We start from the raw sequence: 115,343 nt of genomic DNA on the forward strand, positions 1-115,343 counted from the left end.
TCACGCGAGACTGACTCCACGAGAGCACCCAGGGAATTGCACGCAGGTCGGAGATCGCCTTGGTCTGCTTGCGAGAGGCAGGGCGAGAACCGATGTTGAGTGCCCCGATCTCGGCGACCGGTGTGGACGCTTCGAAGTACTGCACGAATCCTGGTGTGTCGTGCACCAGTTCGCTGTACGCGGTGCGGGCGAGGGCGGCAAGCTCGTCCAATACTGCATAGGCCGCGTCTGCATCGCTGCCGAGACCTTCGACGTCGAGCAACGTCGACTCGATAGTCGCTGCAATCAGTGTTTCGAGGTTGCGATGCGCGAGGCGCGGTTCGGCGTACTTGGCGGCAATCACCTCACCCTGCTCGGTGATTCGCAAAGAACCCGCGACTGCACCGGGAGGCTGAGCCAGAATCGCTTCGTAGCTCGGTCCGCCGCCACGTCCGACCGTTCCACCGCGGCCGTGGAAGAGTCGCAATCTGATTCCGCTCTTACGCGCGGCATCGACAAGGTCGAGCTCGGCACGGTACAGCGCCCAGTTGGCAGCTAGATAGCCACCGTCCTTGTTGGAATCGGAGTACCCGAGCATCACTTCCTGACTGTCACCGCGGGACCGGACGATCGCACGGTAGATCGGGATGTCGAGCGTCGCCAGCAGTGTGTCGGCGCCGCCCTGCAGATCCTCGATCGTCTCGAACAACGGAACGATGCCGATCGGGCAGGAGGGTTCGCTGCCGACGCCGGGATCGAGCACCCCGACCTCTTTGAGCAGCACTGCGGCCTCGAGCATGTCACTGACCGAGGTACACATGCTGATGATGTAGTTGGGTACCGCACCCGCTCCGAGAACCCGCACTGCCTTCGCGCCGGCCGCCATGATGGCCAGTTCCTTGGTGGTCAATTCGCTGAACTCGGCATCCGGCGAAGTCAGCGGTCGCCTCGTGGTCAGCTCGGCCGACAACAATTCCACTCGCTCGGCCTCCGGCAAGGACGCGTAGTCCGGGTGAACTCCGGCCCACGCCAGAAGTTCTGCGACGACGCTTTCGTGAACCTCGGAGTTCTGCCGCATGTCCAGGCCGGACAGGTGAAAGCCGAACACCTCCACCGCTTCTCGGAGCCGATCGAGTCGATCGTCGGCAATGGTCTCGTCGCCGAAACGACGCAGCGAGGTGTCGATGATTCCGAGATCCCGCTGTAGTTGTGCCGGATCGGTGTACGCCTCGAGACCGTCATCGGAACCGTGAGCGGGCAACTCCCCCAGCACCGACAATGCGGTGGCGCTCAATCGCCCACGGATACCACGAATTGCGCGACGGTACGGCTCGTCGGCCCGGAATGCCGAATCGTCGCCGGAAGTGGACGCCAGCAGATCGAGTTCGGGCGTGACGGACACCAGCCGCGCCGACATCGACAGTTCACGCTCGAGATGTTCGAGTTCCTCGAGGTGATGCTCGAGAGCAGTCGCCGCAGCGCGCGACGTGGCGCGCTGGACGATTTCGCCGGTCACGTACGGATTGCCGTCTCGGTCACCGCCGATCCACGAACCCGGCCTCAGGATCGGTTCCGGCAGGAGCCCGGCGTCCGGCCAACGAGTGCGCAGAGCTTTGCGAACCTCGGCGTTGATCTTCGGAATCACCTCGAACAACGCTGCGTCGTAGTAGCGCAGGCCTACCTCGATTTCATCCTGGATGCGGAGGCGGCTGAGCCGGATCAGAGCCGTCTGCCACAGGGTCAGGATCTGACGGCGCAATTGCAGATCGACATCAGCGGTTTCTGCGACGCTCAGCGCCGTGCGCTCGCGGTATCGCATCAACTCGGTGATCCGACTCTGCGTCTCGAACACCGTGCGGCGACGAGTCTCCGTCGGGTGAGCGGTGATGACGGGTGAGACCAGGGCGCCCCGCAACGCTTCTTCGACGGTGGCCGAGTCGATATCGGCCGCATCGAGTTTGGTGTACGTGGCCGCGAGAGTGCTGTCTCGGGGCGGTTCACCCGCGTTGACGTGGATGGCCCGTCGACGCTCGCGATGGATGTCCTCGGCCAGGTTGGCGAGCAGTGCGAAGTGACTGAACGCCCGGATGACGGGAATGGCGTCGTCCGTACTGATTTCGGCGAACAGCGACACCAGTTCGGCGCGATCGATCTCCGAACGACGGACTCGGAACGACTCGACACGGGCTCGCTCGACCAGATCGAACACATTGTCGCCGGCTTGCTCTCGCACTATTTGTCCGAGTATTCCGCCGAGAAGCCGGATGTCTTCGCGCAGCGGCTCGGTGGCCTCTCGCGGTGTTTCTCGATGCGACGCGGTTTCAGTCATCACACAATTATCGACCGAAACAAAGAACCCCGCTCGATAGGCGGGGTTCCGTGTCTGAAATTCGTGTGTGAAAAACTACCGGCTGTAAGTCATGAGCCGAGAATCAGGCGAACTTGATCTCCAGGCCGATGCCGACGATCGAAATGAGCCAGATCAACGCGGTGAAGACCGTCAACCGGTCGAGGTTCTTCTCGACAACAGTCGATCCGGACAGGCTGGACTGGACACCGCCACCGAACAGACTCGACAAACCGCCGCCCTTACCGCGATGCAGGAGCACCAAGGCGATGAGGAGCAAGCTGGTGATGACCAGCAGGATATCCAGGAACAGTTTCATGTCTGTCTACGTCCACCAATCCAATAGGGACAACTACAACCGATAACACCATACAGGCGCGCACAGATAGCCTGACCACATACCCGCCTTGCACACACCTCTGCACCCGGCCAGGCACGACTCTTGGTCAGTGGCATCGATCACACCGTCGAGATACCGATTCAGTAGTTTTTCAGTTGACGCGACTCTACCTCCGAAAGGCCCGCTCCATGCTTTCCGACACTGCCCTGCCTGACACTGCCTTGCCCGACACTGCCCTGCCCGACACTCCACGTCTGGCTTCGATTCACAACTTCCGCGATGTGGCCGGCCACGGGTACGTCACGACCAGTGGACAGGCGATGAGCCGAGGAGTCTTCTACCGCGCAAACGTTCTGACACCCTCGCCCGAGGATCTCGCAATCGTGGAATCGCTGGGGCTGACAGCCGTCTACGACGTTCGATCCGAAACCGAAGCGAACGAAACTCCCGACATCGTGCCAGCTCCGGCGATGTACGCCCACATTCCCATCCTGTCCGGCAACATCCACGCCGAAGCAATGGCTCTCCGAACAGCTGACGCTGCAACAGCTTTCATGCAGAACATCAATCGTAGTTTTGTGGCGGATCCCGTCACTCGGAACGGATTCTCGCAGTTGTTCGCCGCCCTGGCGACCACCGAGGGGCCGCAGCTCTTCCACTGCACGGCGGGCAAGGACCGAACAGGTTGGGCGGCAGCACTACTGCAGACACTCGCCGGTGTGCCGCGCGAAACGATCACGGCGGACTACCTGCTCACGAATACGTACTCGGCCGAGTACATCGATGCAACAGTCGCGAAGATCGCCGCTGCCACAGATGCAGACAAGGGCGAGGTCATCCGATTGCTGCTTTCCGTCGACGCGAGTTACCTGGGCGCCGCCTTCGAAGAGGTGGACCACCACTACGGGACCGTCGAGAACTATCTGACCGCCGGGTTGGAGCTTGCTCCCGAACTCGTCGGCGCTTTGGAAAGCAAACTCCTGAGCTGACTCGCGAAAAAACTGCGGGCGTGTGACCTACTCGGTCACACGCCCGCAGTTTCAGTCTCGAGCAGTTTCAGCTCACGACCCGATCACATCACGGGAGTGGACCGCCTGCAGCGATCGCAGACAGTGTCGCGAACTCGTCAGCCTTGAGTGACGCGCCGCCGACAAGAGCACCGTCGACGTCGGTCTGGCCGACGATCTCTCCGACGTTCTTGGAGCTGACGCTACCGCCGTACAGGACGCGAACGCCGGCTGCGACCTCGGCGTCGGCAAGTTCGGCGACTGTTGCTCGCACCGCAGCGCACACTTCCTGTGCATCTGCGGCAGAAGCGACACGGCCGGTGCCGATGGCCCAGACAGGCTCGTACGCGATGACGATCTTGGAGATCTCCTCCGCGCTCAGGCCCGCCAACGAACCCTTGAGCTGGTCGACGTTGTAGGCGACGTGATCGCCGGCCTCGCGGATCTCGAGGCCTTCGCCGATGCACACGATCGGCGTGAGGCCGTTCTTGAGAGCGGCCTTGGTCTTCGCGAGGACGGTCTCGTTGGTCTCACCGTGAAGGGTGCGACGCTCCGAGTGACCGACCACGACGAAGGTGCAACCGAGCTTGGCCAGCATGGAGCCGCTGATCTCGCCCGTGAACGCGCCCGAGTCCTGAGCCGAGACATCCTGCGCGCCGTACGTGAGGAGGAGCTTGTCGCCCTCGATCAGCGTCTGGACGCTTCGGATGTCGGTGAACGGCGGGATGACCGTGACATCCACTTTGTCGAAGTACTTCGCAGGCAAGGAGAAAGCGATCTTCTGCACCAGGGCGATAGCCTCGAGGTGGTTCAGATTCATCTTCCAGTTGCCGGCGATCAACGGCTTACGTGCCATGTCGGATCAGCCTTCCAGTACTGCGATGCCAGGCAGCTCTTTGCCCTCGAGGTACTCGAGGGAAGCGCCACCACCGGTGGAAATGTGCGAGAAGCCCTCGTCCGGGATACCGAGCTGACGAACGGCTGCTGCGGAGTCGCCGCCGCCGACGACGCTGAAGGCACCCTTCTCGGTTGCCTCCACGATTGCCTCGGCGACACCGCGGGTGCCTGCCTCGAACTTCGGGAACTCGAACACACCCATCGGGCCGTTCCAGAACACGGTCTTGGCGCCGGTCAGGATCGCGGCAAAGCGCTTGACCGACTCCGGTCCGATGTCCAGACCCATCCAACCGTCGGGAATCTCGTCGAACGGAACGATCTTCGACTCGGCATCGGCCGAGAAGGAGTCCGCGACAACAACATCCTGAGGGATGTGGATGACGTCGGCGTACCGGTCGAGGAGATCCTTGCAGGTCCCGATCATGGACTCTTCGCACAGCGAATTGCCCACGGACACACCCTGAGCCGCGAGGAACGTGTAGAACATTCCGCCGCCGATCACCAGAGTGTCGACCTTCGGCGCCAGTGCCTCGATGACGGCCAGCTTGTCCGAGACCTTGGAGCCGCCGAGCACCACCGCGTACGGACGCGCTGCGTCCTGCGTGAGCTTGGCGAGCACCTCGACCTCGGCGCCGACGAGGTAACCCGCGTAGTGCGGGAGCAGCTTCGCGACGTCGAAGACCGACGCCTGCTTGCGGTGAACAACACCGAATCCGTCGGAGACGAATGCGCCGTCGTCACCGACCAGCTCGACGAGAGCCTTGGCGAGCTTGACCCGCTCGGCTTCGTCCTTGCTGGTCTCGCGAGGGTCGAAACGGATGTTCTCGAGCATCAGGACGTCACCGTCGGTGAGTCCTTCGGAACGAGCCAGCGCGTCCTGTCCCACGACGTCACCGGCGAGTTGCACGTTGCGACCGAGGATTTCGGCCAACTTCGCGGCAACCGGTGCGAGGGAGAACTTGGGATCGGGCTGACCGTCGGGGCGCCCGAGGTGCGCGGTCACGATGACCTTCGCTCCACCCTCGGCAAGTGCCCGCAGGGTGGGAGCGGACGCGACGATGCGGCCCGGGTCCGTGATTTCTCCGCCATCCAACGGGACGTTGAGGTCGGAACGCACCAGTACGGTGCGCCCCTCGACCCCAGCGTCCAGCAGATCCTTCAGCGTCTGAACTGCCACTGTTATCGAAACTCCGCTCAGAGAGACTTGGCGACGAGGCCGATGAGGTCGGCGAGGCGGTTGGAGTAGCCCCACTCGTTGTCGTACCAGGAAACGATCTTGACCTGGTCGTCGATGACCTTCGTCAGACCCGAGTCGAAGATCGACGAGTGCGGGTCGGTGACGATGTCCGAGGAGACGATCGGTGCGTCGGTGTACTTCAGGATGCCCTTGAGGGGTCCTTCGGCAGCAGCCTTCATCGCGGCGTTGATCTCGTCGGCGGTGGCCGACTTCTTCAGGTTCGCGGTGAGGTCGGTGACCGAGCCCGTGGGGATCGGCACGCGCAGTGCGTAGCCGTCGAGCTTGCCGAGCAGCTGCGGGAGGACCAGGCCGATTGCCTTGGCTGCACCGGTGCCGGTGGGAACGATGTTGAGGGCGGCTGCGCGGGCGCGACGGAGGTCTGCGTGCGGAGCGTCCTGCAGGTTCTGATCCTGGGTGTACGCGTGGATCGTGGTCATCAGACCCTTGACGATGCCGAACTCGTCGTCGAGAACCTTGGCGATGGGGCCGAGGCAGTTGGTGGTGCACGACGCGTTGGAGATGATGTTCTGGCTGCCGTCGTACTTGTCGTCGTTGACGCCCATGACGATGGTGATGTCTTCACCCTTGGCCGGAGCCGAGATGATGACCTTCTTGGCGCCGGCTTCGAGGTGTCCCTTGGCCTTTGCGGCGTCGGTGAAGATGCCGGTGGACTCGACGACGACGTCGACGCCCAACTCGCCCCAGGGAAGTTCGTTCAACGGGCCGCGGTGTGCGAGGGCCTTGATGCGCTGATCGCCGACAACGATCGTGTCGTCACCGTCGAGCGACACGTCGTACGGCAAACGGCCGAGGATGGAGTCGTACTTCAGCAGGTGAGCGAGCGTCGCATTGTCAGTCAGGTCGTTGACTGCCACGATCTCGATATCGGTGGTTCCGAGCGCCTTCTGCGCATCCACCGCCCTGAAGAAGTTACGTCCGATACGGCCGAAACCGTTTACGCCAACCCGGACAGTCACAATTCGCTCCTTTGACCATGATTCTGGTGTGCAACTTGACCCACGCATACTCCGAATCCGTGTGTGCACGACGCGGACGTGGGGTTCATCGGTCGATGTGACTCATACCCTAATGCGCGTGGCCCGAACGTGCGCAGCCCACCCTGACGGAGGGCAGGTCACCCCTCTTCGAGTAGCTCCGCATTCACTGCCGATTCGGTGTCGGGTATACCCGTTTCCTTTGCCTTGCGATCAGCCATGGACAGCAGGCGACGGATACGTCCGGCAACGGCGTCCTTGGTCATCGGCGGGTCCGCCAACTGTCCCAGTTCCTCGAGGGACGCCTGCCGATGCTCGACGCGCAGTGCGCCCGCCGCGGCGAGGTGATCAGGGACGTCCTCGCCGAGGATCTCCAACGCACGCTCGACGCGTGCAGCAGCGGCAACGGCTGCGCGAGCCGAGCGTCGCAGGTTCGCGTCGTCGAAATTGGCGAGACGATTGGCGGTGGCGCGGACCTCGCGTCGCATCCGTCGCTCCTCCCACACCAGACGCGTGTCCTGGGCTCCCATGCGGGTCAGGAGATCGCCGATGGCCTCGCCGTCGCGGATCACCACACGATCCGTTCCGCGCACCTCACGTGCCTTCGCCGAGATACCGAGACGCCGCGCAGCTCCGACCAATGCCAGTGCGGCTTCCGGGCCCGGGCAGCTCACTTCGAGCGCCGACGAACGGCCGGGTTCGGTCAGGGAACCGTGCGCGAGGAACGCTCCGCGCCAAGCTGCTTCGGCGTCGCCGACACTTCCGCCGACCACCTGCGCAGGCAAGCCGCGAACCGGGCGTCCGCGAAGATCGAGTAGTCCCGTCTGGCGGGCGAGCGCCTCACCCTCCTTCGCCACACGCACGATGTAGCGAGCGGACTTACGAAGTCCGCCTGCACTGAGTACGTGAACGTCGGCGCTGTAGGTGAACAGGTCGAAAATCTCCCGGCGCAGTCGTCGCGCCGTGGAGCCCAGGTCCACCTCGGCTTCGACGACCACCCGGCCGCCGACTATGTGGAGTCCACCGGCAAAGCGCAGCAACGCGGAGACCTCTGCCTTGCGGCAGCTGACCTGAGTCACCACTAACCGGCTCAGTTCGTCCTTGACCTCCGCTGTCATTGCCACGAAGCGTTCTCCCTCTGTTCTTCGGAATACTGTTCTTGCCGGGAAGGCTGGTCTTGCCGGGAACGCTGCGTCGAATCCCCCACTGCCGCACTGCCCGACAGCTCGGCCAACACGTCGGCCAGTTTTGCCGGATCGTGTACATGCGCTGCGCCCGGTGAGGTATCCGCGACTTCCGCGTACCTCACTTCGGCCGAAAATTGATCCGCCGCACGCTGCAGATGTTCACGTTCGCGCCCGGCCGGTACCGACGCCGAGTCGACCACCACGTAGTCGACCCGGAAATCGGGCACGTGTTGGGAGAGTACGTGCAGGTGACGCTCCGCGGAGAATCCGGCGGTCTCCCCCGGCTCGGGGGCGAGATTGAGCACCAGCACTTTTCGAGCCTTCGTCGACGAGAGTGATTCGACGAGTTCGGGTACCAGGACATGCGGGATCACGCTCGAGAACCACGATCCGGGTCCGAGGACCACGAGATCGGCACGATCGATCGCGGTCACGGCGTCGGGGCACGCGGGCGGATTGGACGGGAGCAGTCTCACGCGCCGGACCTTGCCCGGCGTCGTCGCGACGGCAACCTGTCCACGAATGCAGCGGCTGACGCGGGGGTCCTCTTCGAGTCCTTGAACGTCGGCTTCGATCTCGAGCGCGATCGGCGACATCGGCAACACACGGCCACGGATTCGCAGCAGTCGCGCCATCTCGTCGAGCGCGACGACTGGATCACCGAGCACCTCGGTGAGGCCGGCCAGGATGAGATTGCCCACCGAGTGCCCGGCGAGCGCGCCGACACCGCCGAAGCGATGCTGGATGGTCCGCGTCCAGTCGACTATCTCGGGTTCGTCGGACGCCAGAGCCGCCAGCGCCATCCGTAGGTCGCCGGGCGGGATGACGCCGAGCTCGGCGCGCAGCCGGCCCGAGGAACCACCGTCGTCGGCGACCGTGACCACCGCGGTGACGTCGACTGTCAGACGCCTGACGGCTTGGAGGGTGGCGAACAATCCGTGCCCGCCGCCCAGAGCGACGATGGCCGGCCCCGCGAGTGCTTCCGGCGAGCGCTGTGTCGGTTCACTCATTCGCGCCCCAGATCCCGGTGCACGATGCTGACCGAGATGTCTTCCTCGGAACCCAGACGCCTCGCGAGAGCTTCGGACATGGCAACGCTGCGGTGCTTACCGCCGGTGCACCCGACCGCAATTGTCATGTAGCGCTTTCCTTCTCGTCGATATCCGGTGATCGTCAAATCCACCAGATGACGGTAGGTGTCGAGATAGTCTTCGGCGCCCTCTCGGGACAACACGTAGTCGCGGACGTCGGCATCTTGACCGGTGTGCGGACGAAGTTCGGGGATCCAATGGGGATTGGGCAGGAATCGAACGTCACAGACGAGATCGGCATCCATCGGCAGGCCGTACTTGAATCCGAACGACTGAACCGTCACCTTCATCGTGCGGTTGGCATCGTTCCCGAACGCCGTTTCGATCTTCTGACGCAGCTGATGAGCCTTCAACGCCGACGTGTCGATGACCAGATCGGCGGCCGCCTTCACCACGGCCAACTGCCGACGCTCGGCTGCGATCCCCTCGGACAACGTGCCGTCGATGCCGTCGTTCTGCAAGGGATGGCTGCGGCGCACCTGTTCGAACCGCCGGATCAACACGTCGTCCGATGCTTCGAGGTAGAGCACCCGGGTGTGGATCGGTTCCGCCTCGAGTTCGGTGAGCACCCAACCGAGGTCTCCGGTGAAGAGTCGACTTCGCACGTCGATCACGACGGCGAGACGATCGACCGGCGGATCGGAGGTCAAGCTCAGACCGACCATCCGGGAAATCAGCTCAGGTGGCAAATTGTCCGCGACATACCAGCCGAGGTCTTCGAGCACCTTGGCCGCGGTACTCAAACCTGCTCCGGACAATCCCGTCACCAGCAGGAAATCCATCGTTCGACTGTCTTTGGCGCTGTCGGTAGTCACTGTGCACTCGGCCCCGTCGTCGGCATGGACAATTCTCGCGACTCGGAGCCCTCGTCACCGCTACCGGATTCAGCGCTGGGCGCGTCAGCAGACGTAACAGACGATTCGGATTCCGTGTCCAGCTCATCATCCCCTACCGCGGCGGGCAGCGCTCGAGCTTCAGCACCCGCATCGGCCGCAGCCGAATCCGTTCCCAGTGCGGCCAGAACTGCTGTGGCGGTGGTCTCACCGATACCAGGGACCTGCATGATCTCCTCGACCGTTGCCGTTTTCAGCTTCGCCACGGAACCGAAGTGAGCCACGAGAGCGGTACGACGGGTTTCACCGAGCCCCTTGACCGAGTCCAACGCCGAAGCCGTCATGCGCCTCGAGCGCTTGCTGCGATGGAAGGTGATCGCGAAGCGGTGAGCTTCGTCGCGGATGCGCTGCAGTAGGTACAGCGACTCACTCGTTCGGGGAAGGATCACCGGATCTTCCTCGCCCGGCACCCATACCTCTTCGAGGCGCTTGGCCAATCCGACCACCGCGACGTCGGTGACCCCCAACTCGTCGAGGACAGCAGCTGCCGCCGTGACCTGAGGGGCGCCGCCGTCCACGACGAACAGATTGGGTGGATACGCGAAGCGCCGAGGCCGACCGGTGGCCGGGTCGATCGCCGCTTCGGGAGCGAGATCCCCGCCGTCCGCATCCATAGTCGACGCCGAGGCCGCCAGAACGCCCAGGTCGCGGTTGTGGCGCAGGAACCGCCTGCGCGTGATCTCGGCGATACTCGCCACGTCGTCGGAATGACCGTCGCCGGCAGCTTCCTTGATCGCGTAGTGCCGGTAGTCCGACTTGCGCGGGAGCCCGTCCTCGAACACGACCAGTGACGCCACGACGTCGGTTCCCTGGACGTGACTGATGTCGATACATTCGATTCGTAGCGGAGCCGAATCCAGATCCAGCGCTTCCTGGATGCCCTGCAGCGCCGCAGATCGTGAAGTGAAATCCCCGGCGCGCTTGAGCTTGTGCTGCGCCAGAGCCTCTTTCGCGTTTCGCTGGACTGTTTCGGCGAGGTCCTTCTTGTCGCCGCGTTGCGGAACCCGCAGTTGCACTTGCGATCCCCGAAGCTCGCTCAACCACGCCTGGATCTCGGTCGCGTTTGCCGGCAGAACCGGCACGAGAACTTCCTTGGGTACGGCACTGATCCCGGCCCCGGAGCCCGCTCCCGGGTCGAGGGCCGCTTGCTCGCCGTAGAACTGGGTGAGGAACTGTTCGACCAGAATCGGCAAGTCCGACTCGGCGTCGAGCGCAGCCCAGTCGATGGCGTCGCCTGCCTTCTCCACGACCCATCCACGCTGACCGCGCACACGTCCGCCGCGCACATGGAACACCTGGACAGCGGCCTCGAGATCATCGGTGGCAAAGGCGACGAGATCGGCGTCGGTGCCGTCACCGAGCACCACTGCCTGCTTCTCGAGTGCCTTACGCAAGGCTCCGATGTCGTCGCGCAGACGAGCTGCGGTCTCGAAGTCGAGATCCTCGGAAGCCTGCTGCATGCGCTTCTCGAGGTCTTTGACCAGCTTGTCGGTGCGGCCGGCGAGGAAATCGCAGAAATCTTCGACGATCTGACGATGCTCCATGGCACTGACGCGGCCGACGCAAGGCGCCGAGCACTTGTCGATGTAGCCGAGCAGACACGGACGGCCGATCTGGTTGTGCCGTTTGAAGACTCCGGACGAGCACGTTCGTGCGGGAAAGACTCGTAGCAGCAGATCGAGAGTTTCGCGGATCGCCCAGGCATGGGAGTAGGGACCGAAGTACCGGACGCCCTTGCGCCGCGGACCGCGGTAGACGAACAACCGCGGGAACTCTTCGTTGAGCGTCACAGCGAGAACCGGATATGTCTTGTCGTCGCGGTACCGCACGTTGAACCGCGGATCGAATTCCTTGATCCAGTTGTACTCGAGCTGAAGCGCTTCGACTTCGGTACTGACGACGGTCCACTCGACGCTGCCGGCAGTGGTCACCATCTGCCGAGTACGGGGATGAAGCGTCGTGACGTCCGCGAAGTACGAGTTCAAACGTGAACGGAGGCTTTTCGCCTTACCGACGTAAATGACCCGACCATGCGGATCACGAAATTTGTAGACGCCCGGCGCGGCCGGAATGGTTCCGGTAGCGGGGCGGTAAGTCGAGGGATCCGGCACGGTTTCAGGTTAGTCGCCGCCACCGACCGACTCGGAAACGCGCAGGATGCGGGCACCGAACCGGCCGGAAGACGTCAGTTGCTCTTGTGCGCGACCGGTGCGTAGCGGTCGGCGAGTTCGCGGAACTTACCGACTGTGTCGACGGCGTACTCGCGGTCGTTGGACTGGATCGCCATCACTGCCATGTACTCGTCGTCGGGCAATTCGATGCGTGCCCAGGCGGCGCCGTCGGGGAACGACAGCCCCTCGAACAGATCCCAGTCGACGATCTTCTCGCCCAGGATGTTTCGTACGGCGATTCCCTGCTTACCCACCTTGACCCGAGGCCGAGTCAACATCAGTACACCGAGAGCAAGAACGGTGCCGATGCCTGCCATCGCAATTTGGTCCGCGGCGCGGAAGTACACGCCGGTGGACCCCTGGCGGAGCAGGAGCGCAAGTGTGACGTGAACGATCACCAGAAGGACAGCGACGCCGATCGCGTACCGCGTCGACTTACGCGGTGAGGCGATCAGTTCCCAGTTCTCGTTGTCGCCGGGTGTGCTCATCGAAACGAATCCTCGGTCCATGGTGCTCGGAGATGACGCAGGGTCACTGCGGTGTCCAGTGCGGCGGCGCAGGCCTGTTCGCCCTTGTCCTCGACGCTACCCGGCAGACCTGAACGGTCAAGAGCCTGCTGCTCGGTGTCGGTGGTCAGGACACCGTTCCCCACGGGAGTACTTTCGTCGAGCGAGACGCGTGTGAGGCCGGCGGTGACCGCGTCGCACACGTACTCGAAGTGCGGAGTACCACCGCGGATGACGACGCCGAGTGCAACAACGGCGTCGTGGGTGCGAGCCAACGCCTGCGCAACGACCGGCAGTTCGATCGCACCGGCGACACGGACCAGTGTCACGTCCTTGATCTGTGCCTGCTCGGCGACGCGCTGTGCGCCGGCGATCAGGGCCTCGGAAATCGTCGCGTGCCACTGCCCGGCAACGATCGCCAGCTTCAGATCCTTGGCCTCGGCGATCGCGAGCTGCGGCTGACCTTCGCCGCTCACAGTGCGGTTCCGGGCTGTGCGGAGTTCTGGTTCGCCTCGTACTCGTCGAGTCCGATGAGATCGTGGCCCATCCGGTCGCGCTTGGTGCGCAGGTAGGTGAGGTTTTCGGCATTCGCGCGCAGTGGCATCGGAACGCGGTCGGTGATCTGCAGGCCGTAGCCGTCCAGACCGACACGCTTGGCCGGGTTGTTGGTCAGCAGGCGCATCGACGAGATACCCAGATCGACGAGGATCTGCGCACCGATGCCGTAGTCACGGGCGTCGGCCGGTAGTCCGAGTTCGAGATTGGCGTCGACGGTGTCGGAACCGGCGTCCTGGAGCTGGTAAGCCTGCAGCTTATGCATCAGACCGATGCCGCGACCCTCGTGTCCGCGCATGTACAGGACAACGCCCCGGCCTTCCTGAGCGACCATGTCCAGTGCAGCATCGAGTTGCGGGCCGCAGTCGCACCGCAGCGAACCGAAGACGTCGCCGGTGAGGCACTCGGAGTGAACGCGGACGAGTACGTCGCTACCGTCACCGTCCGGGCCCGCGATGTCGCCGCGCACCAGCGCGACGTGCTCGACCTCGTCGTAGATGCTCGTGTAGCCGACAGCGGTGAACTCACCGTGACGGGTGGGGATGCGGGCCTCGGCGATACGCAGCACGTGCTTCTCGTGCTTGCGACGCCACGCGATGAGGTCGGCGATCGAGATCAGAGCGAGGTTGTGTTCGTCGGCGAAGACTCGCAACTCGTCGGTCTGAGCCATCGCGCCCTCGTCCTTCTGGCTGACGATTTCGCAGATGACGCCGGCGGGACGCAGGTCCGCCATGCGGGCGAGGTCGACTGCGGCTTCCGTGTGGCCCGGACGACGCAGTACTCCGCCTTCCTTCGCGCGAAGCGGCACGACATGGCCGGGACGAGTGAAGTCGTTGGCGCCGGTTTCGGGGTTGGCGAGCAGACGCATCGTCGCAGCGCGGTCCGATGCCGAGATGCCGGTACCGATTCCCTCACGGGCGTCGACGGTGACGGTGTAGGCCGTGCCGTGCTTGTCCTGGTTGGTGGCGTACATCGGGGGCAGGCCCAACCGATCGCAATCGTCACCGTCGAGCGGCACACACAGGTAGCCGGAGGTGTAGCGAACCATGAACGCCACCAGTTCCGGGGTGGCCTTCTCGGCGGCGAAGATGAGATCGCCTTCGTTCTCACGATCCTCGTCGTCCACAACGACAACAGCTTTACCTGCAGCGATATCTGCTACTGCGCGCTCGATACTGTCGAACCTGGTCACGTGCTCGCACTCCAAAGTCTTGACTTTTCACATCATCGAATACAACGAGTGCATCCGACGGATGCACTCACAACCCTACGACCAATCGGACGGGTCCGATCAGCCTGGTCCTACCGACCGGCAGAGTGAAGCCGCTCGACGTACTTCGCGATCACGTCCACCTCGAGGTTCACCGGAGTACCGACCACCGCGGTACCGAGCGTCGTCAACTCCAACGTCGTGGGGATCAGTGAGATCTCGAAGTACTCGAACCCACGGTCGCCGCCCAGCGCGGAAACCGTCAGCGAGACACCGTCGACGGTGATCGAACCCTTCTCCACGACGTAACGGGAAATGGAGTCCGGCAGTGCGATCCGCACTACCTCCCAGTTCTCGGAAGGCGAGCGGGAGATGACATGGCCCGTTCCGTCGACGTGCCCTTGAACCAGGTGGCCACCGAGTCGGCTGTTCAGCGCCGCGGCGCGCTCGAGGTTGACGCGAGAACCGACGTCCAACTTCGCCAGGCTCGAGCGGTTCAGCGTTTCCTGCATGACGTCTGCGGTGAACGAACCGTCGGCAAGCACGTCGACGACCGTCAGGCACACCCCGTTGACCGCGATCGAATCACCGTGACCGGCGTCGGAGGTGACCAGTGGCCCGCGCACTGTGAACCGTGCAGCATCGACCAGTTCTTCCTTGGCGACAATTTCGCCGAGTTCTTCCACAATTCCTGTGAACACGCGCCCTACTCCTCGTTCCCCGGAGCAGAACTCTCCGGAACCAGACTCAACAAAATATCGGGGCCGATCGTTACCGCGGATTCCAAACGGAATCGGTGGGCGTCGGTAATGGTGTGCACGCCGGCATCGACGAGCGCCGAAGCGCCCGCGCCGAGAAGTATCGGCGCGATGTACGCCTCGATGACGTCGACATATCCGGCGGCGAGGAATGCTCCGGCCAGACGTGGCCCACCTTCGAGCAGTACATCTGTGTACTCCCCCAACGCCTCGATTACTTCGTCGATGTTGTCGGTGTTGAGTACCAGAGTCGGTGCGGTGTCATCGAGAACGCTTGCAGTCGAAGGTATTTCACGTTTTCCGACGACGACGCGCACGGGCTGGTGCCCCGCGAGCTCACCCGTGGGCTGACGCGCCGTCAGCCACGGGTCGTCGGCGAACACGGTGCCGGTGCCGACCACAATTGCGTCGATCTGTGCCCGCTGCGCATGCACGCGCGCTCTCGCCTGCGGACCGGTGATCCACTGACTCGTTCCGTCCTCGGCGGCGCTGCGTCCGTCCAGACTGGCCGCGTATTTCCACGTGATGTGCGGGCGACCGGTCCGCTGTTTGTGCAGCCAGGGTCGCAGTGGACCAGCTTCCACTTCGGGTGCTCGCAGGCCGGCCGTCACGCTGATGCCGGCTCGCATGAGCGTCGCTGCGCCGCCGGAGGCTTCCGGATTGGGATCACCGACTGCGTAGACAACCGCCGAGACTCCGGCGTCGATCAACGCCTGTGAGCACGGGCCGGTTCGTCCCTGGTGATTGCACGGTTCCAGAGTCACCACTGCCGTACCGCCACGCGCTGCATCGCCGGCCTCGTCGAGAGCCACGACCTCCGCGTGCGGTCCGCCGGGCGGTTGCGTCATACCGACGCCCGCGATGGTGCCGTCGGCCGCCAGGATGACCGCGCCGACGGGCGGGTTGGGGCTGGTGAATCCGCGCGCGGAATCAGCTGCGGCCAGCGCGATCTGCATCGCGGCGTCGAGATCAGCCGTCGACGCCTGTCCACCCTTTGCCATCGAGCGGCTCAGACCGACAGCGTCAGGTGCGGCGACGCCGAGGCAGCCTGCGCACGGAGCTTGCGCACCGCCTCACCGGGATCGCTGGCTCCGTACACCGCCGAACCGGCGACGAAGCAGTCGATACCGGCTTCCGCTGCCTGCTCGATCGTGGAAGCGTTGATGCCGCCGTCGATTTCGACGAGCAGCGTCAACTCACCCGAATCGACGAGCTTGCGAATTGCGCGTGCCTTGTCGAGCACCTGCGGCATGAAGGACTGGCCGCCGAAGCCGGGTTCGACGCTCATGATCAGAAGGGTGTCGAAGTCCTTGAGGATTTCGAGGTAGTCGTCGATCGGGGTTCCCGGCTTGACGCTCAGTCCGGCCTTGGCGCCCGCTGCACGAATGTCACGGGCAACCGAACGCGGATCGTCGGTGGCCTCGGCGTGGAACGTGACGTTGTACGCGCCGGCCTCGGCGTACGGCGGTGCCCAGCGCTCCGGGTTCTCGATCATGAGGTGGCAGTCGAGCGGAATATCCGTCGCCTTCAGCAGACTCTCGACGACGGGCAGACCGAGCGTGAGATTGGGAACAAAATGCGCGTCCATCACGTCGACGTGAAGCCAGTCGGAGCCGGACACAGCAGTCGCTTCATCGGCGAGTCGAGCAAAATCTGCGGACAGAATGGACGGTGCAATCATCGGGGAAGCCACGACGCCGAGTTTAGCTGTGCTTCATCGCCGACCGTGCATGCCCGTCATCAGAGAACGGCCACACCGTTGGACAGGCGCAATCCGATCAGTTCTTCACGACACTGCGAAGCTTGCGCACCTTGGCCGGAGCCTTGATTCGCCACGCATCTTCGAGCATCTCCGCCAATTGCACCTCGTCGATCAGTTCGAGGTGCACGAGGATGGAGCCGTGCCCGTGATAGTGATCTGTCGTGAAGAAAGGCGCCTCACCACTGGCGAGTAGCGCTTCCTTCTCGTCCAGACCGCACATCAAGACCAAAGCGCCCTCCGCTTCGGTGCGGAGTCGCGCAAAAGTCTTGCCTGCCACCTTGAGTGCCGGGGTGTTGTACGAGGTCGACTCCTCCACGGAGGGAAGAGCCGAACCCAGTACTACAACCTGTTCCCACGTAACCATGTAGGCACCATACGACTACCGATGCCCAGAAGTCATCCGATCAGGCCAGCGGCTTGCGCAAAGCGGCCATGAACATCGCGTCCGTGCCGTGCCGGTGCGGCCACAACTGAACCGAAGTCCCGTCTCCGACGTCCGGAACACCGGGCACCAATTCCTTGGTGTCGAGTTCCACGACGCCGTGACGCCTCACTGCGTCGGCGACGACTGCCAGCGTTTCCGACAGGTGCGGCGAACACGTCGAGTACAGCACCACTCCGCCGGGGCGTACCAGTTCGATTGCAGCGGCGAGCAATTCGCGCTGCAACTTCACGAGCGGCGCGACATCGGACGGCTGGCGACGCCAACGAGCTTCCGGGCGCCGGCGCAGGGCGCCCAAGCCGGTGCAGGGAGCGTCGACGAGGATGCGGTCGTATCCGGGTTCGAGTCCGGATTCGCGGCCGTCCGCCACGTGCACGTCCACGGGAAGCTCGCGAGTGGTCTTGCGGATCAGTTCGGCACGGTGTCCGACGGGCTCGACGGCGTCGAGCCGTCCGCCTTCGATACCGGCAAGAGCGCCGAGAAGCGCCGCCTTGCCTCCTGGACCTGCGCAGAGGTCGAGCCAGCGGCCGGCGTCGTCACCTTCGAGAGGAGCAATGCTGAGGGCGCGGGCAACCAGCTGACTGCCCTCGTCCTGCACGCCCGCCAAGCCTTGGCGAACCGCCTCGAGCTGTCCGGGGTCACCGCCGTCGAGATGGACGGCGTACGGCGAGTACGGCCCGATCTCGCCGCCGGTCACCAACGCGAGCTCCTCGGCGGAGATCTCACCGGGGCGGGCGACGAGGTGCACGGCGGGGCGGGCGTCGTCGGCGATCAGGACGTCTTCGAGCTCTCCGGCTGCGGCGCCGAGCGAATCCGAAAACACCTGCGCGATCCACAGCGGGTGAGCGTGCTCGAAGGCGAGTCGGCCGATCGGGTCCTTCGGGGCCAGCAACTCGACCCACTCGTCCTGGGTGCGTTCGGAGACACGACGCAGGACCGCGTTGACGAATCCTGCTCGGCCCTGACCGTTTTCGGCGCGAACGAGGTCGACCGAGGTGGCAACAGCGGCGTGTGGGGCAACGCGGGTCCGCAGCAGTTGATACGAGCCCAGACGGAGAACGTCGAGCAGGGTTCCGTCGATCTCCTCGATCGGTCGACCCGCTGCGTGCGCGATGACCGCGTCCAACAGACCCTGCGCGCGTGCGGCGCCGTACGCGAGTTCGGTTGCCAGCGCAGCGTCGCGCGCGTCGAGCTTGCGATCGCGAAGCAGTCCGGGCAGTACCAGGTTCGCGTAGGCGTCACGTTCACGAACCGCGCGCAGTACGTCGCGCGCAGCCAGGCGCGGCTGATCGAGCCCGGCGGTGGCCGGATCCGGGCGCTTGGCCTGCTTCGGCTTGGTGTTCTTTCCACCGGCCGCGTTCTTGGCTCCGGGACCCTGTGTCCGTCGTGCCGGTCGTCGTGATTCGGTCACTGTGCTCGTACCTCCGCGTCGAGTCGGGCACCGCGTGCCCAGTCCCCTGCCGACATCAATTTCTTGCCCGGGGGCTGAATCTGCCCGAGTCGTACCGCGGTGGTCGCGGTACCGATGTACAGACCATCCTTGCGTACCGAGATCTCACCGATTGCCAGGGTCTCGTCCGTGACGGTGACCGGCCCGACCTTGACCCGTAGGTCACCGATCATCGTCCACGCGCCGGGCGCGGGGGTGACGGCCCGGATGTGACGGTCGATGGTGCGCGCGGGCAATTCCCACTTCACACGGGCAGCGTCCACCGTCACCTTGGGGGCGTACGAGACGCCGTCGGCAGACTGTGGAACGGCGTTGACCTCGCCGGCTTCGAGCCCGTCGAGTACCGATTCGAGCAGAGCGGCGCCGTTTTCCGCCAGACGCCCGAGTAGGTCGCCTGCGGTGTCGGTGTCACGAATGCGCTCGGTCATCACTCCGTACACCGGGCCGGTATCCATGCCGGCTTCCAAACGAAACGCGCTGGCTCCGGTCACCTCGTCACCGGCACTGATCGCGGCCTGCACAGGCGCGGCACCGCGCCAGGCGGGGAGCAGGGAGAAATGCAGATTGACCCAACCGAATTTCGGGATGTCGAGTACGTTCTGCGGCAACAAGTTTCCGTAGGCGACGACGGGTGCGCAGTCCGGTTCGAGCCGTGCGAGTTCGGCCGCGAAGTCGGGATCGGACGCCTTGGTCGGGGTCAGCACCGGGATGTCGTGCTCGTCGGCGAGCAATCCGATCGGCGATCGGGTGACTTTTCGGCCTCGACCGGCAACGGCGTCCGGACGCGTGACGACAGCGACGACTTCGTGGTTGGCCGACTCGATCAGCCGACGCAAGGAGGGAACAGCGGGTTCCGGCGTCCCGGCGAACACGACGCGCATGTCAGCTCTCCCGTTTCGGTGGGCTCTTCGGACTCTGATCAGCCGATCGGCCTGTCGAACGCGGTGGACTGCAACTCACGAAAATGCTCCCGGATGTGTCGGTGGATGGAACTCTCAGTCTAAGGACTGCACGAGCTGCGACCTACCTCGCGCCACACCGAACCACTTTCTCGAGAATTTCTTTGATCAGAACCCTGCAGATTCACCGGTTGTCGGTATTGACTGTCTCTGTCGTCGCCACTCGGCGAAGGCTGATACGGGATACACCGATCACACGGAGGAACTTAGATGGCAGGCATCGACAGTAAGTTCGACAAGGCCTACGCAGGAAAGTCCGTCGAAGAATTGGCGGATGCCCCGGTCGCGGCACTCAACGGTGTAAGCGATTCGGATGCAGAGCATTTGAAGGCAGCGTTCAACATCAAGACCGTCCGCGATCTCGGAACCAACAAGTTCTTCCTCTGGGCACAGGCCACTGCCAAGCTCGCCGAGTAGAGATTCCGACCCACGTGAACTCGACGCTCACGAATTGGCGTCGATGACCACTTGCGGAATATCCGTGCCGAGCGGCACCGCGCTGCACGAAGCGTGCCGCTCGGCATCGGGGTCGAGGACCGTCCGGATGACGTCGATCACGTAGGGGTCGTACGGCATGCGGAAATGACCGGTCAGGTTGGACGGGCACAGTTCCTGGAGGACGATGTTCTCCGCACCGGCGTCGCGCAGGGCGATGTTCGAGGACGGCTGGATCATCTCGTCGACAGTCGACCCGATTGTCGTGTAGCGCACACCGGGCACGGTGTCGCCGCCGTCGTTGAGGGCGTTCAACGTATCGGAACCCTGCATCTGCTCGCGGACAGCTCGGGAGAAGACTTCTTCGACGAAGTCTTCTCCGCCGGGGATCGCGCGGACGATCGGAACCAACCCGAACATCACGCCGCCGTACGTCGGCGATGCCAACCCGACCCAATGGTCGACGTACTGGTTCCCGCCCATCTTGTTGACGTAGTACCGCGTCACCGTCGCGCCTTGGGAGTAACCGATCACGTCGACCTTGTCCGCGCCTGTCGCAGTCAGTACCTGATCGACGAAGGAGCCGAACGCGGCGGCACTACCGACGATGTCTCCGACGCCGTACGTCTCGTGTGCGACGTCCCCGTGTTCTTCTTTGATCGCACCGCCGTAGTTGAGGGCGAATACGCAGTAGCCGTCCTCGGCCAGTGCGGGTGACAGCGCCGCCCAATCCGCGTACGCCTCGGTGTCGGTCCCGTGGGCGAGCACAACCGGCCGGGGATGCGCTGCGGAGGGCGCACATCCGAAATCGTTCGACCCGGCTGGGGCAGATCCGGGATGCGCATGCGCGAATGCGGTGGCCACGGAACGGGACACCTGGCCCGGGCCGATGTCGAGGGGAACGTCCATCGCGTCGGCACTCGCGGACGGGAGCGCCGGTGCGGCAGCCGATATCGCGGGCGGTGCTCCGATCAGCAGCGCCACTGCTACCGAAAATGTCAGTCCCACAGACCGTTTGACGCCAGACATTGTTCCTGCTCCTGCTCTGATCCTACGAGGGAGCTGACCGTAACACCAGAAAGTTCAGGGCGCATACCCTACCGAACAGTAGGTATCTGACGTCTCAATTGCCGCCTTCACCGCCTTCGTCACCGGCAAGCACTCGGTAGAGCGACTTGCGCGCCTCGACAAGCACGTCGGCTGCGGCCTTGACCTGCGCGGGTGTGCCTACAGCAGCCACTTGACCGGCCGCGCCCATCAGCTGGCCGATCAGTTCTCGAAGGTCCTGCTCCGGCTCCCCTACGCTGAGACGAACGTCATCCCACGGCGCCCCGAGATCGGCGCGATGCTCCTCGACGTACGCGACCCCTTCTTCGGTCAGCTTCGCGGTCTTGCGACCGGCGACCTTGTCGATGATCACCAGACCTTCGTCCTCGAGCTGGGACAGGGCGGGATAGATGGAGCCCGGACTCGGCTTCCAGACGCCGCCGCTGCGCTCGACGATCTGTTGAATCAATTCGTAGCCGTGCATCGGTTCTTCGGCGATCAAGAGCAGAATCGCGGCGCGCACGTCTCCGCGACGACCGCGGCCACCACGTCCTCGCCCGCGACCGAACTGTGCGCCCGGACCGAAGCCGGGGCCGGGTCCGCCGTCCGGACCGAATCGCCCTCGTCGGTGGCCTCTGCGCGGCATGTCGCCGAAGCCCGGACGCTCGTGCGGTCGACCACGACGCCCGCCGTCGTGATCGCGGGAAGCGTCATCCGGCGCACCATCGTCCGTCGGCACCCACATCACAAAAGGCGACCGCTGCTCACGTTCGAAAGCGCCGAAAAAGCCTCGACGGCCGAACATCCCCTCGTTCGGGAAACTTGCATCCATCGTCAAACCTCCATCACTATCGTTGATAGTTCGACGATATATCGCCATACCGGGTTGCGCAAGATTCCCGGTACGCGAAAGGACCCACCTGCCAATGCGAGACTCAGCCGATGCGGCGCGGATCGATCTGAATGCGGACCGGACCCGAAGACTTCCGCGCACTGCGCGCGGCACGCGCATGTGCCAGAGCATCCGCAAGGCCGCGACCGTCCCTACGTGGGACGCGAACCAGCATTCGCTCCGGCGCGACACCACTCTCGTCCTCGCCGGAATACGGAAGCCGCTCCCCCGCAGGCAATTCCACCGGGCCGAGCAGCACAGCACTCGCCGGTAGCTCAGCCGACTCCACCAGCTCCGCGATCGCGGCGGATCCACCGTCGATCGCAGCCATGTGCACAGCCGGAGGAAAGCCGACCTCGTCTCGCTCCTCGAATTGAGACTGTGCGTGCCCCACCGGATCCCACCGGACCAATGCCTGCACCGTCGGGATACCCGAGTCCGCGACAACCACAACTTCCCCGCCTTCGGACAGCGGAATCACCATGGCAGCAGCCGACATCCAGCGTCTGAGCGTTTCCTCGGCGGCGCGAAGGTCCGGCCGACCGAGCAACGCCCAACCGTCGAGCAGAAGCGCGGCGCCGTAGCCGCCCGTCATCACCGGCTCCGCACCGACCGTCGAAACCACCAACGCGGGCCCGTGCGGCAGTTCCTTGACCACGTCACCACCCCCGGACAGTACGACTTTCACTCCGGGAAACGCGCGCCCGAGCTCTTCTGCAGTGCGGCCGGCGCCGACCACCACTGCGCGCAGTGCTTTCGCGCCGCACGCATGACAACGGTAGGCGGCATCGGCAACCCCGCACCAGCGGCACGCCGGCGTCCCGGCGCCGTCCGGACCAGCCGCAGCGGGAAGCGCCAGTGGGCCGTTGCACCGACGGCACCGTGCCGGGGCACGGCACTTTCCGCAGGCCAAGGTCGGTACGTACCCCCGGCGCGGTACCTGCACCAGGACTCCGTTGCCCTCGCCCAGGGCGCGCCGGGCAGCCGCGAATGCAATGGCGGGCAACCGAGCCGCTCTTGCTCCCGGATCGCGGGCCAAGGCTTGATCGCTGTCGGCCAGCGCCGTGATCTTGGGTGCGTGGGCCCGAACGACGTCCCGCGTGGCGACCAGATCGTGCGCCCACCCCGAATCGACGAGGACCTGGGCTTCTGCCGTTCGTGAGAACCCACCGATCACAACCGCACACCCGGCGACGTAGCCACGCAGGACGGCAACTTCACGGGCATGCGGATACGGCGACCGCGGCTCGGAGAGATTGTCATCTCCGTCGTCCCAGACGACAACCAGACCGGTCTCGGGGGTCGGCGCGAAAACAGCGCTCCGCGTGCCGACGACGATCCGGGCTGTCCCGCGCAGCGCAGCGAGCCACTTTCGGTATCGCATGGCCGGTCCCAGTCCCGCGGACAGACCCACCACTGCATCAGCTCCGGAGAGTTCGGTGCATGCGGCGACGACGCGGTCCAGGTCGCGTTGGTCGGGCACAACCAGAATCGCGGATTTCCTGCTTGCCGCTACAGCGCCGGCGAGTTCGGCCAGACGCAAGGGCCAGTTTTCGCCGGGCAACGCCTGCCAGACTGCGCGCGGACTTTTCGATTCGCGAATCGCGGTCAGGAATGCGTCACCGAATCTGTAGAGATGCCAACCATTTTCGATCGGTTCCGGAGCGGACGGCGGCTCGGCAGGCTCCCACACTTCGGCTTCGACCTTCGCGTGGCGCGGCGGTACCGCCAAGCGGAGAACATCGGCACGGGTTCCGGCGTAGCGTTCGGCCACGCGGTCGACTACCTGCGCGATTTCGGCCGTCAGGACCCGCTCGGACGAGATGACGCGTTCGAGCCAGCCGAACTTCCCCTGGTGGTCACTGGTTGCCTCGCGCGAGACGATGAAGCCGTCCACCAACCGACCAGCGAAGCGGATACGCACCCGGACTCCGGGCTGCGCATCCGCTTCGAGTTCACGAGGAACGAGGTAGTCGAATTCACGGTCGAGGTGAGCGAGCGGGAGCATCGGCAGCACCCGGGCGACCGGATCGACTTCTGCCGCTACTCTTTCCGCGCCCACCCGCGCCCCGTCTGTACGTCAGTGATCAGAGACCAGCTGCGCTACGCAGCTTGTCGGCACGATCGGTGCTCTCCCACGGAAGCTCGATATCGGTGCGACCGAAGTGACCGTACGCCGCCGTCTGCGCGTAGATCGGGCGCAGCAGGTCGAGGTCGCGAATGATCGCTCCCGGACGCAGGTCGAAGATCTCGGTGATCGCCTTCTGGATCCGTGCCGGATCGGTCTTCTCGGTGCCGAAGGTTTCGACGAAGAGTCCGACCGGAGCTGCCTTGCCGATGGCGTAGGCGACCTGCACCTCGATGCGATCGGCCAGACCTGCGGCAACCGCATTCTTGGCCACCCAGCGCATGGCGTAGGCAGCACTGCGGTCGACCTTTGACGGATCCTTGCCGGAGAACGCGCCGCCGCCGTGACGAGCCATTCCGCCGTACGTGTCGACGATGATCTTGCGACCGGTCAAACCGGCGTCACCCATCGGACCACCGAGGACGAACTTGCCCGTCGGGTTGACCAACAGACGAACGTCGGAGGTGTCCAGGTCGGTGAGGTTCACGTCGGTCAGCACCGAGTGGAGTACCTTCTCACGAAGGTCCGGCGTCAGCAGGTTGTCGAGATCAATGTCCGCTGCATGCTGGGTGGAGATGACCACGGTGTCGAGACGAACGGCCTTGTCGCCGTCGTACTCGATGGTGACCTGGGTCTTGCCGTCCGGGCGCAGGTACGGCAGCACGCCGGACTTGCGGACCTCGGTCAACCGGCGAGACAGACGATGTGCCAGCGCGATGGGCAGCGGCATCAGTTCCGGAGTGTCCGTGGTGGCGTAGCCGAACATCAGGCCCTGGTCGCCTGCACCCTGACGGTCGATCTCGTCGTCACTGATTCCGTCTACGCGAGCCTCGTGCGAGTGATCGACACCCTGCGCGATCTCGGGCGACTGGGCGCCGATCGCGACGTTCACGCCGCACGAGTTCCCGTCGAAACCCTTCGCGGAGCTGTCGTAGCCGATCTCGAGGACCGTGTCGCGCACGATCTTCGGGATATCCGCGTACGCAGTGGTGGTGACCTCGCCGGCTACGTGAACCTGGCCCGTGGTGACCAGCGTCTCGACGGCCACGCGAGCGCGCGGGTCCTGGGTGAGCAGCGCGTCGAGGATCGAGTCGCTGATCGCGTCACAGATCTTGTCCGGGTGCCCCTCGGTGACGGACTCGCTGGTGAATAGCCGACTGCCGGACTTGCTCACAGATCTCCCTCTCGACGACTGAGTTCTTGACTACAGCTTATTGAAGTATCCGAATCACCGTTCGGTGACCGTTTTGTCATGCTTTGTTAGCTGGGGGCTGAGCCGACGATAACGGTTGGACCGCCTGCGCAACACCCTTGTACTCACCCGATTATCGTGGGGTAACTCTCACCACCGGGCGCGTGTCGCTACTCGGGGAAGAGCTTGACCAGGGCGTCGAGTACTCGACTGGCCATCAAAGCCTTGGATCCGTGTTCGAGAGCGGACTCCGAGCCGTCGGAACCGAGCAGCCAACCGTCGTTGTGATCGACCTCGAATGCCTTGCCCTCGCCGACAGCATTGACGACGAGAAGGTCGCAGCCTTTGCGGGCAAGCTTGGAACGGGCGTAACTGAGGACGTCACCGTGAGCGTCACCGGTCTCTGCGGCGAATCCGACGATGACCGTTCGAGCATCCAGATCGCCGTCACGACGCGCTTCGACGAGGCCGGCAAGTATGTCGGCATTCCGAGTGAGGCTGATCGAGTCGGGTTCGTTTGCGCCCTTCTTGATCTTGCTGCCTTCGACGGTGGTGGGGCGGAAGTCCGCGACAGCCGCAGCCATGACGACTCCGTCGTGTCCGGGCGCGTGCTTCTCCACTGCCAGTCGGAGATCTTCGGCCGTCTTGATGTGCACGACGTCGACGGCAGCAGGGTCGGCGAGATCGGCCGTGTACCCGGCGATCAGTGTCACGTGCGCGCCGCGTTGCGCGGCAAGACGGGCGAGTGCGTAGCCCTGTTTGCCCGAGCTGCGATTACCGAGAAAGCGCACGGGATCGAGCGGCTCGCGAGTACCGCCGGCGGTGACCAGAATGCGGCGACCTTCCAGGTCGCGCGGCAACGCGTCCGAGCGCTCGAGGAGCAGCGATGCCAACCCGACGATCTCGTCGGGTTCGGGAAGTCGACCGGCTCCGGTGTCTTTACCGGTCAAACGCCCGGAGGCAGGTTCGATCACGTGGACGCCGCGCGAGCGCAGTGTCGCGACATTGGACACCGTTGCGGGGTGTTCCCACATCTCGGTGTGCATTGCGGGGGCGAAGACGACCGGACAGCGAGCGGTCAGCAAAGTGGCCGTCAACAGGTCGTCTGCGCGGCCCATGACGGCTCGCGCCATCAGATCAGCTGTAGCCGGCGCGATGACGACGAGGTCGGCTTCCTGCCCGAGACGGACATGCGGAACCTGCGGGACGTCGTTGAAGACGCCGGTGTGAACCGGGTTGCCGGAGAGTGCTTCGAACGTGGCGCGGCCGACGAACTCCAGAGCGGATTCGGTCGGAATCACGCGGACGTGATGACCACTCTCGGTGAAGCTGCGGATGATCGAGCACGCTTTGTACGCGGCGATACCCCCACCGACACCGACGACGATGCGCTTACGTATCGATGTGGGTGCGTCGGACACTCCCCCGACACCCGAACGAGGTTCGGGTGCGGCAGACGTGGTGCTCACTCGCCTTCGGTGTGCTCGAGGAGATCAGCGTGGATTTCACGCAACGCGATGGACAGCGGCTTTTCCTGCAGACCGGGCTCGACCAGGGGTCCGACGTATTCGAGGATGCCGTCACCGAGCTGGTTGTAGTAGTCGTTGATCTGGCGCGCACGCTTGGCCGAGTAGATGACCAGGGCGTACTTGGAAGAGGTGCGTTCGAGCAACTCGTCGATCGGCGGGTTGGTGATGCCGAGCGGGGTGTCGTAGGCAGGCAGAGCGCCCTGACCTGCTGCGGACGCGGCTGAAGTGCTGCTCACTCTTGTGTCTCCTGAATTAGATCTTCGTTGAAGAACTAGATTTATCGTTCCGGATATCTGAGAAACGGGCCGGAAATCGGTTTCCGAAGGTTGTGGAATCAGTTCCCGACCAACAAGGATACCAACTCATCGCAAGCACGGCTTACATCCTCGTTCACGATGACCGTGTCGAACTCGTCCTGTGCGGCCAATTCCACTCGAGCCGTCTCGAGTCGGCGCGCCACGACGTCTTCCGTTTCGGTGCCCCGTCCGGTCAGCCGTTGCACCAGAACGTCCCAACTCGGTGGTGCCATGAACACCAACAAAGCTTCGGGCATCGCCTTCCGGACAGCTCGTGCTCCGGCGAGATCGACCTCGACGAGAACGGGCTTTCCAGCTTCGAGTGCTTCTTCGATCGGAACTGCGGGAGTGCCTGAGCGCTGCAGGCCGCCGTGGATTTCCGCCCATTCGAGAAGTTCACCGGAGTCGATCATCCGTTGAAATTCTTCGCGGGAGGTAAATCGGTAGTCCTTGCCGTCCACTTCACCCGGGCGGGGATCGCGAGTGGTCGCCGAAACACTGAAGACAAGTTCGGGCAACCGAGTTCTCAGCTCGCGAACGACGCTGGACTTACCGACAGCCGAAGGGCCGGCCAGTACAACCAGCCGACCCCTCCGCACTGCGGTCTTGCTCTCTGACACTGTTGCGTCAGCAATCATCAGACACTGTTGCGTCAGCAATCACTTGTCGGCTCAGGCCTCGAAGTCGAACTTGGTGAGCAGAGCCTTGCGCTGCCGATCACCGAGGCCACGAAGGCGACGGGTCGGTGCAATCTCCAGCTCGGTCATGATCTCCTGAGCCTTGACCTTGCCCACCTTGGGCAGTGCCTCGAGCAGTGCCGAAACCTTCATCTTGCCCAAGATTTCGTTGTCTTCGGCGTCCTTGAGGACCTGCTTGAGGTCGGTGCCGCCACGCTTCAGGCGCTCCTTGAGCTCAGCCCTGGCCTTGCGGGCAGCAGCTGCCTTCTCCAAAGCAGCAGCGCGCTGCTCATCAGTCAACTGGGGAAGGGCCACGGTTCCTCCGTCTCGTCGTGTGCAAATTTTGTCTATTCCGCTGATAACCAGCAGCGATAGCGACCGTACTCACGCCTGGCGCGAATTGCTAACCCACCCCCCGCGGTCCGATGCGGATCGCGGTGGGTTATGCGCGACGAATCGATGTCACGGATCGTCGCCATTTTCGGTGAGATCGAGACGGATTCGGCGCAACATGAACGTGCATACAGTACCGAAATAGACTGTAACACAAAGTATTTCGACAATTGCGGCACGACGGCCCCGTGTATGTGTGCGAAATCGTTACCTGCCGGAATGAACGTGGTCGCTGACACATTCAAAATTTTCGAGCATTTTCGGCGCCTATGCGCGTGTCGCGGCCTGTTTTCAGGTCTGCAGCGACGATTTCGGATCGTCGGCGTCGACCGTCTCGGGTTCGGTGCGGCTCACGCCGGGGGCAGCCAGAGCGAGAACCACCGCGAGACTCGCCCAGAGCAATGAATTCTCCAGAACGAAGCCGAAGACCGGGACATCCATGTCCGCGCCGACGCGAGGAAGTCGAAACAGCACGACGGCAGCGGTGAGGGCGATCGCGATCCAAGACCACACGGGCACCGATCGAGTGTCCTCCCCCATGCCCGACTTGATCGGCACCAGGAGCACGCCCACCGCAGGCACCAACCACACGAAATGGTGGGTCCAGGCAATGGGCGTCACGATCGCCGCCAGCAGAGCCACCACCGTGAAACCGGCAAGGTCACCCCGCAGGCGCTGAGCACGCCGCGTTGCGACGATTCCGAGGACACCCAACACTGCACAGGCGAAGAGCCATGCTGGACCCACCAGGCCCTCGGGAAGTAGCCGCAAGGCCATCCCACGCACGGACTGGTTGCCGAACACGGACGGGTCACCGACCGCGACGCGCCCCGAGAGTGAGGCGATGTCACCGAAGTAGTCGATCGTCTGGCGCGGGAGAACGGCAAAGCCGAGCGCCGTGGCGCCCAGGAAGCCGGCGAGGCCGCCCGCAACTGCTTTCCAACGCCCGGTGATCACGTAGTAGCCGATGTAGACGAGTGGCACCAGTTTGACCGCCCCGGCGATCCCCACCAGCACACCTTCGGGAATCCACCGTGGCCGAGCCAGCACGTCGACCAGGCACAGGAGCGTCAGGAACAATCCGACCTGCCCGTACCCGAGGTGATCGGAGATCGGCGATGCCACCGTCCACAGGACCAGGAAACCCACGTAGACGACGACGGGCCGCCGACGTGTGAACGGGACTTCGCGATAGCTGAGCACGATGATCGCGGCCAGCATCAGGAGGCTGACGAAACTCCATCCCCACTGGACCGCACCCCAGGAACCCAAGGCGACCGGAACGGCGACGAGCGCAGCAAAAGGCGGATACGTGAACGGCAATCTCGCGTTGAACGACTCGTCGTACAGGTTCGAGCCGTCGAGGACGGCTTGGCCCGCCGTCCGGTACACGGCGAGATCGTCGCCGTGTACGCCGGTGACGGATTGGAACCCGGTGGCCAGCAGCGCACACGCCGCGATGAGAAGTCCGATCCGCCACCAACGATTCACCGACGGACGGTACCACCGGGTTCCACCGCTCGAACGAGCCTCGAGGTCACTCACGGATCAGTTCGCCAATGCGGCTTCGATCTCGTCCCGGTCACGCATTGCTGCCTCCCGAAGTGCCGATACCGAAGGGCCGTGCTGGAGCACTCCACGGGAAGTGTTCGGCAGCAGGAGTTCCGTCGATCCCGCGAAGATGTCTGCGAGATCCGCTGCCGTCGCGCCCTGCGCGCCGAGCCCCGGAGCGAGAATCGGGCCGCTGAAGTCGGACAGGTCAAGTCCGTGGTCCCGAGTGGCACCGACCACGAGTCCGACGGTGTCGCGGCCGTCTGCGTTCGCGTCGACCGCAGCGTTGACGATCGACTGAGCCACACTCACACCGTCGGCCGACGACTGTTGAAGTACGCCACCTTCGGGATTGGACGTTCGTGCCAGCACGAAGATCCCGCGTGCGTTCTGTCTTGCCAGTTCGAGTGTGGGAGCCAGCGCCCCGAACCCCAGGTACGGCGAGACGGTGACCGAGTCGGAGGTCAACGGCGAATCGCCCAACCAGGCTTGCGCGTACGCGTCCATGGTCGACCCGATGTCACCACGCTTGGCGTCCGCGACGACAAGCGTTCCCGCATCGCGAAGGACCGAAATGGTCCGCTCCAAGACGGCGAATCCGGCGCTGCCGTACGCCTCGAAAAACGCAACCTGAGGTTTGACGAGCCCCACCTCACCGGTGAACGCCTCGACGCAGATCTCGGCGAAAGTCTCGAGGCCTTCAGCCGTGCGTGGCAGTCCCCACGCGTCGAGAAGCGCGGGATGCGGGTCGATACCGACGCACAGCCGCCCCCGGTCCGCGATCGCGGACCGGAGACGATGCCCCCAACTGTGACTCACGACTGCTGTGCCGGCTGACGAAGACCTGCGTGCAGTTCCTGCAGCGAGTGAACTCCGATGTCGCCGCGGATGGCCGCTTCGATGCCCTGCACGGCCGCCGAGGCGCCCTGGACCGTCGTGATGCACGGGATGTTCGACGCGACTGCTGCGCTTCGGATCTCGTAGCCGTCGACGCGCGGGCCGTTGTTGCCGTACGGCGTGTTGATGACCATGGCGACTTCACCGCTGCGGATCTGGTCGACGATGGTCTCGGCGCCGGCGGGAACATCTTCACCCGACTGCTTGTAGACCTGCTTGCACTCGATACCGTTGCGCCGCAACACATCTGCGGTTCCCTCAGTAGCAAGGATGGTGAATCCGAGATCTGCCAGGCGCTTGACCGGGAAGATCAGCGAACGCTTGTCCTTGTTGGCGACCGAGACGAACACCGCGCCCGTGGTGGGCAACGATCCGTAGGCAGCGGTCTGCGACTTGGCAAAAGCCGTACCGAAGTCGAAGTCGATTCCCATGACCTCACCGGTGGACTTCATCTCCGGGCTGAGCAAGGTATCCACGCCGGTACCGTCGGCGCGGCGGAAGCGGTTGAACGGCAACACAGCTTCCTTGACCGCGATCGGTGCACCGGCCGGGGTGTTTCCACCGTCGCCGGTGGCCGGCAGGATGCCGCTTGCGCGCAGCTCGGCGATGGATTCGCCGAGCATGACGCGGGCACAAGCCTTGGCCAGCTGCACGGCCGTCGCCTTGGACACGAACGGAACCGTGCGGCTGGCGCGGGGGTTCGCTTCCAGCACGTAGAGGATGTCGTCCTTGAGGGCGTACTGGACGTTGAGCAGACCCTTGACGCCGATTCCCTTCGCGAGAGCCTCGGTGGAACGACGGACGTTTTCGAGATCCGCACGGCCCAGGGTGATGGGCGGGAGCGCACACGCCGAGTCGCCGGAGTGAATGCCGGCTTCCTCGATGTGCTCCATGACGCCGCCGAGATACACCTCGGTGCCGTCGCACAGAGCGTCGACGTCGATCTCGACTGCGTCTTCGAGGAAACGGTCGACCAGAACCGGGCGGTCGTCGGAGATCTCCGTGGCACGCGAGATGTAGTCGGCGAGGGAAGCCTCGTCGTACACGATCTCCATGCCGCGACCACCGAGCACGTACGACGGACGCACCAGCACCGGGTAGCCGATACCGGCTGCGATCTCGCGGGCGCCGTCGAACGTGGTGGCGGTACCGAACTTCGGTGCGGGCAGACCGGCTTCGGTCAGCACGCGACCGAATTCGCCGCGGTCCTCGGCCAGGTCGATGGCTGCGGGGCTGGTTCCCACGATGGGGACACCGGCAGCTTCGAGACGCTTCGCCAATCCGAGCGGGGTCTGGCCGCCGAGCTGAACGATGACGCCGGCAACGGTGCCCGACTGCGCCTCCGCGCGGTAGACCTCGAAGACGTCCTCGAACGTGAGCGGCTCGAAGTACAGGCGATCAGCGGTGTCGTAGTCCGTCGAGACGGTCTCGGGGTTGCAGTTGACCATGACGGTCTCGTACCCGGCTTCGGACAGCGTCTGCGCCGCGTGGACACACGAGTAGTCGAACTCGATGCCCTGACCGATGCGGTTGGGGCCGGATCCGAGGATCAGAACCTTGGGTCGTTCGGTCTGCGGAGCAACTTCGGACTCGGCGTTGGGGTCGAGCTCGTAGGTCGAGTAGTGGTACGGCGTCTTGGCCTCGAACTCTGCGGCGCAGGTGTCGACGGTCTTGTAGACGGGGCGCACGCCCAGCTGATCACGCAGAGCGCGAACGGCGTCCTCACCTGCGTGCGTGTCACCACCGAGTTCGGGGCGCAGAGCCGCGATCTGGCGGTCCGAGATGCCGTGGTACTTGGCCTGACGCAGGGAAGCCTCGTCGAAAGACTCTGCAGCGCGCAGCTTTTCACCGAGCTCGTGAATCTGCTGGAACTGGTCGAGGAACCACGGATCGATCTTGGTGGCGTCGAAGAGCTGCTCGACAGTTGCGCCGAGGGCGAATGCCTTCTCGATGCCGTACATGCGGCCGTCCTGCGGAACGCTCAGATCGGCGAGCAGTGCGTCCAGGCTCTCCGCCTCGACGTCGGCCCCGGTCCAATACCCCGCACGCTTGGTCTCGAGCGAGCGCATGACCTTGCCGAATGCCTCGGTGAAGTTGCGGCCGATGCTCATGGCCTCGCCCACCGACTTCATCGTGGTGGTCAGTGTTCCGTCGGCACCCGGGAACTTCTCGAAAGCGAACCGCGGAGCCTTGACGACGACGTAGTCGAGTGTCGGCTCGAAGCAGGCCGGGGTTTCCTTGGTGATGTCGTTGACGATCTCGTCGAGCGTGTAGCCGATGGCCAGCTTGGCGGCCATCTTCGCGATCGGGTAGCCGGTCGCCTTGGACGCCAGAGCCGAAGAGCGGGACACGCGCGGGTTCATCTCGATGACAACCAGGCGGCCGTCGGCCGGGTCCATCGCGAACTGGATGTTGCAGCCGCCGGTGTCGACGCCCACCTCACGCAGGATGTCGATGGAGAGGTCGCGCATCGCCTGGTACTCGCGGTCGGTCAGCGTCATCGCCGGAGCGACCGTGACGCTGTCGCCGGTGTGGACACCGACGGGGTCGACGTTCTCGATGGAGCAGACGATCACGACGTTGTCGCGACTGTCACGCATGAGTTCGAGTTCGTATTCCTTCCAACCGAGGATGGATTCCTCGATCAGGACGTTCGCTGTCGGCGAAGCAGCCAGACCGCCACCGGCGATCCGGTTGAGATCGTCGACGTCGTACGCCATGCCGGAACCGAGGCCACCCATGGTGAAGGACGGGCGCACGACAACCGGGTAACCGAGTTCGGCAACCGTGGCGTGTACTTCGTCCATCGTGTAGCAGACGGCCGACTTGGCGGATTCGCCGCCGACCTTGGCAACGATGTCCTTGAACTTCTGGCGATCCTCGCCGCGCTGGATGGCGTCGAAATCGGCGCCGATGAGTTCGACGTCGTACTTCTCGAGGATTCCCTGCTCGTGCAGCGCCACTGCGGCGTTGAGAGCAGTCTGACCACCGAGCGTCGCGAGGACGGCGTCGATCTTGTTGCCCTGCAAGGCTTCCTTGGCGATGACCTTCTCGAGGAACTCGGCCGTGATCGGCTCGACGTACGTGGCGTCGGCGAACTCGGGGTCCGTCATGATGGTGGCGGGGTTGGAGTTGACCAGGCTGACGCGCAGGCCCTCCTCCTGGAGGACGCGGCAGGCCTGGGTGCCCGAGTAGTCGAACTCGCAGGCCTGACCGATGACGATCGGACCGGAGCCGATTACCAGGATGTGCTTGAGATCTGTACGGCGTGGCATTAGTTCTTGACTCCGGTTTCTTTCCGTGCGGAGAGCAGGCTGGTGAAGCGGTCGAAGAGATACGCAGCGTCGTGCGGTCCGGCTGCGGCTTCCGGGTGGTACTGCACCGAGAAGGCAGAATCGTCCAGCAGGCGAACACCTTCGACGGCTCCGTCGTTTGCGCAGGTGTGGCTGACCACGGCGCGACCGAACGGTGTGTCGAATTCCTGACCGGCTTCGCCTTCGAGCGCGAAGCCGTGGTTCTGCGCGGTGATCGCGATGCGACCCGTCTGATGCTCGATCACCGGGATGTTGATGCCGCGGTGGCCGAACTTCATCTTGTACGTGCTCAGGCCGAGGGCGCGGCCCAGGATCTGGTTGCCGAAGCAGATACCGAACAGCGGCAAGCCCTGCCCGATGACCTCTTTGGTGAGGTGGACGGCGCCATCGGCAGTGGCCGGGTCGCCGGGACCGTTGGAGAGGAACACTCCGTCTGCCTTCAGGTCGAGAATCTGCTCGAGGCTCGCGTTCGACGGCAGCACGTGCACGCGGATGCCACGCTCGGCGAACATGCGCGGGGTGTTGGTCTTGATACCGAGGTCGATGGCGGCAACGGTGTACAGCGCCTCCCCGCCCTTCGGCTCGACGACGTAGCCGCTGGTGGTGCTGACCTCACCGGCAAGATCGGCGCCGAGCATGGTCGGCTGATCCTGAACCCGTCGGACCAGTTCGTCATCGGCGGCGATTGCCTCACCCGAGAAGACACCGGCCTTCATCGAGCCGCGGGTGCGCAGATGGCGAACGAGGGCGCGGGTGTCGATACCGGCGATTCCGACAATTCCCTGCTCTTCGAGCTTGGCCTGCAGCGAGCCCGTTGCACGCCAGCTCGAAGTAACCCGAGAAGGATCGCGGACCACGTAGCCGGCGACCCAGATCTTGGCGCCGGCACGCTCGCCGGTCGGTCCGACTGACTCGTCGTCTTCGTCGTTCCAGCCGGTGTTGCCGATCTGCGGCGCGGTGGAGACCACGATCTGGCGGTGGTAACTGGGATCGGTGAGCGTTTCCTGGTAGCCGGTCATGCCGGTGCTGAACACCGCTTCGCCCAGGGTCTGTCCAACCGCACCGAAGGTGGTTCCGCGGAACACCCGTCCGTCTTCGAGGACCAGTACTGCGGGGCTGTTGTCAAAGCCGCTCATGCGTTCTTTCCGTTCTGCTCGATGTCGCCAGAGCTTGCGTCTTCATTGTCATTCGTCTTGTTCGAAGCGGTCTTGTTCGAAGCAGTTACCGGCTTGACCCAGTCCGGATAAACCGTCTTGTCGTCACCGCGCACGCCCGTGTCGATCTCGCTTCCACTCGGCAATTCCCAGCGAATCACCAGGACGCCGTCCTTGCTCATGACCTTGCCGGCAAGACCGTTCTCCGTGCGGATCGCGCGGATCGACTTCTCCGGGATCCAGATCGCCGACGCACCGTCACGCTCGACGAGAATTCCGCCGCTGTAGCGGCTGATCTCGCAGGTGGCGCGGAAACCGAGGTCGCCGACGGCGATGCGGTCCTGCCAGCTGGGCGCAATGGTGCTGCCGACGTACAGGCCGGTGGTCGGCAGGACGAGCAGTTCACCCAGGGTTGCCGGTACCGTCGGCAACTCGCCGATCTTGTCTTTCTGGCGTCGAGCGCGTCCACGCCAGCCGACGTACATCAGGCCGATCATCGCGACCCAGAAGATCGCCAGACCGATGATCCACAGTGCTCTGTCCATGACGCGCTACTCCTCGCTACTTCGCAGCCGCACATTCCCGTCGTGTGCGGTGATGCGGCCACGTAACAGTGTGGTCGTGACCCGAGCGGGCAATGTCATCGACTCGTACGGAGTGTTATGCGCGACACTCGCCAGGTCGGGACCGTGGACCGTCCACTCGGCCGAAGGATCGACCAATGTCAGGTTCGCGGGCTCCCCCACCTCGATGGGACGGCCCTGATCGTCGAGGCCGACGATTGCCGCGGGGCGCTCGCTCATAACCCGGGCAACGCCGCGCCAGTCCAGCAGGCCAGGCTGAACCATCGTCTCGACGATGATCGAGAGCGATGTCTCGAGGCCGAGCATTCCGGGGCGAGCAGCTGCGAATTCGCAGCACTTGTCCTGCTCGGCGTGCGGAGCATGGTCGGTCGCGACGCAGTCGATGATGCCCTCGGCCAGTCCCTTGCGCAGGGCAGCAACATCGCTGGCCTCACGCAAAGGAGGGTTGACCTTGTTGATCGCGTCGTACGTCTCGAGACGTGAATCGTCGAGGAGCAGGTGATGCGGCGTGACCTCGGCGGTGATCGAAATCCCTTGGCTGCGAGCCCACTTCACGAGTTCGACGGTTCCGGCGGTGGATGCGTGGCAGATGTGAACGCGGGCACCGGCGTCACGCGCGAGCAGTGCGTCGCGTGCGACGATCGATTCTTCGGCTGCTCGCGGCCACCCGGCCAGGCCGAGACGTGCAGCGGTGGGACCCTCGTGCGCAACCGCACCGACCGTCAGGCGCGGCTCTTCGGCGTGCTGCGCGATCAGAACGCCCAGCGAGCTGGAGTATTCGAGCGCGCGACGCATGATCAGTGGGTCGTAGACGCAGTGACCGTCGTCGGAGAACATCTTGACCTTGCCGACGCCGGCCGCCATGGTCGCCATCTCGGCGAGTTGCTTGCCTTCGAGGCCCGCTGTGACTGCGCCGACGGGGTGGACGTCGACGAGGCCGACTTCCTGCCCACGTCGCCACACATGATCGGTGATGACCACCGAATCGGCGACAGGACTCGTGTTGGCCATCGCGAAGACCGCGGTGTATCCACCCAGAGCGGCTGCCGAGCTGCCGGTTTCGATGGTCTCGGTATCCTCGCGACCGGGCTCACGCAGATGTGTGTGCAGGTCCACGAAGCCGGGAAGCAGGATCTGCCCGCCGGCGTCGATCACCTCGGACGCCGTGGCCGGATCGAGGTTCACGCCGATCTCGAGGATGGTGCCCTCGCCGACGAGTACGTCGGTGGGCTCCCCTTCTCCGTAGATCAGGACTCCGCGGAGCAGGACACTCACGGGTGATTCTCCGTTCTCGTTTCTCGTCACAGCGCACCGTCCTCTGAACCGACCAGAAGTCGGAACAAGACAGCCATGCGCATGTGCACACCGTTGGTAACCTGTTGCAGTACAGCAGTTTTCGAGGAATCGGCGACGGCGGATGCGATCTCCATGCCGCGCAGCATCGGTCCGGGGTGCAAGACCACCGCATGATCGGCCAGCATCGCCAGTCGCTTCTCGGACAGGCCGTAGTTGATCGAGTACTCGCGCTGCGACGGGAAAAAGCCGCCGTTCATGCGCTCGGCTTGAACACGGAGCATCAGCACCGCGTCGAGGCCGGGTAGTTCGGCGTCGAGTGAATGCGAGACCGTGACCGGCCACGTGTGCGCCCCGACCGGCAGCAGCGTCGGAGGGGCAACAAGTACGACCTCGGCGCCGAGCATCGAGAGCAGCAGCGCATTGGAGCGCGCCACACGACTGTGCAGAATGTCGCCGACGATGGCGATCCGCTTGCCCTCGATGTCGCCGAGACGCTGGCGGAGGGTCAGAGCGTCGAGAAGCGCCTGGGTGGGATGCTCATGGGTGCCGTCACCCGCGTTGATGACTGCCGGGCCACCGTCGTCGGCCGCTCCGGTCCACTTGGCGATCTGATGGGCGGCGCCCGACGCCGGGTGGCGCACGATGAGTGCGTCGGCACCGGCCGCGCGCAAGGTCATCGCCGTATCGCGCAGGGATTCACCCTTGGACACCGAGGAACTGGACGCGCTGACGTTGATGACGTCGGCACTCATCCACTTGCCCGCCACCTCGAAAGACACCCGGGTGCGCGTCGAGTTCTCGAAGAACACCGTCATGACCGTGCGTCCGCGCAGCGTCGGGAGTTTGCGTACCTCGCGTCCCAGAAGCGCCTGCTCGAACCGTTCTGCCTCGTCGAGAAGTTCTACCGCGGATTCACGATTGAGGTCCGCGATGGAAAGAAGGTGCTTCACGCGCTCTTACCTCCGGAGATGACTACCGCTTCCCTGCCGTCGTGCTCCTGGAGGAGAACCTTGACGTCCTCGGACCTCGCAGTCGGGACGTTCTTGCCGACGTAGTCGGCGCGCAGCGGCAGTTCACGGTGACCGCGATCGACCAACACGGCGAGTTGCACCGCACGGGGGCGGCCGAGATCACGCAACGCATCGAGGGCGGAGCGCACGGTGCGACCGGAGAAGAGGACGTCGTCCACGAGAACGACCAGCGCATTGTCTACGCCGCCTTCAGGGACGGACGTTCGCTCGAGCGGGCGGTGCGGCTTGTTCCGGAGATCATCCCGGTAGAGCGTGATGTCGAGAGATCCGATGGGAAGACGCACACCGGAGAATTCTTCGATCTTGGCCCGCAGTCGCGTGGCGAGAGTAGTGCCGCGCGTCGGGATACCGATCAGGACTACACGCGGGGCTGTTCCCTCTGGTCCGTCGAGTGCGGTTTTCTCGATGATCTCGTGAGCGATCCGCGCGATGGTCCTGCCCACATCCTGGGCGGACAACAATTCGCGGGTCTCGCTACTTGCCTCGGCACCGGCGGGCGCCTTCGCGTTATCTGGACCTGCAAGATCGGATGGGCGAGACCCTTCGGGCACGCTCATGCAGCGACCTCCTTCTCCGCCTCACTGGACGGATCGTTAAAGGATGTCTGACGGTCCCCACCCTATCAGCCGACAGACCTGATCCCGCCGTGCGAGCAGTCACTCGAACCGGTTGTGTGCAGACACACAACTCGCACTGTGACACCTGTGCGACTCGCACTGTGACACTCGCGCGACTCGCACGGCGGGTGGTGGAACAAAACTTGCTACTCGGTACCCGAATCCGATTCCTGCGCGCGCTGAGATGTCGCAGCTGCAGCCGATCGAACCTGCGGCGCAACGAGAACGACCTGCCCGAGGATTCCGTTGACGAATCCCGGAGAGTCGTCCGTCGAAAGCTGCTTCGCGAGTTCGACAGCCTCGTCCACAGCGACAACCGGCGGAACGTCCGTCGCGTGGAAGAGCTCCCACACGGCGATACGCAGAATCGCGCGGTCCACGGCAGGCAGACGCTCGAGCGTCCAATCCTGCAGATGCGAGGAGATGACCTGATCGATGCGATCCAGGTTCTCCGCAACTCCGGAGACCAACGTGACGGTGTAGGCCGCGACGGGCGCTACCGCATCGTCCTTGACGGCCAGGTCTGAACGCTCCGATGCGAGTGCGACCGGATCGAGGTCACGTGCTTCGGCTTCGAAGAGGAAGTCGACAGCACGCTTGCGCGCCTTGTGGCGTGCACCGAGTTTCTTATGTGTGCCGGACACTCAGGAATTCACACGCCCGAGGTAGTTGCCGTCACGGGAATCGACCTTGAGCTTGTCACCGGTGTTGATGAAGAGCGGGACGTTGATCTCGGCACCGGTCTCGAGGGTGGCAGGCTTGGTGCCGCCGGTGGAGCGGTCGCCCTGCAGGCCGGGATCGGTGTGCTTGACGACGAGCTCGACGGTGACCGGAAGCTCAACGAAGAGGGGGACGTCTTCGTGGGTAGCGACCTGGACTGCCATGTTCTCGAGCAGGAAACGCGACTGGTCGCCGACGGTGGCTTCGCTGATCGACACCTGGTCGTAGGTGTCGCCGTCCATGAAGATGTAGTCGCTGCCGTCGTGGTACAGGTAGGTCATGTCACGACGGTCGACCGTGGCGGTCTCGACCTTCACACCGGCGTTGAACGTCTTGTCCACTACCTTGCCCGAGAGCACGTTCTTGAGCTTGGTGCGCACGAAGGCAGGGCCCTTGCCGGGCTTGACGTGCTGGAACTCGATGATCGTCCACAGCTGGCCTTCGATCTGCAGAACCAGACCATTCTTGAAATCACTGGTGGAAGCCACTTGCTTCGCGTCTCCTAGGGGTCGGGAAACCGTCTCAGACGACGGTAAGGTCTTTTGCGGTCAGTGTGAGCAGCTCTGGCCCCTGCTCACGAACAACGAGCGTGTCCTCGATCCGTACACCTCCGCGCCCGGAGAAGTACACGCCCGGCTCGACGGTCACCGCCGCGCCGGAAAGAAGTGTACCGGTGCCGAGCTTGCCGATCCCCGGTGCTTCGTGGATTTCGAGGCCCACACCGTGGCCGAGGCCATGCAGGAACAACTCGCCGTAGCCTGCATCGTCGATCACCGCACGGGCAGCGGCGTCGACTGCCGCGCATTCGACACCCGGAGCGAGAGCGTCGCAACCGGCAGCTTGCGAACGCGCGACGAGCTCGTAAATCTCCCGTTGCCAATCGGAAACGGACTCGAGCACGTAGGTCCGGGTCATGTCGGAGTGATACCCGCCGACCTGAGCTCCGAAGTCGAGTTTGACGAAGTCTCCCAACGCAAGAATCGCGCCGGTCGGCCGGTGATGGGGAATTGCCGAGTTGGCACCGGCAGCCACGATCGTCTCGAAGGAGATACCGTCTGCGCCGTTGTCGAGCATCAGGTTTTCCAGCTCGCGGCCGACCTCTCGTTCCGTTCGGCCAGGTCGCAGGCCACCGCGAGCGATCAACTGCGCCAACGCGACATCGGCTGCGGTGCACGCGGCGCGCAACAACTCCACCTCGTGCTCGTCCTTGACCATGCGCAATTGTTCGACAAGTCCGCTCACCGGTTCGAACCTGATCTTCGGCGCTGCCTCGGTCCATGCCCGATGTTCGGCGAATGTCGCCACATGAGACTCGAACGCGAGAACGGGCACCGTGGACGTCTCGATCAAGTGCGCAGCACTCGAACGGGCGATTTCGGCACGAAGGTCCGGCACCTGCTCCGCCACCTGCGTCACGTAGCGACCGTCGGTGCAGATCACCGTCGCGCGCTCGTCGGACGCTGAATCGGACGCACTGACGACGAGCGCCGCATTCGAACCGGTGAATCCGGTGAGGTATCTGATGTTGAGGAGATCTGTGACGAGAATCGCGTCGAGTTCGCGCTCCGCGAGGAGGCGTCTGAGGGATTCACGGCGTGTTCTGAAGTCGACCGGCATCCCTCGAACCTACCGCCCGCGCAGACCTGCCGATCAACTCGAAACTCACGGTTACAGCAATAAGTGTGGGTTAGGCCACAAGGTGTAATGGGTTCTAGTTAGGCTGTACCCATGAACGCGTGGTTGGTACGTGGCCTCGGCATGGCCCTGATACATGTTGTGTTTCGTGCGTTGCTCGGTGCAGCAATCGCACAGTGGCCACTTCAGGGGTCCACCCTGCGCTGGCTGTCCCTGTTGATCGTCATCGTCTTCGCCGCGATCTGGGGTGGTATCGACGGCATTCGTGACCGCCGAGACTTCCCCGAACCCGAAGACGGCGCCGACCTGACCATGCTGTGGCTCAAGGCTGCACTCGTCGGCGGATTCGTCGCCGGCGCTGCCAGCTGGGCACTCAGCCTGGTCCCCTCCCTCGAGCTGACCCAGCAGGGCTTGTTCTTCGAGGTGACCTCTGGTGCGGCGTTCACGATCCTTCTCATCTTCGTCCCCGCCATGGTCGCCATCACCGTCGGACGCTTCTTCGTCAGCCGTGAACAGCGCAAGAACGGAACAGCTCCGCAGACCCCGACCCACGAGCGTCATCGCGAACCAGTACCTGTCAGCGAGGGCTACGACTCCCCCACCGAGCAGCACGCATACAGCGGAGCCGCCATGTCCGTCGAGGAATCCGACGCCGATACCGCGGTCTTCCCGGCGATCGATCTGGGCAAGCGCGAGCAGTAACGCCACCGTCTACACAACCGAATGCGGCCCCGAGGAAATTTTCCTCGGGGCCGCATTCGTGTGGCTGTACTTTCGACTTCGCTTCGGTCAGCCCCGCTCGGCGAGGAACCTGATCGCCAGCGGATACGCGGCGACGCCGAGTCCGACGATCACACCGGTCGCGATCGGGCTCAGGTAGGAATGGTGCCGAAACTCTTCCCGCGCATGAACGTTCGAAATGTGCACCTCGACCAGTCCGGTGGTCAGTTCGGCACACGCATCGCGCAGGACCACCGATGTGTGGGTCAAGCCACCGGCGTTGAGAATCACCGGTTCCCCCGCGTCGGCTGCGTCGTGGATCCAGCCGAGCAGATCACCTTCGTGATCGCTCTGACGAACGATCACCTCGACGCCGAGATCCTTGCCCGCCGCGACACACAATTCGATCAGATCGTCGTGTGTAGTCGCCCCGTAGACCTCGGGCTGACGCTTACCCAGACGCCCCAGATTGGGTCCGTTGACGACGTTGATCCTCACAACAGAACCGTTCCGCCGGCCGGCCTCGGATCGCGGGCAATCGCGGAGTACGCCGCGACCAACAAGCTCGGATCCGGTCCTTCGAGGCGGCCCGGCTTGGCCAGTCCGTCGAGGACCACGAAACGAAGCAGCCCGGCACGGTTCTTCTTGTCGGTCTGCATTCCCTTGAGCAGGTCACCGAACGCGTCACCGTCGTACGACGTCGGCAGGCCGACGAGGTCGAGGATCGACTTGTGACGATCCGCGGTGGCGTCGTCGAGTCGACCGGCGAGCCGTCCGAGTTCGGCTGCGAAGACCAGGCCGACGGAGACAGCGGCACCGTGGCGCCACTTGTACCGCTCACGACGTTCGATCGCGTGGCCGAGCGTGTGGCCGTAATTCAGGATTTCGCGCAGATCTGATTCGCGCAGATCCGCGGCCACGACCTTGGCCTTGACCTCGACGGAACGCCGAATCAGCTCGGGCAGAACAGTTCCCGACGGATCGAGAGCCGCTTTGGGATCGGCTTCGATCAGGTCCAAGATCACCGGGTCGGCAATGAATCCGGTCTTGATGACCTCGGCCATGCCGGCAACGATCTCGTTGTGCGGCACCGTCTCGAGCGTCGCGAGATCGATGAACACCGCTCCGGGTTCGTGGAACGAACCGACGAGGTTCTTGCCCGCTTCGGTGTTGATACCGGTTTTGCCGCCCACCGCTGCGTCGACCATCGCGAGCAACGTGGTCGGCACGTGGACAACCTTGACGCCGCGCATCCAGGTGGCTGCCACGAAGCCGGTGAGGTCGGTCGCCGCTCCCCCGCCCAAACTCATGATCGCGTCGCTGCGAGTCAGACCGATCCGGCCGAGTACGTCCCAGCAGAAGCCGGCGACGGCAAGATCTTTACCGTCTTCGGCGTCGGGAATTTCGATACGGTGAGCGTCGATTCCCTTCTCCGCCAACGCAGCCCGTACTGCCTCCGCTGTCTCTGCGAGCGGCGGCTGATGGAAGATCGCGACAGTGCGCGCGCCGTCGAACTCGGCAACAAGATCGCCGAGCAGGCCGCGGCCGATCACGACCGGGTAGGGACTTGCGGTCTTCACCTCTACACGTACGGGTTCGGTCACTGCTCCACTACTCCGCTCCGGTTGTTCATTTGTCTTGAAGTTTCGACACCAATTGCCCGACGACACGCGCCGGACTGCGGCCGTCGGTCCGAATCCGAATAGTGGCCGAACGCCGGTACAAGGGACGACGGCGCCTCATCAGCTCCTGGTACTTGACCTTGGGATCTCCACCGGCCAGCAGCGGACGATGATTGTTCGCCCCCGTGCGGCGAAGCCCTTCGGCGACACTGATCTCCAGGTAGATGACCGTGTGTCCCTGAAGCAACTCGCGGGTGCGATCGGAGAGGATCGCACCACCGCCGAGCGAGACGATTCCGTCGGTGGCCTGCAACGCGTCGCGGACCACCGCTTCCTCGATCTCACGAAACCGAGGCTCTCCGTCGTGGGTGAAGATCTCCGGAATGGTCCTACCCGTGGTCCGTTCGATCTCGGCGTCTGTATCGACCAATTCGAGTTCGAGGGCCTGCGCAAGGCGTCGACCGATGGTCGATTTGCCGGCGCCGGGCGGACCGATGAGTACAGCCTTCGGCTTCATCGATACGTGAGTCCTATCGAGGCGGTCGGGCTGCGATGCCCTCGGCGTAACGACGGTAGTTGGCAGTGGTTTCAGCAATGGAATCACCACCGAACTTTTCGAGTGCGGCCTGAGCGACGACAAGTGCAACCATCGACTCGGCGACGACGCCGGCGGCCGGAACCGCGCACACGTCACTGCGCTGGTGGATGGCCACGGCCTCTTCGCCGCTCTCCATGTCGACCGTCGCCAGAGCGCGCGGAACCGTCGAGATCGGCTTCATCGCGGCGCGAACTCGCAGAGCCTCACCGTTGGTCATGCCGCCTTCGATACCGCCTGCGCGGTTGGTGGAGCGCACGATGCCGTCCGGGCCCGGACGGATTTCGTCGTGAGCCTCGCTGCCACGACGACGCGCGGTTTCGAAACCGTCACCGACCTCGACACCCTTGATGGCCTGAATTCCCATGAGGGCAGCGGCAAGTCGCGAATCAAGGCGCTCGGCGCCACTGACGAAAGTGCCGAGTCCGACCGGCAGGCCGTGGATGACGACCTCGACGACGCCGCCGAGGGTGTCGCCGTCCTTCTTGGCCGATTCGATTTCGGCGATCATCGACTCTTCGGCGGCCTTGTCGAATGCGCGGACCGGGCTCGCGTCGATCGCGTCCAGATCCTTGCCCTCCGGCACGGGACCGACGTAAGGCTCGGAAGCACCGATGGAAATGACGTGTGAGACGACCTCGGCACCGAATACCTGACGCAGGAACGACCGTGCAACGGTTCCGGCGGCTACCCGAGCTGCGGTCTCGCGAGCGCTGGCGCGCTCGAGGACGGGACGCGCGTCGTTGAAGCCGTACTTGAGCATGCCGCTGTAATCGGCGTGACCGGGACGCGGGCGCGTCAGCGGGGCATTGCGAGCCTGATCGGCCAGCAGGTCCGGGTCGACCGGGTCGGCGGACATGATGGTTTCCCACTTGGGCCACTCGGTGTTGCCGATTTCGATGGCCACGGGGCCACCGAGCGTAAATCCGTGGCGGACACCGCCGATGATGGTGACCTTGTCGGCCTCGAACTTCATCCGCGCGCCACGGCCGTAACCGAGTCGACGACGGGCAAGTTCGGACGAGATGGCCTCAGAGGTCACTTCGACCCCCGCGACCATGCCCTCGAGCATCGCGACGAGGGCGGGACCATGGGATTCTCCGGCAGTTATCCAACGCAGCACGCCGACCATCTTTCCACGTCGCAGACCTCAGTTGTCACAGTGGCCCTCCAGGTGAACACAGATGGCCCACACACATGATGCGTGTGGGCCATCTCAGCAGTACCTGTGGGTCTAGAGAAGGCGGAATCCTCCACCGTTGGCGTTGATGTCAGCCAATCCGATGTTGATGTCCGCCGAGTTGTCGGGAGCATGGAACGGCGGCGGGAGCGGCTCGAAGCAGTACGGCGCAAAACCGTTGCTGATCAAGCCCACCAGGCGATCGCCGACGACGAGTGGTCCACCGGAGTCACCGGGAATCGAGCACGTGTGCTCGACGATCTCTCCGTAGACGGAGTCGTAGCCCCAGGTGATACCGCACGTGTTGCCGGTCGAACGGCCTTCCTTGCACACGATCGTGCCCGGTGCAGGCGGGGCGCCGATACCGTTGATCGTCGTTCCGCCGACGGTACGCAGCGGAGCGACCTTTGCGTCGTCGAGATCGATGACGGCGATGTCCGAGACCGGACTCGAGTAGGTGAATCGGCCGATAGGACCAGCTTCGGGCAGGTATTCGGCGAACACCCGGTCCCCGACAACTCCGCAGTGTCCGGCGGTGAGTGCCACGAGCGAACCGGCGTTGTCATAGCCGACCGCGGTCAACGTGCACGCCGCAACTCGGTCGGGATCGGAGTGATCCACGTCCGGCAGCAGGATTCCTGAGCCCCCGCCCAGAGCCACCGAAGATGGTGCAGGCGCGGCGCCGGCGACGCCTGCCCCTGCAGCCACAGCCGCCAAACAGGCTGCCGCAGCGACGAAAAGCCTTGTGCGCATAGGTTCCCCCGATAATCGAGTGCGAAACGAGATTCGTTTTGTCCCATTTCCGAAACCACAGTGAACGACAGTGTGGGGACATTCGGCAAGTCCGACGCGCCGCATACTGGGACTGCGCGCTTACGATACCCGAACAAATGAAACCGACGGTTACGTCTTTCCTGCAGATCACGATCCGTCGTTGAATCCTCAATGACGCGAGCCTTCATCGTGAACGTTGCGCTCGTCACGTCCACCAGGCAAACGCAATCGAACCGCATGCTGCCAGGCACATCGAGGGTCCGTGCGCGATGGGCGAATTGTGGGCTACCGGGCCGGAATTTCGACGTTCGAGTCTTCGTCGAAGTTCGAGCACGATACCCAGGGCTGCGGTCAGTACCGACGCGGAGGCCAACGACCACAGCCAGGCGTCCGCTCCCACCAATCCGGTCAGTCCACCCAGCGGAAGAGAGAGCTTCACATCGCCGAGACCCATGGAACGAGGCGACATCACGTGCGCCAGGAGGTGGATTCCGGCGAGCAGTACCGATCCCATCGCGGCTGCCCACACCGTTCCCGACACCGTCGCGTAGACCATCACGACTGCGTGACCCGGCAAGGTGAAACTGTTGGGCAGCCGGCGCACAGCCAGGTCGACAGTCGAGATCGCAATGCACCACCACACCACAGCGAGACCTGAAATTAGCTGCACCACTGAAGTATTCAGCACACCGACGACAACCCAACCTGTTGCGACGGCGCACTGCGGCGCACACCAGCGAGTCGTGACTGGTCGATAACCGTGTCGCCGCAACCAACTGTCGGCGATCGCCCGAGCGCAGGCACCTGCGACGACCCCAGCGCCTGCCAAGACCACCATTGTCCACATGGTTTCGAGCATGGGGTCTGGCGTTCACCAGCGGCAGACTACGAATCGTCTTGTGGACTACCTGGGCCCTGTGAACAGAGCTAGGCGATAGCGGCTGCCATGGCCTCTCGCGGAGCGGGCTTGCCCGTGAACTGCTCGACCTGTCCGAAGGCCTGATTGAGCAACATCTCGAGGCCACCGATCACCGTGCCACCAGCCGCCTCGACAGCCGAAGCGAGTGGCGTCGGCCAGGGGTTGTAGATCGCGTCGAGGACAAACCGCGCCTTCCCCAATTGCTGGGCGGAGGGCGTTGCCGCATCTGCGGGAACAGTACTGACCAAGACCGAGGATTCGGCGCAGATCCCACCGAGCCGTGCGTCGTCGAACGTAACCAGATCAACGTCCAACCCGACAGCGCCACCACATTCGATGGCACCGGATGCGCGTCCCGGATCACGTGCGACCACGGTGACTGCCCGAACTCCCATGTCGGCCAACGCGACCAGTGCCGGCCGCGCGGTGCCGCCCGCGCCGACAACTACCGCCGAACTCCCGCTCAGATCGCCGACACCGCCGGCGATCAGGGCACCACTGACTCCGTCGACGTCCGTGCAGTCGGCACGCCAACCGCCGTCGATGCGAACCAAGGTGTTGGCCGAGCCGATGGTCACCGCCCGCGGTGTGCGTTCGGTGGCGTACTCGAGTGCCGCGATCTTGCCGGGCATCGTCACGGAGAGTCCGACCCATTCGGGGCCGAGTGAATCCACGAGGGCAGGCAACTGCTCGCCGGTGCACTCGATCCTCTCGTAGGTCCAATCGCTCAGGCCCAAAGCCTCGTACGCCGCAAGGTGCAGCAACGGCGACTTCGAGTGAGCAATCGGACTTCCGAGAACAGCTGCCTTACGCGGCGTCTCGAGTGTTGCCGCGGTACTACCGTCCACTGTCGAGAATCCCACTTTGCTGTGCCAGTTCGATGTTGGCGAGATGCTCTTCGTAACTCTTGGTGAAGAGCGTCTGGCCTTCCTTGTTGATCGTGACGAAGTACAACCAGTCACCGTCTGCCGGGGATTCCACGGCCTTGAGAGCGTCGATGCTCGGCGAAGCGATGGGCGTCGCGGGCAGGCCGGGCATCGCGTACGTGTTCCAGGGAGTGACGCGCTCACGGTCGGCATCCGTGGTGGCGACCTCGGTGGTGTCGAGTGAGTAGTTGACCGTGGAGTCGAATTGCAACGGCTGATCGACTGCGAGTCGGTTGACGATCACTCGCGCGACCTTGGCCATGTCGCCAGGCAATGCCTCACGCTCGACCAACGACGCTGCCACCAACAACTGGTACGGCGACATTCCGACGCCGCTTCCGGCTGTCAGAATCCCGGTGGCCTCGTACTTGGCGGCACTGCCCTCGACCAACGCACGCAAGATCTCGGTGGGCGTCGCAGTCGGGTCGAAATCCCAACTGCTGGCGGCGATCAAACCTTCCAGCTGACGATCCTTGTCCGGCACGCTCTTGACCGAAGACATGGCCCAGTCCGGGACGCCGAGCGAAGCCAGATCGGAAGATGCTCCCGCAGTGTTCAATTCATCTGTCGATACGCATTTCTGAGCGGAAACCGGGCCGACACAACTCGCCTCGGAAATGAGGTTGTAGATGCCCTTCTTGAGCGAGCCCGTCTGCGCATCCGAACTGTCGTGCAGCTGACGCCCCTCGGCGATGACAACACTGCCGACGCGGGAGTCCGGGGCAACCAAGGTGTCGAGTGCGCTCGCGGCGCTACTCTGCACCGGCACCTGGTAGAAGCCGGGTTGCACCTTCTGGATCTCCGACGGATTGGCGATCGCCGCGTTGTAGAAAGCAGCGGAACTCGCGACGACGTTCTTCGCCTCGAGCGTCGCACCGATTTCCGATGCGGTTTCTCCACTGTTGATCTGGATGACCACGGGTGCGCCGCCGGGGCCGGCAAAATCCTCTGCGGCCTTGTTGCGATCCATGTACCAGAGTGCGCCGTATGCACCGACACCGAGGACTGCGATCACCAACACCAGTAGGGCGAGAACACCGACCTTCTTGCCTCGCTTGGCGCGCTTGTTGCGCGCTTCGCGTTGCTTGCGTGCCTCGGCTCGCGACATGTGCGGCGGATCGATGTTCTGCGGCAGCGCACGCATGACCATTGTCTCGTCGTTGTCGAAGTCGAACGAACTGGTGGGCCGGCTTCCGCCGCCCTCATCCCACCGCGCGTTCACAGATCGCCCTCCAGTGCAGCGTCCTTCGACGACTCCCCTGGTTTCACAGCTCTACTCCGCTCGTCCAGCCAGCCTTGCAGGATTTCCACCGCCGCAGCCTGATCGATCATCGGCCGCTGACCGCGTGCCTTGACTCCACTTTCGCGGAGATTGCGCGCAGCCGTGACAGTCGTCAGTCGTTCGTCGGACAGTCTCACCGGGATCGGTTCGACGGCCCGCTGCAGTCGTTTGGCGAATGCAGTCGCGATACCGGCGGCTTTACCTTGCTCACCGCGCAGCGTCTGTGGCAGTCCGACGATAACCTCCACGGCCTCGTATTCGGACACGATGTCGATAATGCGCCGGATATCCGGCGCGTCGGGCCCACGCTCCTTCGAGCGTGGAACCGTTTCCACCGGTGTCGCGAGGATGCCGTCGGGGTCGCTGGACGCGACGCCGATGCGAACACTGCCGACGTCGACGGCGATGCGCCGCCCGCGACCAGGGTCGTCGATGCCGGGGCGATCGGGACCCTGCTGCGTAGCCACCACCGTCAGCTGCCGCCCGCCAGCTCTCCGACTCTGTCCCGGATCGCATCGAGCGCCGCCGGGATTCCTGCGGAGTCCGAACCCGAGCCCTGGGCCATGTCGGGCTTTCCGCCGCCGCGGCCGCCGATCTTGGGTCCGAACGACGCGACCAGTTCGCCGGCCTTCACACCGAGACCTTGAGCTGCCTTGCTCGAGGCGACCACGAACGGAACCTTGCCGTCGACGTCACCGAGGAGCGCTACGACGGCAGGTTCGGAGCCGAGGCGACCCTTGATGTCCGTGACGAGGCTGCGCAGATCGTTTCCACCGACTCCCGCAGGAGCCGGTTCGGCGATCACCAGGACGCTGCCGATGCGCTTGGCCTTGGCGACGTACTCGCCTGCCGACGCCAGCACAGCTTTGGCCTTGGTCTGCTCGAGTTCCTTCTCGGCCACCTTGAGCCGCTCGACGAGTGCCTCGACTCGAGCAGGCACCTCTTCCGAAGGAACCTTCAGTGAGGAGGACAGTCCGGCCAGAAGCGCGCGCTCCTTGGCGAGGTAGCGGTACGAATCCAAACCGACGTACGCCTCGACGCGTCGGATTCCGGAGCCGACCGACTGCTCACCGAGCAGCGTGACCTGACCGATCTGAGCGGAGCTCCCGACGTGAGTACCGCCGCACAGTTCCATCGAGAACGGGCCGCCGATTTCGACGACGCGAACCTCGTCTCCGTAGTTCTCGCCGAAGAGTGCCATCGCACCCATCGACTTGGCCTTGTCGAGATCCGTGACGAAGGTGTTGACCGCGTAGTTCGACGCCACGGCTTCGTTGGTGAGGGCTTCGATGTCCTGCTTCTGGGACTCGGACAGCGCGCCCTGCCAGGAGAAGTCGAAGCGGAGGTAACCCGGCTTGTTGAGCGAGCCGGCCTGCACCGCGTTGGGGCCGAGCACCTGACGCAGCGCAGCGTGCACCATGTGGGTACCGGAGTGCCCCTGGGTTGCGCCCTTGCGCCACTCGGCATCGACGTGTGCGAGGACGACGTCACCCTCGGTGATCTCGCCCTTCTTGACCGTCACCTTGTGCGTCCAGACCTTCTTGGCGATCTTCTGCACGTCGTTGACCTTGGCCTCGAGGCCCGGAGCGGTGAGCGAACCGATGTCGGCGATCTGTCCACCGGACTCTGCGTAGAGCGGGCTTCGGTCGAGGATGACCTCGACGTCCTGGCCGGCCTTCGCCACCGGCACGCGGACGCCGTCGACGATCAACGCGAGAACGTGAGCCTCGGAGACGAGTTCGTCGAAACCGGTGAACTCGGTGGCGCCTCGATCGAGCAGTTCCTTGTAGACCGTGAGGTCGGCGTGAGCGTGCTTACGAGCCTGCGCGTCGTCCTTGGCGCGCTTGCGCTGCTCGGCCATGAGCGAGCGGAAACCGTCTTCGTCGACGGTGAGACCGGCCTCGGACGCCATTTCGAGCGTGAGGTCGATCGGGAAGCCGTAGGTGTCGTGCAGTGCAAACGCCTGATCGCCGGCGATGACCGACTTTCCGGACGACTTGACCGACTCGGCAGCATTTTCGAAGAGTGCCGATCCCGAGGCCAGCGTCTTGAGGAACGCGGTCTCCTCACCGACGGCAACGTTCTCGATGCGCGTGAAGTCGGTTTCCAGAACCGGGTACGACGGCGCCATCGTGTCGCGGACGACGATCATGAACTCGCGCATGGTGGGCTGCTCGCTGCCGAGCAGTTTGGCCGAGCGCACGATACGACGCAGCAACCGACGCAGGACGTACCCGCGGCCGTAGTTGCCGGGGTTCACACCGTCGGCGATCAACATCGCGGCGGTGCGTGCATGGTCGGCGATGACGCGGAAACGGACGTCTGAAGTGTGGTCGGTCCCGTAGACACTGCCGGTCAGTTCGGCGGCCTTGTCGATGACGGGGCGGAGAAGATCTGTCTCGTAGACGTTTTCGACACCCTGCAGGAGGAACGCGACGCGCTCGACGCCCATGCCGGTGTCGATGTTCTTCTTCGGCAACGGTCCGAGGATCGGGTAGTCGCCTTTGTTGGTGCCCTCGCCGCGCTCGTTCTGCATGAACACGAGATTCCAGATCTCGATGTAGCGGTCCTCGTCGGCTTCCGGGCCGCCTTCTACGCCGTACTCGGAGCCGCGATCGTAGAAGATCTCCGAGCAGGGACCACAAGGTCCTGGGATGCCCATGGACCAGTAGTTGTCCTTCATGCCGCGGCGCTGGATACGCTCTTCGGGCAGTCCGACCTCGTCGCGCCAGATCGCAAATGCTTCGTCGTCGTCAAGATAGACGGTGGCCCACAGGCGGGTGGGATCGATGCCGTATCCGCCGTCCTCGACCGAACCCGTCAGCAACTGCCAGGCGTGGGAGATGGCTTCCTTCTTGAAGTAGTCACCGAAGGAGAAGTTGCCCGCCATCTGGAAGAAGGTGTTGTGGCGGGTGGTGATGCCGACTTCTTCGATGTCCAGGGTGCGGACGCACTTCTGCACGGACGTCGCGCGCGAGTAGGACGGCGTCTGCTGCCCGAGGAAGAACGGCACGAACGGAACCATGCCCGCGTTGACGAACAGAAGGTTCGGGTCGTCGAGAATCAGCGAGGCGCTGGGCACCTCGGTGTGGCCGGCCTTGACGAAGTGGTCGAGGAATCGCCTGCGGATCTCGTGGGTTTGCACTAACCGGTCCTTACCTTCAAGAGCGTCGAGCTATGGGTGTCCAGACTAACGCGTCGACCGGTGGAACCTGGCAGGCGTCAGCCACGAACTATTCGGCGGAGTTTGCTCACCCGATCGGCGATCTCTCGCTCGTTGCCGTGCGCGGTGGGCTGGTAGTAGTCGACACCCACCAGATCGTCCGGCGGATACTGTTGCCGCAGAACACCATCACGTGTGTCGTGCGGGTACTTGTAACCGACTGCGTTTCCCAATTGCTCGGCGCCTTTGTAGTGCCCGTCGCGCAGATGCGGCGGTACGAGTCCGGATTTTCCGGCGGCCACGTCGGCCATGGCAGCGCCGAGAGCGGCGATGACCGCACCCGATTTGGGAGCTGTCGCCAGATGAATGGTGGCTTGTGCCAGAGCAAGACGCGCCTCGGGCATGCCGATCAGCTGCACTGCCTGCGCGGCGGCGGTCGCAGTCTGCAGAGCTGTCGGATCGGCCATGCCGATGTCTTCGCTGGCGTGAACGACCAGACGCCGTGCGATGAATCGAGGGTCTTCGCCCGCGGTCAGCATCCGTGCGAGGTAGTGCAGCGCGGCGTCGACGTCGGAGCCGCGAATGCTCTTGATGAATGCGCTGATGACGTCGTAGTGCTGATCTCCGGCACGGTCGTACCGAACCGCAGCCTTGTCGACGCTGGCCTCGACGGTCGCGAGGTCGAGCACCACCGGACCCGGCGCGTCACCTGCAGTGTCCAGTGCGGCCCCGGCAGCGGCCTCGAGTGCCGTCAGGGCTCGGCGTGCATCGCCGGAAGCCAGACGGACGAGGTGTTCCATCGCGTCGTCGTCGATCGTGATCGCTCCCCCGAACCCTCGCTCGTCCGCGACCGCACGCTCGAGCAGTTCCTGGACATCGGCAGCGGTGAGCGATTGCAGTTGCAGGACCAACGAGCGCGACAACAGCGCGGAGACGACGGAGAACGACGGGTTCTCGGTGGTCGCGCCGACCAAGAGAACGATCCGGTTCTCGACTGCGGCGAGCAAGGCGTCCTGCTGGGTTTTGGAGAAACGATGAACCTCGTCGATGAACAAAACGGTCTGTTCGCCGTTCAGCAGGCGACGGCGCGCGAGTTCGATGACACCGCGGACCTCCTTGACACCCGCGGACAGGGCAGACAAGGCCTCGAACCGACGGCCGGTTGCACCCGAGATCAACGATGCAAGCGTGGTCTTGCCGGTGCCGGGAGGTCCGTACAGAAGCACCGATGCGGCGCCGGATCCCTCGACCATTCTGCGCAGTGGCGCGCCGGGCCCGAGTAAGTGCTGTTGCCCGACAACCTCACCAAGAGTGAGCGGGCGCATGCGGACAGCCAGAGGAGCACCGGGCGGCACCGAGGACAAAGCGCGCTCGGCTACCGACACGACATCTGGTTCGTCGATCTCGGACTCTTCCGGTGTTGCCTCGAAGAGGCCGTCTTCCGCCACCGTGCTGTCTTCCGCTTGCCAATCGCTCACGAATCGACGCTACTAGAGACCACCGACGCCTGACACAATCCGCTGTTCCGCCAGCCCTCACCCCGCTGGGAATCAGCATTGGATAGCGTTGTCGCCATGAGCACCTCCGAGATCGCCACCGTCCTCGCGTGGCACGATGCACTCAACTCCCAAGACATCGACACACTGCTGCAGTTGTCGAGTGACGACATCGAGGTCGGCGGCCCCAAGGGCGCGAGCCAGGGACTCGCTGCCCTGCGCGAGTGGGCCACCAACGCCGGCATCACACTCGTCCCCGGAAAGATGTACGTCCACCACGGCGTGGTCGTCGTCGAACAGACTGCAACGTGGGCGGCCGAACCGGACAAGTCCGCAACTGTGGCCTCGGCGTTCCGGGTCGTGGCGGATCAGGTCACGTCGACGTTCCGGCATCCTGATCTGGCGACGGCGCTCGCAGCGACGGACCTGTCCGAGAGCGATCTGGTCTCCGACAACTGAGCGGACCTCGACAAAGAAAGGGCGCTCGTGCTGCGTGCACGGGCGCCCGTCTGCATGTGGTCAGAGACTCAACTGAACTCGGTGCGCAACGCCGCCACGACCTCGCGGGCGTGTGACTCGACGGCGTCGTTGCCGGCGAGCTGCGCCGACCGTGCGAGCCTGGCCCAGCGTCCCACCAGTGCGTCGGCGCGCGGGATCGAGAGATAGTGCTCTCGGACCGCAGCGATACGTGAATGGTCTTCGGGCAGGTACAGGTAGGTGCTGAGCCAGACCCAGATGAGTTGGGCTTCGACGATCCTGCGTCCCAACTCGGCCTCGTCGGCCAGGGCGGGCCACATCCCGACGACCTCGGCCCGCCAGGCATCCACCATCGCAGACGCCCGCTCTTCGGTCAGGTCGATGTTGCACAGGCAACCGGGGAACGACACCAGCGCGTACGTGATGTCGAGGAGGGCGTCGCGGTAGCCGCCCCACTCGTAGTCCAGGAACTGCACGCCGTCGTCGTTGACGATGATGTTGTCCGGGCACAGGTCCGACGGACTGAATGCGCGGAACCGGCCGCCACTGAACAGCGTTTGTGCATGCTGGACCTGCTCGAGAATGTCCGAACTCACATCTATGCCGAGATTTTGCACCAGCATGGTGGGAACGCCGGCCACGGCGCGTCCCACCTGATCCGCTACTTCGTCGGAGCAATGGGCGACCTCGGCGCGACGCAGCAGCGCGGTGAAGTCGTCCTCACGACCGACGGTCGCGGCGTGCATGCGGCCCATGGCCTGCGCCATGGCCATCAACGTGTGCGTGACGGTGTCCGGGTCGGAGTCTTCGAGACGGACGCTGATGGCGGTGGCGTCGCCGAGATCACTCAGGATCAGGAGACGAGCGTCGAGGTCGGACGCCAACAGTTCCGCGCCGGGGCGAGCGTCCTTGGCAAGCGCGTTGGCGAACTGATACGACACCGCTTCACGGAGGAAGGCGGTTTCGACGTCGAAGTCGCCCTCGGATGCGGCGGGGAGCGCAATCGCCGTCTTGGTAGCTCCCTGGAAGTTGTCGCGGACCTGCTTGATCACCAGTGTGCGAGGCAACGAGAACGGATTCTCGGCGACACGGACGCGCAGCACGACGGTGCGGCCACTCCCCCCGAGATCGACTGGATCCACCAGGGTTACGGGTGCCCCTGTGCGGCGTGTCAGCAACTGCTCAGCAGCTGCGACGACTTCGGAAACGGGGTCTGCCAGTAATGCGGTCATCACCGACCAACTTACCCGTTAGTGACTCCGATCATGCCCAGCTCATCCGCGCAGGCTCGTAAATCCGAGGGCTCACAACGACAGAAATAGGCTCCCACGTGCGGTGATGACGAAAGTCCCTAATCGCCACATCGGCACACAGTTCTCACGAGAATTTTTCTACTCGTGAGCAGAACTCCGCAAATACAACCTCACGCCGATTTGTCCGCGTCGTCGTCCTCGTCGACAAATCGAGAAATGCCCTTCAACGCTGCTTCGAATTCCTCGTCGGCCCGCGTTCTGACCCAGAGAACGAGTACACAGGCGATGACTATCCCGAGCAGGTTGACCGCCAGTTGCAGAGACGACAATCCGGCGATCCGCCACTCCCCGTTCGCTGCCGCAACCACGGCGAAACCAGCGGCGGGAACTGTGGTGACCGAGATGAACACCCCGACCAAGGCGGCGGACTTCGATGAGACGAGCGCCAGCATTCCGGCCGCGCCGGCGAGGAGGGCGACGACAAAGGAAATTGGCCCGACCTTGTAGACGAAATCGACCTCGTGGAGTGATTCGAGACTGACGACGTCCATCCATCCGAAGAACTTCACCACGAACGTGGCAGCAAGAGTCACGCCCATCGCGATGGGGAATCCGACGGCGAGCGCAAGAATCGAGCGTCGGCGCAACCGTCGGTCGCGCCGCACCAGTGCCACCGCAAGGGCCGCCAGCGGCCCGAACTCGGGGCCGACGACCATTGCGCCCACGATCGTGATCTGTGAGTCGGTGACAACGCCGATTGCGGCAAGAAGGCACGCGATCGTCAGGAACGCGACGAACAATCCGTTGAGAGTTGATTCTTCCCGAGTGCGGGACAGCAATTCCTCCCACACGACGGAATCCGCTGGATCACCAGGCACGTCACGCTCGGCTTTGCGCGCCGCCGCCGACAACACCGTCTCGACCGGTACGAGCGTCATTCCGCCGTCCTCGGCGACGCCGAGTTCGTTCAGGGCATCGACGACGTCGTTGGCCGCTTCACGGGCGACGTCGGCCTCCACCATGTCACCGGCAGGATGAACTGCGACATCACGTAATACGACGATGTGTGTCGCGCCCCGCTGCGACGCGAGCGCACCGAGAACTTGCTCGGTGCGCTCGGTCGGGCAGATCACCCGCAAATGCAGCATGGCGATCCGGTGTCGGCTCTACTTGGCTTCGCCGGTGTCGCCTTCGGACTTCTTGTCCTCTGACTTCTTCTCCTCGGACTTCTTCTCGGGCTTCGCGTCGATACCCGACTCCTTGCGCTGCTGAGCCGAGATCGGTGCCGGCGCATCCGTCAGCGGGTCGACGCCGCCGCCGGACTTCGGGAACGCGATGACCTCACGGATGGAATCCATGCCGGCGAGGAGCGCGGTGATGCGGTCCCAGCCGAATGCAATTCCGCCGTGCGGAGGCGCGCCGAAGGCGAAGGCGTCGAGGAGGAAGCCGAACTGCTCCTGCGCCTCTTCCTCGGAGATACCCATCACCTTGAACACTCGTTCCTGAATGTCCTTGCGGTGGATACGAATACTGCCGCCGCCGATCTCGTTGCCGTTGCAGACGATGTCGTATGCGTAGGCGAGAGCGGAATCCGGATCGGTGTCGAAGGTGTCGAAGAACTCCGGCTTCGGCGAGGTGAACGCGTGGTGCACGGCCGTCCAGGCGGAGTGGCCCAGCGCAACGTCACCGGAAGCAGTGGCATCGGCAGTCGGCTCGAACATCGGAGCGTCGACGATCCACACGAAAGCCCACGCGTCGGGATCGATGAGGTCCTTCTTACGTGCGATCTCACCACGGGCTGCGCCGAGGAGCGCGCGCGTCGACTTCGTCGCACCGGCTCCGAAGAAGATGCAGTCACCAGGCTGAGCTCCGACATGAGCCGCAAGGCCCTCACGTTCGGCGTCGGTCAGGTTCTTGGCGACGGGGCCGCCGAGGGTGCCGTCTTCGCCGACCAACACATACGCCAGACCCTTGGAGCCGCGCTGCTTGGCCCATTCCTGCCAAGCATCGAGCTGCTTGCGCGGCTGGCTTGCACCACCGGGCATCACGACGGCGCCGACGTACTCGGCCTGGAACACGCGGAACGTCGTGTCCTTGAAGAACTCGGCGCACTCGACCAGTTCGATACCGAAACGGAGGTCGGGCTTGTCGCTGCCGTAACGACGCATTGCCTCGTTGTAGGTCATGCGGTCGATCGGCGTCTTGATCTCGTGGCCGACCAGCTTCCACAGCGCCGTGAGGATTTCCTCGGCGAGCAGGATGATGTCGTCCTGGTTGACGAATGCCATCTCGATGTCGAGCTGGGTGAACTCCGGCTGACGATCGGCGCGGAAATCCTCGTCGCGGTAGCAACGCGCGATCTGGTAGTAGCGCTCGATGCCGCCGACCATGAGGAGCTGCTTGAACAGCTGCGGGCTCTGCGGCAGTGCGTAGAAGCTACCGGGCTGAAGGCGTGACGGAACGAGGAAGTCACGGGCGCCCTCTGGCGTCGAGCGCGTGAGCGTCGGAGTTTCGACCTCGACGAACTCGTGGTGCGAGAGAACGCCGCGCGCTGCAGCACTTACCTTGGAGCGCAAGCGAATTGCGGAGCCGGGGCCCTCACGACGCAAATCGAGGTAACGATACTTCAGGCGTGCTTCTTCGCCGACCTGATCGTCGAGCTGGAACGGCAGCGGTGCGCTTTCGTTGAGAACCTCGAGTTCTGTGGCGTTGACCTCGATTGCTCCCGTGGGGATCTCGAAGTTCTGGTTGCCCTCGGGGCGAACCTCGACCGTTCCGGTCACGCGGACGCAGTATTCCGCGCGCAGACGGTGCGCCTGCTCGGCCACGTCACCTGCCCGGAAAACTACCTGCGCAACTCCGGATGCGTCACGGAGATCGATGAAGATCACTCCGCCGTGATCACGACGCCTGGCTACCCAACCGGTGAGCGTTACGGTCTGCTCTGCCTGCTCGGGTCGCAATGAACCGGCGAGATGTGTGCGCAGCACGGGATTCCTTTCGAACTACTTCCAATAACCGACGACCGACTACTTTGCCTGCGATCCTACGGAGCGAACTGCGCAGAGCGGAAACGCGGACCCGCATCGCATGCGAAGCTATCTCCAGAAGTGACGGCAAGCACTGGTTCCCGACAGCAGAAAGCGGACATAGATGACCTTCAACGAGGGGGCTCGCGGTGAAGCGGGACGCGTTCAGGTTCAAGGCGGCGGGGGCGGGGGTGGCCGGGGCGGCAAAATCGCGATCGGCGGTGGCGCGGGCGGCATCATCGTCCTGATCTTGGCGCTGCTGTTCGGTGGCGATCCCGGCTCACTTCTGGGCACGTCGACAGAGACTTCGAATTCGTCGACAGGACTGTCCTCGGTAGACGAGTGCACCGGCGCTCAGGCAAACGCCGATGTGAACTGCCGCGTAACTCTGACCGTCGGAAGCCTCGACGATGTCTGGGAACAGCAATTGGTCAAGCAGACCGGTACGGCGTACGTCCGACCCGAGGTCATCTTGTTCAGCGGTTCGGTCAACACCGGGTGCGGACAGGCGTCGAGTGATGTCGGTCCGTTCTACTGCCCGGCCGACCAGACGGCGTACTTCGACACGAGTTTCTTCCAACTGCTCGTCGACCGTTTCGGTTCCAGCGCAGGGCCGCTCGCGCAGGAGTACGTGGTCGCGCACGAGTTCGGTCATCACATCCAGAATCAGCTCGGTGACATCGGCCGAGCGCAAGCCGACCCGCAGGGTGAGGAGTCCGGCGCGGTCCGCACGGAACTCCAGGCAGATTGCTACGCCGGCGTCTGGGCGCATTTCGCGGACACGATTCCCGACGAGGCAACCGGCCAACCTTTCCTGAAGCCCCTGTCGAAGAACGACATTCGCGACGCACTGTCGGCGGCCTCGTCGGTGGGTGACGACCGCATCCAGAAGTCCACGACCGGTCGGGTCAATCCCGAAGGATGGACACACGGATCGTCCGCGCAACGTCAGGCGTGGTTCGCAACTGGATATCAAACAGGCCAGGTCTCCTCGTGTGACACCTACTCGGCGAGGGATCTGAACAACCCACCCGACCTGAAGCAGTAGAGAACCCCGAAACCATCCCGCTGACAATTTTTTCTGTCTTGACAGAATTTATTGTCGGTGGGATGGTTTTCTCATGTTGGAAGTAGCGGTCATCGATCGCCCCGCTGCCGCGGAGGCATCGCTCGACCCGATACGGCAACGGATTCTGGCCGAATTGGCGGTGCCGGGATCGGCATCCTCGCTGGCGCCTCGGGTGGGACTGACACGCCAGAAGGTGAACTACCACTTACGCACTCTCGAAGAGCACGGACTTGTCGAACTCGTCGAGGAACGCAAGCGGGGCAACATGACCGAGCGCATCATGCAGGCCAGCGCCGCGTCGTACGTCATCTCCCCCGCCGCCATGTCTGCGCTTGCCCCGGACCCGAGCCGGTTCCCGGATCAGCTCTCGGCGCGCTGGCTCGTCACTCTTGCGGCACGGATCGTCCGAGAAGTCGGCGAGCTGATCGCAGGGGCGACTGCGGCCGGAAAACCGTTGGCGTCCTTTGCCATCGACAGCGACATCACCTTTGCGACTGCATCCGACCGCGCTGCATTCGCCGGTGAACTCGGCGAGTCGATCAACTCACTCGTCGCCAAGTATCACGGCGGCAATTCCGAGGGCGGACGCAAACACCGCCTCGTTGTCGCCCTGCATCCCAGCCTCACCACACCCCCTGTCAACACACCCCAGGCAATCGACGCGCCCGAAACGGAGAAGTAACAATGTCCGAGAAATTCGAAATCCGCCGCGAGGTGGTCGTACCCGGAACTCCCGAGCAGATCTGGGCCGCCATCTCGGCCGAAACGGCCGGCTGGATGTTTCCCTCACCTCTCGAGATCCCCGCCGACGGCAGCCGCCCGGGCAGCCCCATCATCGCGACCTGGGATCCGCCCACCGAACTTGCCATCCACATGCAAGGCCCTGACGGCTGGTTCAACAACCTCGAATACGTTGTCGAAGCACGCGACGAGAGCACCGCGGTTGTCCGCTACGTCCACGCCGGAGTGTTTGCCGAGGACTGGGACAACCAGTACGACGGAGCGAGCAAGCACACCGACTTCTACCTTCACAGTCTCGGCCAGTACGTGCAGTACTTTGCCGGTAGGCCCACCACGTACGTCTCGGCCGAGGGTCCGGAGGCCTCCAGCGCGCCGGACGCCATAATTACACTTCGCGGCGCACTTGGAATCACCCGAGACACCGCCGTCGGCGACACGGTAACGGTGAATGTGCCCGGAATCGGGACCATCGAAGCAATCGTCGATTACGTCAACGACTGGTTCATCGGCTTGCGCACCGAGAACGCCTTGCTTCGGTTCTACGGCCGAAACGCTTTCGGCGGCAACGTCGACGCGGCCCATCACCTCTTCGCCGCGGATGCGGATGGTGACGCAGCGACGGCAGCGTGGCAGGCCTGGCTCACCGGCGTGTTCGCCTGAGTCGTCACACTCCCCGCTCTGCTGACACACGACCGTTGTCGATCGCGGTCAGCAGAGCGGCGTGATCTCGAGCGTTGCGTTTGGCGTAGGCAGCCGCGAACTCCCCGATCGCGAAATCGAATTCGGTTCCGTCACCGAGATATTCGGCGATCGCTATCCGGTCGGACGAGCGAGCATGCGCGTAGGCGAGGACCCTGGCGCACAGGCGCCCGTAGAGTTCCAAACCCTCCGGCACCATCTCCTCGATGACTGCCGACCCTTTACCGTCACGCAGTTGGCGAATGTAGAAATCGTGCTCGCCCTCGTCGAGCCCCGGCCCTCGTTCCCAGCCGAGAAAAATGTCGCTCGTCGCTTGCATCAATCGTTGCCCGTTGACGACGCGTTCCCCTTCGTTCTTGAAGGTCGGGCCGTCGACGTAGCCGGACAGCACCGAGGGCTGCGCCTCCTTGACCTGCAGAATCAACGGATCGTCGTCGTCGACGCCTTTCATGAGGATCATCCACGCGCGTGTTCCGACGCTTCCCACGCCCACGACTTTCCTGGCGATGTGCGTCATCTCGAAGGCGTCGAGGAGAACGCGTCGATCCCACTGCAGTGTGTCGCGATACGACCGGACGCGTTGACGCAACAGGTCCTCGATCTGCGTGAGATCGGTCCCGACGAACAACTCGTTTGCGGGCACGATCAAGGGCGGATCACTGATGAATTGCCGCCGGCCGTCGACGATTTCGGTGAACTTGCCTGCCGCCTGCACACTGTCGCGGCGGCGAGCCTTGTCCAGCGTCGCTTGTGTACGAATGAGCATGCGCTTCTTCAGGTCGATCTGGAGGGCCTCGAGCCCGTCCTCGGGTGCGATGTGCGAGTACCAGACTGCAAGATTTCCCAATCCTGCCTGGGTGATCATGGTTTCCCGATACTCGGCCGCGCATCCGCGAACGATCTTCTTTCGCTCCTTGCCCGAAAATCCGTTGTCCTTCGCGGCGATCGCCAAGCTTGCTGCCAGTCGCTTGACGTCCCATTCGAACGGGCCCGGGTAGGTTTCGTCGAAATCGTTGATGTCGAACGCCAACTTCCGCTCCGGCGTTGCGTAGATCCCGAAATTGCTCAGATGTGCGTCACCGCAGAGTTGGCTGGCAAGGCCCGAATCCGGGCTGCGCGACAAATCGTCGGCCATCACCAGCGCAGCACCCCGAAAGAACGAGAATCGCGACGCCGACATCCGCCCGTAGCGAATGGGTACCAGGTCCTGGACCCGGGATTTCGCCTGCACTTCCAGTAGCGAAATCGGGTCGCGGTCGCTGTCCGCGAGATCCGCGAGCGCCGCCAGCGGGGTGTCTCTACGCGCCTGGCGGCCGCGGGCCCGCCGCTCGTCTACAGAGAGATGTTCGGTGCGCACTGCTGTCATCTGCCCGACCTTTCACTCGCAACGGCTATTGTTACGAACTCGACGCGTCGGGCATCGCTCGGCCTCCTGATCCGCGCGCCGCGCGTACCAGGAGTTCCGGACTGGACACCAACGCCTTGCGCCACGGAAGTACCCCGTCGATCTCGATCTGAATCGACAGACTGAGCACGGTTCGAATCAGCACGATCATGCCCAGAACTGCGGCATCGGTCAGCGACGGCGAAGACGTCACAGTCTTGACCAGATCGGCTGCAACAAGGATCTCGAGCCCGAGAAGGATGACCGCGCCCATGGATTCGCGCAGAGTCCGAAACGCTGAACTACCGTCGCGCGTTCGAGACCACGCGCGTCCCGCGATCACAAATGCGAAGACGAACCCGAGAACCATGGCGACGACACCAAGTACTTCGAACCATTCAGTGACAAGCTCGAAGAACCTGATTTTGTCCATGGTCATGATTCTCGAGGTAACTCACCGATAAGTCGAGAGGACACGACGGTGTCAGCTGAAGATCCGCTCGATGTCGTCGAGCCGCAGCTGTGTCGCGCGAGGAGAATAGCCCGAGCCCCACAGGCTGTCGTCGACGTAGTGGACGTTCCCGGAGCGGACAGCGGGAAGCCGCTCCCACAGCGGGTTCATCGCCAACTGGGCGCGGACGTCCTGCTGGTCCTGGAAAGCGCCGACGATGATCACGTCGCTGGTGACCTGATCGAGTTGCTCCGCGGAAAGTGTGCGCGTGAACTCCTCCGACGTGGCTCGATCACCGGGGAATCCGAGGGCGTCGAGAAGAGCGTCGACCTGGTTGTAGACAACACCGTTCTCGCCTGTGCGCAGGAGGGTTACCGACGGCAGCGAGCCGAGTGCCGAGAGTCGATCCTTGATTGCCAGGAGTCGGTCTTCCGTTCGCGCGTTCAATTCCGCGGCAGCGTCTTCGCGTCGGACCGCGACGCCCATCGAGGTGACCAACTTCATCATCTCGTCCCACGTGAGGAACCCGTTGAAGCCGGCGAACACCGGAACACCGGTGGCCGAGAGTTCGTCGTAGGACTTTGCTGCATAAGCATTTCCGGCGGTCAGGAGCATGACGATCAGATCGGGCGACGCGCCGATGATTGCTTCCTTGTTCCAGGTTCCGGCCGTGCCGAGGTTCGGGATGTTCGCGGCCTCCGGCATCGTGTGCAACACCGCGTCGCTGCCCACACCTTCGAGGCCGAAGAAGCCGCCGACGATCTTCTCCGGCGGCACTCCGAGGTCGAGCACCGTCGCCATGGCGCTGACGTGAGCGATGACCATCCGCTGAGGATCCGACGGAATCTCGACGCTGCCCGTCTCGTCCTGCACGGTGACGAGACCTGAAGACTCCGAGCCGTTTTCGTCACTGCTGCACGCTGCCAGAAGCGTCGCGGCCGCCGCGCCGAGCCCGGCGCCGAGGAAACCCCGGCGCGTCAGCGCATCGATGATGCGGTTCCACTGCTCGTCTGTATCAAGTACGGGGTCTTCGAGTGCGGGGTGCAGGCAAATCGAGTTCGACACAGTTCGGTCCGTTCGTTCGGCAGTCGAGAATCTCCTCGATTGTGGCGATCGAACAGTCGAAACTGAACAGGATTTCGAGCCGACATCTATTGCTATCCGGTCACACCTTCTTGACGACGCTCGACTTCAATTGCATCGGTCCGATGCCGTCGACTTTGCAGTCGATGTCGTGGTCGCCGACGCCCTGAACGAGGCGGATGTTGCGCACTTTGGTACCCGACTTGATACCGGTGGGGCTGCCCTTCACCTTGAGTGTCTTGACGACGGTCACGGTGTCGCCGTCCGCAAGGACGTTTCCTACAGAGTCCTTCACCACTCCCGGAGCCTCACCTGCACCATCGGCCGGTGCCCACTCGTGTGCGCAGGACGGGCACACCATCAGCGCACCCATTTCGTAGGTGTATTCGCCGGCGCATTCGGGGCATGGGGGCAGGGTGTCTTCCACGCGGGTCATCCTATCCAGCCGGCGCGCGATTCCCATTTTTGCACTTCATGAACCGTTCTTGGGTCAAATATTGCACTCGATGAAACTTTGCACTCTGTGCAATTATGGATGAAATGGGAACCGAAACACTCGGATTGCGTGAACGAAAGCGAATTGCCACGAGGCAGTTGATCGAGCACACGGCGGTCGAACTCGTCCTCGGACTGGGCTACGACGAAGTGACCGTCGAGAAGATCTGCGAAGCCTGCAACCTGTCGACGCGCACGTTCTTCAATTATTTTCCGACCAAGGACGCCGCAATCGGTGGGCTCATGCTCGTCGTGCCGAGCGAGACGACCATGACCACGCTGATCAACGAGCACCCCGACGATCCACTCCGAGGCGCGCTCGCGGTCTTCGAAGAGGCCATGCAGATCGTCGACGAGCGGCCCGACCTGCTCGCGCACCGACGCGAATTGTTCGAACGGCATCCCACGCTCTTGCAACAGCACCTGGCCACGTTCCACGACCTGGAAGACACACTTACCAGACTCTTGACGCGCGAGCTGCGCGGGCGCCCCGACTATCGACAACTTCCGGCAGACACCGCCGCCGCAGACGAAGCCACCGCGACGGTCATCACAGCGGGCGCAGCGATGCGCTACGTCTTCCGAAAATGGCAGGGCAGCGAACGTGCCGGCCCCAGAACCGAACTGCTGGATCCTGCACTACTCCTGATGGCTCGAATTCTCCGATCCGCGAACTGATTTCGCCAGCCGTCACTGAACTAAGGAACTTCATGTCCACTCGAGAAGCTGCGACCGTCGACCCCGACGGCGCGCACACCGACACCGACGCCGCGCCAGACAAACGGTCGATCATCCTCGTTTTTGTCGGGCTGATGATCACCATGTTGCTGGCATCGCTCGATCAGATGATCTTCAGCACTGCGTTGCCCACCATCGTCGGCGAACTGAACGGCGTCAACCACATGGTCTGGGTGACGACGGCGTACATCCTCGCCTCGACCGTCATGATGCCGGTGTACGGAAAACTCGGTGACCTGATCGGCCGCAAGGGCCTCTTCATCGGCGCCATCAGCATCTTCATCGTCGGTTCGGTGATCGGCGGTCTGTCCCACGACATGACCACACTTATCGCTGGTCGCGCAGTACAAGGACTCGGCGGCGGCGGTTTGATCCTGCTGTCCCAGGCGATCATCGCCGACGTCGTTCCGGCCCGGCAACGCGGCCGATACATGGGTGCGATGGGCGGTGTGTTCGCGCTGGCTTCGGTTGCCGGTCCCCTACTCGGCGGCTGGTTCACCGAAGGGATTGGCTGGCGTTGGGCCTTCTGGATCAATATCCCCCTCGGCCTACTCGCCATCGCGAGCGCGATGGCATTTCTGCACTTGCGGAAGCCGAACCTCGGCAAGCCTCGCATCGATTATCTGGGCATGGTTCTCGTCGCGACGTCAGCGACGTGTCTGATCCTGTTCACGACTTGGGGCGGAAACACCTACGCCTGGGGATCGGCCGTCATCATCGGGCTGATCGTCGGCTGCGTCGTGACGGCAGTGGCTTTTGTCTTCGTCGAGAAGCGTGCCGACGAACCGGTAATTCCGATGCATCTGTTCGCTCAGCGCAACTTCGTGTTGACCACAGTCGCCGGCCTGATCATCGGAATCGCCATGTTCGGCGCGCTCGCCTACCTGCCGACCTACATCCAGATGGTGACCGGCAAGAACGCCACCGAAGCAGGATTGATGATGATTCCCATGATGGCGGGCCTGCTCGTCGCCTCCATCGGTTCCGGCCAGCTGGTCAGCAAGACCGGCCGCTACAAGATCTTCCCCATCGTCGGAACGTCGATCGTCGCAGTTGCTCTGGTCCTGCTGTCGCGTCTGACGCCCTCGACTTCGCTGCTGGTCTTCGGTTGCTACATCGCACTCATGGGCATCGGGCTCGGACTGGTCATGCAGATCCTGATCCTGATCGTGCAGAACACGTTTCCCGCCGCTGAAGTGGGAACTGCCACTGCGTCGAACAACTTCTTCCGTCAGATCGGTGCTTCGTTGGGCAGCGCGATCGTGGGCAGCCTGTTCGCCTCGCGCCTGACCAATCTGCTGTCCGAGAGGCTTCCGGCAAACGGAGGCGCAGTCGGCGGTGACGAAAACTCACTGACACCGGGAATTCTCTGGAAGTTGCCGAGCCAGGTTCGCGAGATCATCGTCGGCGCATACAACGATGCGCTTGCACCGATCTTCCTGTACCTCGTCCCCTTGGTCATCGCAGCGGTCGTCTTATTGCTCTTCGTCAAGGAGAAGCCGCTCGCGACGACGATCGATCGATCGGCACCCCCGCTCGAGTAATTGACTATCGTGGCGTGATGTCGCACGCACCGAATACGCCCAGACGCACTCTCGCTGTTCTGAGCGTATTCGGCGTTGTAGTGGTTGTCGTTGTTGCCGGCGCGCTTTGGTGGTTCACCCGCGGCGACGACGCCCTTACCGGCGAGAACCTCGACTCGTTCCCCACGGTGGACCACAGCACGCTGACCGCTCAGCAGAGTGCGCTGCTGACCGTCCTCGAACAGGAATGGGCATCGGGCAGTCCTGGCACCAAATACGCCGAGGGTGTCGAAGAATCGTGGTGTGCCGATTTCGTGAGCTGGTCGATGAACCAGATCGGGACGCCCTTTTCGAACCCCAACTCCGGCTCGTGGCGCATCCCCGGGGTGTACACGCTGCAGGAGTACTACGAGTCGGTCGGCGCATTTGTCCCCTACGGTCAGAACTACCAACCGAAGGTCGGCGACACGATCCTGTACGGCGACTCGAGCCCCTTCGGGCAACACGTCAACGTCGTTCTGATCAACGACGCCGGCACACTGACAACCGTCGGCGGAAACGAGAACAACAAAGTCATGCTTCACCGCATAGTGCCCTCGGAAGTTCCGGGAATCGTCGGGTTCGGCGTCCTCTGAGCCAACCCCCCACGGTCTTTGCGTGATGAAACTCCATTGATGTGGGCGGCGAGGTTTCTGAATTGGATTGACCGTTGGATGGAGCAAACGGATTCGCAATATTCGGATAATCCATTGTTTCCGTCGTCGACAGATATTGATCCTAGGCGAAGGACCGGATCTGGCAACTAGATTCGTATCCAGCTGCCTCCTACCTCAGACAGGAATTCGATGCGCCCCGGTGAGCTGACCACCCTCGAGCAGTTGCAACTCATGGCCCGCGCGGCTGCTGCGCAGGCCATGAGTACTCCGTCGATGCTCCGACTCCGGCTCGGCCGCTACCCCACTCGGACACTCGAGCTGCGCAAACGCCCACTCCCCGACACCAAGCTGTGCAGCGAAGCGCTCGATCACGCCAAAGGCTCCCTCTCCCCCGCGGTCTTGAACCACAGCCTGCGCTGCTGGATCTGGGCCGACGTCTTCGCGCAGATCGATGCGATCGAGTACGACCCAGAAGATCTCTTCACCGCGTGTGCGCTTCACGATGTCGGCTTGGGCGCAGAGGGATCGACCGAGCACGGGTGTTTCACCCACATCAGCGCCGCCGACGCGCAAGAACTCGCGACCCGAGTGGGCACCTCGGAGAGGTCGACACAGCGAATCGGCGAAGCGATCCGTCTGCACATGGATCTGACTGTCGATCGCGATGCGGGCGCCGACGCCTATCTGCTGCACGCCGCAGCACATTTCGACGTTGCCGGTCGACGTGCACCAGAAGTACCGCGAGCAGCTGTTGATGCAGCAATCGCGGAATACCCGCGAACAGGGTTCACCGACGAGTTCGCACAGTCGATGCGGCGCGAGGTCAAGCTCCGTCCGCTCTCTCGCGCGGCGACGCTCTGGAGATCGGGCATGGCGCTGCCGCTCCGAACCAATCCCCTGGATTGGAAGAGCCGGTAGCTACGTCCAGTCCTCGAGCACCGCGGTTCGTGATCCTCCGACGTTCCCGGTATTCACCACGCCCACGGGTTCGATCAACATCACCTCCGCTTCCTCTTCGGCGATGGGACAATGTTCGACTCCGCGAGGTACAACGAACAATTCACCGGGCCCCAGCGAAACATCTCCGTCGCGCAGTTGGATTCGGATCTGCCCCTTTGTCACCAGGAACATTTCGTCGGTGTCGGCGTGGGTGTGCCAGACGAATTCTCCTTTTATCTTGACGATCTTGATCTCGTAGTCATTGAGTGAAGCAATCTTCTTGGGCGACCAGTGCTCGGTGAACTGACCGAACTTCTCGCGGAGCGATATCGCTGTTGCCGAACTGTCCATGGTGTTCCTCCCTCAGGCTCGCCATCGTTGCGACGACGAACCCGCACCACTCTTCGTCACCCGAGGCCGGAGCGTCTTGTACGTTTCTGACATGGATCCACACGGCGCACAGATCACCGCGTGGGCACCGGGCCTCGAGGGAATCACCGAGGTCTTTCATGCCGATTTTGTCGGCCACGCCTATCCGAAGCACACGCACGATCAGTGGTCGCTGATGCTCGTCGACCGCGGAACGATTGCGTACGACCTCGACCACCGAGCACACGGAGCGGCCCCTGAGATCGTGACACTGTTGCCGCCAGGCATCGCGCACGACGGAGTCCCGGTCACCGAGGCCGGATTTCGGCAACGAATCCTCTATCTCGAAACGTCGGTTCTCGGCGAGGATCTGGTAGGTCGAGCAGTCGACTGTCCCGAGATTCGCGACCCGCTGCTGCGCCACCGTATCGATCAGCTGCACTCTGCACTCGGCCCGCACGGCGACTCACTCGAGGCCGAAAGTCGCCTGGGGTTCCTCGGTGAAAAATTGAACGAAATCCTCACACCGCACGCAGGTCGAGTCCGTCACACTCCCACCGTCGACGAACGCGTTGCCGATCAACTTCGGGAGCTACTCGATGCGCGACTGACAACGGGGATCACGATGCGAGAAGCGTCGAGCATTCTGCAGCGGAACCCCACCTACCTGATCAAGAACTTCGCGATGCACTATGGCCTTCCGCCTCACAAGTACGTGACGGGACGCCGGATCGATCTGGCACGACGCGCAATCCTGGCGGGGCGCGAATTAGCGGATGTGGCCGTCGACGTCGGATTCCACGATCAAGCCCACTTGTCGCGACACTTCGTCAAGCACATCGGGGCGCCACCCGGCAGATACGCACTGAACGTCGTCGGCAGAGAGCGCTAGCCGCAGCACTTGGCACCGGTTTCATCGAGCAGACACTGTTTCCAGTCAGCTGGAGCCTGTGTGCACTGAATGAAAACGGTGTCAGGTCCAGCGATCAAGCAGCCGTCTCGAGGTCGACCAGCAAGAACTCCTCGCGCCGCGGCCCCCAGTCACGATCGGTCAGCTGATACGAGCGCAACGCACCAGGTGCACGGGCCAACTCGTAGAAGCGCTCGGAGCCCGGCACGAACTGCGTCGTAGCCCAACCCCAATCTGCGCCGTGCGGAATCTTCGGGTCGGGAAGCATGTCGGACTCGATCGACATGAGCCGTAGGCGCCGAACTACTCCGGTCGTGGCGGCATCTGCGCCGAAATCTATCCAGGCCTGACGCGCGTTTGGGTCGTCACGAGGAGTTCCGGCAAGTAGGTGCATTGCACCCGCGACTTCGGCGACCGCCCACCGGCGCGGGTTGTCGGCATTCCACGAGAGCCCCCAACGGACGGTCTCCCCCAATTCTGGAGGGACAAACCACCGAAAACGCAGACCGTCGACGATGACCGGGGTAATCATCGCGTCGAGGTTCTCCGACGCACCGACCACTCGACCGGCTCCACCGCATCGTCGAGCCCGAGAACCACGCGAGCTGCGTTGCGCCCTTGATCGAACAATGACTGGCGAACCGTAGTCAGCCCGGCGTCCGACGCCGCTGCGGTGTCGTCCCACCCGACGACCGCGACGTCGTCGGGCAACGCTAGGCCGAGTTCACGGATCGCGTCCAGCACCCCGAGAGCGAGTTCGTCACTCATCGCCAGGACTACATCGGGCCTTCGGCTCGCCGGAACGTCTAGGAGTAAGCGAGCCATTCGCGCCCCCTCGCTCCGCTCATTGACGGTGACAACTCCAACTCGTACCGACGACCAGTCGAGTCCGGCGTCTCGAACTGCGCGCTCGTAGCCTTCGAGCCGATGGCGGGAAACCGGGAATAACGCCTCACCCGGATCCACATCCATCCGGATCTCGGAGCGACGCTCACGATCCCACGGAAGGCTGATCACCGCGGGCCGCTGCGCCCCCGACAACCCGACCGCCGCAATAGCGGTCGCGCCCGCAACATCGTCCATCCCGACGAGATCCACACCCTCGTGCGCCGGCCCGCCTTGAATGCACGCGGGTTTTCCGGTGCCGACAATCGCGTCGAGGATCGGGTCGTCGAATACTGTCGTCCAGACGACAAAACCGTCTACCGCTGCGTCGCGAACTCTGTCGACGTCTCCGGGTTTCCCCGAGTTCGGCAGCATCATCAATCCGGCATTCGCGCCCAGGCAGGCGTCGGCGACGCCCGACAGGAATCGCCGGGCTACTGCGTCTTCGAAGGCGTACGTCAGCTTCTCGCTGAAGACGACCGCGATGTTGTTGAACTTGCCGCTCCGCAAGGACTGCGCCGCGCGGTTGGGGCCCGAGTACTCGAGATCTTCAGCTGCCGCGAACACCTTGGCGCGTGTTGATTCCGACACGCGCTCGGGTTGTGCGAAGGAGTACGAGACCGACATCACCGATACGCCTGCGGCCTCGGCGACGTCGGCCATCGTCGGTCGACTCGAACGCTGTGCACGTGTGGCCATGCGCATCAGCATAGCGAGTACGGAATATCCATTACGCAGGTGTGTATCGATACATGTATCGTTACACACCATGACCGCTCGACTGCCGAAGGCAACCACGCTACGGCTGATGACACTGGCCGGGGCAGCCTTCGCCTACGTGACGGCTGAAATGCTCCCCATCGGACTCCTCAGCGAAATATCGTCAGATCTCGACGTCACCGAAGGGCGTGTCGGCCTTCTGCTGACCTTCTACGCATACGGTGTCGCGGCCCTGACGCTTCCATTGATCTCTGCGGTCAAATCCTGGCCGCGCCGACGCGTTGTCGTTTTGACCGTGGCCACCCTCGCGGTGTCGCAACTGGTCGCGGCGTTGGCCGTCAACTATCCGATGCTGGTGATCGGGCGGTTGCTCTGCGCTGCGACGCACGGTGTGTTCTGGGCAGTGGTTGCGCCGGTCGCAGCGACTCTGGTTCCGCGCGGACAGCAGGGCAAGGCCATCGCGATGGTGTACGCCGGCACGTCTCTCGCTTTTGTTCTCGGAGGTCCCCTGTCTTCGGCGATCGGCCAGTCCTGGGGTTGGCGGACCGCGTCGGCGGCAATCGGTGTGGTGGCAGTGATCATCGCTTTCTCACTGCATCGTGCATTGCCCGAAATGCCGGTCGATCAACTCCATCGGAGCAAGCGAGACAAGCCGAAGCCGACACCGGAGATGAGACGGGCACTCGCCGTCATTTGTGCGGCGACGCTGTTTGCTGCGCTGGGGCAGTTCGCGTCGTACACGTTCTTCACCCTTCTGGTGGAGCAGAGTCTTGGCTCGTCCGGTGGGATCCGTACCGCGATGCTTCTGGTGTACGGCGCCGCCGGCGCAGTCGGGGTGTGGGTCGCCGGCAAGTTCTACGACCGCCGACCGCGCCTATTCACGCTCATCTCGATCGCGACAGTGGCAGGCGCGCTGGCCATCTTCTGGCTCTTGGCGCCGTCGATGGGAGCGTTCGCAGTTGTCGCCACGATCTTGTGGGGCGCGGCGTTCACCACCGTTCCGATCTGCCTACAGTCGTCGGTTCTGCGCGCCGTCCCGATCGGGACCGACCGTGCCTCCGCCGTCTACGTGGTCGTGTTCCAGATCGCGATTGCGACCGGCGCGTTGCTCGGCGCCGCTGTCGTCGACGGTGGTGGGATCTCGCATCTGGCGGGAATCGGGGTCGCTTTGATGATCGGTTCGTTGGTGATAGTCGGGTTCGGCCGACGCGCATTTCCCCGCGAACCGCAGCGGTCCACTCACTCCCCCACCGACGCGGCGGCCAGCCTCGCGTCGTAGATCAGGGTGTAGCGCCAGAACAGTCGCCGCTTGATCCGGCTACCTGGCAGATGCAGGGCTGCGGCGCGCCGGACGTCAGCCATCGACTCACCAGCTTCCGCGGTAGGAGCGGTCATCGACTTCAGCGGCTCCACCGCAACCCGTCGATGCTCGAGCACGCCGACGACGGGATTGCAGACGGCCGCCAACACCGACAGGAGTCCGTCGGTCATTGTCGTCGATCGATAACACCCGACTACGACGAGCCGACCGCCTGGTTCGAGCAGGCCACTCAGGCGTTTCATCGATTCTTCGAGTGGAAGATGGTGCAGCGCCGCGACGACGGTGATCGCGTCGTACTTCGCTTCGGACGCGAAGTCGTCGAACCGCAGCGCTTCGATGATCACGTTCTCGTCGTCCACAAACCTGGCGAGCACGGCAGCCGAGGTCGTGGGGTCGGGTTCGACGCCGACCACCACGTCGAACCGCGTACGCAGGAGGTCGATCAGATTGCCCGTCCCGCACCCCACGTCCAGGGCGCGACCGGACCTGGTTCCGCCCAGATTGCGCAGAACCCACCGTCCGTAGTGATCGTTGTGATTCCACGGATGGCGCCGGTTGAAACCGTCCAAGCGAGCAATCACACCCATACCCGACGGTATCAATCCGCACCTCCCAAACCCGCCGTCACAATCGCGGGTCGACCGGCTCCGATTCGAGAGCCAACACCGCGAACACTGCCTGGTGTGCGCGCCACAACGGTTCGCGGTCGACCAGCCGAGTCACCGCCTCCATGCCGAGCGCGTACTCGCGCAGCGCCATCGACTGCTTGTGCCCGAGGTTGCGATTGCGTAGCCGAGCAAGCGTCGACGGTTCGAGGTAGTCGGCGCCGTAGATCAAACGCAGGTACTCGCGACCGCGAACCTTGATCCCCGGCTGAACCTTCGCGTTGTACCCGCGAGGTCCGTGAATCTGATTCGCCAGCGGTTTGACGACCATCCCCTCACCGCCCTCACCGGTGAGCGACTCCCACCACTTTTTCGCTTCGGACACCGAGTCTTCGGAACCGAGATCGACCACCAGTCGACGTGTGGTGGTAAATCGATTCGGCTTTGCCTCGGCCAGGCGGTCCGCAATTGCGAGGTGCCATTCGTGATCCCGTTCCCCGTACGAATGGCCCTCGGTCGCCAACACCTGAAACGGAGCGATGGTTACTCCGTCCAGCCCGTTCGTCGGCCACACGTACCGCCGGTACGCCTCACCGAAGCGCTCGATACTCGCGGCTCGGACCGATGTCTGCTCGAACATTTCCGCCACGTCCAGACCCCGCGAACCGGCCTGCGCCAACACTGCCTCGCGAGCGGCGAGGTCAGTTCGCCCCGCCGCCGCGACCGACGCGTACTGCGAGCGCAGCAGACCTTCTGCTTTGACGTTCCATGGCAACAGTTCGCAGTCGAGGAGCAGCCAGTCGGTGCCCAACTCTTCCCACAACCCAGCGGATGTGACTGCGGCAGCGATGTCGTCGACCAACTTCTGAGTCAGCTCGTCGTCGAAGAACTGGCGGCCGGTGCGGGTGTGCACCATGCCGGTGAGCGCATCCGGTGCGTCGAAGCGGGACTGAGCAACCGATCGATCACGGCACACGAGCGCCACTGCCCGCGAACCCATGTGCTTCTCTTCGCAGATGACTGTTCCGATTCCGGCAGCCCGGTATGCGTCGAACGCGGTCGACGGGTGTTCCAGATAGTCGTCTGACTGGGCGCTCGCGCACGGCGCCATGGTCGGCGGTAGGTACCGCAGCCATTGCGGCGCGACCGCGAAGCGGCTCATCACTTCCAAGGCGCCGGCGGCGTTGTCGGTGCGAACGGACACCCGACCGCGGAGTTCAGTGTCGACGCCGGTCGTTTCGAGGACGTCGGCAAGATCGAGCACGTCTGGATCGCGAGTCGGCGGAGCCAGCGGCACGATCGGTTCGTACCAAACCTGCTCGGCCGGAACCGACACGATCTCGCGCTCCGGGTATCGAAGTGCGGTCAGAGATCCACCGAACACACAGCCGGTGTCGAGGCATGCTGTGTTGTTGATCCATTCCACCTCGTGGACCGGAGTGTGGCCGTAGAGGACCATCGCAGATCCTCGGTAGTCCTGCGCCCACGGGTATCGAACCGGCAAGCCGAATTCGTCCGTCTCACCGGTTGTTTCACCGTAGAGCGCAAAGCTCCGCACTCGGCCGGATGCCCTGTTGTGGTAGTCCTCCTTGAGACCGGCGTGCGCGACGACGAGTTTGCCGTCGTCCAGGACGAGGTGCGCGACGAGGCCGTCACAGAAGTCGACGACGCTGTCGCGGAACTCCGCCGTCTCGGTGGCGAGCTGCTCGAGCGTCTCGGCCAGACCGTGACTCGCCGTGACCTTCTTGCCCCGCAGCGCTTTGACGAGTTTGTTCTCGTGGTTACCCGGAACCGCTATCGCATGTCCCGCCGCGACCATTCCCATGACCAGACGCAGCACACCGACCGAATCCGGTCCCCGATCGACGTAGTCTCCGAGGAAGAGGGCAGTTCGCCCTTCCGGCGGCACGGCATCGACAGCGCCGCCATCGGCCCCGTAGTCGACGGTGTAGCCGAGTTTCGCGAGCAGCGTCTCGAGTTCACTGCGACATCCGTGGATGTCGCCGATGACATCGAACGGGCCACGCTCGACACGCAGATCGCTGCGGAGCGGGTGACGCGAGAACTCGGCTTCGGAAACCGAGTCCTCACCTCTGAGGATGTGAACCGAACGGAAACCTTCCTTGCCCAACCCGCGAAGCGAACGAGTCAACTGCTGGTGCTGGCGGCGAACGACATCGCGCCCGAACGTCCGATCAGCGCGAGCGTCGTTGCGTGCAGCACAGACCGATTCCGGGACGTCGAGCACAACTGCAACCGGTAGTACGTCGTGATCGCGAGCCAACGAAACGAGCCGCTTGCGCGCGGCGGGCTGGACGTTGGTCGCGTCGATCACCGTCAGACGTCCGCGTCGCAGACGCTTGGCTGCGACGAACTCCAGCACTTCGAAAGCGTCGGACGTCGATTCCTGCGAATTCGGATCGTCACTGACCCATCCTCTGAAGGTGTCACTCGAAAGAGTTTCGTACTCACCGAAGTGACGCGCGGCAAAGGTCGACTTCCCCGAGCCACTGACGCCGATGAGTACAACAAGAGAGAGGTCAGGAATTTCGTACACCGTCATGACGTTCGTGCCTCCTTCGTGAAGATCGCCAATTGCGTCGGCCCGCCGAGGGCCGGATCGATTGTTCCGACAAATTCGAACTCCACGGAATAGCCATGGGCTCGGGCTGTTTCGGTTGCCCAGTCTTCGAATTGGGTTCGGGAGAACTCGAACCGGTGATCCGGGTGCCTGAACTCTCCCTCTGCCAACGCCGGATACAGCACGTTGTAGTCGGCATTCGGGGTGGTCAGCAGCACATATTGCGGCGCTGCGTCCACGAAGACCGATCGGACCAAAGCCGGCAGGCGCGCCGCGTCGACATGCTCGACCACCTCCATCAGCACGGCTGCGTCGAAGCCTTTCAACCGTGCGTCGCGGTAAGTCGCGGACGACTGCATCAAAGACACACGTTCACGTTGGACGTCGGACATTTCGGTGAACTTCAACCTCCGCTGCGCCCGCGTCAGTTCACGCGCGCTCACATCGACGCCGACAAGTTTGTCGAATTGCGCGTGGGGAATCAGCGCCTCGATCAGTTTCCCTTCGCCACAACCGATGTCGACGACTGTTCGAGCATGCAGTCGCTGTAACGTCGCCAGAACTGCTTCGACACGAAGCCGTGCCAGCGGCGGATCCGGGCGCGGCAGTTCGATCTGCACCTCCGCTTGTTCGGGAATCAATCGGTCGACTACCGATTCGACCAGGTCACGTCTACGCGCCAGGTAGCGGGACATGATCAGCGCGGAATCCGGATGCGAAGCCAACCACTCCCCGGCGACGCGGATCAACTTGTCCGCCTCGTCCGATCCCACCCAGTAGTGCTTCACGTCGTCGAGTACCGGCAACAGCACATAAAGGTGCCGAAGGGCGCTCTGCACGGTGTGTTCCCCGGTCAGTGTCAGCGACACGAAGTCGGAGTCTCCCCAATTCGGCAGGTGCGGATCAAGCTGCACCGGAGTCGCTGTCACGTCCCACCCCAGCGGCCCGAACAGTCGACGCGGCAAGTCGGCATCGCCGCCGCACGGAACCACCGGAATCGAGACCGTCAACGCGAGTTCTGCCTCGACGAGTTCCGGATGCGACTTGCACGTTCCTGTCAACGCGGTACGGAACAGCTTCGACAAAGCAACCGAGAGGATCGACGACGCCGCATACGGTCGGTCGTTGACGTACTCCCCCAGCGAAAAGTTGTCACCACTCTTGCCGCGTCGATACCTGCTCTGCACAAGTTCGATGGGGTCGACGTCCACAATCACTGCCACAGTTGTCTTTTCGGCCGAGGCTTCCGGGTACAGAACCGTGGCGGTGCCGATCGCCAAGTCGAAAGCTTGCACTCGGTCGGGATGTTTGTGCAGCAGGTAGCTCAACGCAGTCGCATCAGGAGTCTGCGAGGTCGGGGTGGTCGTCAGTGTCAGTAGCACCAGGCGAATGTAGCCCGGCATACGTCCGGAGCGCCTCCGATTTACGCGCCCCGCAGCAGTCAGAACCGCGCAGCAGTCAGAACCGCGCAGCAGTCAGAACAAGGTAAGAGCTGCTCCCGCACCTACCAGTTCACGCGGCGCTTCGCGCGATTGCTTGCCTGATGCATCGACGTCTCGATGCTCCGAACGACCACCCAACCCATGACGCTCGACCAGTGGCTCGACGCGGCTTGCGAGCCAACGCTTGTATTCGGGAGTGACATACGCGCCCCGCCCGTACAGCTCACGGTAGCGGCGGACGAGTGCCGGGTGTTCCTGAGCAAGCCAGTTCATGAACCAGCCCCGAGTACTGCCGCGCAGGTGCATCGGGAAGACCGTCACACTGGTCGCACCCGCCTCTGACAGTGCCTCGAACAGACCGTCGAGGTGACTGGTGGAATCGGTGAGGAACGGAATGACCGGCGCCACCATCACATTGCACGCGAATCCAGCGTCGGTGATGGCGCGGATCATCTCGAGGCGCGCACGCGGCGACGGTGTGCCAGGTTCGATCTGCTTCTGAAGTACGGCGTCGTTGATCGCCAACGACACTCCGATTCCGACGTCGACCTGCTCCGACGCCATCTTCAACAGTGGCAGATCCCGCCGGAGCAGAGTTCCCTTCGTCAGGATCGAGAAGGGGGTTCCCGATTCGGTCAGCGCGCGAATGATGCCGGGCATCAAGCGGTATCGCCCCTCGGCTCGCTGATAGGGATCGGTGTTGGTGCCCAGTGCCACTGCCTCCCGTTTCCAGGACTTTCGCGCCAACTCCTTGCGGAGCACCGCGGCGATGTTCGTCTTCACGACCACCTGGGAATCGAAATCCGCTCCGGCGTCGAGGTCGAGATACTCGTGGCTCGGTCTCGCGAAACAATATCGGCATGCGTGTGAGCAACCACGAAAAGCGTTGACGGTGAAGCTGAACGGCAACGTCGACTCTTCGGGCATCTTGTTGAGCGCGCTCTTGCAGAGCACCTCGTGAAACGTGATTCCCTCGAACTCCGGAGTCTGCACGGAGCGAACCAACCCGGCCCGTTCGAGTCCGGGTAGCGCTCCGTCATCTGCATCCAATGCCTGACCCGACCACCTCATGGCCCCAAGTCGAACACTTGTTCTAAGGTATGTCAAGATGGAGCAAATACCCGACCGTGCCTCACCGCGGCCGGGAGGTTGTTGGCAGAATTCGGTGCATGTCGAACAGAATCAATATTTCGTCCGGTTCCGAATGGGAACCCAAGATCGGTTACTCCCGCGCCGTGCGCATCGGCAACCAGATCGCAGTCTCCGGCACCACCGCTCCTGGTGAGACCCTCACCGATCAGACACGCGCGGCGCTCGAAACGATCAAGGCAGCACTTGCCGAGGCCGGCGCCTCGCTCGACGACGTCATCCGCACTCGCATGTACGTTCGCGACATGACGCAGTGGGAGCAGGCCGCTCTCGCCCACGGTGAAGTGTTCGGCGAGATTCGTCCCGCCACGACCATCCTCGAGGTCAGTTCGCTGATCGACCCCGCTCTGCTCATCGAGATCGAGGCCGACGCGGTCCTCAGCTGATCGTCAATCCGGACGTTTGTGACAGTGGGCGCCTAGTCTGAGCCGATGAAACCGATGCGGCTGTATCCGTTGACGCTCGCGCTCGGCATCACCGTCACTTTCCTCTCGCCCGGCTCTGCACTTGCAGAACCGGGCGAGAGTTTTTCGACGGCTTGCGGCAGCCCGCTGAGCAATGCCGAGGTGGATCGGATTGCCGAACTCAGCGACGTCACGACGCTGAACGGCAGCGGGCTACCTCGCCTCGAGACGGCTGTCGAACGTCATCGGGAGATCACGTCGATCCTCGTCTCACACCACGATTGGCGAGGCCTGTTCTCCATCGGCCTCGACGCTGTCGAGCACGAGGCGGTAATGCCCCTGCAGCGAGATCCCGCAGCTTTCGACAATGACGACTGGGCCCATTCGGTCAGCTATGAATTACTACGCAGGTACCTGGTGAACGTCCACGCGGAATTCACGGGTACCCCCATCGATCCGGCGTGGAGCAACTATTTCACTCTGACGCGTCAGTGCGACGACAGTCCCGCGCGGGTCGCCATGGCCGGATACAACGCGCATCTCACCGTCGACCTCGCTCATGCCGTCGCTACATCCGGAACCACTGCGGAGGATGTTCCCGATTTCTACAAGATCGTCGATTCCATTGCCGTCAAGGGTGGTTCGATCGTGACCCTCACCAAGGCCGAGTACGACGCTGACCTCGGGCCGCTCTGGCGGTTCTACTTCGTCGGCGAAGGACTCGACCGGTTGGCCGGAAACTCGCAGCCCTCGGAACTGCTGCTCCGCGCAGCCGACAGCGGATACAACACCATCACACTGGCCAACGGGTTCGCCCTCCAGAATCCCCAGACCCGTCCTGGCGCCGAGCAGGAGATCGACGCACTCTGGCGCACCACGGATTCGGCTCTCGACGTACTCGCACGGCTCGGCGGTCTGTGACTTCTCACCCTCTGCCGACCTGAAACGGACACACCTGAGACAATGACCCCATGACGGGGCACTCGGCGGGGCAAGGCATGCAGAGTCCCGCCATGCGCCGGGTACGAGACCTGCTGCGCGGACCCGCAATTGTCTGCAGCGAACAGGCCACCATCCGTGAGGCCGCGAAGTTGATGACCGAGGCGGGCCGCCGTGCTGTTGTGATCCCTACGGCTACAACCGGTTTCGGAATCTTCACCGAAGGTGACTTGCGAGCTCGCGTGGTAGTCGGTGGCGTCGACAGCAATCAGCCGGTGTCGACGGTGATGACGCCGTCTGCGGTGACAGTCGACCCTGATCGACTGGGCGCCGACGCCGTGACCGACATGCTCGAGTACGGATTGCGCCACCTCCCGGTCGTGACCGAGGCAGGCACGTTGATGGGTGTGCTCGAACTCAGTGACCTCCTGACTTCGGCTACCAATCAGGGTTTCGAACTGCGAGCAGCACTCGCCACGGCGCAAGACGACGCGCACCTCATCGAAACGGCCCGCGCCGTACCGGTTCTGGTGACGGAGTTGGTGGCGTCGCGAGTCTCACCGCTCGACATCGGTGCCACCCTTGCCGTCCTGATCGACGTCACAGTAAGGCGAGCCATCGAGTTGGTGGTAGGCGGCGACGAACGACCGGATTTCGCGTGGCTGTCGCTCGGCAGCGTCGCTCGGCGTGAGGCGCTCCCCTCTTCGGATATCGACAGCGCCCTGGTGTGGGGCGGCGAATCCCATCACGAGGGTGCCGACGCCGCGAAGCGCATCCACGACATCCTCGACCTCTGCGGGTTCCCACGCGACACCAAGAACGCCGTCGCCACCCAGGCCAGGTTTGCTCGAACGCTCCCACAATGGCGCACTGCGCTGCGGAAATGGGTCTCCAATCCGTATCAGGACCAAGCGCTGGTCATGTTGTCAATGCTGGCGGATGCGCGCGTCGTCGCGGGCGATCCATCGCTGGATCCTCGTCCTGCGGCGTTGGATCAACTGCGACTGCACCCGGCCGTGATGCGGCTACTGCTTCGCGAAGCAGTCGGCGACAAGGCCAAACTTCATTCGTTCAAAGACGTGGTGACGCGTCGGACCGGAACCGTCGACCTCAAAGCCAGCGCAGTCCAACCGATCGTGAACATCGCTCGATGGGCGGGGATTTCCGTGGGCGCCCGCACGAGTTCGACACTCGAACGCCTCAAAGCTGCAGCGGGAAGCGGCTTTCTTCTCGACGACGACGCCCAGGTGCTGATCGAATCCTTCGAGGTATTGCAGCAGATTCGCGTCCGCCACCAGACCGATCAGTTCTCCGCGGGTAGGCCGCCAACCGACGAGGTCGCGATTTCCGAACTCACACCGCTCTCCCGCAGCTTGCTGAGCAACGCAGTGCGCGAGGTCGCAGGTGTGCAGCGACGCCTCGAGTACGCCGCGTCCGCGTCGGCGCTACCCGACATCGACCCGTGAATCGCAGTGCGCTCGAACAGGTTCTGGCCGCGGAGCGACTCGAAGGCTGGGATCCGAACGATGAGCAGATCGCGGAACTCGAAGCCGTCCTGATCGGGATGCTTTCTCGGCGTGAGTATTTCGAGCAGGAGCTGGCGCGGGCCGTCGGCCTCTCGTCAACGATTCCCCCGCGGATCCGCTGGCGACGATCAGCGCCGTACGTCTATCGCGGTACATCGGTACTCAAGAACAACTTCGACGTACGAGATCCCGCGGCACTGCAGTCGCTGGAATTTGCGGCGACCGCACTGCGTCTGGGCGAGGCACATCTCGGAGACGAACTGGTACCGCACACAGGCGACACTGTCGAACTTCTCCTCCTTCACCAGCATGTTTTCCAAGACCTGTACCAGTGGGCCGGCCACATCAGAACCGTCGACATCAAGAAGGGCGCGGCCACCTTCGCTCCGGTTTCCGCGATCCGGAACTACCTGTCCGAGGTGGAAGAGATCATCGCCGCCGTCGACTGGGCCACGCTCGATCGCGGCGCTACGTCGTTCGCGCTCGCGTCGGTGTACTCGACGCTCAATCATGCCCACCCGTTTCGGGAAGGAAACGGCCGAACCGGAACCCTCTTCCTGCATCGACTCGCCGCCGACACCCGGTATCAGCTCGACTTGTCGCGGGTGAGCAGAACCGAATGGGTATCGGCGTCGAGGGATTCTGCGCCTTTCCGGCCCACCGGAACGCCGTCGCCGCGCCCGTTCATCGACCTGTTCAATCGCGCGCTGTCTCGCTGATGCGATCACCCGCCGCTAGTTCGCGTGGGGACTGAACACCTTTACTACTGGGTGAGCACCGCCTCCGACACTCTGGAAGCGGTGCTCACTCGGAGAAAACGGTGATCAGTCGGCCATCAACCGGGTAGCGAGAACTCCCCCGCATCCGACCAGCGCTGCCGCTCGGCCCCGAACGCGACGGACTGCATCGCGCGGAACTCCTCGATCGAGCGCGAATTCGACGCAAGGAACTCCTGATGCTCGGCCAGGGAGAAACTTCCGTCCTCGATCTCGACTCCCCCGCCGCGGCCGGCGGCGGTGTCCGCACGCAGATCCATCAACTCTTCCGGCTCGACGGGATACCAGGAGATCCGGTCGAAGAATCGCAGTAGCCAGGGAGTGCCTTCCTCGAAGGGGCCCGACTTCGCGGGGTGGCGGTGATTCCACACCTGCGTCGTACGTCCGACGAACTGGTACCCACCTGGGCCTTCCATGCCGTAGATGCAGAGGTAAGCCCCACCGATCCCGACGGCGTTTTCCGGGGTCCAGGTGCGGGCAGGGTTGTACTTGGTCGTGACCAGGCGATGGCGCGGATCGAGCGGTGTCGCGACCGGCGCTCCGAGGTAGACGTCGCCGAGGCCGAGCACCATGTACTCGGCGCCGAAGACGGTGTCGAACACGTCGTTCACGGATTCGAGACCGTTCATCCGGCGGATGAACTCGATGTTCCACGGGCACCACGGCGCGTCGGCGCGAACGCCGTGCATGTACCGCTGGATCGCTTCGCGCGTTGCCGGGTCGTCCCACGAAAGTGGCATCCGCACAGTGCGACTGGGCACCACGAGTTCGTTGGCTGCGGGCAAGGTGTCCTCTGCCTCGGCGAGCATTCCCATCAGTATGTGGACGGGTAGGACATCCGGGTCGACGCGGACCTGCAGACTGCGGATTCCCGGTGTGAGATCGAGTAGTCCGGCCGGTTTCTCGAGTTCGAGTCGCTGATGCAGCGCGTGTGCACGCGCACGCAGGGCCAGATCGAGATTCATGTCGCCGTATTCGACCAATACGTTGTCGTCACCCGAGCGGCGATACGTCACCGGGGTGTCGCCGTCGCGGCGGGCGATGACGCCGTCATCGCCGTCACCGCCGGTGGAATGCACAATCGAACTGGAAGCTCGACGCGATACTCCCAGGTCACGGCGCGAGGCCGCCCGTTCGGCACGAACCGGTACGAAGCGAATCCTGTTGCCGGGAGCCAACTGTCCGAGCTTCCATCGATCGGCGGAAACGACCGTGATCGGGCAGACGAAGCCGCCGAGGCTCGGTCCGTCGGGTCCGAGGAGGATGGGTGTGTCGCCGGTGAAGTCGAGTGCACCGATCGAGTACGCGTTGTCGTGAATGTTCGACGGGTGAAGGCCCGCTTCGCCTCCGGTGGTTCGGGCCCAGTCGGGTTTCGGCCCGACCAACCGGACTCCGGTGCGGTCGGAGTTGAAGTGGACCTCGTACTCGGTCGCGTACAGAGTGTCGATGTCGGAGCGGGTGAAGAACTCCGGCGCCCCGTGCGGGCCCTCGGTCACCGCAAGTTCCCAGCACGTGTGTATCGCCGGAACATGCTCGGCGGGAACAGCTCCCGCTGCGCCGGTCGCCTGTCCGAGTTTGAGAACGTCTCCTGCACGTAGGGTCCGGCCTTCGTGTCCACCGAACCTGCCCAGGGTGAAGGTCGAGGCGCTGCCGAGATAGTCGTCGGTCTCGATGCCGCCCTGTACGAGTACGTAGATGCGCAGTCCCGGACCGCTGACCGTTCCGACGTCGAGCACCGCTCCAGCGGGGACAAAAACTGGTCGCCACTGACCGTGTGCGATGCCGTCGACGGTCACCGACACCGGGGCTCCTGTGACGCACACCGTGGTGTCTTCGTCAAAGGTCATCGCAGGTCCGGCCATTGCGCATTCGATTCCCGGAGCGCCTTCAGGATTTCCGAGTGCGGTGTTTCCCAACCGAAACGACAGGTCGTCCATCGGGCCCGATGGAGGGACTCCGATCTGCCAATATCCAACCCGTCCGGGATAGTCCTGAACCGTCGTCAACATTCCGGGACGCACGATGGTCAGCTTTGCGTTCATTCGTCTGCTCCCGGCCGTGTGACGATCATGCGGACGGCCGTCGGATCGAAGCCGTTGCACGGGTTGTTGATCTGCGGGCAGTTGGACACGAGGACAAGCGCGTCGCGTTCGGCACGCAACGCGAGCCGCTTTCCCGGCGCCGACAGTCCGTCGACGATGCCGAGCGTGCCGTCGGGGTCGACCGGGACATTCATGAAGAAGTTGATGTTGGACACCAGGTCCCGTTTGCCTAGCCCCCATTTGGCGCCCTCTACGAGGAAGTTCTCGACGCACGCGTGCTGATGCTTGGTGTGGTGGCCGTATCGCAGCGTGTTCGATTCCTGAGAGCACGCGCCGCCGACTGTGTCGTGGTTTCCGACCTCGTCCGCAACAAGTGTCATGAGCGGAGTTCCGTCGTCACTGCGGAGCACGGAGCCAGTGGTCAGGAACAGATTCCGCTGGGCGGCGACAGTCGCTGCTGCCGAATACCGAACGCTGTGATCGTCACCGGCGTAGACGAGTGTGTCGACGGCTTGATTTCCGTGCAGATCGACGATGGTCAGGACGTCACCGGCACGAACGAGCGCTGACCACGGCCCGAACGCGTCAGCGATCTCGTCGAGGATCACCGTTCCGGGAACGAGGGCGGGGACATCCAGAGTGGTGGTCATGCGATCTCCTCCAGGTTCGAAGCTGTCCAGGCGTCTTCGGTATTGAGCACTGCGCGTTGATATTCCGGCCCGCGAACGACGAGGCTGTCGAGTTCGTCAGCCGCATTCCACGCGAGCACTTCGAGGGACGTGGTGGGAAACTCCGACGCTGGGTCGAGTGGGTGCGCGGTGTTGGCGATCATCACGATGACGGGCAGGTGGATCAGAAGGTCAACCGTTGCACCTGCTCCGGTGGATCCGGTGCTGGTGAGAGCGCCGTCGGCTTCGACGCGCACACCGTGGAAAAACGACAACGGAGGCGCTATGTCCTGCGGCCCGAGTCCGTTCTTCGCGGCAGCCACGGTGAAAAGTTCGCGTCCGGCGGGTGAGGCACTGTGCAACGAACCCTGACCGTATTTCGCCTCGTTGGTGGCGCGTGATGTCGTTCCACAGAACGCGTCGTGGTGACCCGAGGTGTCTGCGACGACGGTCGCGAGTACTCGCCCCTGATCGGAGAGCAATGGGTGCCCGACGCCGAGATATGCCTGCCACGGAACCTTGACGGTATCGGCGACGTTGAGCCGCTCCCAGGGAGCGTCGGCGCGGTAGAGCAAGACGTTGGCGCAGGCGCTGCCAACGACGTCGCGAAGTCGCAATCGCGTTCCACGGGCGAGAATCTTCGTCGTGTATCGCCCGCCCGGTACCGTTTCAGCCCAGGTCAGACGCTCCGAGGCGACGTCCTCGGGTGGGTTCGGCCAGCGGGTTGCCGGCAAGACGGGCATGGAATCGGTGATCGTTCCGGCTTGGGACCGGGCGTGCTCGCGGGCTCCGGCGGTGGTCTGGGTAGTCATGGTCAGGCTCCGATCGTGACGGGATTCGGCGTGGCGCGTCCGCGCGGGAAGCAGGCGACTCCAAGCCCGACGACCAGCGCAATCGTGATGGGGGCAGCCCACTGCAGGATGGGATATTCGCCGGTGGGATTGAAGATCTCGGCCCGCGGCCAGGACAGGTTGATCACCATCAGTGCGCCGTACACCACCGCCGCGATATTGACAGGCACTCCCCAGATACCGAGGGAGAACAGCTTTTCACCTTCGGCATCGAACTTGGGGCCGGCAGCGGTGCGCGGCCATCCCTTGAGCCGCTGAACCAACAGCGGCACAGTCACCATGAGGTAGGCCAAGTAGATCAAGATGATGCACACGCTGGACAGGGTCGCGAAAATTGCCGAGTTGCCCACGTTGACGGCCAGAACGGCAATGCAGATCAGGCCGATGAGGATGGACGGTGCGATAGGTGTTCCGGTGCGGGGGTTCACCTTTGCCAGGATCGGCGAGGCCGGCAGACGCCCGTCGCGGGCCATGGAGAACATGAGCCGCGATGCTGCGGTCTGAATTGCCAAGGTGCATACGAACACTGCGATCGCGACGTCGATCAGCAGCACAGTGCCCCACGGCGAACTCAGGATAGACGTCAGTACGTACGGCAAACCTTCCGTGGCCAGGCGACCGTCGGTGAGCGAAGGCGCCGCCATCAATGCACCGAGGATCATCAAGCCGCCACCGAGTGCGGACGCAGAGAGCGCAAGACGGATCGTGCGGGGTGCAACGCGTCGGGGATTGCGGGTCTCCTCGGCCAGTTCCCCTGCCGAACCGAAGCCGACCATGACGTACGCGGCCATCAGTCCGGACATGATCCACGCCCAGGCGTATCCGGGCTGACCGCCGGCACTGCCGGTGTCGAAGACGACGTCCGGTCCGCGCTGAGCGTGGGTGAAGAACATCCCGACCACAGCGATGACACCGACGATTTCGCAGGTCACACCGATGTTGTTGATACGCGACATCCAGTTGACGCCGATGCAGTTGATGAAGGTGGTGAGGACCAGAAGTACCGAACCGAGCAGCACGGCATTTGCAGCGCCACTCGAGGAGGTGAGCGCGCTGTCCTCGCCGATGATCTGGAACCCACTCCACACATTGGGGAGCACAACTTGCAAGGCAATGGCGGCAGCCGACGCGGTGACGATCTGAGCGAGAATCATGAACCACCCGGCAAACCAGCCGACGATCTCACCGCCCATTCGCCGCGACCACTGGTAGATGGCACCCGAAATCGGATATCTGGCAGCAAGTTCCGCGAAGTTGAGCGCGACCATGAACTGTCCGATGAAGACGACCGGCCAGGTCCAGAAGAAGGCCGGTCCCGCGAAACCGAAACCGAGACCGAACAATTGGAAGATCGTGGTCAGAATGGAGACGAAGGAGAAGCCCGCGGCAAACGACGCGAACTTTCCCAGCGATCGATGCAGCTGCTGCTCGTAGCCGAACTCCGCGAGGTCGCCGTCGTCGTGAGGTGAAGATGCGAGCGCGGATGCGGTTGTGGGCTGCGCAGCCGGGGTGGTTGCACTCAACGGCGTACTCCTTCGGCGAAGCGATTCAGAGGCGAATAACTGTCGATTGATAGTTTTCGCGAAATCCACTCGCCGCAGGTGACGCCCGCGTATACGATTCGCCCGATTCTGTAACAGGCTCGTTGAGTACGTTTCGAGCGCGTGACCAAATGCTCACAGGGACGTCCACCCCGCATGTAAGGCCTCGGCCTGCCACTATGGAAGGCGTGACCAACGCCGGCCCCGGACGACCCCGCCTGACCGCTCGCCGACGCCCGGGTGGGACCGCCCGCGCGGAGATCTTGGATGCTGCCGCGGAACTGTTCACCACCCGAGGCTTCGCGGCGACGTCGACGCGCCACATCGCCGAAGCAGTCGGGATGCGTCAGGCGTCTCTGTACAACCATTTCGCCACCAAAGACGACATCCTGGTTGCGCTACTCGCCGACACGGTGACTCCGGCGCTCGACTTCGCAGAGAATCTCAGGCCGCTCGACGCCTCACCCGAGGTGAAGCTGTACGCGCTTTCGTACATCGACGCGGCGCAACTGATCACCGGACGGTGGAACCTCGGCGTCCTCTACCTCTTGCCGGAACTGAGAAGCGACCGGTTCATCTCTTTCCGAGCCGATCGCGATCGGCTTCGCGAGCAATACCGGACACTCGCGCAGGCAGTGCTCGCCGCAATTGGCGATCCGGCATCGACTCTGGCCGAGCTTCCGTTTCGCCTGGTCGAAAGTGTGATCAGCGCGCGAGCCGACGCGCTCGAAGGAACGCCGATCCCCGACGCCGCCGTCATCGCCGGGTCGGCGCTGCACATTCTGGGGTGGCGCCAGGATCTTGCTCCCCTCCATACGGAAGCGGCGGAACTCATTTCGAACGCAGAAACGCCGAAATTGTCCGGGGCTGAATCAGCTCCGGACAATTTCGACGCAATGAGGCCCTAAACGGCCACGTGACTAGACCGAGAGGGACTGTCCCGGGAAGATCAGGTTGATGTTCGGGACCTGGCTGGCGAGGTTCTCGAGCGAGATGCCGTGCGCAGCAGCGATCTTCGACAGGGTGTCGCCTGCCTTGACCACGTAGTTGCCGCTTCCGGTGCTTGCTGCCGGAGCCGACTCGACGGAAGCCTCAGCGGTGACGGGCGCTGCTGCGGCCTCGTAGTAGCCTGCGGTGGTGCCGGTGGTCAGGTACTGACCGCAGACGGGCCATGCGCCGACGCCCTGGCCTGCGAGAACGTTCTCGGCGACACGGATCTGCTCGGACTGGCTGGCGTTGGCGGCGTTGCCGGATCCGCCGAATGCGTTCCAGGTGCTCTGCGTGAACTGCAGTCCGCCGTAGAAGCCGTTGCCGGTGTTGGCGGCCCAGTTGCCGGAGGACTCGCAGTTGGCGACTCCGGACCAGTCGTGGCCGGCGGCCGACGCGGTGCCGGTGCTCATGGCGAGCGGGATCGCGACGACTGCGCCTGCGGTTGCAACTGCGCCGAGGGCGCGCTTGAAGGTGATGCTGGTCATTGGGTAAATCCTCTCCGCCACCACGGACGAGATCGGCCCGGACGCTTTCACGTCTCGTCGATCGACTCGCCTGTTTCACTCCTGCCCCGCGAAGGTTTCGGGAGTACCGGACCCGCGGGGCAGAAGCACGCAGTTGCGGGTCGGTGTTTGCCCGGTAGTTTCGGGCTGTCAACGACCGTAGGCGATGGTCACGGATTGGTCACGGGACACTTTTCCGGCACTGCCGTACCAGAATCTGCGAAGAATCGCGCAATAACCACTGGTCAACTAATTGATTCGAGCTTCAACCATACCGATCGTTATCCGTCCGTTATGTGGCAACCGTCACGGCGATTTTGTGACCCACCGCACCGAAACAGGCCGTGTCGGACCGCCAACGATGCCCCTGGGAATGTTAAGAGAGTCCTGGCAACGGGAAAAACCAACCGCCCCAATCATTATGGAGAATGAACTGGTGATCATCGCAGTGGAAGGACCCAGCGCCGCCGGCAAGACCACCTGGTGCCGAACCCAACTCGGTGGCGAATCCGCAGCGGAAGAATTCGTCGCTGAGTATCAGCCCACGGGGTTCGAGCCGAACGGCACGGATCTCGACGTTCAGGCAAGTTACTGGACAACGGTCAATTCGAAGCGATGGTCGCAAGCGGAAGACCTCGAATCGAGAACCGGTCTCGCGCTCTGCGACAGCGACCCGCTGAAACTGCACTACAGCTGGTGTCTCGCTGCGGTGGGCGCAGCACCTCGGGAGCGATTCGAGCACGAACTCCTGGCGGTCGAAAGCGCTTTTGCGCAGCTGAGACTCGGTTTCGTGGATCTGACCGTCATCTCGATACCGTCACCGGGGCAGCTTCTACTGCAGCGCGAAGGAGACCTCAGCCGCCGACGACGGCATTTCGAGCTTCACGCGGCGCTCGCCGAGCCGCTCACCGAGTGGTACTCGGCGGTCGAACGCGTAGATCCAGGGCGCGTTGTGTGGCACTTCCCGGCGCTGCTCGATATTTCGCGCTGTCCCCCGACCCGACCGCACCGCAGCGATCTGAGCCTTCTTCGCGCGGTGATCAACGAGCTGCCGCCTCTCCCCAGGTAGGGAGCGGCTGCTCGATCTCAGCGCGCTCGTTCGACCCTGGCCTCGTCCCAGACCGGCGACTCACTCTCGTACACGTTTCCATCCGATCCGAAGACCAGGAACCTGTCGAACCCGCGCGCGAACCAACGATCGTGGGTGACCGAGATGACGGTTCCGGCAAACTGGGCGATCCCCTGCTCGAGCGCATCCGCCGAATGAAGGTCGAGGTTGTCGGTCGGCTCATCGAGCAACAGCATCGTGGCGCCGGAGAGCTCGAGAAGCAGAATCTGCAGTCGTGCCTGCTGACCACCGGACAGGTCGTCGTACTTCTGCTCCGCTGCTTGGGACAGTCCATAACGATCTAGAGCCCGGCTCGCCGCTTCACGCCCCATTCCGTTGCGGTGTTCGTCGCCCATGTGCAGGATCTCGAGCAGCGTGTTTCCGGTTAGATCGGGCCTGGAATGTGTCTGTGCAAACAATCCGGGACGTACCCGGGCACCCAGCGTCGCGGTTCCGCCATGCTCAACCGGCGCGATGTCGAGCGCCTCGACGGGAAGATGCTCGGTCCCGGGGTCGGTCCCACCGCCCGCCAAGAGACGGAGGAAATGCGACTTCCCGGACCCGTTGGAGCCCAGCACGGCAACCCGGTCTCCGTACCAGATCTCGGTGTCGAAGGGCTTCATCAGACCCGTCAGCTCGAGACTCTGACAGACCAAGGCACGCTTGGCAGTTCGCCCACCCGCCAGTCGCACTGTCACCTTCTGCTGTAGGGGAATTGCCTCGGGCGGTCCTGCCTCCTCGAATTTCGCCAACCGGGTTTGCGAAGCGTGGTACCGAGCAGCGATGCCGTCGTTGAACTTGGCCTTTTCACGCAATCGCAGTACCAGGGCACGCAGTTTCGCGTGTTCTTCGTCCCAGCGCCGGCGCAGTTCTTCGAAGCGCGCGTTGCGATCCTCGCGGGCCTGGTGGTAGCTGGCCAGCCCAGCGCCGTGGGTCCACGATGTCGCGCCGCTGATTCCGGGTTCGAGAGTCACGATGTGGGTGGCCGCATTGGCGATCAGTTCGCGATCGTGGCTGACGAACAGGACCACTTTCGGCGATTCCGAGATCGTTTTTTCCAGCCACCTCTTCCCCGGAACGTCGAGGTAGTTGTCCGGCTCATCCAGAAGAAGTGCGTCGTCGGGCCCGGCAAACAGCGCTTCGAGAACCAATCGCTTCTGCTCGCCACCACTGAGCGAGTTGGCCGCTCGCCACTTCGCACGGTCATAGGGAACGCCGAGAGCAGAGGTAGTGACCTTGTCCCAGAAGTCTTCTGTCTCGTACCCGCCGACGTCGGCCCAATCGGCCAGCGCGTGTGAGTATTTCATCTGAGTTGACTCTTCGTCTCGCTCGATCATCGCGTTCTCCGCGGTGTCGAGCGCCAGTGCCGCGTCGCGGATCGGCGCCGGAGAGACGGACAACAGGAGATCACGCACGGTGGACTCGTCACGAACCTGACCGACGAATTGCCGCATCACACCCAGTGTTCCGGATCTGGTGACTGCGCCCTCGTCAGCGACTGCGTCTCCGGCAATGATCCGAAGCAATGTCGTCTTGCCGGTCCCATTCGGGCCGATCAGTGCAGTCTTGGCACCGTTGCCGACCCGGAAGCTGACGCCGCTGAGCAGTTGTCGACCATCAGGGAGAAAGTAGTCGACGTCGGCGATGTTGAGGTGGGTCACGCTGTCAAGAGAACCCTACCCACGGCGATCTGCCAAACCATTATTTCTGCCTTCGGTCGCTAGCTCACGACCGTCATGGGATCGTGCGACCGCGTCGAGCGCCGCCAGATAGCCGAAAACCATTGCGGGACCGATAGTTGCGCCTGGCCCCGCATAGGTATGACCCATCACCGGCGAACTGGTGTTTCCGGCGGCGTAGAGCCCGTCGATGACCGAACCGTCCGCGCGCAGCGCCCGCGCGCGAGCGTCCGTGTTGATACCGCCCTTGGTTCCCAGATCGCCGGGAACCATTTTCGCGGCGTAGAACGGCCCCTTGGTGAGTTCTCCGAGGCTGGGATTGGGCTTGTTGGTGCGGTCACCGTAATAGTGGTCGTATTTGCTTGTCCCCCGGCCGAAGTCACGATCGACTCCGTCGCGCGCATAACTGTTGAATCGCGTGATCGTCGCCGACAACGCATCGCCTGGTACTCCGATCTCCGCAGCAAGTTCGGCAATCGATCCGGCTCGCACAATCGCGCCCGATGCGATCCACGACCGAGGTATCGACCCACGCGCCGGAACTCCCGCGAACAGGTAACGGTCACGGTAAGTCTGATCGAAAATCAGCCAGGCCGGGATGTTCTCGGCAGGGCCTTCACCTCGGCCATGTTTCCCGCCGAACATTGCATGCGCCGCTTCGACGTAGGGAAGCGACTCGTTCATGAACCGATTCCCGCCGGCGTTGACCATCAGACTGCGCGGCAACGAGCGTTCCGCCAAGGCGAACCACGGGCCCTTGGGCAGTGGAATCGACGGCGCCCACCACGCGTCGTCCATGTACGAAATTGCTGCGCCGACGCCCAGAGCTGCTCGGATACCGTCCCCGGTATTGGTCGGCGCTCCGAGAGTCCACTGTGCACTACTCGGTCGACGCTGATACTCGCTGCGCATGTCGTCGTTGTTGTCGAAACCGCCGCACGCGAGGATGACGCCGCATCGGGCGCGCAGCGTTGTCTGTACTCCCCCGGACTCGAGTCGCACGCCCACCACACGTCCGCTGTCGGTAACCAAATCCACAAGTTTCGTTCCGAGTTTCACCGGAACTCCGGCGTCCCGAACTCCGAGCATCAGTTCGGCCATGAGCGCCGGCCCGAGCCCGATCAGCTTCTTCTTCCGAGCTCTTGCGGCCAGGGATCTCATTCCTACCCGAAGCATCCGCACCGGACCCCGCCAATGCCGGATCCCCGTGCTCAGCCACCGGTAGTCAGATTGTTGGACAACCATGTTGAGCGGAACCTTCATGTACGGCGGATGAAGTGTCGCAAGATCGTCGCCCAGAGCTCGCGCGTCGAACGGGCGCGGTTCGCACGAGCGGCCGCTTGCACGTCCGCCAGGTGCCTCGGGAAAGTAGTCGGAGTAACCCTTCACCCATTCGAGCTCCAGCGCAGAGTGACGAATCAGGAAATCGAGGGCTTCCGGACCCCGATCGATATACTTGTCGATTCGGTCGGTGTCTGCATCCTCTCCGACAATGCTCTTCAGATATGTTCGCGCAGAGTCGATATCGTCTGCCGGCGCCTCGCGGCGCAGTATCGAATTTCCCGGAATCCACACGCCGCCCCCGGACCGGGACGACGAACCGCCCCAGTATTCGGACTTCTCCACGAGGATCGTCGAGAGTCCGTTGCGGGCTGCGGTGATGGCTGCGGACATGCCGGCAGCCCCCGATCCGACAACAACGACATCCACTTCGGGCACATTTACTACGGGCGGCACGGCGCCCTGAGTGTCCTCGTCCATCACTGATCACGACCTTTCGTGTCATCTTCGTCCTGCGTGTGCCACCGGGATCCCCGAACGGCGTCGAGCGCCCCCTCGACGCATACGGGAAGCGATGCCCCGCGCTTGTGGGGGTGACGTATCCATTGCCGATAACCGAACTCCGCCGCAGCCAACATCAGATGAACGAGAAGTCCTGGGCGGCTGTCGTTTTCCGGATCGAGTTTCATTCGCTGTGCCACCAACTCGACCAGCCGATCACGATGTTCGGGCGCGATCAACGCGACTCGATCCATCAGGTGCGGCGCGGTACGGAACGCCGATCGCCACTGATCGATCTCCGAGGACTCGAAAGCATTGGAACGCTCGAGGATTGCCCGTGAGATCGCAAGATCAGCCGACTCGGATGCCGGGCGCTCCTCGAGTAGCGTCACGATTCCGGCACCGCCTTGCCTGACCGGATCCAACAGCAGATCCTCCTTGTTACGAACGTGCCGAAAGTACGTGCTCGCCGATACCCCCGCCGCCGACGCAATCTGGTCAGTGGTCACGTCTTCGAAACCGTCACGTGCGAACAGTTCGAATGCCGCACGTTGAATGTCTGCTCGCACCTGCAACCGCTGTCTCTCCCGTAGTGACATCAGCAACGTCCTCCCGCCTCGGCCGAGATCCGGCCATTCTCGATAATGCGAGTCTCACCTATTGTGACAGTCACTGTCAATATCCAATTTTCTGTCAGATATCAGCAGACCCCGGCACATCGTTGACAGGGCGTTCGATGCCACGACAAGCTTCGAAGATGAAGCGATGGTTCGCGGCCGGCCTCGGAACGGCGATCGTCTCGCGATCGCTGCTGCGTAAAGCTTTGCTTTTCAAGTTCAGGCGCGACGTCCGGGCGCTCAACTCCGGAAACTACCGTCCGCTGCTGGGCTCATATCACCGTGACGCAGTACTGAGATTCGCCGACGGCGATCATCGGTGGGCCGGCGTGCACGCCGGAAGGGACCAAATCGCGAAGTTTCTCCAGGAATTCGTCGCCGCCGGGCTTCAAGGCGAAGTCACCGAAGCGTATTTCGGTGGTCCACTTTGGCGCATGACTCTGCTCGCGCGTTTCAATGACCGCGCGCTCGGCCCCGACGGCTCCGTCATCTACCAAAATCGGACAGTGCTTCTCGTTCGAACCAAGTGGGGGAAGATCATCGAGCAGGAAGACTATTACGAGGACACCGCCAGAATCGGAGACTTCGACAAGCGGCTTCGCGAAATCGAAGCCGCACGAACCTGTGGCACAGTCGTGGAATGACAGATGTCAGGGCTGACCGGTACCGAAAACTATCGGCATTCCTCGCTTCCCAGAACGATGCCGAACTGGCCCAACTGGTAGACACCGCTCGAGTCACGAGTGTCGGAGTGGGCGGCGCCGCAGGACTCGTCAGTGTCGGCGAAAACAGGCTCAACGGCGTTCCGGTATTCACCAAACGAATTCCACTGAGCGAACGCGAACTCGCCGACGTGGGCTCCACGTCCAACCTCTTCGACCTACCCATGTTCTGCCAGTACGGCATTGGAGGCCCAAGCTTCAACGCTTGGCGAGAGTTGGCCGCGAACGTCGTCGTCACCGATGCCGTTCTGGCCGGCGAAACACAGTCATTCCCGATGCTTTACCACTGGCGGGTGCTGCCCGGCCGCTCACCTGTTGCATCCGAACACGCGGACATCGACGCGGTGCTTGCCTCTCAGGGCGGCAGCCCGGCAGTGCGGACACGCCTCGAGGCGCTCGCCGCTGCACCATGCAGCCTCGTTCTGTTCTGCGAGTACATCGCACACCCGATATCGGATTGGCTGCAAGACAACCCGACCGGCAAGGCTGCCGAAGTCGAGCGACAGTTCTCGGAGATCGTGGCGTTCTTGCGCGATCGACAGTTGCTCCACATGGACGGACATTTCGGCAACATGCGCACCGACATGGAGCGGATCTATCTCACCGACTTCGGACTGGCCACATCCCCACACTTCGACCTGTCGACTGCCGAGCACGACTTCGTCCGGCGCCACGCCACTCACGACGCCGACTACGCCGCCATGCTTCTGGTCAACTGGTTGGTGACCGAGGTCTGCGGGATACCGAGGCCGACAAGCGGCGGACCAGTCGCCCGCAACCAGTACGTACGCCGGTGCGCTACAGGTCATATCCCAGGTGATGTGGCGCCAGAGGTGGCCGCGATCTTGACACGGCACGCGCCCGCCGCTGCGAGGATGAACGACTTTTACTGGCAATTGTTCGACGGCGACTTCTTCGCGCACTACCCTCATATAGCGGCAGTTCCGAGATCCGGTCGAGGACAGGGTTTTCCCTGAACTGCCGTCTCCACATCTCAGGGTTCATGTCATCCTCCGGACCGATGCGCTGGTCAGTGTCGGTAGGGCACAGTTCTGCACATGATTGAACTGAGGGGATTGACCAAGGTTTACGGACCGACGAAAGCGGTGGACGATCTGTCGTTCACGGTCAAGCCGGGCATCGTGACGGGCTTCCTGGGCCCGAACGGTGCAGGCAAGTCGACGACGATGCGGATGATCCTGGGTTTGGATCAGCCGACGTCGGGTGCGGCGTTGATCGACGGCAAGCCGTACCGCGAACTCACAACACCGTTGCGGACGGTGGGCGCGCTGCTGGATGCCAAGTGGGTGCACCCCAACCGCAGTGCGCGAGCGCATCTGCAGTGGATGGCCGCCTCGAACGGGATCCCGAAGTCCCGCGTCGACGAGGTGCTCGGGTTGGTCGGATTGTCCGAGGTTGCGGGCAAGAAGGCCGGCGGGTTCTCGCTCGGTATGTCGCAGCGTCTCGGGTTGGCCGGTGCGTTGTTGGGTGATCCGAAGGTGTTGTTGTTCGACGAGCCGGTCAACGGTCTCGATCCGGAGGGCATCGTCTGGATTCGTAAGTTCATGCAGCGGTTGGCGGCGGAGGGCCGCACGGTGCTCGTGTCGAGTCACCTTCTGTCGGAGATGGCGTTGACGGCGGAGCAGTTGGTGGTGATCGGTCGGGGTCGGTTGATTTCGGATTCGACGGTGGCGGAGTTCGTGGATCGTTCGTCGGAGTCGACTGTGCGCGTGCGCAGCCCACAATTGGACGCTCTCCATGCCGCATTGACTGCTCAGGGACTGACTGTCCGCGAGGACCATTCAGGCCCGGAGCCGGTGTTGGTGGTGGTGGATTCGACCACCGATGTGATCGGCGGTCTGGCTGGTTCGCAGGGAATCGTGTTGTACGAGTTGGCGTCTGTGCAGGGGTCGCTCGAGGATGCGTTCATGAAGTTGACCGGAGACGATGTCCAGTACCACGCGTCCGGTATCGATCCGGGCGCCGGAGCCCACCACGCAAACACACAGCACGCTATGGGAGGTGCACTGTAATGGCTGTTCTCAGTGCTGAACGTATCAAGATCACCACGACCAAGTCGCCGCTGTGGTGCACGATCACAATCATCATCCTAGGGTTGGGCGTCGCCTGGATGATCGGGCGTTCGTCGAGTTCGAGCATTCAGGCGTACAACGATGAAGCCGCATCAGGAACTCCTGATTTCGAGAAATTCCTCCCCACGTTCAACGACGCGGGGCTAGGAGTATCCGGATTCGGCGTGATGGTCCTGATGATCATGGCGGCCCTCGCAATCACCAGCGAGTACCGCTTCGGCATCATCCGTACCACCTTCCAGGCCATCCCGAGTCGGGCTTCGGTTCTGATCGCCAAAGCCGGCCTGATCGGGGCTTTCGGCGCGGTACTGTCCTTCGTTCTCATGCTCGGCGCGGTATTCATCACCAAAGCTGCTGCAGGATCTGAAGGTTCCACCAATCTGGCACTCGACAACGCCGATGCCTGGCGCGCCGTTTACGGCGTACCGATCTTCGCGTTCCTCTGCGTCGCCCTTGCTATTGCCGTCGGAGCACTCCTGCGTCAGTCCGCCGGCGCCATTGCATTACTGCTGCTGTGGCCGCTGCTCATCGAGAGCCTGTTCGGCATGTTCGGATCCTTCGGCAGAAACGTCACACCGTTCCTCCCGTTCGCCAATGCCGACCACTTCCTCTCTTCGGGTTCGAGCACCAATTTCCATTGGGGCCCTTGGGGAAGCCTGTTCTACTTCGCAGCATTTGTGCTGGTGATATTCGGAATCAGCATCGCCGTTGTCAACAAGCGCGACGCCTGACCAAGTCACGAACTGACCAAGACCGAAACTGGCCGCACCGGAGCCCTTCCGGTGCGGCCAGTTTCGCGTTGACAGAACCCACAGCGCTTGTCGATCACGCCAAGGAACAGGGCACGAGCGGGTTCGCGTCACTCTGCCCCGTGCACGCGGCACCTCGAAAGAAGACCTGGTCGAGTTCCTGGCCGACTGACATCATGCATCAGCGTTCGAGTTGCGCGGCAAGATCTTTCATCCAACCCAGGAATGCCTGCGGGCCGTCGAACTGGACGCCGTCGACGGCGGCAACTTCTGGTGCAATGTCATCGCCCTTGACCACCAGCGCTTCTCCCCCGAATGCGATGGCCGCCGCAAATGCTGGTAGATCGCCGCGGTCGTCTCCCGCGTACGCAACGACGTCGACTCCCGCGGCCTCGATCGCACGAAGAAGACCTGTCCCCTTGTCCTCCTTGACCGGTGGGCGCAATTCTTCGACCAGCTTGCCGGGCTCACGATGCAACCCGGTCCGGCTCGCGATTTCTGTTGTCGCTGCTTCCACCAGGCGCTGCGCGGCCGCTCGATCTGCAGCCCGACGCCAATGCACGGCCACCGCAAGGCCTTTGCTCTCGACATGGATGCCGGGAACTGCCTGAGAATCGAACAAGCGGCGCAGGTCGGCTTCTGCTTCAGCGACGGCATCACTGAACGCCGCGACGGCCGGAAGCACCTTGATTCCGTTGTCCGTCCAGGTCTCGACACCGTAGGAACCCATGAGTACAACCGAATCCAGACTCAGCCGTTCTCGCAGAAACGACACCGGCCGCCCCGAAAGCAGGCCGACTACACCGAGGTGTTTCGTCAGAGTCGCGAGCACGTCCTCGGCGCCGGGCAGGAGTGCACTCGCCGACGGATCATCGACGATGGGTGCAAGCACACCGTCGAAATCCATCACCAGTCCACAGCGAGCTGGATCGGACGTGAGTCGGAGGATGACGTCCGCAGCGGTTCGCATGGTTCGAGTGTGCCAAATCGATCGCACCCGCAATACCAACACCGGATCCGAATGTAATCTCCGCCACTTCGTCCAAGTTGTCTGGATGCGATGGCGAACTCGCGTTCTCTCCCTGCAAGGGCGGACTGTGGTCCGATACAGTTCTCACGACGCTTACCAACTGGGGGTAATGATGAGCGAATTGACTGTCGTCACTGACGACATTCGTAAGTACGGCTCGACGTCGGCCGAAGCTGCAGGACACATCGCGCAGGCCGCCGTCGTCGATCTTGGCGCCAACATCGCGGCAGTCGCACCGGCCGTTGGCCCCGTCGGGATCGAATTTCTCGAAGCATTCGCGCGCGCTCAGGCCACACACACCAAAGATGTTGCAGCACTCGCTACGTTCTACGCCGGTAATGCCGCAACTGCCGGTGCAGCCGCACAGGCCTACGACACGACAGATCATGCAATCGCGTCAGATCTGACCGGCGCGGCTGGATCGACGAGTGTGACAGCGTGAACTCCGATCGCGTCAATACCGATCGCGTCAATACCGAAGTCGACTCAACGACGGTCCTCGACCTCCTTCAAGGTGGTGCGCCGGACCCGGCAATGGCCTTGTCTGCGCTCGGGGATCTCTCGGACCTGCTCGCGTCACTTCCGACCCTGCCGTCGATGCCGAGCTTCCTCGGCAGTCCACAGGCCCCGGCACTGCCGAACAACGCGGTCGACTCGATGCTCGCCGGCATACCGGTTCCGGCGCTCCCCGGAATCGAAGATCTGTTCGCGCCCCTGATCGAACTCGGGAAGAGTCTCGGCACAGGCACTTTTACCGGCATCGATCCCGTCGGCATCTTCAACCAGGCGTCCACGCTGATCGACCAAGCCATGGGACTGTCCGAAAGCGCGGTCGCCGAGGTGGGGAAGACATGGAACAGCACCGGCAGTGACGCCGCGACCGAACTGTCGCGATCCGCACAGAACAGCGGCGCAGAATTGAGCGAACGCGGAACTGCGATATCGAAAACCACTGCTGCAGCCGCGGAATCGGTGCAACGAGGCAATGCAAATCTCGCGGCGATCGCGCAGTCCTTCGCCGCCACGATTGCGGCTGCTGCACCGATCGCATGGACACCACCCGGACAGGCGATGTTGCTTGCCTCCGCAGCTGAACACATGCAGGCAGCGGTCGCGGCGGTGACTGCGACTCGCGGCGAAATGATCGGGCACACCGCTGCCATGAATGCTCTTGCCGGGTCGATCCCCGTTCCGACTCCACCGATCGGTGAGGCGCTCGCCAACCTTGCTGCTCCGGAGGCGTTCGCCGACGCCGCCCGCCAGATCGCCCAGCCTCTGTCGGCATCGGCTGCATCCGCCCCGCAGTCACCGGCAGCAATCAACGCCGGCGACGCACCGTACTCCACTCACCCAGGCGCCGATGCAGTTCGGACCTCGGCAGCGCAGGCAGGCGCCGGACTTCCGGCCGGCGTCGAGAAGCTTTGGGGCGCAGGCAATTCGTCGGCATCACTCGCAGCCGGTGGGTCGCCGTCACCCGGTGCGACAGCGAGCTCCGGCGGGGCGTGGGTGGGCGGGAACGGCGCGAGCGGTGGGACGATGAGAGGCGCAGCGGGAGTTGCTGCAGTTCAACCGGTTCCGGTAGCAACGCCCGGCCTGGGTGCAACATCTTCGGCGGTCGGCGGCGGAAATATGACGCCCGGGGGAATGATGGGCGGCGGACCTCGCGGATCGCGGGACGACGAGTCGTCCCGCATCACTCCGGGGTATCTCGTCAATGCCGGCGACGAAAATTCGATGGTCGACGATTTACCGATGGTGTCGCCGCCCGTGCTCGGCGCCGAGGATCCCGATCAGTACCTGTTCCGAGATCTCTGATCAAGACAAACCTCAGACGAAGCCCAACTCCCGCACCGCCGCGCGCTCCTGCTCCAATTCGCCGACGGACAGGTCGATCCGTTCGCGTGAGAAGTCGTCGATCGAGAGGTCCTGAACTATGGCGAATTCACCACCGGCACAGGTCACCGGGAAGGACGAGATCAATCCTTCGGGCACTCCGTAGGAACCGTCCGAACACACGGCCATCGATACCCAGTCATCCTCGGCCGTACCGATCACCCAGTCGCGGACGTGGTCGATCGACGCACTGGCTGCGCTTGCCGCAGAGGACGATCCACGCGCAGCGATGATGGCTGTGCCTCGCACCTGAACCGTAGGGATGAAATCGTTCTCCACCCAGTCGCGATCGTCGATCACCGCGAGCGCAGGCTTACCCGCGACGGTCGCATGGGACAGATCCGGGTACTGCGTCGCCGAATGGTTTCCCCAGACGGATACTTTGCGGACCGACGACGCACGAACGCCGGTCTTCTTCACCACCTGCGCGATCGCTCGGTTGTGGTCGAGACGCGTCAGTGCACTGAACCGAGTGTCCGGCACATCCGGTGCGTTGTTCATCGCGATAAGTGCGTTGGTATTGGCCGGGTTTCCCACGACCAGCACCTTGACGTCCGAGGCTGCGTTGTTGTTGATCGCCTTCCCGTGCGCTGTGAAAATCGCGCCGTTCGCGCTCAGCAAGTCGGCGCGCTCCATCCCCTTGCTCCGCGGACGCGCACCGACCAGCATGCCGATGTTCGCGCCGGAGAAGGCGACGTCGGGATCGTCGGTGATGTCGATGGAGCTCAGCAAGGGAAATGCGCCGTCCTCGAGTTCCATCGCAACGCCTTCGGCAGCGGACACAGCGGCGGGAATCTCGAGCAGTCGAAGTTTGATCGGGACGTCCGCGCCGAGCATCTCCCCCGCAGCTATGCGGAAAAGCATGCCGTATGCGATCTGACCCGACGCTCCGGTCACCGTGACGGTTACGGGTGCAATACTCATTGCCGACTCCTCACCTGCCGTTTTCACGACTGTCCGTTCTACAACGCTGTAAGAACGGTTTCCACGCTAGTCGAGTAATCCGGCCACTTCGTGGTCTGTCAGTGTGGTTCTCGGCACTCGTCCCTCCGCCGTCACGAGTTCGACGGCGCGATACAGCGGACGCTCGGCCAGTCCGGCGCCGCGGGCTTCGGCACGCAACTGTTCGATCAGCACCGAGGACAACGCGGCAGCCGGTACTAACTCGCTGGCAGCGAGGGCGTCGGCGAGCTTGCGGAGTGCGAGGATCTCCAACTCGCGCCCGCCTCCTGCCGTGTACAGCGCGAGCGGTATCCGCACGGTGGACCGTCCGTCGCCGAGTGTCAGGCTGACCTCGCTGATCCGGCCGGATCGCACCGTCAACGCCGCCGTGAGTACCTCGGCCACGTCGACGTCGTTGGTTCGAAAACCAGCTTGCGCACGAACCCTGTTGCCGTACAACGTGATGTGTCGGCGCAGCGTCATCAGGATCGCCAGCGACGTCGGCACCGCGATGACGGCACCGACGATCACTCCAACGGTCGCCGTCGAGAACACACTGACAATCAACCCGACGACCACACCGAACACCACAACAACAACGGCGAACTTCTTCAGCCGCGGCGCGATCAACGCCACGGGAACCAGATCGAGTGAAACCGGTTCGGCCTCAGTGCTCAACGAGATCCCCGAGCTTGTCGACAACCTGGTCGAGCGGCACCGTCTCCTGCTCACCTGTTGCCAACTGTTTGACAACGACAACGCCCTCTTCGAGCTCACGCTCGCCGAGGACCAATGCGATTGCGGCACCCGAACGATCAGCTGCTTTCATCGAGCCCTTCACGCCTCGATTTCCGTACGCCAGGTCGACACGAATTCCGTTGGCACGCAACTGATGTGCGATCTTCACCAGTGCCGCCTTCGCCTCGGTGCCCATCGGCACACAGAAGACATCGACACGTGCCGGTGGTGCAACCGACTTTCCCTCGGCTTCGAGAGCGAGAACCGTGCGGTCGACGCCGATTCCGAACCCGATCCCCGAAAGCGGCTGTCCGCCCAGTTGTTCCATCAGACCGTCGTAACGACCACCGCCGCCGATTCCGGACTGCGCGCCCAGTCCGTCGTGCACGAATTCGAAGGTTGTCTTGGTGTAGTAATCGAGGCCGCGAACCATGCGCGGGTTGACGACATAGGGAACGCCCAAGGCATCCAAGTGCGCGAGCACCTCGTCGAAGTGGGCCTTGCAGCTCTCCGACAGGTGATCGAGCATGAGCGGTGCGCCCGCAGTCATCTCACGTACATCCGGGCGCTTGTCGTCGAGCACCCGGAGCGGGTTGATCTCCGCGCGTCGACGCGTGTCCTCGTCGAGCGGAAGTGCAAAGAGAAACTCCTGCAGCAGTTCGCGGTACTGCGGTCGGCAGGTGTCGTCGCCGAGAGAGGTGATTTCGAGGCGGAAGCCGTCGAGCCCCAACGACCGGAATCCGGCGTCGGCGATCGCGATGACCTCAGCGTCGAGTGCGGGGTCGTCGATCCCGATGGCCTCGACGCCGACCTGCTGCAACTGACGGTAGCGACCGGCCTGCGGGCGCTCGTAGCGGAAGAACGGGCCCGCGTAGCTGACCTTGACCGGCAATTGTCCACGATCGAGGTTGTGCTCGATGACGGCACGCATGACGCCTGCGGTTCCCTCGGGACGCAACGTCACCGAACGATCGCCACGGTCGGCGAACGTGTACATCTCTTTGCTGACGACGTCGGTGGACTCGCCGACGCCGCGCGCGAACAAGCCGGTGTCTTCGAAGATCGGCAATTCGATGTGGCCGTACCCGGCCAACCTGGCGGCGCGCGTCAAACCGTCACGAACGGCGACGAATTCGGCTGACTGCGGCGGAACGTAGTCCGGAATGCCCTTGGGTGCAGAGAAGGTGCTGGCTTTACTCACGAGAGGTACTTTTCCTTATTCTTGTGCGCTGAGTCCAACGAGAAACGGGTTCGAGCTTCGCTCGGCGCCGATCGAACTGTTGCCGCCGTGCCCGGGCAGGACCACTGTCTCGTCACCGAGTACCAGTAGCTTGCGGGCGATCGAGGCGAGCAACTGCTCGTGATTTCCGCCGGGCAGGTCGCTGCGCCCGATGGAACCCTGGAACAGGGTGTCACCGGTGAACGCCAAGTCCACGGGTCCGGACTCGGTGTTCGCCTGGGTTCGGAACACCACCGATCCCTGCGTGTGCCCGGGTGTGTGGTCGACGACGAACGTCATTCCGGCCTCGGTGATCTTGTCTCCGTCGGCCAGTTCGATCACCTCGTCCGGCTCCACGAACGTCATGCCCTGAATGAATTCCTTCATCGTCGGGCCGATCCCCCGTGCCGGATCGCTGAGCATGTAGCGATCCTCGGGATGGATGTACGCGGGTACGGAATACCGCTCACAGACCTCGCGGGCCGACCACACGTGATCGAGATGACCGTGTGTCAGTAGTACCGCGTTGACCGTCATGTCCTTCGAGTCGAGATATTCGAAGAGCGGCTCGGCCGCATCCTGCCCCGGGTCGACGACTACGCATTCGCACGCGTCGTCCTGGGCGAGTATGTAGCAGTTGGTTTGGAACATCCCGGCCGGAAAACCAGTGACGAGCACGGGGGCAACTCCTCTTCGAAGGGCGGAAACGAACAACACGGTGTCGGTTACAGCCTAAGCTGCTGCCCCGCCAGTAAGTTCTCAGGTTGCAATGGGAGACTCTGACGACGAGTAGAGCCGCTTGCCGAAGCCGACCCCAGGGTGTCGCTCGGCCGGCCGACCACGATCCACCCGCGATACGGAGGACTACAGCAGTGCCGAGTAACGAGCAACGCCGCGAGGCGGCGAAACGCAAGCTCGAGCGTCAGCTCGAACGTCGCGCAGAACGTGCCCGCAAGCGCAAGCAGATGACGATAGCCGGAACTGCACTCGGCGTGGTTGTCGTAGTCGGTGTCGTCGGCGGCCTCATCTGGTTCAGCAACCGCAGCGACGACGACGCGAACACCACCAACACTGCAGCCGACGACTCGAGCCTCACGCCGCAAACTGCGGGTGCGATGCCGGCCGGTCTGTCGACGCCACTTGCCGACACGGTTTCCTGCTCCTACCCGGCCGACGGTGCTACTGCGTCCAAGGCCAACAACCCGCCTCGTACCGACGGCATCCCCACCACCGCCCCGGACGCGACACCGAGCATCAGCGTCGAGACGTCACAGGGGAACATCGGGCTCACGCTCGACGGAACGAAGTCTCCGTGCACGGTGAACAGCTTCGTGAGCTTGGCGCAGCAGGACTACTTCAACGACACCACCTGCCACCGCATGACGACCAGCCCCACGCTCCAGGTTCTCCAGTGCGGCGACCCGTCGGGAACCGGCACCGGCGGCCCGGGATACGGATTCGACAACGAGTTCCCCACCACGGCGTACGCCACCACCGACCCGGCAGCGCAAGAGGCAGTCACCTACGCGCGCGGCACGGTTGCGATGGCAAACACCGGGGCACCCGGTAGCAACGGCAGCCAGTTCTTCCTCGTCTACGGCGACTCGCAACTCCCGCCGCAGTACACGGTTTTCGGCACGATCGACGAGACCGGTCTCGCCACTTTGGACAAGGTCGCGGCCGGCGGATCGACGCCTGAGGGCGACGGCAAGCCGAATCTGACCACCGACATCAAGACAGTAAGGCTCGACTGATGCGACGTAATCTTGTGATGCGCTTTCCTGTAGTTATTGCCGCTGCAAGCGCCGCGGCGCTGCTTCTGGCTGGTTGTTCCAGCGATTCCGGTAGCTCGGACTCGCCGTCCAGCACCTCCAAGGCGAAAACGACGACGGCTGCCATGCCGCCGCTCGACATGTCACAGTTCGACGCACTCCCGCCTGTCCCGACTCCTTCCTCGGCGACCGTCGACTGCTCGTACCCGAGCGCAGCAGGTGCAGCAAAAACCGTCAATCCGCCGAGCTCCACGGGCGTATCCACCGAGGGAACCGTAACCGTCGCGCTCACGACTACGGCCGGCCCAATCGGGATGGAACTGAACCGGGCGGAAGCCCCCTGCACGGTCAACAGCATCGTGAGCTTGGCCGAGCAGAAGTACTTCGACGACACCCCGTGCCATCGACTCGTCACCACACCCGGTCTACAGATCCTTCAGTGCGGCGACCCCTCGGGCAAGGGCACGGGCGGACCCGGCTACGGCTTCGACAACGAGTACCCGACCACTGCCTACCCGGCCAACGATCCGGCACTCTCCTTGCCTGCCGTCTACCCCCGCGGCACGCTGGCAATGGCCAACTCGGGTGCCCCGGGTAGCAACGGCAGTCAGTTCTTCCTCGTCTACGAGGATTCGGTCTTGCCGCCCAACTACACGGTCTTCGGAAAGATCGACGACGCCGGCCTGGCGACGATCGAAAAGATCGCGGCCGACGGCGACGACGGTGGCATGGGCGCAACCGGCGGCGGTGCACCCAACACCCCGATCACCATCGAGACTGCAGTAGTCGCCTGACCCCCTGTGCGCCTTTATTAACCGCCCGCGGTTAATAAAGGCGCACAGCAGTTTACGAGGCCGAAGTCACGCGGTAGACGTCGTAGACGCCTTCCACGTTGCGAACCACGTTGAGCACATGACCCAGGTGCTTCGGGTCGCCCATCTCGAAGGTGAACTTGCTGATCGCCACTCGGTCGCCGGAGGTGGTGACCGAGGCGGACAGGATGTTCACCTTCTCGTCGGCCAACGCCTTGGTGACGTCGGAGAGCAACCGATGACGATCGAGCGCCTCGATCTGGATTGCGACCAGGAACACCGAGGTCGCTGACGGCGCCCATTCGACGTCGATGATTCGCTCCGACTGATCGTGGAGCGAGTTGGCGTTGGTGCAGTCGGTACGGTGCACGCTGACCGCGCCGCCACGCGTGACGAAGCCCAGAATCGAATCGCCTGGAACCGGCGTGCAACACTTCGCGAGTTTTGCCACCGTGCCGGGAGCCCCCGGAACCAGAATTCCGGAGTCGCCCGTGCTGCGTGTGCGCACCGGCATGGTCGACGGCGTCGAACGCTCGGCCAGTTCCTCCTCGACGGCGCCGACGCCGCCCAGATGAGCAACCAGACGCTGCACGACGTGGTGCGCCGACACCTGACTCTCGCCAACGGCCGTGTACAACGCGGAGACGTCGGGATAACGAAGTTCGTGCGCGATGGTGCTCATCGATTCGGCATTCATCAACCGCTGCAATGGAAGTCCCACCCGGCGGACTTCCTTCGCGATCTGATCCTTACCGGACTCGAGCGCCTCCTCGCGCCGTTCCTTCGCGAACCACTGCCGGATCTTCGCCTTGGCGCGCGGGGAGACTACAAACGTCTGCCAATCGCGACTCGGCCCGGCGGTTGCGGCCTTCGACGTGAAGACCTCCACCACTTCGCCGTTTTCGAGAGTTCGTTCCAGCGCGACCAATCGGCCGTTGACCCTGGCACCGATGCATCGGTGCCCGACCTCGGTGTGCACGGCGTATGCAAAATCGACGGGAGTCGATCCGGCAGGCAACGTGATGACGTCACCCTTCGGCGTGAAGACGAAGATCTCCTTGACCGCGAGGTCGTAACGCAACGATTCGAGGAACTCCCCCGGATCGGCCGCTTCTCGTTGCCAGTCGAGTAGCTGACGCATCCACGCCATGTCGTCGACCTCGGCGATGTCGCCCGCGTGCTTGCCCTTGGTCTCCTTGTACCGCCAGTGCGCGGCGATACCGAACTCGGCGGTCCGGTGCATGTCCTGGGTCCGGATCTGGACCTCCAGGGGCTTGCCTTCCGGTCCCACGACGGTGGTGTGCAGCGACTGGTAGACGCCGTAGCGGGGCTGTGCAATGTAGTCCTTGAAGCGTCCGGCCATCGGCTGCCACAGCGAGTGGACAACGCCGACCGCGGCGTAACAGTCACGCACTTCTTCGCACAGAATGCGGACGCCGACAAGATCGTGGATGTCGTCGAAGTCGCGGCCCTTGACGATCATCTTCTGATAGATCGACCAGTAGTGCTTGGGCCGGCCCTCGACGATGGCGTTGATCCGTGAGGCAGACAGAGTCGAGTTGATCTCGGCGCGAACCTTGGCCAGATAGGTGTCACGAGAGGGCGCGCGATCTGCGACCAGTCGAACGATCTCGTCGTACTTCTTCGGGTGCAGGATCGCGAACGAGAGGTCCTCGAGTTCCCACTTGACGGTCGCCATTCCGAGTCGATGCGCAAGTGGCGCAATGACTTCGAGAGTCTCTCGCGCCTTGCGCGCCTGCTTTTCGGGCGGCAGGAATCGCATCGTGCGCATGTTGTGCAGACGATCCGCAACCTTGATCACGAGCACGCGCGGGTCCCGCGCCATCGCGATGATCATCTTGCGGATGGTTTCGCCCTCGGCGGCGGTGCCGAGAACGACCTTGTCGAGTTTGGTGACGCCGTCGACGAGGTGAGCGACCTCGTCACCGAAGTCCTTGGTCAACTCCTCTAGTGAGTAACCGGTGTCCTCGACGGTGTCGTGCAGAAGTGCTGCGACGAGGGTGGTGGTGTCCATTCCCAACTCGGCCAGAATGCTTGCGACGGCCAACGGATGCGTGATGTACGGATCGCCGGACTTGCGCCGCTGGCTCGAATGTCTGTCCTCGGCGACGTCGTACGCACGCTGGAGCAGCGCGAGGTCGGCCTTCGGATACAGCTCACGGTGGAGGCTGACCAACGGCTCGAGCACCGGGCGGATGGTGGCGTTGCGCTGACCGGTGATGCGCCGAGCAAGCCGAGCGCGCACCCTACGGGAGGCGGAGGCGGGCACGGCCAAGTTCTGCCCACCCCGATTGCCGGTAGTTTGCGCAGATCCCGAATCGTCGGACACCGCGGACTTCGATGGTGTCGTCTCCGGAGACGGAACTGCATCCGTCTCCTGCGACACTGCACCCGAGTTCTGTGATCGATCAAGATTCGACGTCATGTCGCCACCTCCTACCACCGAGTTGGATGAGGCAACCGCCCTGCATCGGGTAATTGCCCTGGAGGTCTAACTCGACCCCCAGGAGACAACTTTAATACTCAGACCTTCACCAGGGATGTCAGTGGGTACTTCAAGAAGCGATCTCGACCGCGCAATTCCTCGATCTCGAGCACCACTGCGACGCCGACGACGTTCGCTCCACCCAACTCAACCAACTGTACAGCCGCCTCGAGTGTCCCTCCGGTAGCCAGAACGTCGTCGATCACCAGAACGTTCCGCCCGGTGAGATCGAAGCCGTTCGCCGGGATCTCGAGAGTCGACGATCCGTACTCGAGGCTGTACGAGCGAGAGAGCACCGGCGGCGGCAGCTTGCCGACCTTACGCACGGCCACCACCCCAGCACCCATCTTCGCGGCTGCGCCGGCACCGAGCAGGAACCCGCGGGCATCCACGGCTGCGATCGTGTCGGCGTCCGGGGCACAGGCGACAAGGGCGTCGAGCACGGCGCCGAACCCCTCTGCGTCGGCGAACACCGGAGTCAGATCGGCGAACCGCACTCCAGGGCCCGGGAAGTTGTCTGCCCAGCGGGTCAGCCGAACAACGGCGTCCCCGGCAGCCCGGTGGATTGCGATCAATTCTTCTGGCGTGTGCAAGGCAACGCCATTCGAGACGGTCATCTGCGTAGTACCCATCTGTCCATGTTCCAGCCGGTAGCGGCCCGCGTCGGATTGACCAAGACTGCCGACATGCCTGGAGCTACAGCGACAGTTCGTAGTTGATTGAACAGTGGAATCGTAGGCACCTGAGTCCAGAGGATGTTCTCCGCCTCCACCGAGAGTCCCAATTGCGCACTCGTGCTCGCATCCACGTTCAGTTGATCGATGATCTGATCGATCCTCGCGTTTCCGTAATCACCGAGGTTTGCGCCGTTGCCCGATCGCAACGCTCCGCGCGCGTCGATCATGCTCGCTGTTCCGCCCGCCCCGACTTTGCCGGCCATGCCGGAAAGCACAGCGTCGACTCCCCCGGACTGCAGACTCGCAGGATCGAAGCTGTCGCTGCTCGCGTCCTCGATCGTGATTCCCGCCGGAGCGCACGCTGCTTTTGCTTCGGAGACGATCTGCGCCCGCACCGGGTCCGGCGCCAGGTAGCCGACTCGGACGGTCAACTGGTCGAGGTCCGCTTCCGACAACGAGGTCTTCGCAGCCTCGACGTCGGAATTGGCGTACCGATCACCGTCGACTGCAGCGGCGTCGCTGTAGACCAGTGAATCCGGCGCCATCAGTCGCGAATCGACCACGCCGGAGCCCAGACCCGCCTGCGGCGCATTCTCCGTCTGCCCGAATTTCTCGAACAACGATGTCCGCGGAACACAATGCGCGAACGCTCGACGCGCGGCTTCGTCGCCCAGAGAACCAGACGTCGCGAGAACGAACTGCTCGATCGACCGCGACGGAATCTGCTGGACGTCGAAACCTGACGGAGTACCGAGCTCGCCCGCCGACCCTGAAGCGACGTCGACGACCTCGATCGAGTTCTTGTCGAGATCCTCGTTCAGATTCACCCCACGTGGCCAGACGACGATGCGATCGGTCGCCGGCTGGTTACCCCACCACCGCTCGTTCGCGACCAGCACCAGACCGTCGTCGGCACTGTACGAGTCGATTCGATACGGTCCGGCGGAAGGCAGTACCGACGTGTCCACCTGACCTGGAGTCAGGTTCCACCCGGTGTTCCAGAAGTCCGCGATCTTCGACAATGCTTCGGTGTCACCGGCATTCACCGCGCTCACCACGTCGCTGACACCCGTGCGCTGCGTCACGACGTGTGAAGGCATCAACGCAGTCGCACCGAACAACGACCGCCAATCGGTGAACGATCGCCCGGGTTTGAAGAACACCGTCGCGTCCTTCGACCCGCTCTGGCAGTCGATCCGGTCGATGTCCGCGTAACCGAGATTGTTTGCCGTGTCGAACATGGGCTTCACGGAACCGTCGACGTCTTCGGTGAACTTGCCACTCGACGCCGCCCACGTGAGGACCAGATCGTCACAGGACATCGGAATCCCGTCGGAGTACACGGAAGCCGGATTGAGCTTGTACGAGACGGTGAGCACGTCACCGGGCAACTCCGACGCCGTTCCGATGTCGGTGTCCGACACGGGCGCCCCCGCCGGACCGGTGAACGTGAAACCGGGAAGCACCCGTCCGAACGCGGCCATCGCTCCGGACACCGACCCAGCTGTCGTATTGGCGTTGTACGTGGTGATGGAGTTGTCGATGGCGTATCCGATGGACGGAACCTGCTCGGCGCTTTCCGAGCAGGCCGCCAACGAACCCGCAGCCACCGCGGTGGCTGCAACGAACGTCATCGATCGAACCAGTGTGCGTGTTCTTGGGAGCATGTTCAGTGCCCCTTCTTGTTTCGCTTTCCGGTCGGCCGCGCACCCGGCTGCGGAGCAACCGGCGCACGACGTGCAACTGGTGCGCCGACGGCAACCGCCTGCGTACCCTTCTCGGCCAGCGTAGCCCGGCGGGAGAGCACCTTACGAGTGTGCGCGGCGACGGGTCCCCAGCGTTCCTTCATCGACACCAGTAGCGGCGTCGCGAAGAAGATCGAGGAGTACGCACCCACGATGATGCCGACGAGCTGAACGAGTGCAAGGTCCTTGAGTGTGCCGACGCCGAGCATCCAGACCGCGACCACCATCAGTGCGATCACGGGAAGCACACTGATGACGGTCGTGTTGATCGAACGCATCAAGGTCTGATTCACCGCGAGGTTGGCCTGCTCGCCGTACGTCCGGCGCGTCAGGTGCAGAACACCGCGGGTGTTCTCTTCGACCTTGTCGAACACGACCACCGTGTCGTACAGCGAGAAGCCGAGAATGGTGAGCAAACCGATCACCGTCGCGGGCGTCACCTCGAAACCGACGAGCGAGTAGACGCCGGCGGTGACGATGATGTCGAAGAACAACGCGACGATCGCGGCTACCGCCATGTCTCGCTCGAAGCGAATGGCGATGTAGATACTCACGATCACCAGGAACACAATCAGCGCGATCAGCGCCTTCTTGGTGATCTGGCCGCCCCAGGTTTCACTCACGTCCGCGAAACTGATGGCTTGCGCCGACGGGTTCCCGTTCTTGTCCTTGGGCTGGAACTCGTCGAAGAGCGCCGACTGAAGATCGTTGATCTGCGTCGCATTCAAGGTCTCCGACCGGATCTGCACGGTGGCGCTGGCACCCGAGCCGACCGTCTGCACGCTGACCGGCTCGAACCCGAGTGTGTCGGAGTAGACGGTTTCCACCGCCGACGTCTCGACTCCACCCTCGGCCGGGAACTGAATGCGTGATCCACCCTCGAAGTCGATACCGAAGGTGAACCCGCGCAGGATGATGCTCAGCAGCGCGATCGCGACCAGAGCGCCGGTCAGCCCGTAGTAGAAGCGACGCTTGCCGACGACCTCGAATGCACCCGTTCCGGTGTACAACCGTGAGAGCCAGCTGTGCTTGGGCATCGCGCCCTGATCGACGCCAGAGTCGGTGATCTCCGATCGGGCGGCGGCGTCTGCGGACTCGGCCGAGGAACTGTTGTCGGACCCCACAGGGGAGTTGTTGGACTCGCTCATGCTCGTGTCTCCTTAGCCGACGCAGCGGCGGCAACCTTACGTTCGCGGGCAACCTCTTGCACTGCGCCGAGCCCGTTGACGCTGGGCTTGGACCAGAACGCCGAACGGGACGCCATGCTGACCAGTGGCCACGTCACGAGGAACACGACAATCACGTCGAGGATGGTTGTCAGGCCCAAGGTGAAGGCGAAGCCTCGCACCTGTCCGACCGCCAGCACGTACAGAACTGCAGCGGCGATGAAGCTCACCGCGTTGCCGGAAAGAATGGTCCGACGCGCTCGCGCCCAACCGCGTGGCACCGCCGAGCGGAAGCTACGGCCCTCACGCATTTCGTCCTTGATGCGTTCGAAGAACACGACGAACGAGTCGGCGGTCATACCGATACCGATGATCAGACCAGCCATACCGGCCAGGTCGAGTGTGAAGCCGATGTATCTACCGAGCAGAACCATGATTGCGTAAACCATGACTCCCGAGAGAATCAGCGACAACGCCGTCAGGACGCCGAGCATGCGGTAGTAGACGAGGCAGTAGAGCAGAACGAGCACAAGACCCACCGCGCCGGCGATCAGTGCCGCCTGAAGCGAGGCCAGGCCGAGCGTGGCCGAGACCGTCTCGGCTTCCGAGGCCGCGAACGAGAGCGGAAGCGAACCGTACTTCAGCGTGTTGGCCAATTCCTTCGCGCTGTCCGCGGTGAAGCTGCCGGTGATCGAGGTGGCGCTGCCCGCGGGCGTTGCGCCTTGAATCGTGGGAGCGCTGACGACCTTCGAGTCGAGCGTGAACGCTGCCTGCTTGCCGATGTTGGCTGAGGTGAACTCGGCCCAGGTGTTGCTGCCGCTTGTCTTGAACGAGAGGCTGATCTCGTGGCGCGACTGCTGCGAGTTGAAGACCGACGACGCGTCGGCGATTTCCTGGCCGTCGATGATCGAGGGACCGAGGAGATAGATGTTCAGTCCGTCTTGCGAGCACGCGACCAACGGCAGGGTGGGGTCGTCGTTTCCACGAAGTGGGTCTGCGACGGAGCAGTCGAGGTTCGCCACTGCTTGCTGCTGGACGGTCGGATCGCTGCTCTGTCGGAGGGCGCGCGCTGCGGCGATTTCCGCTGCTGCTGCGTCGCCTTCGTCGGTGCCGTCGCTCGACGCATCCCCGGTGGGGGCCGGAGTCGTCGTCTCCGGCGCAGGGGTTGCCTCCGGAGTTGTCGGGTCCTGAGCCAGGAACGGACGGTTCTGTGGAGTCTGGGTCCCGTCAGTGGGTGCTTCGGGAGCCGGAGCATCGGTGGCCGGTGTTTCGGCCGCTGGTGTCTCCGGTGTTGCCGTCCGACTCGCGTCACGGGTGGCGACATCGATCGAACCGGTCACCGGCCGGATGTAGAGGCGGGCGGTCTGACCGAGCGAGCGAGCCTGTGCGCTGTCGTCTCCGGGAACGGTGATGACGAGGTTGTCACCGTCGACGACGACCTCGGAGCCGGAAACGCCGAGACCGTTGACGCGGGTCTCGATGATCTCCTGCGCCTGCTTGAGACTGTCCTGACTCGGAGCACTGCCGTCCGGGGTACGAGCGGTCAACGTGACGCGCGTTCCACCCTGCAGATCGATGCCGAGTTTCGGCGTGGCCGACTTGTCTCCAGTGAAGAACACCAGGGCATACAGTGCCACCACCAAGACCCCGAATAGGGCCAGGTAGCGGACCGGATGCACCGTTCCGGTGGAAGGTGCCACGATCTTTAAGTCTCCTCAGTAGGTGCAGTGCTTCAGTAAGTGCAGTGCTTCAGTAACTGCACGGCTCGGGTGGTCTACGACCACCCGAGCTGCGGCGTTCGAACTGCAACGATTGATCAACGGGTTGAACTGAGCTGCTGGTGAAAGAACGGACAAACCGATCTGGACGTGTGTCCGAGTTCACAACTCTAGAACACGTGCCAGGTCGACGAAGTCAGGACTCCTTGGTGAGCCGGATTTCGGTGTCGGTAGCCGACTCTTCGATCTCGGAAATCGAGTCGTCGTCGTACTCGTCGGTCTCGGTCGTCTCGACGACGCGCTCACGGATGACCAGACGCGACCAGGTGGTGATGACACCGTCGGCGATCTCGAGGTCAACGGTGTCGTCGCCTAGAGAAGCGATCGTTGCGTAGAGCCCGGCTGTGGTCTGCACCCGATCGCCGACCTGCAGCGAGTCCTGCATCTCGGAAGTCGCGGCCAAGGCCTTCTTCTGCTTGCGCATGCCCAGGAACATGGGCACGAGCAGTGCGAGGATCAAGAGGGGGAAAAGCAAACTCGACATGTGTTGATCAACCTCGGTTGTGTTGCACGTTTTACACCGCGATGGCCCCGGATGGACCTACGCAATACACCAGTGTGCCATTAGTTGCTGAGGATTCCTGACAGATCGGCCGACCAATGAGGCCTTTCCGGTCGAAATTCACGCTCCGTTCGGATCGAACAACGTGGCCTGCGGTTCGTTGACGCGAACCTCGATCCCGCCCGCGGCCGCATCCGGCGGTGGCGTCATTCCCAGTTGAGTCCAGGCAGCGGCGGTGGCCACACGACCTCGCGGCGTCCGGGCGATCATCCCGGCACGGACCAGGAAGGGCTCGCACACTTCTTCTACCGTCGACGGTTCCTCGCCCACGGCCACGGCCAGCGTCGACACGCCGACGGGCCCGCCGCCGAATGAACGCACCAGCGCACTCAGGACGGATCGGTCGAGTCGGTCCAAGCCCAACTGGTCCACGTCGTAGACAGCCAAGGCGGCCTGAGCGACGTCCATGGTGACGATTCCGTCGGCGCGCACCTCCGCGAAGTCACGAACCCGTCGCAGCAATCGGTTCGCGATACGCGGTGTCCCCCGCGAGCGTCTCGCGATTTCGGCGCCGGCGTCAACTTCCAGATTGACTCCCAGAATTCCCGCCGAGCGCATCAGAATCTGTTGCAGCTCTTCGGGTTCGTAGAAGTCCATGTGTGCGGTGAATCCGAAGCGGTCGCGCAACGGACCGGTTAGCGCACCGGATCGGGTCGTCGCACCGACCAACGTGAATGGTGCGACCTCCAGAGGTATCGACGTGGCGCCGGGCCCCTTACCGACGACGACGTCGACGCGGAAGTCCTCCATCGCCAGGTACAACATCTCCTCGGCCGGACGAGCGATTCGGTGAATCTCGTCGATGAACAACACGTCGCCCTCGACGAGATTGCTCAGCATCGCCGCCAAGTCACCGGCGCGTTCGAGCGCCGGCCCGGACGTCAGCCGCAGGGAGGAGCCCAACTCCCCCGCGATGATCATCGCCATCGACGTCTTACCGAGTCCGGGCGGACCGGACATCAGGATGTGGTCAGGCGTGCTGCCACGAAGTTTTGCTCCGGTGAGCACGAGCTGCAATTGCTCGCGGACCCGGGGCTGCCCGATGAAGTCGTCGAGACTCTTGGGGCGCAAACTTGCTTCGACGTCGCCGTCTCCCGCCACCAATTCGGCAGAGACCTGCGATTCGTCGTCGAAATCGTCGAT

Annotated in this window: 109 protein-coding genes (2 of these 109 running past the window's edge); 27 read left to right on the plus strand and 82 right to left on the minus strand. The window is 63.4% G+C overall.

The annotated features are described in order from the left end of the window. Both ppc and secG read right to left on the minus strand, forming a co-directional pair. Positions 1–2,308 carry the 5' portion of a phosphoenolpyruvate carboxylase gene (ppc, locus tag ACFWAD_RS12925; protein ID WP_378544314.1) on the minus strand. The gene continues 467 nt to the left of window position 1, outside the view, so only the first 2,308 of its 2,775 coding nucleotides appear in the window; its start codon is at positions 2,306–2,308; its stop codon lies off the left edge, out of view. Positions 2,309–2,411: 103 nt separating this feature from the next. Beyond that, positions 2,412–2,645, minus strand: a complete 234-nt coding sequence (gene secG, locus ACFWAD_RS12930) for a preprotein translocase subunit SecG (RefSeq protein WP_003944946.1) — start codon at positions 2,643–2,645, stop codon at positions 2,412–2,414. A gap of 209 nt (positions 2,646–2,854) precedes the next feature. Here secG and ACFWAD_RS12935 point away from each other — a divergent pair, with 209 nt between their 5' ends. Further along, a complete protein-coding gene (locus ACFWAD_RS12935) occupies positions 2,855–3,655 on the plus strand; it encodes a tyrosine-protein phosphatase (protein WP_378544317.1) in 801 nt (266 codons plus the stop codon). A gap of 88 nt (positions 3,656–3,743) precedes the next feature. Here ACFWAD_RS12935 and tpiA read toward each other — a convergent pair whose 3' ends face one another. The 16 genes from tpiA to fmt all read right to left on the minus strand — a co-directional run bounded on the left by tpiA (position 3,744) and on the right by fmt (position 19,708). Next, entirely contained in the window at positions 3,744–4,529 is a 786-nt protein-coding gene (gene tpiA, locus ACFWAD_RS12940) for a triose-phosphate isomerase (protein WP_019748390.1), read from the minus strand. A gap of 6 nt (positions 4,530–4,535) precedes the next feature. Beyond that, positions 4,536–5,747, minus strand: coding sequence for a phosphoglycerate kinase (locus tag ACFWAD_RS12945; RefSeq protein ID WP_283304640.1), 1,212 nt, complete (start codon positions 5,745–5,747; stop codon positions 4,536–4,538). 17 nt (positions 5,748–5,764) lie between these two features. Further along, positions 5,765–6,784 carry a type I glyceraldehyde-3-phosphate dehydrogenase gene (gene gap / locus ACFWAD_RS12950; protein WP_003944851.1) on the minus strand — a complete coding sequence of 340 codons (1,020 nt, stop codon included), beginning with the start codon at positions 6,782–6,784 and terminating at the stop codon, positions 5,765–5,767. 158 nt (positions 6,785–6,942) lie between these two features. Then, the gene (gene whiA / locus ACFWAD_RS12955) at positions 6,943–7,926 is read right to left on the minus strand and encodes a DNA-binding protein WhiA (protein WP_230815559.1); all 984 of its coding nucleotides are present in this window, start codon (positions 7,924–7,926) and stop codon (positions 6,943–6,945) included. Next, positions 7,917–8,999 carry a uridine diphosphate-N-acetylglucosamine-binding protein YvcK gene (gene yvcK, locus ACFWAD_RS12960; protein WP_378544320.1) on the minus strand — a complete coding sequence of 361 codons (1,083 nt, stop codon included), beginning with the start codon at positions 8,997–8,999 and terminating at the stop codon, positions 7,917–7,919. The genes whiA and yvcK overlap by 10 nt, the downstream gene beginning before the upstream one ends. Continuing rightward, complete coding sequence (gene rapZ, locus ACFWAD_RS12965) at positions 8,996–9,895, minus strand: RNase adapter RapZ (RefSeq protein ID WP_378544323.1); 900 nt, start codon at positions 9,893–9,895, stop codon at positions 8,996–8,998. The genes yvcK and rapZ overlap by 4 nt, the downstream gene beginning before the upstream one ends. Further along, positions 9,892–12,084 (minus strand): excinuclease ABC subunit UvrC, encoded by a 2,193-nt coding sequence (gene uvrC / locus ACFWAD_RS12970; protein WP_378544326.1) that lies wholly within the window; start codon positions 12,082–12,084, stop codon positions 9,892–9,894. The genes rapZ and uvrC overlap by 4 nt, the downstream gene beginning before the upstream one ends. Positions 12,085–12,158: 74 nt before the next feature. Continuing rightward, positions 12,159–12,632: a PH domain-containing protein gene (locus tag ACFWAD_RS12975; RefSeq protein ID WP_378445951.1), complete on the minus strand. Its 474-nt coding sequence runs from the start codon at positions 12,630–12,632 to the stop codon at positions 12,159–12,161. Next, positions 12,629–13,126: a 6,7-dimethyl-8-ribityllumazine synthase gene (gene ribH, locus ACFWAD_RS12980; RefSeq protein ID WP_378544329.1), complete on the minus strand. Its 498-nt coding sequence runs from the start codon at positions 13,124–13,126 to the stop codon at positions 12,629–12,631. Before ribH ends, ACFWAD_RS12975 begins: the two co-directional genes overlap by 4 nt. Then, positions 13,123–14,397 carry a bifunctional 3,4-dihydroxy-2-butanone-4-phosphate synthase/GTP cyclohydrolase II gene (locus ACFWAD_RS12985; protein WP_378544332.1) on the minus strand — a complete coding sequence of 425 codons (1,275 nt, stop codon included), beginning with the start codon at positions 14,395–14,397 and terminating at the stop codon, positions 13,123–13,125. The genes ribH and ACFWAD_RS12985 overlap by 4 nt, the downstream gene beginning before the upstream one ends. A gap of 110 nt (positions 14,398–14,507) precedes the next feature. Next, complete coding sequence (locus ACFWAD_RS12990) at positions 14,508–15,116, minus strand: riboflavin synthase (protein WP_003944892.1); 609 nt, start codon at positions 15,114–15,116, stop codon at positions 14,508–14,510. 5 nt (positions 15,117–15,121) lie between these two features. Beyond that, a complete protein-coding gene (gene ribD, locus ACFWAD_RS12995) occupies positions 15,122–16,174 on the minus strand; it encodes a bifunctional diaminohydroxyphosphoribosylaminopyrimidine deaminase/5-amino-6-(5-phosphoribosylamino)uracil reductase RibD (RefSeq protein WP_378533144.1) in 1,053 nt (350 codons plus the stop codon). Between the two features lie 8 nt (positions 16,175–16,182). Beyond that, positions 16,183–16,866 carry a ribulose-phosphate 3-epimerase gene (gene rpe / locus ACFWAD_RS13000; RefSeq protein ID WP_230815552.1) on the minus strand — a complete coding sequence of 228 codons (684 nt, stop codon included), beginning with the start codon at positions 16,864–16,866 and terminating at the stop codon, positions 16,183–16,185. Between the two features lie 85 nt (positions 16,867–16,951). Then, the gene (locus ACFWAD_RS13005; RefSeq protein ID WP_283304635.1) at positions 16,952–17,299 is read right to left on the minus strand and encodes an MmcQ/YjbR family DNA-binding protein; all 348 of its coding nucleotides are present in this window, start codon (positions 17,297–17,299) and stop codon (positions 16,952–16,954) included. A 40-nt stretch (positions 17,300–17,339) separates the two neighbouring features. Then, on the minus strand, positions 17,340–18,788 hold the full coding sequence (locus ACFWAD_RS13010) for an RsmB/NOP family class I SAM-dependent RNA methyltransferase (protein WP_378544335.1): 1,449 nt from the start codon (positions 18,786–18,788) through the stop codon (positions 17,340–17,342). After that, the gene (fmt, locus tag ACFWAD_RS13015; protein ID WP_378544338.1) at positions 18,785–19,708 is read right to left on the minus strand and encodes a methionyl-tRNA formyltransferase; all 924 of its coding nucleotides are present in this window, start codon (positions 19,706–19,708) and stop codon (positions 18,785–18,787) included. The genes ACFWAD_RS13010 and fmt overlap by 4 nt, the downstream gene beginning before the upstream one ends. A gap of 288 nt (positions 19,709–19,996) precedes the next feature. Between fmt and ACFWAD_RS13020 the strand changes: the two genes are divergently transcribed. Then, entirely contained in the window at positions 19,997–20,203 is a 207-nt protein-coding gene (locus ACFWAD_RS13020) for a hypothetical protein (protein ID WP_003944900.1), read from the plus strand. Between the two features lie 27 nt (positions 20,204–20,230). Here the strand turns inward: ACFWAD_RS13020 and ACFWAD_RS13025 are convergent, their stop codons facing one another. From ACFWAD_RS13025 to ACFWAD_RS13115, 19 genes are all read right to left on the minus strand, one after another. Then, positions 20,231–21,250 carry an esterase/lipase family protein gene (locus ACFWAD_RS13025; RefSeq protein ID WP_378544341.1) on the minus strand — a complete coding sequence of 340 codons (1,020 nt, stop codon included), beginning with the start codon at positions 21,248–21,250 and terminating at the stop codon, positions 20,231–20,233. A 94-nt stretch (positions 21,251–21,344) separates the two neighbouring features. Beyond that, on the minus strand, positions 21,345–22,013 hold the full coding sequence (locus tag ACFWAD_RS13030) for a PadR family transcriptional regulator (RefSeq protein WP_378544618.1): 669 nt from the start codon (positions 22,011–22,013) through the stop codon (positions 21,345–21,347). A gap of 190 nt (positions 22,014–22,203) precedes the next feature. Continuing rightward, positions 22,204–24,222 carry a primosomal protein N' gene (locus ACFWAD_RS13035; protein WP_378544344.1) on the minus strand — a complete coding sequence of 673 codons (2,019 nt, stop codon included), beginning with the start codon at positions 24,220–24,222 and terminating at the stop codon, positions 22,204–22,206. A gap of 25 nt (positions 24,223–24,247) precedes the next feature. Next, positions 24,248–25,462: a methionine adenosyltransferase gene (metK, locus tag ACFWAD_RS13040; RefSeq protein WP_230815546.1), complete on the minus strand. Its 1,215-nt coding sequence runs from the start codon at positions 25,460–25,462 to the stop codon at positions 24,248–24,250. 188 nt (positions 25,463–25,650) lie between these two features. Next, positions 25,651–26,949, minus strand: a complete 1,299-nt coding sequence (coaBC, locus tag ACFWAD_RS13045) for a bifunctional phosphopantothenoylcysteine decarboxylase/phosphopantothenate--cysteine ligase CoaBC (protein ID WP_020969581.1) — start codon at positions 26,947–26,949, stop codon at positions 25,651–25,653. After that, positions 26,946–27,245, minus strand: coding sequence for a DNA-directed RNA polymerase subunit omega (gene rpoZ / locus ACFWAD_RS13050; protein WP_003944996.1), 300 nt, complete (start codon positions 27,243–27,245; stop codon positions 26,946–26,948). The genes coaBC and rpoZ overlap by 4 nt, the downstream gene beginning before the upstream one ends. A gap of 98 nt (positions 27,246–27,343) precedes the next feature. Beyond that, positions 27,344–27,943 carry a guanylate kinase gene (gene gmk, locus ACFWAD_RS13055; protein WP_230815545.1) on the minus strand — a complete coding sequence of 200 codons (600 nt, stop codon included), beginning with the start codon at positions 27,941–27,943 and terminating at the stop codon, positions 27,344–27,346. Between the two features lie 33 nt (positions 27,944–27,976). Further along, positions 27,977–28,297, minus strand: a complete 321-nt coding sequence (gene mihF, locus ACFWAD_RS13060; RefSeq protein WP_003944825.1) for an integration host factor, actinobacterial type — start codon at positions 28,295–28,297, stop codon at positions 27,977–27,979. Between the two features lie 369 nt (positions 28,298–28,666). Continuing rightward, entirely contained in the window at positions 28,667–29,866 is a 1,200-nt protein-coding gene (locus ACFWAD_RS13065; RefSeq protein ID WP_378533156.1) for a glycosyltransferase 87 family protein, read from the minus strand. A 57-nt stretch (positions 29,867–29,923) separates the two neighbouring features. Next, complete coding sequence (gene pyrF / locus ACFWAD_RS13070; RefSeq protein ID WP_378544347.1) at positions 29,924–30,745, minus strand: orotidine-5'-phosphate decarboxylase; 822 nt, start codon at positions 30,743–30,745, stop codon at positions 29,924–29,926. Continuing rightward, positions 30,742–34,098: a carbamoyl-phosphate synthase large subunit gene (carB, locus tag ACFWAD_RS13075; RefSeq protein ID WP_378544351.1), complete on the minus strand. Its 3,357-nt coding sequence runs from the start codon at positions 34,096–34,098 to the stop codon at positions 30,742–30,744. The genes pyrF and carB overlap by 4 nt, the downstream gene beginning before the upstream one ends. Beyond that, the gene (gene carA, locus ACFWAD_RS13080; RefSeq protein WP_378544355.1) at positions 34,098–35,273 is read right to left on the minus strand and encodes a glutamine-hydrolyzing carbamoyl-phosphate synthase small subunit; all 1,176 of its coding nucleotides are present in this window, start codon (positions 35,271–35,273) and stop codon (positions 34,098–34,100) included. Before carA ends, carB begins: the two co-directional genes overlap by 1 nt. Further along, positions 35,270–35,836, minus strand: coding sequence for a transporter (locus ACFWAD_RS13085; RefSeq protein ID WP_378544358.1), 567 nt, complete (start codon positions 35,834–35,836; stop codon positions 35,270–35,272). Before ACFWAD_RS13085 ends, carA begins: the two co-directional genes overlap by 4 nt. A 6-nt stretch (positions 35,837–35,842) precedes the next feature. Then, positions 35,843–37,150: a dihydroorotase gene (locus ACFWAD_RS13090; RefSeq protein WP_378544361.1), complete on the minus strand. Its 1,308-nt coding sequence runs from the start codon at positions 37,148–37,150 to the stop codon at positions 35,843–35,845. 26 nt (positions 37,151–37,176) lie between these two features. Beyond that, positions 37,177–38,121, minus strand: a complete 945-nt coding sequence (locus ACFWAD_RS13095) for an aspartate carbamoyltransferase catalytic subunit (protein ID WP_230815538.1) — start codon at positions 38,119–38,121, stop codon at positions 37,177–37,179. Continuing rightward, entirely contained in the window at positions 38,118–38,759 is a 642-nt protein-coding gene (gene pyrR, locus ACFWAD_RS13100) for a bifunctional pyr operon transcriptional regulator/uracil phosphoribosyltransferase PyrR (RefSeq protein ID WP_230815537.1), read from the minus strand. Before pyrR ends, ACFWAD_RS13095 begins: the two co-directional genes overlap by 4 nt. A gap of 206 nt (positions 38,760–38,965) precedes the next feature. After that, positions 38,966–39,463: a transcription antitermination factor NusB gene (gene nusB / locus ACFWAD_RS13105; protein ID WP_214886555.1), complete on the minus strand. Its 498-nt coding sequence runs from the start codon at positions 39,461–39,463 to the stop codon at positions 38,966–38,968. Further along, positions 39,464–40,027 (minus strand): elongation factor P, encoded by a 564-nt coding sequence (gene efp, locus ACFWAD_RS13110; protein ID WP_230815536.1) that lies wholly within the window; start codon positions 40,025–40,027, stop codon positions 39,464–39,466. It abuts the gene before it with no gap. Positions 40,028–40,061: 34 nt separating this feature from the next. After that, the gene (locus ACFWAD_RS13115) at positions 40,062–41,156 is read right to left on the minus strand and encodes a M24 family metallopeptidase (protein ID WP_378544366.1); all 1,095 of its coding nucleotides are present in this window, start codon (positions 41,154–41,156) and stop codon (positions 40,062–40,064) included. A 111-nt stretch (positions 41,157–41,267) separates the two neighbouring features. On the opposite strand from ACFWAD_RS13115, the gene ACFWAD_RS13120 reads away from it, so the two are divergent. Beyond that, positions 41,268–41,876, plus strand: a complete 609-nt coding sequence (locus ACFWAD_RS13120) for a B-4DMT family transporter (protein WP_230815534.1) — start codon at positions 41,268–41,270, stop codon at positions 41,874–41,876. A gap of 87 nt (positions 41,877–41,963) precedes the next feature. Here the strand turns inward: ACFWAD_RS13120 and aroQ are convergent, their stop codons facing one another. The 11 genes from aroQ to ACFWAD_RS13175 all read right to left on the minus strand — a co-directional run bounded on the left by aroQ (position 41,964) and on the right by ACFWAD_RS13175 (position 53,758). Then, the gene (aroQ, locus tag ACFWAD_RS13125) at positions 41,964–42,392 is read right to left on the minus strand and encodes a type II 3-dehydroquinate dehydratase (protein WP_378544369.1); all 429 of its coding nucleotides are present in this window, start codon (positions 42,390–42,392) and stop codon (positions 41,964–41,966) included. After that, positions 42,389–43,498, minus strand: coding sequence for a 3-dehydroquinate synthase (gene aroB / locus ACFWAD_RS13130; RefSeq protein WP_283304619.1), 1,110 nt, complete (start codon positions 43,496–43,498; stop codon positions 42,389–42,391). Before aroB ends, aroQ begins: the two co-directional genes overlap by 4 nt. 25 nt (positions 43,499–43,523) lie before the next feature. After that, on the minus strand, positions 43,524–44,033 hold the full coding sequence (locus tag ACFWAD_RS13135) for a shikimate kinase (protein ID WP_230815531.1): 510 nt from the start codon (positions 44,031–44,033) through the stop codon (positions 43,524–43,526). A gap of 13 nt (positions 44,034–44,046) precedes the next feature. Next, positions 44,047–45,234, minus strand: a complete 1,188-nt coding sequence (gene aroC, locus ACFWAD_RS13140) for a chorismate synthase (protein WP_003944974.1) — start codon at positions 45,232–45,234, stop codon at positions 44,047–44,049. Positions 45,235–45,345: 111 nt separating this feature from the next. Continuing rightward, complete coding sequence (locus ACFWAD_RS13145; RefSeq protein ID WP_378445936.1) at positions 45,346–46,044, minus strand: S1 family peptidase; 699 nt, start codon at positions 46,042–46,044, stop codon at positions 45,346–45,348. Between the two features lie 226 nt (positions 46,045–46,270). Then, positions 46,271–46,903 (minus strand): prepilin peptidase, encoded by a 633-nt coding sequence (locus tag ACFWAD_RS13150; RefSeq protein WP_378544372.1) that lies wholly within the window; start codon positions 46,901–46,903, stop codon positions 46,271–46,273. Positions 46,904–46,992: 89 nt separating this feature from the next. Further along, positions 46,993–47,832, minus strand: a complete 840-nt coding sequence (locus ACFWAD_RS13155) for a shikimate dehydrogenase (protein WP_378544375.1) — start codon at positions 47,830–47,832, stop codon at positions 46,993–46,995. Beyond that, complete coding sequence (gene mltG, locus ACFWAD_RS13160) at positions 47,822–49,132, minus strand: endolytic transglycosylase MltG (protein ID WP_378533172.1); 1,311 nt, start codon at positions 49,130–49,132, stop codon at positions 47,822–47,824. The genes ACFWAD_RS13155 and mltG overlap by 11 nt, the downstream gene beginning before the upstream one ends. Continuing rightward, positions 49,129–49,662, minus strand: a complete 534-nt coding sequence (gene ruvX, locus ACFWAD_RS13165) for a Holliday junction resolvase RuvX (protein ID WP_378544378.1) — start codon at positions 49,660–49,662, stop codon at positions 49,129–49,131. Before ruvX ends, mltG begins: the two co-directional genes overlap by 4 nt. Before the next feature lie 2 nt (positions 49,663–49,664). After that, on the minus strand, positions 49,665–52,337 hold the full coding sequence (gene alaS / locus ACFWAD_RS13170) for an alanine--tRNA ligase (protein WP_378445931.1): 2,673 nt from the start codon (positions 52,335–52,337) through the stop codon (positions 49,665–49,667). Positions 52,338–52,414: 77 nt separating this feature from the next. Beyond that, the gene (locus ACFWAD_RS13175) at positions 52,415–53,758 is read right to left on the minus strand and encodes a replication-associated recombination protein A (RefSeq protein ID WP_378446117.1); all 1,344 of its coding nucleotides are present in this window, start codon (positions 53,756–53,758) and stop codon (positions 52,415–52,417) included. 171 nt (positions 53,759–53,929) lie between these two features. On the opposite strand from ACFWAD_RS13175, the gene ACFWAD_RS13180 reads away from it, so the two are divergent. Continuing rightward, positions 53,930–54,310: a nuclear transport factor 2 family protein gene (locus ACFWAD_RS13180; protein ID WP_378445930.1), complete on the plus strand. Its 381-nt coding sequence runs from the start codon at positions 53,930–53,932 to the stop codon at positions 54,308–54,310. A gap of 68 nt (positions 54,311–54,378) precedes the next feature. On the opposite strand, the gene ACFWAD_RS13185 is transcribed toward ACFWAD_RS13180, so the two are convergent. The 3 genes from ACFWAD_RS13185 to aspS form a co-directional block, all read right to left on the minus strand. After that, the gene (locus tag ACFWAD_RS13185) at positions 54,379–55,560 is read right to left on the minus strand and encodes a kinase (RefSeq protein WP_378544381.1); all 1,182 of its coding nucleotides are present in this window, start codon (positions 55,558–55,560) and stop codon (positions 54,379–54,381) included. A 191-nt stretch (positions 55,561–55,751) separates the two neighbouring features. Next, positions 55,752–56,729, minus strand: a complete 978-nt coding sequence (locus ACFWAD_RS13190) for a DUF389 domain-containing protein (protein ID WP_378533177.1) — start codon at positions 56,727–56,729, stop codon at positions 55,752–55,754. 18 nt (positions 56,730–56,747) lie between these two features. Then, positions 56,748–58,571: an aspartate--tRNA ligase gene (gene aspS / locus ACFWAD_RS13195; protein WP_378533179.1), complete on the minus strand. Its 1,824-nt coding sequence runs from the start codon at positions 58,569–58,571 to the stop codon at positions 56,748–56,750. 163 nt (positions 58,572–58,734) lie between these two features. Between aspS and ACFWAD_RS13200 the strand changes: the two genes are divergently transcribed. From ACFWAD_RS13200 to ACFWAD_RS13210, 3 genes are all read left to right on the plus strand, one after another. After that, positions 58,735–59,658: a neutral zinc metallopeptidase gene (locus ACFWAD_RS13200; RefSeq protein ID WP_378544384.1), complete on the plus strand. Its 924-nt coding sequence runs from the start codon at positions 58,735–58,737 to the stop codon at positions 59,656–59,658. A 73-nt stretch (positions 59,659–59,731) separates the two neighbouring features. After that, positions 59,732–60,361: an ArsR/SmtB family transcription factor gene (locus ACFWAD_RS13205; RefSeq protein WP_378533183.1), complete on the plus strand. Its 630-nt coding sequence runs from the start codon at positions 59,732–59,734 to the stop codon at positions 60,359–60,361. Positions 60,362–60,363: 2 nt separating this feature from the next. Further along, entirely contained in the window at positions 60,364–61,080 is a 717-nt protein-coding gene (locus ACFWAD_RS13210) for an SRPBCC domain-containing protein (protein ID WP_378544387.1), read from the plus strand. A gap of 4 nt (positions 61,081–61,084) precedes the next feature. Here ACFWAD_RS13210 and ACFWAD_RS13215 read toward each other — a convergent pair whose 3' ends face one another. From ACFWAD_RS13215 to ACFWAD_RS13230, 4 genes are all read right to left on the minus strand, one after another. Further along, a complete protein-coding gene (locus ACFWAD_RS13215) occupies positions 61,085–62,485 on the minus strand; it encodes a DUF2252 domain-containing protein (RefSeq protein WP_378544390.1) in 1,401 nt (466 codons plus the stop codon). Between the two features lie 31 nt (positions 62,486–62,516). Then, complete coding sequence (locus ACFWAD_RS13220) at positions 62,517–62,936, minus strand: DUF1622 domain-containing protein (RefSeq protein ID WP_378544393.1); 420 nt, start codon at positions 62,934–62,936, stop codon at positions 62,517–62,519. 51 nt (positions 62,937–62,987) lie between these two features. Continuing rightward, the gene (locus ACFWAD_RS13225) at positions 62,988–64,019 is read right to left on the minus strand and encodes an ABC transporter substrate-binding protein (protein ID WP_378544396.1); all 1,032 of its coding nucleotides are present in this window, start codon (positions 64,017–64,019) and stop codon (positions 62,988–62,990) included. A 100-nt stretch (positions 64,020–64,119) separates the two neighbouring features. Continuing rightward, the gene (locus ACFWAD_RS13230) at positions 64,120–64,473 is read right to left on the minus strand and encodes a zinc ribbon domain-containing protein YjdM (RefSeq protein WP_378533193.1); all 354 of its coding nucleotides are present in this window, start codon (positions 64,471–64,473) and stop codon (positions 64,120–64,122) included. A 104-nt stretch (positions 64,474–64,577) separates the two neighbouring features. Here ACFWAD_RS13230 and ACFWAD_RS13235 point away from each other — a divergent pair, with 104 nt between their 5' ends. The 4 genes from ACFWAD_RS13235 (at position 64,578) to ACFWAD_RS13250 (ending at position 68,367) form a co-directional block, all read left to right on the plus strand. Continuing rightward, positions 64,578–65,210, plus strand: coding sequence for a TetR/AcrR family transcriptional regulator (locus ACFWAD_RS13235; RefSeq protein ID WP_378544399.1), 633 nt, complete (start codon positions 64,578–64,580; stop codon positions 65,208–65,210). A 32-nt stretch (positions 65,211–65,242) separates the two neighbouring features. Then, complete coding sequence (locus ACFWAD_RS13240; RefSeq protein WP_378544402.1) at positions 65,243–66,814, plus strand: MDR family MFS transporter; 1,572 nt, start codon at positions 65,243–65,245, stop codon at positions 66,812–66,814. Positions 66,815–66,831: 17 nt separating this feature from the next. Continuing rightward, positions 66,832–67,428, plus strand: coding sequence for a CHAP domain-containing protein (locus tag ACFWAD_RS13245; protein ID WP_378544405.1), 597 nt, complete (start codon positions 66,832–66,834; stop codon positions 67,426–67,428). 210 nt (positions 67,429–67,638) lie between these two features. Continuing rightward, complete coding sequence (locus ACFWAD_RS13250) at positions 67,639–68,367, plus strand: HD domain-containing protein (protein WP_378544408.1); 729 nt, start codon at positions 67,639–67,641, stop codon at positions 68,365–68,367. Here ACFWAD_RS13250 and ACFWAD_RS13255 read toward each other — a convergent pair whose 3' ends face one another. Next, the gene (locus tag ACFWAD_RS13255) at positions 68,368–68,739 is read right to left on the minus strand and encodes a cupin domain-containing protein (RefSeq protein ID WP_378544411.1); all 372 of its coding nucleotides are present in this window, start codon (positions 68,737–68,739) and stop codon (positions 68,368–68,370) included. It abuts the gene before it with no gap. Between the two features lie 91 nt (positions 68,740–68,830). Here ACFWAD_RS13255 and ACFWAD_RS13260 point away from each other — a divergent pair, with 91 nt between their 5' ends. Beyond that, on the plus strand, positions 68,831–69,649 hold the full coding sequence (locus ACFWAD_RS13260) for an AraC family transcriptional regulator (RefSeq protein WP_378544414.1): 819 nt from the start codon (positions 68,831–68,833) through the stop codon (positions 69,647–69,649). A gap of 94 nt (positions 69,650–69,743) precedes the next feature. Here the strand turns inward: ACFWAD_RS13260 and ACFWAD_RS13265 are convergent, their stop codons facing one another. Both ACFWAD_RS13265 and ACFWAD_RS13270 read right to left on the minus strand, forming a co-directional pair. Continuing rightward, positions 69,744–70,229 carry a hypothetical protein gene (locus ACFWAD_RS13265; protein ID WP_378544417.1) on the minus strand — a complete coding sequence of 162 codons (486 nt, stop codon included), beginning with the start codon at positions 70,227–70,229 and terminating at the stop codon, positions 69,744–69,746. Then, the gene (locus ACFWAD_RS13270) at positions 70,196–71,251 is read right to left on the minus strand and encodes a LacI family DNA-binding transcriptional regulator (protein ID WP_378544420.1); all 1,056 of its coding nucleotides are present in this window, start codon (positions 71,249–71,251) and stop codon (positions 70,196–70,198) included. Before ACFWAD_RS13270 ends, ACFWAD_RS13265 begins: the two co-directional genes overlap by 34 nt. A gap of 70 nt (positions 71,252–71,321) precedes the next feature. Here ACFWAD_RS13270 and ACFWAD_RS13275 point away from each other — a divergent pair, with 70 nt between their 5' ends. Continuing rightward, positions 71,322–72,551: an MFS transporter gene (locus ACFWAD_RS13275; RefSeq protein ID WP_378544423.1), complete on the plus strand. Its 1,230-nt coding sequence runs from the start codon at positions 71,322–71,324 to the stop codon at positions 72,549–72,551. Here the strand turns inward: ACFWAD_RS13275 and ACFWAD_RS13280 are convergent. From ACFWAD_RS13280 to ACFWAD_RS13295, 4 genes are all read right to left on the minus strand, one after another. Continuing rightward, entirely contained in the window at positions 72,512–73,180 is a 669-nt protein-coding gene (locus ACFWAD_RS13280; protein WP_378544426.1) for a class I SAM-dependent methyltransferase, read from the minus strand. The two genes, ACFWAD_RS13275 and ACFWAD_RS13280, sit on opposite strands and share 40 nt — an antisense overlap. Before the next feature lie 37 nt (positions 73,181–73,217). Next, on the minus strand, positions 73,218–75,761 hold the full coding sequence (locus ACFWAD_RS13285) for a polynucleotide kinase-phosphatase (RefSeq protein WP_378544429.1): 2,544 nt from the start codon (positions 75,759–75,761) through the stop codon (positions 73,218–73,220). Then, positions 75,758–77,182, minus strand: a complete 1,425-nt coding sequence (locus tag ACFWAD_RS13290; RefSeq protein ID WP_378544432.1) for a 3' terminal RNA ribose 2'-O-methyltransferase Hen1 — start codon at positions 77,180–77,182, stop codon at positions 75,758–75,760. The genes ACFWAD_RS13285 and ACFWAD_RS13290 overlap by 4 nt, the downstream gene beginning before the upstream one ends. 72 nt (positions 77,183–77,254) lie before the next feature. Then, complete coding sequence (locus ACFWAD_RS13295; RefSeq protein WP_378544435.1) at positions 77,255–78,292, minus strand: Rv2578c family radical SAM protein; 1,038 nt, start codon at positions 78,290–78,292, stop codon at positions 77,255–77,257. A 98-nt stretch (positions 78,293–78,390) separates the two neighbouring features. Here ACFWAD_RS13295 and ACFWAD_RS13300 point away from each other — a divergent pair, with 98 nt between their 5' ends. From ACFWAD_RS13300 to ACFWAD_RS13315, 4 genes are read left to right on the plus strand one after another with little or no spacing between them, the layout of a single operon-like run. Next, complete coding sequence (locus ACFWAD_RS13300) at positions 78,391–78,756, plus strand: RidA family protein (RefSeq protein WP_378544438.1); 366 nt, start codon at positions 78,391–78,393, stop codon at positions 78,754–78,756. Between the two features lie 54 nt (positions 78,757–78,810). Continuing rightward, positions 78,811–79,695: a DUF5995 family protein gene (locus tag ACFWAD_RS13305; RefSeq protein ID WP_378544621.1), complete on the plus strand. Its 885-nt coding sequence runs from the start codon at positions 78,811–78,813 to the stop codon at positions 79,693–79,695. Positions 79,696–79,745: 50 nt separating this feature from the next. Beyond that, positions 79,746–81,179 (plus strand): putative nucleotidyltransferase substrate binding domain-containing protein, encoded by a 1,434-nt coding sequence (locus ACFWAD_RS13310; protein ID WP_378544441.1) that lies wholly within the window; start codon positions 79,746–79,748, stop codon positions 81,177–81,179. Beyond that, entirely contained in the window at positions 81,176–81,958 is a 783-nt protein-coding gene (locus ACFWAD_RS13315; protein ID WP_378544444.1) for a Fic/DOC family protein, read from the plus strand. The genes ACFWAD_RS13310 and ACFWAD_RS13315 overlap by 4 nt, the downstream gene beginning before the upstream one ends. Before the next feature lie 116 nt (positions 81,959–82,074). Here ACFWAD_RS13315 and ACFWAD_RS13320 read toward each other — a convergent pair whose 3' ends face one another. From ACFWAD_RS13320 to ACFWAD_RS13335, 4 genes are read right to left on the minus strand one after another with little or no spacing between them, the layout of a single operon-like run. Beyond that, a complete protein-coding gene (locus ACFWAD_RS13320; protein ID WP_378544448.1) occupies positions 82,075–84,057 on the minus strand; it encodes a 5-oxoprolinase/urea amidolyase family protein in 1,983 nt (660 codons plus the stop codon). Continuing rightward, positions 84,054–84,707 (minus strand): urea amidolyase associated protein UAAP2, encoded by a 654-nt coding sequence (locus ACFWAD_RS13325; protein WP_347872683.1) that lies wholly within the window; start codon positions 84,705–84,707, stop codon positions 84,054–84,056. The genes ACFWAD_RS13320 and ACFWAD_RS13325 overlap by 4 nt, the downstream gene beginning before the upstream one ends. Then, on the minus strand, positions 84,704–85,537 hold the full coding sequence (locus ACFWAD_RS13330) for an urea amidolyase associated protein UAAP1 (protein ID WP_378544451.1): 834 nt from the start codon (positions 85,535–85,537) through the stop codon (positions 84,704–84,706). Before ACFWAD_RS13330 ends, ACFWAD_RS13325 begins: the two co-directional genes overlap by 4 nt. A 2-nt stretch (positions 85,538–85,539) precedes the next feature. Next, the gene (locus ACFWAD_RS13335; RefSeq protein ID WP_378544454.1) at positions 85,540–87,099 is read right to left on the minus strand and encodes an amino acid permease; all 1,560 of its coding nucleotides are present in this window, start codon (positions 87,097–87,099) and stop codon (positions 85,540–85,542) included. A 197-nt stretch (positions 87,100–87,296) separates the two neighbouring features. On the opposite strand from ACFWAD_RS13335, the gene ACFWAD_RS13340 reads away from it, so the two are divergent. After that, positions 87,297–88,025 carry a TetR/AcrR family transcriptional regulator gene (locus ACFWAD_RS13340; RefSeq protein WP_378445902.1) on the plus strand — a complete coding sequence of 243 codons (729 nt, stop codon included), beginning with the start codon at positions 87,297–87,299 and terminating at the stop codon, positions 88,023–88,025. A gap of 12 nt (positions 88,026–88,037) precedes the next feature. On the opposite strand, the gene ACFWAD_RS13345 is transcribed toward ACFWAD_RS13340, so the two are convergent. Then, positions 88,038–88,592 (minus strand): transglycosylase family protein, encoded by a 555-nt coding sequence (locus tag ACFWAD_RS13345; RefSeq protein WP_378544457.1) that lies wholly within the window; start codon positions 88,590–88,592, stop codon positions 88,038–88,040. Positions 88,593–89,031: 439 nt separating this feature from the next. Here ACFWAD_RS13345 and ACFWAD_RS13350 point away from each other — a divergent pair, with 439 nt between their 5' ends. After that, positions 89,032–89,679 carry a hypothetical protein gene (locus ACFWAD_RS13350; protein WP_378544460.1) on the plus strand — a complete coding sequence of 216 codons (648 nt, stop codon included), beginning with the start codon at positions 89,032–89,034 and terminating at the stop codon, positions 89,677–89,679. A 17-nt stretch (positions 89,680–89,696) separates the two neighbouring features. Here the strand turns inward: ACFWAD_RS13350 and ACFWAD_RS13355 are convergent, their stop codons facing one another. The 3 genes from ACFWAD_RS13355 to ACFWAD_RS13365 are packed head-to-tail and all read right to left on the minus strand — an operon-like array spanning position 89,697 to position 93,778. Beyond that, a complete protein-coding gene (locus ACFWAD_RS13355) occupies positions 89,697–91,379 on the minus strand; it encodes an ABC-F family ATP-binding cassette domain-containing protein (RefSeq protein ID WP_283304580.1) in 1,683 nt (560 codons plus the stop codon). Positions 91,380–91,394: 15 nt separating this feature from the next. Then, positions 91,395–93,158, minus strand: coding sequence for a 3-oxosteroid 1-dehydrogenase (gene kstD / locus ACFWAD_RS13360; protein WP_378544463.1), 1,764 nt, complete (start codon positions 93,156–93,158; stop codon positions 91,395–91,397). Continuing rightward, complete coding sequence (locus tag ACFWAD_RS13365) at positions 93,158–93,778, minus strand: TetR/AcrR family transcriptional regulator (protein ID WP_378544466.1); 621 nt, start codon at positions 93,776–93,778, stop codon at positions 93,158–93,160. The genes kstD and ACFWAD_RS13365 overlap by 1 nt, the downstream gene beginning before the upstream one ends. 158 nt (positions 93,779–93,936) lie before the next feature. On the opposite strand from ACFWAD_RS13365, the gene ACFWAD_RS13370 reads away from it, so the two are divergent. The 4 genes from ACFWAD_RS13370 to ACFWAD_RS13385 all read left to right on the plus strand — a co-directional run bounded on the left by ACFWAD_RS13370 (position 93,937) and on the right by ACFWAD_RS13385 (position 97,342). Further along, positions 93,937–94,440, plus strand: coding sequence for a nuclear transport factor 2 family protein (locus ACFWAD_RS13370; RefSeq protein WP_378544469.1), 504 nt, complete (start codon positions 93,937–93,939; stop codon positions 94,438–94,440). Then, entirely contained in the window at positions 94,437–95,495 is a 1,059-nt protein-coding gene (locus tag ACFWAD_RS13375) for a serine/threonine protein phosphatase (RefSeq protein WP_378544472.1), read from the plus strand. Before ACFWAD_RS13370 ends, ACFWAD_RS13375 begins: the two co-directional genes overlap by 4 nt. Positions 95,496–95,576: 81 nt before the next feature. Beyond that, positions 95,577–96,551, plus strand: a complete 975-nt coding sequence (locus ACFWAD_RS13380; protein ID WP_378544475.1) for an ABC transporter ATP-binding protein — start codon at positions 95,577–95,579, stop codon at positions 96,549–96,551. After that, on the plus strand, positions 96,551–97,342 hold the full coding sequence (locus ACFWAD_RS13385) for an ABC transporter permease (RefSeq protein WP_378445893.1): 792 nt from the start codon (positions 96,551–96,553) through the stop codon (positions 97,340–97,342). Before ACFWAD_RS13380 ends, ACFWAD_RS13385 begins: the two co-directional genes overlap by 1 nt. A 199-nt stretch (positions 97,343–97,541) precedes the next feature. On the opposite strand, the gene otsB is transcribed toward ACFWAD_RS13385, so the two are convergent. After that, entirely contained in the window at positions 97,542–98,330 is a 789-nt protein-coding gene (otsB, locus tag ACFWAD_RS13390) for a trehalose-phosphatase (RefSeq protein WP_378544478.1), read from the minus strand. Between the two features lie 172 nt (positions 98,331–98,502). Here otsB and ACFWAD_RS13395 point away from each other — a divergent pair, with 172 nt between their 5' ends. After that, complete coding sequence (locus ACFWAD_RS13395; RefSeq protein ID WP_378544481.1) at positions 98,503–98,832, plus strand: type VII secretion target; 330 nt, start codon at positions 98,503–98,505, stop codon at positions 98,830–98,832. Continuing rightward, positions 98,829–100,205 (plus strand): hypothetical protein, encoded by a 1,377-nt coding sequence (locus tag ACFWAD_RS13400; RefSeq protein WP_378544484.1) that lies wholly within the window; start codon positions 98,829–98,831, stop codon positions 100,203–100,205. The genes ACFWAD_RS13395 and ACFWAD_RS13400 overlap by 4 nt, the downstream gene beginning before the upstream one ends. 12 nt (positions 100,206–100,217) lie before the next feature. Here ACFWAD_RS13400 and ACFWAD_RS13405 read toward each other — a convergent pair whose 3' ends face one another. The 4 genes from ACFWAD_RS13405 to ACFWAD_RS13420 all read right to left on the minus strand — a co-directional run bounded on the left by ACFWAD_RS13405 (position 100,218) and on the right by ACFWAD_RS13420 (position 103,860). Next, positions 100,218–101,207: a malate dehydrogenase gene (locus ACFWAD_RS13405; protein WP_378544487.1), complete on the minus strand. Its 990-nt coding sequence runs from the start codon at positions 101,205–101,207 to the stop codon at positions 100,218–100,220. A 66-nt stretch (positions 101,208–101,273) separates the two neighbouring features. Further along, complete coding sequence (locus tag ACFWAD_RS13410; protein WP_042919891.1) at positions 101,274–101,903, minus strand: hypothetical protein; 630 nt, start codon at positions 101,901–101,903, stop codon at positions 101,274–101,276. Then, a complete protein-coding gene (gene hisS / locus ACFWAD_RS13415) occupies positions 101,893–103,164 on the minus strand; it encodes a histidine--tRNA ligase (RefSeq protein WP_378544490.1) in 1,272 nt (423 codons plus the stop codon). The genes ACFWAD_RS13410 and hisS overlap by 11 nt, the downstream gene beginning before the upstream one ends. Positions 103,165–103,179: 15 nt before the next feature. Next, entirely contained in the window at positions 103,180–103,860 is a 681-nt protein-coding gene (locus tag ACFWAD_RS13420; RefSeq protein ID WP_378544493.1) for an MBL fold metallo-hydrolase, read from the minus strand. 194 nt (positions 103,861–104,054) lie between these two features. Between ACFWAD_RS13420 and ACFWAD_RS13425 the strand changes: the two genes are divergently transcribed. Both ACFWAD_RS13425 and ACFWAD_RS13430 read left to right on the plus strand, forming a co-directional pair. Next, positions 104,055–104,936: a peptidylprolyl isomerase gene (locus tag ACFWAD_RS13425; RefSeq protein ID WP_378544496.1), complete on the plus strand. Its 882-nt coding sequence runs from the start codon at positions 104,055–104,057 to the stop codon at positions 104,934–104,936. Continuing rightward, on the plus strand, positions 104,936–105,748 hold the full coding sequence (locus ACFWAD_RS13430) for a peptidylprolyl isomerase (RefSeq protein ID WP_378544499.1): 813 nt from the start codon (positions 104,936–104,938) through the stop codon (positions 105,746–105,748). Before ACFWAD_RS13425 ends, ACFWAD_RS13430 begins: the two co-directional genes overlap by 1 nt. 52 nt (positions 105,749–105,800) lie before the next feature. Here the strand turns inward: ACFWAD_RS13430 and ACFWAD_RS13435 are convergent, their stop codons facing one another. The 7 genes from ACFWAD_RS13435 to ruvB form a co-directional block, all read right to left on the minus strand. Continuing rightward, positions 105,801–108,212: a RelA/SpoT family protein gene (locus tag ACFWAD_RS13435; RefSeq protein ID WP_378544502.1), complete on the minus strand. Its 2,412-nt coding sequence runs from the start codon at positions 108,210–108,212 to the stop codon at positions 105,801–105,803. Positions 108,213–108,310: 98 nt separating this feature from the next. Further along, entirely contained in the window at positions 108,311–108,889 is a 579-nt protein-coding gene (locus tag ACFWAD_RS13440) for an adenine phosphoribosyltransferase (RefSeq protein ID WP_251012150.1), read from the minus strand. Beyond that, positions 108,886–110,616 carry an ABC transporter substrate-binding protein gene (locus ACFWAD_RS13445; RefSeq protein ID WP_378544505.1) on the minus strand — a complete coding sequence of 577 codons (1,731 nt, stop codon included), beginning with the start codon at positions 110,614–110,616 and terminating at the stop codon, positions 108,886–108,888. Before ACFWAD_RS13445 ends, ACFWAD_RS13440 begins: the two co-directional genes overlap by 4 nt. Positions 110,617–110,618: 2 nt before the next feature. Further along, complete coding sequence (secF, locus tag ACFWAD_RS13450; RefSeq protein ID WP_378544508.1) at positions 110,619–111,842, minus strand: protein translocase subunit SecF; 1,224 nt, start codon at positions 111,840–111,842, stop codon at positions 110,619–110,621. Beyond that, positions 111,839–113,560, minus strand: a complete 1,722-nt coding sequence (gene secD, locus ACFWAD_RS13455; RefSeq protein WP_378544511.1) for a protein translocase subunit SecD — start codon at positions 113,558–113,560, stop codon at positions 111,839–111,841. Before secD ends, secF begins: the two co-directional genes overlap by 4 nt. Before the next feature lie 214 nt (positions 113,561–113,774). Then, positions 113,775–114,122, minus strand: coding sequence for a preprotein translocase subunit YajC (yajC, locus tag ACFWAD_RS13460; protein ID WP_230817254.1), 348 nt, complete (start codon positions 114,120–114,122; stop codon positions 113,775–113,777). 138 nt (positions 114,123–114,260) lie between these two features. Then, on the minus strand, positions 114,261–115,343 hold the 3' portion of the coding sequence (gene ruvB, locus ACFWAD_RS13465) for a Holliday junction branch migration DNA helicase RuvB (protein ID WP_378445879.1). The gene runs 15 nt beyond the window's last position; 1,083 of the gene's 1,098 nt are visible here — the last part of the coding sequence; its start codon lies off the right edge, out of view — the gene reads right to left on this strand; the stop codon is at positions 114,261–114,263.

Origin of the sequence: Rhodococcus sp. NPDC059969 (assembly GCF_042738325.1) — a bacterium.
Classification (GTDB): Bacteria; Actinomycetota; Actinomycetes; order Mycobacteriales; family Mycobacteriaceae; genus Rhodococcus_F.

Coding starts and splice junctions, on each gene's coding strand:
- secG (WP_003944946.1), bottom strand. CDS start 2,645: ATGAAACTGTTCCTGGATATCCTGCTGGTCATCACCAGCTTGCTCCTC.
- ACFWAD_RS12935 (WP_378544317.1), top strand. CDS start 2,855: ATGCTTTCCGACACTGCCCTGCCTGACACTGCCTTGCCCGACACTGCC.
- tpiA (WP_019748390.1), bottom strand. CDS start 4,529: ATGGCACGTAAGCCGTTGATCGCCGGCAACTGGAAGATGAATCTGAAC.
- yvcK (WP_378544320.1), bottom strand. CDS start 8,999: ATGAGTGAACCGACACAGCGCTCGCCGGAAGCACTCGCGGGGCCGGCC.
- ACFWAD_RS12975 (WP_378445951.1), bottom strand. CDS start 12,632: ATGAGCACACCCGGCGACAACGAGAACTGGGAACTGATCGCCTCACCG.
- ribD (WP_378533144.1), bottom strand. CDS start 16,174: ATGGCAAAGGGTGGACAGGCGTCGACGGCTGATCTCGACGCCGCGATG.
- ACFWAD_RS13005 (WP_283304635.1), bottom strand. CDS start 17,299: ATGGTTACGTGGGAACAGGTTGTAGTACTGGGTTCGGCTCTTCCCTCC.
- fmt (WP_378544338.1), bottom strand. CDS start 19,708: ATGCGCGTCGTGTTCGCCGGGACGCCGGAACCCGCTGTTCCCTCCTTG.
- ACFWAD_RS13020 (WP_003944900.1), top strand. CDS start 19,997: ATGGCAGGCATCGACAGTAAGTTCGACAAGGCCTACGCAGGAAAGTCC.
- ACFWAD_RS13025 (WP_378544341.1), bottom strand. CDS start 21,250: ATGTCTGGCGTCAAACGGTCTGTGGGACTGACATTTTCGGTAGCAGTG.
- ACFWAD_RS13030 (WP_378544618.1), bottom strand. CDS start 22,013: ATGTGGGTGCCGACGGACGATGGTGCGCCGGATGACGCTTCCCGCGAT.
- gmk (WP_230815545.1), bottom strand. CDS start 27,943: ATGATTGCTGACGCAACAGTGTCAGAGAGCAAGACCGCAGTGCGGAGG.
- carB (WP_378544351.1), bottom strand. CDS start 34,098: ATGCCACGCCGTACAGATCTCAAGCACATCCTGGTAATCGGCTCCGGT.
- carA (WP_378544355.1), bottom strand. CDS start 35,273: ATGAGCGGCTTTGACAACAGCCCCGCAGTACTGGTCCTCGAAGACGGA.
- ACFWAD_RS13085 (WP_378544358.1), bottom strand. CDS start 35,836: ATGGACAGAGCACTGTGGATCATCGGTCTGGCGATCTTCTGGGTCGCG.
- pyrR (WP_230815537.1), bottom strand. CDS start 38,759: ATGAGCGTGCCCGAAGGGTCTCGCCCATCCGATCTTGCAGGTCCAGAT.
- ACFWAD_RS13115 (WP_378544366.1), bottom strand. CDS start 41,156: ATGCCGGTCGACTTCAGAACACGCCGTGAATCCCTCAGACGCCTCCTC.
- ACFWAD_RS13120 (WP_230815534.1), top strand. CDS start 41,268: ATGAACGCGTGGTTGGTACGTGGCCTCGGCATGGCCCTGATACATGTT.
- ACFWAD_RS13135 (WP_230815531.1), bottom strand. CDS start 44,033: ATGAAGCCGAAGGCTGTACTCATCGGTCCGCCCGGCGCCGGCAAATCG.
- ACFWAD_RS13145 (WP_378445936.1), bottom strand. CDS start 46,044: ATGCGCACAAGGCTTTTCGTCGCTGCGGCAGCCTGTTTGGCGGCTGTG.
- ACFWAD_RS13150 (WP_378544372.1), bottom strand. CDS start 46,903: ATGGTGGTCTTGGCAGGCGCTGGGGTCGTCGCAGGTGCCTGCGCTCGG.
- ACFWAD_RS13180 (WP_378445930.1), top strand. CDS start 53,930: ATGAGCACCTCCGAGATCGCCACCGTCCTCGCGTGGCACGATGCACTC.
- ACFWAD_RS13185 (WP_378544381.1), bottom strand. CDS start 55,560: ATGACCGCATTACTGGCAGACCCCGTTTCCGAAGTCGTCGCAGCTGCT.
- ACFWAD_RS13190 (WP_378533177.1), bottom strand. CDS start 56,729: ATGCTGCATTTGCGGGTGATCTGCCCGACCGAGCGCACCGAGCAAGTT.
- ACFWAD_RS13200 (WP_378544384.1), top strand. CDS start 58,735: ATGACCTTCAACGAGGGGGCTCGCGGTGAAGCGGGACGCGTTCAGGTT.
- ACFWAD_RS13205 (WP_378533183.1), top strand. CDS start 59,732: ATGTTGGAAGTAGCGGTCATCGATCGCCCCGCTGCCGCGGAGGCATCG.
- ACFWAD_RS13210 (WP_378544387.1), top strand. CDS start 60,364: ATGTCCGAGAAATTCGAAATCCGCCGCGAGGTGGTCGTACCCGGAACT.
- ACFWAD_RS13215 (WP_378544390.1), bottom strand. CDS start 62,485: ATGACAGCAGTGCGCACCGAACATCTCTCTGTAGACGAGCGGCGGGCC.
- ACFWAD_RS13220 (WP_378544393.1), bottom strand. CDS start 62,936: ATGGACAAAATCAGGTTCTTCGAGCTTGTCACTGAATGGTTCGAAGTA.
- ACFWAD_RS13230 (WP_378533193.1), bottom strand. CDS start 64,473: ATGACCCGCGTGGAAGACACCCTGCCCCCATGCCCCGAATGCGCCGGC.
- ACFWAD_RS13235 (WP_378544399.1), top strand. CDS start 64,578: ATGGGAACCGAAACACTCGGATTGCGTGAACGAAAGCGAATTGCCACG.
- ACFWAD_RS13240 (WP_378544402.1), top strand. CDS start 65,243: ATGTCCACTCGAGAAGCTGCGACCGTCGACCCCGACGGCGCGCACACC.
- ACFWAD_RS13245 (WP_378544405.1), top strand. CDS start 66,832: ATGTCGCACGCACCGAATACGCCCAGACGCACTCTCGCTGTTCTGAGC.
- ACFWAD_RS13250 (WP_378544408.1), top strand. CDS start 67,639: ATGCGCCCCGGTGAGCTGACCACCCTCGAGCAGTTGCAACTCATGGCC.
- ACFWAD_RS13255 (WP_378544411.1), bottom strand. CDS start 68,739: ATGGACAGTTCGGCAACAGCGATATCGCTCCGCGAGAAGTTCGGTCAG.
- ACFWAD_RS13260 (WP_378544414.1), top strand. CDS start 68,831: ATGGATCCACACGGCGCACAGATCACCGCGTGGGCACCGGGCCTCGAG.
- ACFWAD_RS13270 (WP_378544420.1), bottom strand. CDS start 71,251: ATGGCCACACGTGCACAGCGTTCGAGTCGACCGACGATGGCCGACGTC.
- ACFWAD_RS13275 (WP_378544423.1), top strand. CDS start 71,322: ATGACCGCTCGACTGCCGAAGGCAACCACGCTACGGCTGATGACACTG.
- ACFWAD_RS13280 (WP_378544426.1), bottom strand. CDS start 73,180: ATGGGTGTGATTGCTCGCTTGGACGGTTTCAACCGGCGCCATCCGTGG.
- ACFWAD_RS13285 (WP_378544429.1), bottom strand. CDS start 75,761: ATGACGGTGTACGAAATTCCTGACCTCTCTCTTGTTGTACTCATCGGC.
- ACFWAD_RS13290 (WP_378544432.1), bottom strand. CDS start 77,182: ATGCCGGGCTACATTCGCCTGGTGCTACTGACACTGACGACCACCCCG.
- ACFWAD_RS13295 (WP_378544435.1), bottom strand. CDS start 78,292: ATGAGGTGGTCGGGTCAGGCATTGGATGCAGATGACGGAGCGCTACCC.
- ACFWAD_RS13300 (WP_378544438.1), top strand. CDS start 78,391: ATGTCGAACAGAATCAATATTTCGTCCGGTTCCGAATGGGAACCCAAG.
- ACFWAD_RS13305 (WP_378544621.1), top strand. CDS start 78,811: ATGCGGCTGTATCCGTTGACGCTCGCGCTCGGCATCACCGTCACTTTC.
- ACFWAD_RS13310 (WP_378544441.1), top strand. CDS start 79,746: ATGACGGGGCACTCGGCGGGGCAAGGCATGCAGAGTCCCGCCATGCGC.
- ACFWAD_RS13320 (WP_378544448.1), bottom strand. CDS start 84,057: ATGAACGCAAAGCTGACCATCGTGCGTCCCGGAATGTTGACGACGGTT.
- ACFWAD_RS13325 (WP_347872683.1), bottom strand. CDS start 84,707: ATGACCACCACTCTGGATGTCCCCGCCCTCGTTCCCGGAACGGTGATC.
- ACFWAD_RS13330 (WP_378544451.1), bottom strand. CDS start 85,537: ATGACTACCCAGACCACCGCCGGAGCCCGCGAGCACGCCCGGTCCCAA.
- ACFWAD_RS13340 (WP_378445902.1), top strand. CDS start 87,297: ATGGAAGGCGTGACCAACGCCGGCCCCGGACGACCCCGCCTGACCGCT.
- ACFWAD_RS13345 (WP_378544457.1), bottom strand. CDS start 88,592: ATGACCAGCATCACCTTCAAGCGCGCCCTCGGCGCAGTTGCAACCGCA.
- ACFWAD_RS13350 (WP_378544460.1), top strand. CDS start 89,032: ATGGAGAATGAACTGGTGATCATCGCAGTGGAAGGACCCAGCGCCGCC.
- kstD (WP_378544463.1), bottom strand. CDS start 93,158: ATGGACGAGGACACTCAGGGCGCCGTGCCGCCCGTAGTAAATGTGCCC.
- ACFWAD_RS13365 (WP_378544466.1), bottom strand. CDS start 93,778: ATGTCACTACGGGAGAGACAGCGGTTGCAGGTGCGAGCAGACATTCAA.
- ACFWAD_RS13370 (WP_378544469.1), top strand. CDS start 93,937: ATGAAGCGATGGTTCGCGGCCGGCCTCGGAACGGCGATCGTCTCGCGA.
- ACFWAD_RS13375 (WP_378544472.1), top strand. CDS start 94,437: ATGACAGATGTCAGGGCTGACCGGTACCGAAAACTATCGGCATTCCTC.
- ACFWAD_RS13380 (WP_378544475.1), top strand. CDS start 95,577: ATGATTGAACTGAGGGGATTGACCAAGGTTTACGGACCGACGAAAGCG.
- ACFWAD_RS13385 (WP_378445893.1), top strand. CDS start 96,551: ATGGCTGTTCTCAGTGCTGAACGTATCAAGATCACCACGACCAAGTCG.
- otsB (WP_378544478.1), bottom strand. CDS start 98,330: ATGCGAACCGCTGCGGACGTCATCCTCCGACTCACGTCCGATCCAGCT.
- ACFWAD_RS13395 (WP_378544481.1), top strand. CDS start 98,503: ATGAGCGAATTGACTGTCGTCACTGACGACATTCGTAAGTACGGCTCG.
- ACFWAD_RS13405 (WP_378544487.1), bottom strand. CDS start 101,207: ATGAGTATTGCACCCGTAACCGTCACGGTGACCGGAGCGTCGGGTCAG.
- ACFWAD_RS13430 (WP_378544499.1), top strand. CDS start 104,936: ATGCGACGTAATCTTGTGATGCGCTTTCCTGTAGTTATTGCCGCTGCA.
- ACFWAD_RS13435 (WP_378544502.1), bottom strand. CDS start 108,212: ATGACGTCGAATCTTGATCGATCACAGAACTCGGGTGCAGTGTCGCAG.
- ACFWAD_RS13440 (WP_251012150.1), bottom strand. CDS start 108,889: ATGACCGTCTCGAATGGCGTTGCCTTGCACACGCCAGAAGAATTGATC.
- ACFWAD_RS13445 (WP_378544505.1), bottom strand. CDS start 110,616: ATGCTCCCAAGAACACGCACACTGGTTCGATCGATGACGTTCGTTGCA.
- secF (WP_378544508.1), bottom strand. CDS start 111,842: ATGAGCGAGTCCAACAACTCCCCTGTGGGGTCCGACAACAGTTCCTCG.
- yajC (WP_230817254.1), bottom strand. CDS start 114,122: ATGTCGAGTTTGCTTTTCCCCCTCTTGATCCTCGCACTGCTCGTGCCC.